The following is a 92,294-nucleotide window of genomic DNA, read 5'->3' on the forward strand; positions in this document are numbered from 1 at the left end:
ACATAGAAATTGACACTGCAAGCTCCTCGGCTCCTTGCTTCAGTGTCAGTATGTCTCGCTCATCACCTCAAGCCGCGCCAGATGGGGTCAGCTTGGCGCTTACCGTCGGTCTCGGGATTTTTGATGTGGAACGCCATCACTCGCTCGTATAGCCGTTCAAGTGTATCGGTATACAGCAATTTGGATACACCGTGTGAAGGCCCCGCAGCATCGACCGGACACCACGCGAATCGGCCACGCCGACCCAACTGTCGGCTGGATGGGGATCGTACCGCTGTGTTTACAGATCTCGAGCAGTATCTGAGGTCGCTTGCACAAGTCACTTGCAACACCCGCACTTTCGTACGGGTCTGGAACTGCGCAATCACCGTCTAGCCAAATCCAGCAGCCTTGCCGCTTGCGATAAAATGCGGGTTGGCGAAATCCTCGTCGTCACTCTGGTTGCGCTTGCCGTAGGCGAGCGGCTCACCATCCAGCGTGCGCGTCATGCCGCCGGCGGCGCGTAGCACCGCGTCACCCGCGGCCGTATCCCACTCCATGGTGCGGCCGAAGCGCGGATAGACGTCCGCCTCGGCGCCGGCGACAAGACAGAATTTCAGCGATGAGCCGACCGAGACGATCTCGGCGGCGCCAAGCGCGCGGATATAGGCGTCGGTTTCCGGCGTGTTGTGGGAGCGGCTGGCAACGACGGTCAGCGGCACCATACCGGCCCTTGCCGAAATCGACTGGCGATCGACGATCTCGTAGTCGTCATTGATCTCGATCGTTTCCGCTTTGCCCGGCCGGCCGGAAAAGAAGCGGCCGGTGCAAGGCGCGAAGACGACGCCGATCTCAGGCACGCCATGGCGAACCAGCGCGATGTTGACAGTGAAATCGGTCCTGCGGTTGACGAACTCCTTGGTGCCGTCGAGAGGATCGATCAGGAAGAAGGCGTCGCCGAGATCCGGTGCCATGATGCCGGCAGAGGCTTCCTCCTCTGCCACGCATGGAATCTCTGGAAATGCGGCACGCAGCCCGGCAAGGATGATCTTTTCGCTCTCGCGATCCGCCTCCGTCACTGGCGAATTGTCCGACTTGCTGTCGACCGCACAGCCGGCACGAAAGACGCGCATCACCTCGCGCCCTGCCGCCAAGGCAAGGTGCTCGAAGACGGCGAGCATCGCTTCGTCGTCAGATACCGCCGCCGCTGTCATATTGGTCTTCGGCAATGTCGCGCTCGATCAGCCAGTGTTCCAGGGCGTCCACCATCTCCTCGGCTGATCTGCCGAGGGTCTTGAGATGGATTTCGGGCTTTTCCGGCACCTCATACGGTGAATCGACGCCGGTGAAATTCTTGATCTCGCCATTCAACGCCCGCGCATAGAGGCCCTTCGGATCGCGCCTGGCGCATTCCTCGAAGGGTGTGTCGACAAACACCTCGACGAATTCGCCGTCGGCCATCAATTCGCGTGCCATGCGCCGCTCGGCGCTGAACGGCGAGATGAACGACACGATGACGATCAGCCCGGCGTCCGCCATCAGGCGCGCCACTTCGGCGACGCGGCGAATGTTTTCGACACGATCGGCGTCGGTGAAGCCGAGATCGCGGTTGAGGCCGTGACGGACGTTGTCGCCATCCAGAATGTAGGTATGGCGCCCGGTAGCGAACAGCTTCTTTTCGAACAGATTGGCGATGGTCGACTTGCCTGAGCCCGAAAGCCCGGTGAACCAGAACACCGCCGGCCGCTGGTTCTTCATATCGGCGCGGGCGCGCTTGCCGACATCGAGCGACTGCCAGTGGATGTTTTCGGCGCGGCGCAGCGAATGCAGGATCATGCCGGCGCCGACCGTGGCATTGGTAATGCGGTCGATCAGGATGAAGGCACCGGTGGTGCGGTTTTCGGCAAACGGATCGAAGGCGATCGGCGACCGCGTCGAGATATTGCAGATGCCGACTTCGTTCATTTCAAGCGACTTGGCCGCCTCATGGGCAAAGTCGTTGACGTTGACGCGGTATTTCAGGTCGGTGACGGTGGCGCTAGTCTGGTCGGTCTCGGTGCGCAGGATGTAGGAGCGGCCGGGCAGCAGCGCATGTTCGTCGAACCACACGATGTTGGCGGCGAACTGGTCGGCGACCTGCGGCCGCGCCGCCGGCGATACCAGCATATTGCCGCGCGAGACTTCCACCTCGTCGTCGAGGACAAGGGTGACGGCCTGGCCGGCAATAGCCTGCTGAAGATCGCCGCCATGCGAAACGATGCGCCTGACGTGCGAGGATTTGCCGGATTTGGCGACAACCACCTCGTCGCCTGGCGCAACCGAGCCGGAGGCGATGGTGCCGGCGAAGCCGCGAAAATCGAGGTTGGGACGGTTCACATATTGGACCGGAAACCGGAACGGCAATTCGACCGCGGCCCCGTCGACCGACACGGTTTCGAGATGTTCAATCAGCGTCGGGCCGGAATACCAGTCCGTCCTGTCGGAACGGCCGGTAACGTTGTCGCCATAGCGGGCCGACATAGGGATGGGCACGATCGTCTGGAAGCCGAGCTCACGTGAGAACTGTGCGTAATCCGCGACGATCCGTTCAAAAACCGCCTCGTCGAAGCCGACAAGATCGATCTTGTTAACGGCGAGCACAATGTGGCGGATGCCAAGCAGCGAGGCAATGATCGAATGCCGCCTGGTCTGACGCAATACGCCCTGGCGGGCATCGATCAGTACGATGGCGAGATCGGCGGTCGATGCACCCGTCGCCATGTTACGCGTGTATTGTTCGTGGCCGGGCGTGTCGGCGACGATGAACTTGCGCTTTGGCGTGGCGAAGAAGCGATAGGCGACGTCGATGGTAATGCCTTGCTCGCGCTCGGCCTCGAGGCCGTCGACCAGCAGCGCGAAGTCGACGTCATCGCCGGTGGTGCCGTGCTTGCGCGAATCGCGCTCGAGCGTGGCCAGCTGGTCCTCGAAAATCTGCTTGGTATCCGAAAGCAGGCGCCCGATCAGCGTCGACTTGCCGTCGTCGACCGAACCGCAGGTCAGGAAGCGCAGCAGCGACTTTCGTTCCTGCGCCGCCAGATAGTCGCGGACGCCGTCGGTCGGGGCGAGGCTCTTGGCCATGATGTGGCGCATACTCAGAAATACCCCTCGCGCTTCTTCTTTTCCATCGAGCCGGCTTCGTCGCGGTCGATCAGGCGACCTTGCCGCTCGGAAGTGCGCGCCGTGAGCATTTCGCCGACTATCGCCTCCAGAGTGTCGGCTTCCGAGTCGATCGCGCCGGTCAGCGGATAGCAGCCGAGCGTGCGGAACCGCACCATCCGGTTCTCCACTGTTTCGCCGGGCCGCAGTCGCATGCGCTCATCATCCCTCAGGATAAGCATGCCATCGCGCTCGACGACCGGCCGCTCCTTGGCCAGATACAGGGGCACGATCGGGATGTCTTCCTGAAGAATGTACTGCCAGATGTCGAGCTCGGTCCAGTTCGACAACGGGAACACCCTGATCGATTCACCGGCAGCGACGCGGGTGTTGAAAATCTTCCACATCTCCGGCCGCTGGTTCTTCGGATCCCAGACATGCTGGGCGTTGCGAAACGAGAAGATCCGCTCCTTGGCGCGCGACTTCTCCTCGTCGCGACGGGCGCCGCCGAAGGCAGCGTCAAACCCGTATTTGTCGAGTGCCTGCCGCAGGGCAACCGTCTTCATCACATGCGTATGGGTGTTGGAGCCATGGTCGAAGGGATTGATGTTGTCGCGCACGCCGTCTTCGTTGACATGGACCAGGAGGTCGAAACCGAGCTTTTGCTGCATCTGGTCGCGAAAGGCTATCATTTCGCGAAATTTCCAGGTCGTGTCGACATGGAGAAAGGGAAATGGCGGCTTGGCCGGATAGAACGCCTTCATCGCCAAGTGCATCAGCACGGACGAATCCTTGCCGACCGAATAGAGCATGACCGGCTTGGCAAAGGCCGCGGCCACCTCGCGAAAAATATGGATGGATTCAGCCTCAAGCCGCTGAAGGTGCGTAAGTGCGATGTTCATGGACTGCGAGCGTTCTTTCGTACCGATCCACGGAAGGGCCTGCATCGGAGGCGACCTTCAGTCGCCCGATTCAAACTGCACTTCCGGACAATCTATTCTCGTGCGGGCGTTCTAGCAGATCGTTCCGGTCCAGAACAATGCAAGACAGGCTTGCGGCCGAATGGTTCGGGAATGAATTTTCCATACAGCCGGGAAAATTGGGAAATTCCTGCTCAGCGACCAAATCCGCTTGGGAGCGGCAGGAAAATATTGCCTGGGCTCGGGGAGCTGAAAGCCAGGACCCCGCGGTCAGGGCGCTTGCCCGACAGTCGTCCGCCTCATTCAGCCGACGAGCAGCCGTGGCAACGATGTCGTTAAGATGAAGTGCCGATGGGGACAAGCAGCTTGTCACCGTTGTGATCGATCTCGATCATCTCACTCTTGCGGCTCGAGCGTTCCGCAAATCCTTTGTGGAAGATGATCGCGTTCATATAGGCAAACGTTATCGCCAGTGCCGCGGTTCGCAGCGGATAGTCGACCAGCGAATGAATAAGAAGAAAAGAAACCGAGAGGAACGCTGCTTTCTGGAGCGGGTCTCGGCGAATTCTAACCAATGCCGCGAAAAGCAATACGAAATAACTCGCCATCAGCAGGATGGCGGGAACTCCGCCCTCGAAGGCTATTTCAAGATATTCATTATGGGCATGATTGACGTATTGCCTAAAAATCATGCCCTCCCTTTCATAAATTTGATAGGCGTTTTGAAAATTCCCAAATCCGACACCTATCGCCCAATTGTCCTTGATGCCCTCGAGCGTGGTTCGGGCAAATTCCCCTCGCCCGAAAGCCGGGTCGATTGCCTCCAGGTCGATCTTGGTCCAGGCGCCAATCGTGTATATCGAAAGCCCGACAAAAATCAGGAGAACGCTAAACCCGCTCGCCCTCGAACGGGCTGAGAGAAATATCACGGACAATACGGTGATCGCCAACCCAATCAGAACACCGGCACGCGAACCGGCTGCCAAAAGCAGCAGCAAAAGTGTGACCAATCCCAGGAACCCCGACAAAAGGCGCCCACGGAAGAGAGCATGGTAAACGACGAAGGGGATCGACACAAAAAGCAAAGCCGCGAAATGGTTCCGGTTGGCAAAAAGCCCGGCATTGATCGTAAACGGCAACAGTCCGACAATCGCGATATCGTCAGAGAGTGAATATTGAATCGCTCCCGCCAAACCGTTGCAGATAACACCCATGAGGAAAAACGGAAGAAGTGCGCTGACCTGCTCGGCACGCAAACGCAATACGGCCAAAAAAAATGCCGCCGCGGCCAAAAGGTAAAGCAGACTTTCGATCGTGCGGCCGACGCCGACGCTGATGAAACGAAACCGGGTGTCTCCAACCCAGGGATCACCAAACAGCAGCTCCGGCCGAAACCCGTTGAAGGTGCCCGCCGGCAGCGGGAGGATTTGGAGAACCGCCAACGCCACGGCGAAGATCAGCAGCCACAAGACAGAACGGGGGCTTCGTTGGCCAGAGGTTCGCGAGAATATGGCGGCCGCCGAGACAATTGCCGCGACCTCAATCAGAGTGTCCGTGTAAAGGCCGCTGGCCGTACCACCGCCGATCAGCAGCGATACAAACAAGACCGAGCCGAGGAGATATTTGTCCCATTCCGACGGCCGATGGTTCAAGACGGATTTCTCTCGATGCTCAATTTGTGCATTACTAGCGTTCCGACATATCGAAATCGCCAGCTCTCGGCAATGGCGGCAGTCCGCAGCGTCAATGCTTGCATAGGGCAGTCAGTCGGCCCAACCGAAAAATCCAGACTCAGCCTTTGACGGTTGTATGTGCCCTCCGGAATGTTGAACCGTGCGATCTCACCGGCCGGCCCCAGACATCTGATCGACCAGAACAACTCCTTTGGAAGCTTCAGGTTGCGTGCAGAGGCGAACAGCGAAATCCTATAGGAGCCTGGGGGCAGCGCGACGTACTGCTGAAGGGCTGTGTTCTTGACCGGTGTGTTCAAAAACCGGACCGTCGCACCACTCTCGCCTTCCACCGCATCCTTGGATTTCGCAAATGTAATTTCCAGGCCCGATTGATCGCGAGTCTGCCAATCGAACGGTTTGCCGCCGGCGACCGGCTCAAACGTGCCGTTGAAAATATATCCAACCAGCTTCCGCTCTTGATCGGACAGGCTGAAAAGAAATAGCCGATATGCCGGTCCATATTCCCTCTGGCGAAAATAGCCGTTGATGACGGCACTGAGTTCGCCCGAATTTGGTGGCGCGTTTGATCCGGTCAAGTCGAGCAGCAGCCGATTTGCGAAATCGAGCCCCTCGGAGGTTTTGCTAAGGGCGTAGATCAGACTGACCCTCCAGGGCGCCTCCGCCTTGATGGCCGTCAGCACGGCTTGGTATCCATCGGGATCTGAGAGGATTTTCGGTAGGCCATCGGAGATCGTCGGAAATTGGTCTGGCCATCGCCGCAGCAATGTGTCGATCTCGCCGACAGCCCTTGACAGATCACCTGTCTCGGTCGAGTGGCCGATAGACCTCTGGAGCGCATGGATTTCCGTCTTGGACAATCCTAGGGCCTGATCGAAAAGCTTATAGGCTTCGTCTTTGTCGCCTTGCCGATATTTGATCTCACCGATCAGGCTGTAGAGACGTGCGTCGGCCAGATTGAAACGAAGCGCATCCTTGGCCCTGGCAAGCAAGGCCTCAAGGTCCGGAGCGTTATTTGTGTCGTTCAGATCGCTGGTGATCTCGCTTATCAGCGCATCGACGTTCAGCGGATCCAGCGCAAAAGAAACGGCTGGCGTTTCCGTCTCAAGTAACCGACTTAGCCCGATCGACGAAGCCGCCAATACTAGAACGGATGCGACGAACCAAACGCTTGAACGCCGGAGATTTTGCATAAGCGGGCTGGTCTGCTCCATGATCCACTTTGCCCTCAATCTTTGCTGTATCCGCGCCGTAGTTGTAATATTGGTAGTTCATGTACTTGTAGGCGTAATTGTAATCGAATTTGTTCACCGCAAACTTTGACATAGCGGCTCCGACCAGGTTCGCGCCGGCGGCTCGCAGGCGCTTCAGCGCGGTCTTGGCCGACTTACGCGTCACCTGATTTGTAGAGATGACCATCAGTGTGCCCTCAGCGAGCCGGCTGAGAATGGGAGCATCCGAAAGACCAACGATCGGTGGAGCGTCGATGATGACGACATCGAAGCGCTTGCCAAGATTGGTTATGATCAGGGCCATCTTCGGGGAAGAAAGCAGATCCGCGGGGTTCGGCGGAATCGTTCCAGAAGTCAAAACGGTCACGTTGGGATATTTGGTCGCCCTGAAAATGCTAGCGAGATCCTCCTTGCGAACGGTGTTTGTCAGCAGATTGCTGAGCCCGATCGTGTTGTCCAGACCAAATAGGCGATGAAGGTTCGGCTTCCGGAGATCGCCGTCGACAATGAGTACTCTTGCGCCAAGTGCTGCAAAATCCTGGCCGAGTTTGAACGACGTGGTCGATTTGCCTTCCGAAGGCTCCGAACTCGTGACGACCAGCGATCGTGGCGCGCCTTCCGCCCCGGAAAATTGCAGCGATGTCCGAAGCGAGCGGTAGGCCTCGGACAAGCCGGACTTCTGATCGGCGATAGCGCTTACGAGTTCCCGGTCATCGACGAGCGGCAAGATGCCGAGCATTGCCAATCCAAGCTCTTTTTCAACCTGCTCGGGATTGGTAAAGGTGTTGTTCAACAGCTCGATGACATAGATGACGGATGCGCTCATAGCCAGGAAAAGAGCCAGCGCGATCGCGACGTTGATGCTCAGGCGCGGCGAATATGGGCTATTCGGCTGGGTGGCAAAGTCCACGATTGCGGCGCTTTGCGTCTTGAGTTCGGAGCTGACACCAACCTCGTTCAGCTTGGCGATGAGGCTGTCGTATTGCGACCGGTTTGAATCTAGTTCGCGCTTAAGGATGGTGTACTTGATATTCTTATCGTTGAAGACAACCTGCTGCTTTTCCATTTCGGCAAGTTTGCTCTTAAGATCGGCTTCCTTGTTCTGTGCCTCCTGGTACTTCAACCGTAAAGAATCCGTAATGGCCAAGACGCCATTGGTATAGAGCCGCTGCAACTCCTTAATCTGCGACTGGAGCTGCTGCATTTCCGGAAAGCCGGGCTTGAGAATGCCCAACTTCTGCTGATACTGGCTCGTCAAGTCCGCGAGCTTATCGCTCAGCTTCTGCAGTCCTTCGCTTTCCAGCACGGGAGCGAGGCTCGACCCGCGGCCTTTATCAATCTGGTCCACGACCCGCCCGGCATCGAGGCGGTCCTGGATCGCGGTCGCCAGAGCAGTGTTCAGCGCCTCAATGTTCGATCCTATCAGCGATTTATCGTCGCCAGTTATCGTTATGCCCGCATCCTTTGCATAAGCGACCAACTCCTCTTCGGATTTCTGGAGCTTTTGTTTTACTTGCAAAACCTGTTCCTGAATGAATTGCCGTGCCAGGTCCGAAGTCTCACTGGTTTGATCGAGGCGTTGATCAATAAAGCTTTGCGCAACCTGGTTGGCTACGTCGCTTGCATATTTCGGTTTCTGATCGACAAACGTGATCGATAGCAGACTCGTGTTCGGAACGACGTTGACGGTGAGATCTCTTAGAATGCGTCCGATCGCAATGGCTTCGCGTTGCTCCGGAGTTTTCTCCTGAACGGTGGGCGATTTGGAAATTCCAAACGCGCGATAGAAGATGTTTCCGAGGGAAAAGTCCGCGGTGGGAAACAGGAAGTCGGGCTTTTCGCTAAGCCCTAGCTGGAAGGCAACCCGCTGGGCCAATGCACGGCTTTTGAGCTTTTCACGAGCCGTCAGGAAGGCCCGGACGTCCGCGTTTTCAGAAACCACTTCGATGTCCTGGAAGACCTTGGCCGAAGGAACCAGCACCTCCAATTGCGTGGTTGCCTGATATTTTGGCGTCTGCATCATGGTAATGATGACGCCAGCGACAAGCCCAGCTGCCGCCATCATGACGATCAGCCAGCGGTACTGGACAACGTAAAAGAGCAGCTTTATCGGGCTGAAGCCCTCATCCTGCTCCGAGTGGTCACGACCATAGGGGCTATAGTTTTGCGCACCGTCGTAATAGACGTCCGCGGACAACGCCTGGCTATGTCCTGGGCCTGCAATTTGATGCTGTCTGTTGCGATCGAGCATGGTGCGAGGTAATCCTAGGTTTGTCTGAATTCCGAAAAATCCAATCGCGATTTATAGTCCTGGGATCACTGCAAGTCGGGCTGCACTTGAGGCGACACCGAGGGCGTCCTTGAGATTGTTCATCGCAATTTTCGACTTCGAGGCGAAAACGACAATCTTGTCGCCACCATAGATGCGTGGATTGCGGGTCTTGCCACCACGAATCTCCTCGACGTTGTAATTAGCAACCAATGTGTTTGGCCCGATATTGCGATACACAAAGACCTTTTTTGCATCCCCAACGGTGTTGAACCCTCCAGCAAGGGCGATCGCATCGATGAGAGAAGAATTGCTCGACACCGGATAAATACCGGCCCTGTTGACTTCCCCATCGACGGTTATGCGCTGTCCGATCGATTCCTTGACGAAAATCGTGACGTCAGGCGACTGCAGGTATTTGGCGCCGTAAGTGGTCTCGATCTCCTGCTCCAACTGACGGACGGTTTTCCCTGCCGCGGTAATGGTGCCAATAAGCGGAAGCGAAATCTGGCCAGCAGAGTCCACTTGAACCGTTCTATTCAAGTTGTCGACCTGAAACACGTTCACCTCGAGCACATCGTTCGGAGATAGAGGCTGCTCGCTGCCGTTCTGTGTATTTTGCGGCGCAGGCAGATCCTTCACCACCCGCAGAGCGCCGCCACCTGAAAGTGGCGTGGACGATGATGTCAATTGCAGCGCATCAACGGACGAAGATGGTGTCGTCAACGAAGTGCTCGTGCATGCCGACATCGCGAGTGAAGCGAGAAGGAGCAAAGCCGTACCCATATGGCTTGCGAAACGGAAAATCCCCATCACGCTGTCCCGCCCTTGAACAAACGGGCAAATCCCCCAAACCGGCTGGCGTTGCCAGCGTTCTTCGGACGTGCTTTTCCGACCGGCTCGACGCGCCGGTTCGCCAGGATTTCGCCGGGACGTTTCAGCACCATATTGCGGGCCTCCTCTTCCCCGCATCGTTTGGCAGCAGCAGCAACCGCCTGCGAAAGCCCAGGCCGACGGCGCGTGGCGCTATGAGTGTCCGATGCGATGATATCCACCCTGCCCTCGTCAATCAGCTTTTCCGAATAATAAAGCGCCGTGCGTCCAAAAGCACCAATAATCGAGTCTGCGGTAAGCTGGATAAGGCAGCCCACTGCGTTCAACCTCTCGATAACGTCGTAATTCGTTTTGATCCAGGTCAAACGCTCGGGGTGAGTAAGAATCGGGATGAAACCGGCGTTTATGAGGCGCAGAACAAGATCCTCCATTCGTGGAGGTAGAACATGATGCGGCGGTTCGAACAGAAAATAGCGGGACCTGTTTAAAGTTGGCACACTGCCGGCGGCCAATCGATCCGGAAGATCCGGCGCTATGTGAACATCGGCACCGACGTAAAGAGCAAGTGGTATGGCGGCGCGGCGCAGCGCCTGGTGCAACTCTTGAACTGCTCGAACGATGTTCGACGTTCCGTTTTCGTATACGCCGGGCGTCACGTGCGGCGTGCACGCTATGTGGGTCGTTCCGTCTGCGACTGCCAGCCGAGCCATTTCCAGCGATTCGGCAAGACTGGGCGAGCCGTCGTCGAGGCCGGGCAAGATATGGGAATGCAGGTCGATCATGGGCGCTTGTGGCTGCAACAAAGCAATGTAGCGACGTCATCGCAAAAAGGCATAGATGCGCCACCCGTAGGAAAGCACACGACGCATTTGTCAAGTTCATGGAATGCGACGAATGCCGGGTCCCAGCTACTGGCGGACAAAGTCGTCATAATGCAGGCCGATGATCAGGGCCGCACCCCCAATTACAGCGCCGCCCAGCAGAAATGGTGCAAGGCTTAGCCCCACCCTGCCAATGGCAACAGCCGCGCCCGATGTATCCAGGGCTATACACATGCCGCCTTCCACAGGAGCGACTTTGATCGCCGCATTTGCGGGATCTTGAAGTTGCAATTGGCAACGGCACGCATCGAAGCGGACGATTGCGATCGGTCATGATGCAAGCACCGGGATGGACCAGCGCTCCAGCCTCCACCCGAAATACCGCCAGCCTCAGATATCCACACGTCGCCTTGGCTCGAGCGATCTGACCAATGCGCCAGTATGCGTTCCAGAAAATTCTGTTACCAGCAACAAAGTACGCAGCAGAAGCGCCACGTGCCTCTGCTGCCGAGCCTTGTTTACGACCAACTTAGTCGCTGACGCCGTGATCCTTGTCAGCCGTTGCAGCCAGAACACCGGCCCCAAGAGCCATGCCGCCAAAAATGAAGAGCGGCGTGTTGTTGTTTGTGTTAGGATTGCCTGTCTGGGCGGTCTTCTCAGAACCCAGGACATTAAGGCAAATCTTATTCTCGACCCGCGAGATATCAAGCGTCGAATTCGCCGGAACGCTCAGATTGCAGCCACCGACCTGAACCGAAGCCGAGCCCTTGGCGCCAACCACGACACGACTGCCGAAATCCAGCGCGCCGCCCGCTTGCGCCGGGCCGTAGCCAGCCACCTGCGAGACCATTACGTCGCCATTGACGCGGCCGAGCGATCCAATCGGATTTACGCCGTTATAGGCGGTTGCACAGGTGCACGACCCGTCCTGCGCGAAAGACGACACCGGGGCGAAGCCGGCCAACACAACAACTCCGGCCAACGCACTTTTCAAAACTAGGTTCATCCGCATCAATCCTTCTGTCCCACGTTACCTGAGGCCCACCCAACCGCTAAGGTACTCAAAAGCGCGTAACAGCTTTTTGCGGCAATTCCAACCCATATCGCAAGTGCGAGATAATTTTTGGTTTCGGTGTGGTTGACAGAACACACTGTTAGAATATCGTAATGTATCATCTTTACAGCCGGCCCCAATAACAGGGCTACCGGCGGGCCGATCTGCCATTCCTTGTGGCCGCTGAGGCTACAGTCGTCCGACGCATAAAACCTGACAGCCGACAAATGTCCTAATATCGCCCATCCAGCCTCTTTGCTTTCGATGCAGGCACTAAGAGCCTGGCGCGCAAGGCTTGTAGGTCGAGCCCGCTTGCGCAGGATGTCCGCACAGGATGCAGCGCGTCCGGAGCCTGCTCGCGATGGCCGGATGTCGGACAGCAACAAGGCGCGCCCAGCGATTTCGCCTCTTCAACCGTGGTCGACCACTCCTCGATGTGGGAAGGGGCTCAGCCGTGGGTTCAGCCGCGACTTCGCAACGTGAAGTGACGCCGTAGTGACTCGTAATGTTGGATGGCGTCCGTGTATGTTACTTCGACCTATCACGCACGGGAAAGCATTGATCACCGTGACATCGCGACCCGAGGAGATGACACGATCAAGTTATCGAAGCTCCCGGCTGGCGGCGAACACTGCAGGGTTTCCCCTATAAACCGTCCAAGCCGCTAAATTGCTAGTCGCAACACTACAAACTGTCAGAACCGCACCCTCGCCGACTGTCACCCCCGGCCCCACGACAGCTTTCGCCGCTATCCAAGCACCGGTGTCGATTTGTATTTTGCGCGTCCTCAGATCGAACGTCGGAGAATTCCAATCGTGGCTCCCTGTACACAGATAGGCGCCCTGTGACAGGCAACAGTTATCGCCTATGAAGACTGTAGCCAGATTGTCGATCCAAACCTCCTCACCAATCCAGGTATCGGCACCGATTGTGAGTCGCCAAGGAAATTTCACCCGCACACCCGGTTTAATAACAACACCATCCCCGATATTTGCACCGAATAGCCGCAAGAGAAACCGCCGGTGTGCGCTCCCCGGCAGCCAAGAACTCACGAACAGGGCAGACAGAAGCGTCCATAGCGCTTCGATCGGTAGGTTACGTCCACGCGCGAATTCTGCATTACGAAAATCCCGCAGGCGGATGGCCACGGGCTGAGCCGGCTGTGACGTTCGAGCCTCATTGCCGACGGAAGAAGCCATGCCCTTTTTCACTCGATGTTTCCTAGATCATTCATCTATAAGATGCGACAATTCGCACCGTCGTTCTCGCAATCAAAGTCAGAATGACTCCTCGACTGCACGTTCCCATTTGGCGATCTCCGCACGAAGGGCGTACAGAAAGTTAGCTTGTCCATCCCGGTGGTAGCAATTATAGCCCGCTTCCCGCAGAATGCGGTCAGTGAACTTGATATCAGACCGTGTTTTTGTAGAGGGAAAAAGCAGCCCGTCGAACTCAACCAGCAACTGCTTCGGGCGAATCCCCTTTTCGATGACGTCCCGAAGCACGGAAATTTCCGCTCCTTCGATGTCAAGTTTCAGCATTTCGAGTTGCTCAATATCGTTCTCTTCAAGTATATCTTGGAGGGTGACAGCAGGGACATCAATATAGCCGTCCGGCTGATCTAATCGCTGGCCATGTTGTATATTGACTATGGAGTGCGAAACATGGCGAGAGTCTTGGGGCGCAAAGAATCTAACCACCTCGCGTTTGCTCCAAATCGCCCTGTCGACGAACACGATTTGGCCAGGAAAGATGTTGCTTAGATCGTAGTTTCCGACCGATCGGCTCCCGCGGTACCCGCAATCTTCGTCGCCCGGCCGACCTTGGCTAACACGCTGTATCACCGATGTAACGTGTTTGACAGCGCGCGGCGTTGGATCGACGACTACAACCGAACAACCAAGTTCGCTGGCCATGCTGATGTCAAAGGAAATATCCTCACCAGCCCCGCAGCTGACGATTTTGCTGCCCCGCAATGAAGAGGTTTCGAAAACCGTCCAGCCTCCGTAACGAGTACCGAACCGCTTCAGGGTTAGTCTTGTCGGACTAATTTCAATTTTTGGCGAATACCACCAAATCTGAAGCTTTCTGCGCGCGGCATTCGCCACCGAGCCAACACCCTCTTGTCGCAACTTCGTGACAATCCTGCTGATCATGAAAAACTCTATCCTTACGAATGCGCGACGTGCTGTCAGCCACGTGATCAATCGATGCAAACGCAAGGCGGCTCGGCCGTGCGATCGTTTAGCCAGCGGTACACGCCCACTAAGGACTGAGCAATTGCCGGCCAGCAAAAGTCTCGGGCAACCCATTCCGCCCCACGCGCACCCATGGTGTGCCGTTGCTCCGAGGTCAGTGACATAGCTTGGCGCAGTGTTGCAGATAGCGGCTCAACGCCGTGGTCGATCCACCAACCGCAGCGGTTATCTTCCAGCCCATGCCAGGGTGCTCCCTTCGTCGAGATAACAGGAGTACCGCAAGCCAGGCTCTCGGCAACTGTCAGCGCAAAATTGTCATTGAGTGTCGGCAACACGAAAACTTCGGCATCTCGCATCAGCGCGTACTTCGCATCACCATAAACGGGCGCCTCAAAATGGACATTCTTTAGGCCGGCATTGTCGGCCAGCTCCCGCAGTGCTTTCATGTGCCCGACCTCGTCGGGCCCAACAATTCTTAGATGCCAATTGGGAAAGCTGGGTTCGATATCCTTCCAGGCGATCATGAGGCGGTCGAGCCCCTTCTTGGGATGGACGCGGCCCAGCGAAAGAACATAGGGGTACACGGCTTCATTCCTGGATGCAGGCGTTGCCACGCTTGGCAGCACGATCCCGTTCGGAATAATTGCAACTGGATGAGTGAGCCCATAGTCTCGAACTTCCGCGTGTTCCTGTTCGCTCGTAACATGGATGGACCTGGCAGAAGCAAAAACTGCATTTTGGTAAAGTGCGCTTGTGAGCCGCTTTTTCGAGCGCGAATAGCGCAGTGCCGCAGCTCCTAGCATTCCATGCGGCGAGATCATGTAAGGACGCCCCGTTGAGCGGGACCACTGCAGGACAGAGCGCGATGGGTGCATCCATAATCCGTGGACGTGGACGACGTCGGGTGCCCACTCGATAATGCGGCGAGCCATCTCCGGTGCATAACCGAGGGCGGCGGGTCCGAGTACCGGGAGTGCGCGGGCTGGGGCGCCTGACCAGGCTTCGCGGTCACCATCAAGCCAAAGTCGATCTTCAAGCCCAAATACCGACACCTCGAGTCCAGCATCGGCCAGGTTGCGCGACAACGCCTCCACCACAACAGAAACACCACCGCCGGCTTTCGACAGCCAACTTGTTGCAAACGCCACTCTCACAACGGCCACTCACGGCCGATGCTGCCAGGCACCCCAGCGAAAGTGGCTACCTCAAACACGGCAATTGCGCATACCCCTAAGCGTATGACGCACTTTGACCTCGCTGCCCTCAACGTACCACCGCTGATCGCGCTTTGGTCAAAGCGCAGTTGTAGGTGTTCAGCCAAGCTACTCCACCGTGAGTCATCAGGTACACGTTTCAAGTGATGCTAACCATGTGACGCTAACCATGAAAATTTTGGCCCCGGAAACTCTTTGTGTGTGGGCCGACACCGCTAGCGATCGTTGCGCTTTGCATGACTTCTCTCAGCCTAAACTGTGTCGAGCACGAGATCTCTAACGCTTGTGTCTTCCGACCCTCGTCTAACTTCCAGCAACAACCTGGTCAATTGCTGAGCAGAAGCGCTCCGCCATGTCGGTCGCATTGAATGTCACGGCCGTAGTGTCGGTCGCTGAACGCGACATTTCAGTCAGTCTAGTTTGATTAGCTAATAGGGCCGCAATGGTGACTGCTAGACTGCCAGCCTCGCCTCGCTGGAACGTCACACCGTTGCTGCCAGGTTTTAATGCCGCAATTTCGGGCATATGCGCCCAGCGATTGTCATGCACAATAGCCGGTAGACCATAACTCAGGCCGTGTATCAAGCTAAGTCCCACGCTGCCTGGATAGACGAATGCCTTGCACTGATTGGCAACAGTTGCGATTTGCTTCTCATCCACAGTACCACCGTGCCATGCGACACGATCGGTTATACCGATATCAGCACATCGCTTGCGCAGGCGCGCCTCGTCATCTCCGCCTCCAATCACATCCAACGTGACACCCTGACAACTGGGGAAGGAGAGCGCATCGAGTAGAATGTCGAGCTCCGCCTTCGGCGTGATTCGACCAATGAATAAAAGGTCACGCGGGCGGCGCGCCATCGAATAGACTGTTCGAAGGCGGACAATTTCCTCAGTTTCAATACCGTTGTTGAGTCCGAATGCTGGCTTTTTCCTCCGATTGCCACCGCCAGCATAATATTCATCAACTTCTTGTTCTGTATAGAACAGAATGGCATCTGGCACACGCATCAAGGCGTAACGGATTGCGGCGCCCCACGACCGGCTTGTGGCACTCCAATAGTGCCCCCACCAGATTGTATGCGCGCCCAACAACAGCCCCTTGAGGAGCAGGACAAGGGTCGAGAGGTTGCGAGGCGCACCGCATATAACCAGGACATCGCCACGCCTGACCGCTACCGAGCTTGCGCCTTCTTGCCAATCCAGCCCAAGCAGGAGCGGCCGCATGCGACCCAAGTCGCGCTGCCAACTCGGCCTATCTTCTTCAGCTAGAACGTCAGATAGAACGCCTAGCTCCTGCTGATTCGATGCATAAACAACGAAGGCTGATCCCAGTTTGTTCGCCATACGCTCGAATAGAGCGCGCCGGTAATTCGGTATAGCAGGCTGGACGATGGTGATGTGCCGTTTCATGTCGATCGTCCCGAATGTAACATCACCAAGCCGCCAAAAGTCTTTTACAAGGCTCCGCGCGACAGGGCCTTGGGCGTCGTCAGACTCGCGTGGTCGGCCCGTCCACCATTCCAGCCAAATAATTTCAGGCCTCGTTGACAAGCACTGCTCTCGCCCCTTGCGGCAGCGCGTCGATCACGCTTCCGTCAGGACATTGTTCTGAGTGTTCAGCTACGCTACGGTTTCCTGACTCGTCAAGCTCAGCTGCTTATATGGAACCTAACCATGCGAATCTCGGCCGCGCAAAAATTCGACAGCAGGCAATACCGGACACTCGGCATCATGTTTTTCAAGACAGTATTCTGTTTGATGTGCCTTCTGGTCGGCATATTGCCGGCGATGGCGCAGACGCGCGCACCATTCAAGCTTTTCGAGGCTCTGACGTTCGTTGAAGGCCCCCCCGACTTCCACTCGTTCGGTTTCGAGCATCTTACGATCGCGTCCCCTCACGTTCTAGGACCAGATGTTCCCGACGCCGGCCAAGTGCAGAGAGCGTTGGCATTGCCAAGGAGCAACGAATTTCTCGCCATCGACATCGAAACCTGGCGCTTGATAGGCCCGGATCAAGCATCGTCTATTGCGAAATACCAGAAGACGCTTGGCGCCTTCAGAAAGGCAGACCCAAGCGTCAAGATCGGCCTCTATAGTATGTTGCCATACAGGGACTATTGGAGAGCAATCGGCCATCAGGGTGCTGCTGCACGGGACGAATGGAAGCAGCAAAACACCACTATCGCGTCCTCCCTAATCCCTTATGTCGATGCGCTCTACCCCTCTCTTTATACATTCTATGGCGACAAGGACGCCTGGGTAATCTATGCGCAAGCCAACATCGAGGAAGCACGAAGAATCTCGCAAGGAAAACCGGTCTACTGCTTTCTGTGGCCTCAGTTTCATAAGAGCCTGGCTTTTCTGCCCGGCGACTACTGGTATGCCGAACTTGACACCTGCAGGAGGCTGGCTGACGGGATCGTGATCTGGGGCACCATCGGCCGAAATTCGCCATATTGGCCAGCCAAATGGGATGAGAAGGCGGACTGGTGGCAAGCCACCTTGAGATTCCTGAGCGAGCTTGACCGAACTCCTTAGCTGCGGCCCAACAGCGGTCGTTGCATGTCCGGCGCATTTGCCTTGCGGCGGAGTATGTCCAGTTTATCTAGCGCCTCTGAGAGCGACGAACTGCGGATATGAGCGCTCCATCACGCGTCGATGTGCCCGCAAGTCAAATGACCTCATGGCATTGACTCGGTAGATCAAGATAGTAACGATAATCCAAAGGAACGCCGAGCCCCAGAGCGCCCCTGAAAATTGCGCTCCGACGAAGGCTTGCGTAGTCAAAAGCGGCAGCAGCACCAAGCGCCTGCCGGCCAAGAACTTTATCCCCGTTGCTATCTTCACCAAAACCGGGACGAATATCGCCATGCCGACAAGCCCCATGTCTTGAAGGATCTCCACGAACATATTGTGGGGATATGAGAAGAGAGGCAGTTGCGTCCCGTAGCCCAGCAACGGGTTTTGCTGAAACAGTTCCCACGACAATGTAATTGCTTCCAAGCGTGCCGTCGTTGAATTGTTTGCTGCAGTTCCAGTCGCTGACAAATGGAACTTGTCGAGCAACGGCGTCATATCCGCGGTCGCAAATACCAATACCACGCCGGCGATAAACAACCAACCCATGATCATGGTCATGAATCTGGGACGGAGCATCGGAAACAAGATAATACAACATGCTAGGGCGACAATCGGCCCGCGAGCGGCAGCCAGATACATGGTGAATGCCGCGGCCACGGCTCCAGAAAAAATCGCAAATTTAAGAACCTTTCTTTGTGGGATTCTTATCAGAGTGTATGAGGCGATAAGTGTGGTCAGACCGGCGTGGCCTATGGAAATAGGATTCAAACGTTCGAGATAAAGCCGATCCGAGTTGTCAGTCATCACGGCAATGGATCCGCTATACTGGAGCCCAACGATACCAGCCACCGTCAATGCTCCAATAGCAAAAACGGCCCATGCCACGTTGATCTCCGACCATCTGTTCGTTGACAGGGCCAGAAAAGCACAAGGCACGATCGAAGCGGTCAGGGCAAATACAAAACCTAGCGACGCCTTACCGATCTCGGAGTTGGCATCAAGGCCAAGCTTCAACATGTAAAGTCCGAGAAAATAAAACAACCATATATTTCCGAAGCGCCATGCTTTTTGCCGATCCGAAAACAAAAACGACAGCCCACAGAGACCAACTACCAAAATGCGAAAGACGATCGAAAGGACTCCATCATCGCTTCCGGTCAAAGATGAAAGGATTGCGACTAACGGATAGCCGGCAATCGCCAGGGCAAAGCTCCAGGCCCACAAATCCTTGTGGATCGGAATGGGTTTGCTGACAAGCATAACGACGGCGGCACCTTCTGTGATAGCAACATCGATACCATGTCTCTTCCAGTCGAGACAATGGGCCGGCGCCCGGCAGCCAACGCACGTCGCCCAAAGTCACGGTGCAAAACGGCCTAAATGGTCGCTATGCCAGTTCGAGAAAACCGCTGAAATGGTTTCACCGTCGCGCATAGCCGCGGGGTAGATGCCGGAGTCGGAGACTAGCAGGGCCCGGCTCCCATGCCTTGAAACAGCGCATATTGCCACCGTCCGGTGCCGCCATGTCGTGGCCGCGCTGCATTTAGACTTCCCCCGAAGGCGATGCAGCAGACACTTTTCCCGCTACCAGAAGATAACCCATCGGCATGCTCTCGCGAGTCGCGAGCCCCAATTTCCTGACAGGAGGCAATGCACGCATCAGCGCGGTGAGCCGATAGACCGAATCGGCAATCCAGGGCCGAGTTGACACCGCCTTCGTGGCAAGATCGGAAAGAACATCTGTGACGCCGCCGTAGGATGACAACTCGATTGTGCTTAAGCCAGCCTTCGCCGCCATCCGCTCCAATGCAAAGCGGGTGTAGCGATGATAATCGTGGGGGACCTCATGCAGCCAGTAAAGAAACGGCGCGCCGAGTATCAGCTTACCGCCAGGCCTCAAGGCCCGGGCTGCACTGTCGAACAAGGCCTGCGGCGTATGCAGATGTTCGATAACATCGCTGGCGATGATCGTGTCAAAACTCCCTTGCTCCAGGACCAAGTGCTCGTTGAGATCCGCGAATAGGTCGACGTAGGCGGCGCCATGCGTGCTGCCCGGCCAATCGACGCAGAACACATCACTGACATAGTCGCGGTAGATCCCGTAAAGCGGGACGGCCCCACAGCCCAGATCGGCGAGACGGCCGTTGGCATGAGTAGCGATCGCAGCGGCATAGACGGACGCCAATCGGTCGGCGATCAAGCGCGACCGCGCTGGTACTTCCTTCCGATTCGAGCGCCAAACACCCTTATCGGTCCGTTCGAACTTAGTGGGCTTCCACTGGTCGGCATTCTTCATTGAACCTGGCCCTCAGCGAAGTCGAAAGGTTCCGTCATGGCCGGCAGCATCATGGCATGTCGAAGCCGATCGCGCGTATGCCGTTGCGTGAAATGATTCAGTACACGCTGCCGCCCGGCATCCCCCATCTCGGCAGCACGGTGAGGTTCCGCCAAGAGACTAGCCAACGCCTTTGCCATGCTTTCAATATCGTGCTCGTCTACAAGTATGCCGGTCTCACCATCGACAACGGCTTCTGGAATGCCGCTGTGACGTGTCGCTACAACGGGAAGTGCGCTTGCCATGGCCTCCAGGATCGATACGGGCAGGCCTTCCATATCTCCATTGCGGGCCGTCACCGAATGTTGCACGAAGATTGCAGCGTTCTGCATCATCCCCTGAACAAACTCTGTGCTTCGATAACCATGAAAGACGACACGGTCCGACAGGTTTTCCTGCCTCACCAATGCCTTACATCGCGCCATGAGAGGCCCATCCCCAACGAAGTCAAGTCGCGCCTCGGGAAACCTTGGAGCGATCCGGGCGAACGCTTCGATCGCGAGGTGCGGTGATTTCTTTTCAACAAACCGGCCAACGAAGAGCAGCCGACCGCTTTGGCGCTTCGATAGTGTGAAGCGCTCGGGCAAAACTCCGCATGGACTGACGTGGAGTTTCTCATTCGGACAGCCGATTTGACTCAGGCGGTCGGCGATGAAACGAGATGGCGTGATGATGCCGTCCGCACTGTCGAAGAGACGGCGGTAGCGACGTCGCCACAAGTACTTCCTAGGCATCACGGTCGAATCCGCCCCATGGGCATGGGCATACAATCGCACGCCGGCGCGGCGGCAAGCGGAAGCAAACAATGCACCTATCGTAAGATACTCAACAAGAACGGCCTCGGCATTGTGGGCCTTGAGAAATTGGACAACTCTGTCCTCGTCGCTCCTGCAGAGTCCCTCACGGACATAGGCACGCCAGCATTGGCGCGCCGGGATGGCAATGCGGCTAGGCAACCGGCTAAGCCGTGACGGCCGCGGAATCCCGGAAAGAACCGGATAACCGAACTGATCGGCGCCATCAGGATTCTGGCAGATGAGCACGGTCATGCCGGGCGCAAGGTGGCGAACATGATCTCGGATAAATGTCTCAGAAGGCGTGTTGAAGAATTGCGAAATGACCGCAATCATGAGGGCACCGCCTCCGGCTGCGACTCCACCAGTGCAACTCTGCTTTTGAGAATATCGACGGTGGACAAAGCACTGTCACGCAACGCAATCGTCCCCCGCCAGGATCTTTCTGCTATCAAGTCCTGATTTTTCCACCAGCGCTCAACGAGATTGCGAAAATAATTCGGATCAATCTTATCAATGAGCGTAACGTACTCCTCCAAACCGAGCGACCGAAAAAGATCTTCTGTCTTCCTCTCGTAACAAATCGGTAAGACTGGGACGCCTTGACATAAGCACAGAATACACATGTGCATACGTGTGCAAATAGCACCATCGAATTCATCAATCTTGCGAAGTAATGTTTCAGTGTCCCTGAACTGCGAATCGATGACTACGCTGCTTCGAACGTGGTCTGGTAGATATATCCAGACATCTCGTGCGGTGTCCGAGTCGTTAAAAGGATACTCTGGAATCCCCTGGCAGGTCGAAACAAATGTCACTTCGGCCCCAACCTCCTCCACGAGCCATACTACGGCTCGTGCTACCGATTGGTGGTATTTCGCTCGGCCAACCTCCGAGTCTCGTTCCCCGAAATCCGTCCACCGTCGCACGGAAACGGCGATCCTCGGCCGCCGTCCCGGCGTCGCAACCCGCGATGCCGCGCGCCGTTTCTCGATTTTATCTTGATCCGTCAGAACGAAAACGCTGTCTGCCACTGCCTCAATGTTACCCGTATCTCCGATAAGCTCTTTCGCAAAAGCCATGGATTTTCGATCTCTGACGAGTATGAGAGGGCTCTTTCTCAGAACGCTCGCCAGTCGGCGAAAGATGCCGCCATCGCCGAATGGACCCATCGATTGCGTGAAAAAAATGGGCGGCTTTCCAAGATAAATGTCTCTCTCATATTCCGGCAGACGACGGGCAATGGACCCCGGATGTTTTTTTGAAAGGTACGTGCCGCCTGTCGAAATAATAAGATCTGCTGCGATGTATTCCCTTAGGGCGTGGGCAACCGCGCCTCGATGCCCTGGGTACTTCAACCATGTCAAATGCCGTTCCAAAAATATCATGGCAATCAAGATCGAATAAACAAAATTGACCTGCAACCAGCCCTTAGTCAATTTATTTATTAATCGAACAAATATATTCTTCCGAATCCGCATAGAAGGAAAAACAATAAAGTCATTGCCCGGATAATACCGTTCGGCGACTTGCGCGTCCATATCCGCGAAAACGATCTCTGTATCGTCTCCGAACGCGGTCTTAAGAATGCGTTTTGTCGCGACTTGGATCGCGGCGTCTCCGCCGTTCAAAAAAACCGTGGTTTCAACAATTATTTTCAATGATCTAGCCCTCTGAGTGTACGTCTTTTTCCAGGAAGAGCCTCATGTCCGCTAACATTGGACCGGCGAAACGATACGGAGCAACAACAAAAATTCCATAGATTACAATCGTTATAGCCGAGTTTAATACAACGTTGCCTCCGGCCAGCAGAGACAAGACGTCAGATGACACGCCGATCGAGCTCCCAAGAAAGCGAAACAGGGCGACGAGCACAATATAAGCAAAGAAGAAGGGCGCTGCCGCCTTCACAAGGTCCGCAAATCTCAGCTCTGTATCTCTTGTTGCATAAAGCCAAAGCACTGGGGTGAACACCCAAGACGTGATCGACCACGCGATAGCAACTCCAGAGGCACCCCATTGAACAGCAAAGAAGAAAGCCACAAAGCGAATAGCCGACGAGAAGATAGAAAATACAAATAGCTCGCGGGCTCGGCCCAGAGAGATCAGCGCCCAGCCACCAAACTGACCAGAAATACTCGTAATGAGAGACAGTGAAAGTACCATCAAAATAGTACCTGACTTTGACCAGTTTTCTCCATAAACGAGCGCTACAATTTCTTGTGCATTGATTGTGATGAGGATACACAATATTGCATTAATCATAAGTGTAAGCCGCATAGCGCTAAGATAGGTCCTTGCCCACTTGTCGGGTTGGGTTTGCAGTCGGCTCAGCATTGGAATGATAACTGAGCCAATTGGTCCACTGACGAGCGTGATTGGCAACATAAACAGTGAGTAGGCGCGGGTGTAGAATCCGAGTTCGCCGGGACCGGATTTCCAACCGACAAGCACGTTGTCGGACTGGCGATTGATGTAGTTTGTGAATTGAGACCCACTGTAATGGACCCCAAAACGAATGGCCGATCGTGCATTCTTCCAATTCGCGACCTTGGTCGGACGCCAGGGTGACAGCGTCCACAGGCCAACCGTGCCAACAAAGGCCGTGGTAAGCGTCGCCGCAGCGAGCGACCAGTATTTGAAGTCCCAGCCCCATGCCATTGCAATACCGACAGCAAATCCACACAAGAGACTGCCAAGATTCACGCCTTGCAGTGCCATCCAATGCATGTTGCGAATCAACAGCGCCTTGTGCTGCGCACCGGCCGCAGTGATCGGAATGGAGATCGCCAGAACCAGGACAAGGTGAAAAACGCGAGGATCATTAAAAAGCCAGGTTGCGACCGGCGCTGTGAGCCACGTCAGCGGCATGAGAGCGAAACCGACGCCAAGGTTGACGAAGAATAACGCGCTGACGGTGTCATGATCAACCTCCTTGCGCTGGATGGTCACCATGGACAGACCCAAGTCGGCGAAGACTCCAACAAACGCAGTAGCGGACGCGGCCATGGCCACCAGACCGAAGTCATCGGGTTGGAGCAAACGCGCCATCAGCGCCATGTAGCCGAATTGTGTGAGAAGAATCAAAGCTTGAGCGCAGAGGGCTATGATCCCTCCAGATGCCGTGCGTCTCCCGAGATTGCGCGTCAGGTGCTCACTGGACAGCACGGAGTCTTTTGACAATGCCATCAGTTTACCGGACTTCCCCGGCTTGCCGTTGCGTTGATTTGCTGCCCCAAACGTTCCCGATAAAGTTCAATGTGTCGTTCCGCGACACTAGCGAGCGAAAAGTTCTCGACAACGTCGGCGCGCGCGCGCTCCCCCATTTCGGCAAGGGCGCCTTTCGGAAGCGCGCAAGCCTGTCTTACGGTGTCCAGGAACTTGGCATGGTCCCCATTTGCTACCAGCCACCCGGTTTCGCCGTTTCGGACCATGTCCACCGCCGGCGTGCCATCGTAGGCGATCACCGGCGTGCCCGACGCCATCGCCTCAACTGTCACTTTGCCGAAGGACTCTTGCAGGGAGGGCATAAGATAGATGTCAGCTGCCGCATATATCCTGTTAAGTTTAACATCGTCGTGCAAGAGCCCGAACTGCGTGAAGTTCTCCGGCGCCGGGGATACAAGCTGCTCAAGGTTTTGTCCGAAGATTGCAAAATGCAGGCGCGGATCTCCGCGATAGGCCGCGAACAAAGCAGCAAGCGTTGCGCTGCCCTTGCGCGGATTCGCCAGATTGAGCGCTCCAGCGGCCAGAATAATTCTGTCGTTCGGAAGCCCCAGTGCTGCCCGAGCCTCTGCCTTGGCAATTGGCAGGAAGCGATCCAGCATCACAGAGTTCGGAATGACACGGATATGGCGATCTTTCAGGACGGTGCTGGACCGCGCCCTCTCGGCGATGCTGTCGCTGATAGCAACGAAAGTAATGTTCTTGCCGATATGTGCCGCCTTGAATGCTAGGTCGTGGGCTGTGATATCTTCGTCTAGTGCGCCGCCGCCGAATTCGGGACAACAGCCGCAGCCTGCTGTAAACCGCTCGCACTGGCCCGAGAAGTGGCAGCCACCGGTGAACGGCCACATGTCGCGTAGCGTCCACACGACAGGGCGCGTCTCTGCCCGGAGCGCACGCCACAGCGGCGACCCGAGGGTCGTTGCTCCGGCGAACTGGATGTGTATCAGGTCTGCCTCCCGGTAGGTGGGCCATTTGTGGAGGCTGAGGCCGTGAGCGATGGGTTGAAAGTTTATCGGCAGAGGTCCGAACCGGCGTTTGACCTGCCATCGCTTAAAGCGATTTCGCAGGCTGACGGGAAGCCGCGCGAAAAGCGAGGCGGCTTCAGCTTTGATATCTGATGGCAGGTCGGATTCGACACGACCAACGATGCGCGTGTCGATCCCGCGCCCGAGAAGGGCTTCCTGTAAGGCGTGTATACCCCTGCCGGCTCCCGAATGAAGAGGGCAACCGACGATTTGAACGATCTTCACTGAGCAGCCTCACCTCTAGCGGCGTCGCGGAAGAAAAGCGCATCGATTTGGTTGAGCCGACAGGTTTGCGGATTGCGGAATCCGATCCAGATGTCCCATAGGCCGAAACCCTGCTCGGCCATCTGCTTCTGTACCACAATCCCCGAAGATTGCCCGGCATAAAGATCGACCAGCGAAAGCTCGACGAGAATGCCCTCGACGTGCGGCAGGACGGCGCGCGCGCCCTCAAGAACCAGGGCCTCGCTGCCCTGCACGTCGATCTTCAAGAAGATCTTGCGATCGGTCAGACCAAGATTGGGCCAAAGTGCGTCGAGCCTCTGGGTTTCGACCTCGATCTGCCTGTCCACCTTGACCTGCGGGGCCGATTCAACAAAGCCTCCGAGCGGCTCGAGCAGCGAGCTGCTGGCAGAGCCCTGCGTAACATAAAAGCTCGCCCTGCCCGCTTTGTCGCCTACTGCTAAACGCGGTGCGACGGACCATCGGTCCCCGAACGCCGCAGCCGCTTCGAGCAAGAGTGCGTGCTCGTCGGGCAACGGCTCGAACGAGATGATACGCCCCTCAAACCCGTTCTTGAAAAGCTGCTGGGCGAATTGCCCCCGATTGGCGCCCACATCGAGAACCGTATCGATGCTGTGCATGCGCAGGAAATGAATGAAACGAAGGTCGTCGCGCGAATTCAGCCCGTTCAGCCGGATGTCCAGGCCAAACCGTCGGCCGATGTCGCGTAAAGCCTGTTTAGTCTGCGGACCCATGATATTCCATCTTTAAGCTTGGGATTTCTTGTTTCGGCCATTACCGGCGCGGTTCGGCATTCCCGCCAGTTGCTTCGGCAAAGTCATTGATTTGCAAGTGCGGCACGCAAACGTGCCACCGATTGGTCCCGGCATGTCATTGCCATACAGTCGGGCTGCGGCGGCGCATCCGCTTCGCCGATTTCCATGAGAACCGCCACGCCCTCATCAATATCACCGAATGCGCAACGATGAGCCGGATAGTTGAGGTGCGATGCAATGCTGTCAATGTACGATCCTCGCCGGACAATGGCTTGTTTGCCAAGCTGCATGGCGCGGCCGAACAGCCCGGAAGAAGAATCATAGGACGGGTCGTAGCAGGCCCATAGACACGTTGCGCACAGCTTTGCAGACAAAACCTCGTCATCAGTCAGATAGCGGTCGATCACCAGGCCGCCAGCCTCGCTCACCAGCCCTGCGAACCGCTTCTGATCTTCCGGGACTTTGCCGGCGACGACAATCATCAGCCGGTCGGTGATGGCTGGCTTAGCTTGCAAGATTTTGGCCAAGAACGGAAACCCTTTCATGACGGACGGTCCGCCAAGAAACAAGAGGATGGGGCGACCTTGAGCGTTCCGTTTCACGTCCTGCGCAAGTGCGCTGTCAGGCCAATCGGCGTTCTCGATCCTGCTGTCCAAATCCCAAAACTGCGGATCGTAAATCCAGTCGTCCGCCACGCTCGCGAACCGTCGATCGAGATAGAAGGGCAGTATCGAGAGCAAGGTCACACTGCGAAGCCGCTTGAGGAAGCGAAAGGCGAGGCGCCGCACCACGGAATTAAAACCCGTGGTGAAGCAGCGTCGCGGGCTCATGAAGATCGCGACCGTGTGGCGACCGAGGACGGCGCGCAAAATGGTTACGGCAAAAAAGAACGCAATGTCGTCCTCAAGAGTGGCAAACAGCACTGCGTCTGCGGCCAGAAGCGTCCTCAATGTCGAAATGCCGCGGGGTTCGATCAGCCGCGTAAGTCCTGTTATACCAGATAATGTCTCAACATAGGATTCGCGGTGCCCACCGGGCGAGCCCACGGTTACGAAGCCACGCGCAACGATTTCGTCCGCGGAGATTGGAAGACTTGATCTCACTTTGGTCTTGAATATCTGCTGCCAGCCCGGATCGGTGGAACTGTACCGGGGTCCAGCATCCAGCCATATGTCATCTGTCGCAATCTGCCGAACTCGCTCTGCTCCGCGGCATAAAGTCCTATGATCGTGCAGAACGTCATCCAAAGGCCGGAGTGGCCCAAAATGGCACCGGAGAACATGGCTTGTCCGAGTTCCTTGAAGAAAGTTATGGCCCCAACGGCGATAATCGAAGTGCGGCCGTCCCGACGGCATCGAAGAGGCCGAGAAAATTGCCAGAGTCAAGTGCCCGAACAGGAAGATGGCGCCCACGAACCCGGTGGCGGCTTCCACTGGATCCGCCGAGGTCCATAGGGGCTTTAGATGGCCCTCGGTTCATCATCAGACACAAATTTTTAGCCCAGTTCACTGTCCTATCGAAACAAGCCAGCGGATATTCCCTAACCGACCGCCTTAAAGTCGATGGTCGAGACCAGACCGTTCCGGGAAGCTGCGCTGAAGGTCAAATTTCCCGTCCCAGATCGCCGGCATGCCACCGAGATAGACTGCCCACATCGAAAACGTCGAGCGGGAAGCGATCACCACGCGTGCCCGTGACAGGTTATGCATCGCGGTGAGCGCATTGCCGCTCGGATCAATCATAAGATCCTGTATACCCAATTCGCGATTGACGAAGTCCACGTTGCCATCCGTGAAAAGCGCAATTCGCGGCGTCGCAGTGCCAAGGAGCCGCCGTGCTTCTGCGAGTGCGGCGCGGTACCAATCCAAGGGCAACCGGACGTTATTGCCCCCGTGAGCGCTATCAGACTGCGCGAAATCACCGAGTCGGATGTGGAGCCCGATGTCATAGGCGTCGTTAATGACTCCGACGCTGCGGACCGTATCCTCGAGCCAAGCCGACACGAGTTCGCTATGGCCGGTGAGATCGTGGAAATAGCGCTTTAGGCCGGAATAGCGCACAGCAACAGCGATCTCGCCGCGATAGGCATCTTCGTCGACCTTCGGATACCACTGAGCTTGCGCCCAATCGCGCCACTCAGAACCCGTGCGGCCGCGTATCACGCTGCCGTAAGTTCGCGTGTCCCGCTCGCGGCGGAGGAACGTTCCTAGCTTGAGCTGTCTCAGAGTCGGATGAACGAAGACACCGCCGTGAATCTTCTGCCCGATCAACGCGCGCGCGATCGGAAAGAGAAGATTGCCGAGCCCCGGCCCGGGTGAGCGGGCGACCCCCACATCCCAACGGCTAAGAACCGGCAGATGCCACAGGCCTCCTCTGGTCAGTTCGTCGTTAGACGCCAATCTAGCCAAGCTTTCGGACGGCCAAAAACTGATCATTAAGGACGGAAAGTCTCCATTGTGTTTCCGGCAACAGGATTTCCAGCTTTTGGATCACTTCCGACTTCATTGGCCATCCCGGCTCGACGCCGAAGAGTCGGAAATCATCGACCACAACCGCCACAAAATTTGAAATGAAGGGGACGATGAGATCGAGCTCCTTCAGCACCGGCTCCGGCTCGTCGCCGTGTCCCGTTTCGCCACCGCTGAAGTGTCCATCCAGAAAGATAAGCGCCTTGTTCACCCGCGCGGCTATTTCAGGCAGCAGCTTGGCGCCGTCACCGAGTAGCAATTCCACATTTTTCCGTCCTGCACAGCGCTTGCTGGCTTGAAGGTACAGTGCTTCGTCAATTTCGACTGAGATCACGTTCCTAAACAGGAGAGACATTCGTTTTGTCGTAACACCTTTATAGGAACCAATCTCCACCGCAGTCAGGGCGCCCGTCATGTCTCTGCAGGTTTTCATATTGTGCAACTTCGTCAGCGAATGCGGGACAAACGGTCGGTTGCGCAGTTTCGCAATGAGATCGAGGGCATAGCCTCCGATCGGCTCCAAAATGCTCTTCGGGTCATTCATCGTCAGGCTTCTGCCACTTGGGAATGTTGTTGATACATGATCTTCAATACATCGCGGGGACTCGATCCATATACGTCTCCGCGATTGTCCGCTAGGCGTCGCGCCCGATTCCAGTCAAGCACTTGACCATCAAGGAACGGACCTTCAACCAAGGTTTGCCTTCACACAAAGGAACCGTTGTTGTGCTGCGCTTTGGACAAGAACTGCCCCAGCTTTCGCACCGGCTTGGCAACAAGCGCATAGTCGATTGGACCGGAGCGCAGCCATTTGCGTCGCGAACGCAACGCCTCAAAGTTGTGCCCGATATAGGAGCCAAGGCCCCGCGTGCTGGCCCCACCGACCATCATGTCCACCAAGACGTGGTTGGTGGTAACGGATTCGAATCCATGGAGCTCGACCGCTCTCAGCATCCAATCGTAATCCGATGCCACCTTGAGGCTGAGGTCGAACGTGCCGACCGCTTCCGCCACTTTCCGCCTGACGTAGAACGTCGGATGGGCCGGCATCCAACCGGTGCGAAAACCTTTGGCGGGCCGGGGTGCGGCACGCCAACGGCGTACGACGCGCTTGCTCAGATGGTCTTCGACAAAATCCAGGTCGCCATGCACGATGTCGGCCTGTTCGAGCCCTACCGAGATCCGCTCCAGCGCCGCACGATCGTGAAAGCAATCGTCTGAATTCAGCACGCCCACCGCGTCACCGGTATAGAGGCGCAGCCCCTTGTTGAGCGCATCATACATTCCGCTGTCGGGTTCGCTGATCAGCCGGATCTCGTCCTGTGGGTAGGACCTGACTATTGCCAGCGTCTCGTCTGACGATCCGCCATCGACCACCACCAGTTCCTTTTCCGCATGGTTCTGGGCAAAGAAGCTGTCGATTGTATGCTTGATGGTCGCGGCCGAGTTCCGGCAGACCGTCAGAACCGAGACCTTCATGTCAATCCGGTCCGACGCTGCTTACTGGGCCGCAACGCGAACGCTATCCTCGTCAAGGCGCCGGTGTTCCGATTCCCGCTTTACCGTCTCAAGGTCGGACTGGACCATTTCCTGGACCATTGTCGCCAGCGACGTTGTTGCCTTCCACCCGAGAACGCGCTCCGCTTTCGAGGCATCGCCGATCAGAAGCTCAACTTCGGTCGGTCTGAAATAGCGCGGATCCACTTCGACCAGAACCGCACCGGATTTCGCGTCGATGCCTTTTTCTTCGATTCCGGAACCAACCCACTGGATTTCGGTCCCGACTTCGTTGAACGCAAGCTCCACAAAGCGGCGGACCGAGTTCTTGACCCCAGTTGCAAGGACATAATCGTCGGGCACCTCATGCTGAAGAATTCTCCACATGCCTTCGACATAGTCGCGGGCATGTCCCCAATCCCGTTCAGCCGACAAATTGCCGAGATAGAGCTTGTCCTGAAGGCCGAGGCTAATTGCGGCAGCCGCGCGCGTGATCTTGCGGGTGACGAAGGTCTCGCCGCGCATCGGGCTCTCGTGGTTGAAAAGGATGCCGTTGGAGGCATGGATGTCGTAGGCTTCGCGGTAATTCACGGTGATCCAATAGGCATAGATCTTTGCCGCCGCATAAGGTGACCGGGGATAAAAGGGCGTCGTCTCCCGTTGCGGTATCTCCTGCACCTTGCCGTAGAGTTCGGACGTCGATGCCTGATAGAAACGCGTCTTTTTTGTCAGGCCAAGCAGCCGAATGGCTTCGAGCAGGCGCAATGTGCCGATCGCGTCCGCGTTCGCCGTATATTCCGCGGTCTCGAAGCTCACCTGGACATGCGATTGTGCGGCGAGATTATAAATCTCGTCTGGCTGCACTTCCTGGACGATGCGGATGATGTTGGTGGCATCGGTCATGTCGCCATAGTGCAGCGACAGTCTTACGTTCTTTTCATGCGGATCCTGATAGAGATTATTGATGCGACCCGTATTGAACGACGACGACCGCCGCTTGATGCCGTGGACATCATAGCCCTTTGCCAAGAGAAGTTCCGCCAGATAGGCGCCGTCCTGGCCGGTGATGCCGGTAATGAGCGCGGTCTTCCTAGTCATTGTGCTTTCTCCGAGGTCGATACGACGGTATTTTCAACGCTGATCAGCGTAACTTTAGACATTCCAAAATACCCATTTTAAGAAAGCTGGGGTTATCCCCACCCTGCGAAGCTCGTGAGCGGCGGCTTGGCTACGTCGAGTAGCGATCTTTCCCGCCTTGTCAACGCGCGCCAAATCCCGTCAGCATGGTTCGGATGGTACGAAACACGATCAGCACGTCGAGCCAAGGGGAGAAATTCTTGATGTAGTAGAAGTCGTAGTGAAGCTTTTCCAGGACGTCGTCCACGGCTGCAACATGGCCCTGGTTGACTTGCGCCCATCCGGTAATGCCGGGCCGAACGATGTGACGGTAGCGATAGAATGGCAGCTCCGCCTCGTACCATTTCGACAGTACAAGTGCTTCCGGCCGCGGTCCGATCCAACTCATCTCGCCGCGCAGGATGTTGAAGGCCTGCGGCAACTCGTCGATCCTGGACTTTCTCAAGAACTGCCCCAAACGGGTGATGCGTGTATCGCCGGGCTTCGTCATGGCCGCTTCCTTCTCGTCGACAGCCGTGTCGCTGAGCTTCATCGTTCGAAACTTGTAGACCTCGTAGGGATGCCCTCGGTAGCCCATTCGCTTCTGTCTAAACAGCGCAGGTCCAGGCGAATCGATCTTTACAGCAATTGCCACGAACAACAGCAATGGCGAGAAAACAACAAGCACAAATAACGCGGAAGCCCAATCTATTGCCTGCTTTATTTTCAGATAGGCCTGGTTTGGGTTCAGGGAACCCAGTGTATTTTCAGAAAGATGCTCGATCTCCACCCTACCGGTGAGCGACTCGCTAATTTGCTTGACGTGGTAGACCGGTGTTCCCGAGAGCGCGCGATCGGCGATATACCGCTCCCACTCATCGGAAAGGTCGGCTCGAAGATCGGCCACCACGCCGCTCGCGTGCTCGACAACCGTGCTTGGCGAATGGATCCTGTGCCAATTGACACCCGGTATGTGCTCAAGCCTGTTGACGTCTCCGCCGGGAATTATCGCCAGCCGGTATACATCCAGCCTACGCGTCGCCAGGCTCAAGCCAAAATACCACAATGTCGACTGAATAAAGCTCGCTGCCGCCTGGAACCGGCTGTAGTCGAATCTGAAAAAGAAGATCGTCGCGAACACGAGGCCGTAGGTCAGGGCGAAGGTTGGCAGGATGTAGCCAGCCGCTGCAACGCCCGGGAAATTGCCGATGCGCTTATAAAACAGATAGCCTGTCGTGTGGGCGATGAATGCCGCGAAGATCGTAACCTGCATGTTCGATTGCCAGATCACTTGTTGATCAACCGACAGGCGTAACAACGCCGGCAGCAGGATGGCGAATGTCAATCCGCCAAGCAGCTGAAAGCGCATCCGGAGCAGGAGATGCCGTTTGTTGGGTAAATGGATGGTCGTGGCGATCAATTTGAATCCCGCGAATCGGGCCCCATGAAAACCTGAATGTTCACTAGACAGGATGCCGCTCTCGGCCAACGCTCGAATAGGCTATACCTTCCTTCACGACGTCCTCGCGGCGGTAGACGTTTCGCAGGTCAACCATCACCGGCGTTGCCATGAGTACGCGGAGCCGCTTCAGATCCAATGACCGAAAAGCATTCCACTCGGTGACGATGACGATCGCGTGCGCGCCGTCGGCCACCGCGTAGGCGCTATCCGCGAATCCAATGCCCTCGATCGTCTTGCGCGCCTGCTCCATGCCGACCGGATCATAGGCCTTGATCGAAGCGCCCGCGTCCTTGAGGGCCTGAATGATGGCCAATGAGGGGGCATCGCGCATATCGTCGGTGTTCGGCTTGAACGTAAGGCCAAGGATACCGATGGTCTTGCCGCGAACCGAGCCGCCGCAGGCTTCCACCACCTTGCGCGCCATCGCCCGTTTGCGCTGGTCATTTATCGAGACCGTCGTTTCAATAAGCCGCACGGGGCTTGCCGCGTCCTGCGCGGTCTTGACCAGTGCCAGCGTATCTTTCGGGAAACAGGAACCGCCGTAGCCCGGCCCGGCATGAAGAAACTTTGCGCCGATGCGATTGTCCATGCCGATGCCGCGCGCGACGTCCTGCACATCGGCACCCAACCGCTCGCAGAGATCGGCAATTTCGTTGATGAAGGTGATCTTCATGGCCAGAAACGCGTTGCCGGCATATTTGGTAAGCTCCGCCGTACGCCGGTTCGTATAGAAGATCGGAGCGGCGTTCAGCGAGAGCGGGCGGTAAATCTCGGTCATGACCGCTTTGGCTCTGTCGGCATCGGTCCCGACAATGATACGGTCGGGCCGCTTGAAGTCCTCGATCGCCGACCCTTCGCGAAGAAATTCCGGATTGGAGACCACCGCAAAATCAGCAGTGGGATTTTGCTCGCGGATGATCCGTTCCACCTCATCGCCGGTACCGACGGGGACGGTCGATTTCGTCACCACGACCGTAAACCCCTTGAGTGCGCGACCAACTTCGGCGGCCGCGTCATAGACGAAGGACAGGTCGGCATGGCCATCGCCACGCCGTGACGGCGTGCCCACGGCAATGAAGACGACATCCGATTGAGAAACCGCATCCGCCAGATTGTCCTCGAAACGCAAGCGGCCTTGCGCGGTGTTGGTGGTGACGAGGTCGTCGAGCCCCGGCTCATAGATCGGTATCTTGCCGAGTTTGAGCATGGCAAGCTTTTCCGCATCATGATCGACGCAGCAGACCTGATGGCCAAAGTCGGCGAAACAGGCGCCCGAGACGAGCCCAACATAGCCGGCACCAATCATTGTTATTCGCATACCGCGTACCCTCAATCCCAATCAGCGCCGATGAGACGATCTCGCCAGACAGCACCCATTTCCCACCGAACCACGGCTACCGCACTCCCGGGTGAAAACCCGAGAGCGCATCCTATAACAATTTACATCACGACGCGGCCGTGATGTTTGCGGCTACGCGATTGCTACGAGATCCCTGGCATCCAAGTCGACAGGGATTTCGCCATTCATGATGGCCACCAAAACCCGGGCTCTTCCGGCTGGATCGAGCCGGTCAAGGCGACCAATCGTTTCCGCGAGAGGGCCCGAAAGGATTCGGACCGAGGCACCCGCTGCGAGGCCTCCACTGAAATCAAGCAGTCCGTCCTTACCGGTCAATGCAATGAAACGCTCTACCAGACCCGAGGGGACCGGCAACGGCCGGTCGCCTTGCATGACGAGGGAGCGCACACCGAATGTTCCATTGACCGAGCGCCACCGTTGCAGTCCGAGGTCAAGGGCGATGAACATGTAACCCGGGAAATAGGCCGCCGACCGGGTTTCGAGACGCCGGGCATGACGCACAGTTTTCTCGCAGCGAGGCACAAAGGGCTCGAATCCCTGGATCCGGAGGTGCCGTTCGGCGACATGCTCCTTTCCGGGAAAGACGCTGGCTGCATACCAGCGGGTTGCCTGCCTGGCGGCTGGGTCTGGCGACAGGATGTCCGCCTTGTTCGTCGTTTTTTCCGCGCTACTCACGTGTCTTCCTTCGGCGGTCGGCGGCATGATCTCAGGTCACCGGTTACGACAGTGTGTGGATACCAGCAAGCAACCAAGCCACTAGAGTCAAGGCGATTGGGTTAAGAATTTCCTACACATTGTCCAGAAATTTAGCTGTGCCTAAATTATCATCGAGCCGCTTTCTTTTTCAGCTGGCTGAGATGCTATGTCGAGCAATTTATTTCCATACGTAGGTGCTTGGTTACGCTGGTCGTGACGAATCGCCCGTTGGTTCTGGTACTTAGTCCGTCGACTTGAAGCTAATGTGACGGATGGCGTCGCGCACAAGCCTGCCGCCAGCGACAAAGATCCTGCACGGCCACACCAACTACGGCGAAAAATCACTGTCGCGCAGAACAGGTTATCACCGCTCGACCGGCTTCACGAACGCTTCAACAGCGACCAGACAGCCGGCACCAAGCTCGCGGCCAGCGCAACCTTGATCAGATCACCGACGATAAAGGGCAACACCCCGAACTGCCAGGATTTTTCCGGGCCGATCAACAGCGCCAGCCAGGCAAAGCCCATTGCCATCATGAGGATCTCGGCCACCAGCATGGCATTGAAGAGCTTGATAGGATGGCGATCCCAGCCACGGTCGGCAGCCCAGCCGACGATCGCCGCCATGACGACGAAGCCGGCTAGATAACCGCCGGTCGAACCGAGCATGTAAGCGATACCGATGCCCTTTTCGGGCGTGCTCTGGTAGACGGGAAGGCCCAGCGCGCCCTCAGCCATGTAGAGAAGCAGCGTTGCGACGCCGAGGCGCATGCCGAAGGCGGCAGCGATCAGCAAGACGGCGAGCGTCTGCATTGAGATGTCGACCGGTCCGAGCATGACCTTGGTCTTGGCAGACAAGATCAGCAGCAGCGTTCCGGCGATCGCCAGCAAAAGCTGTCCCGCCAGCCGGGCCGTGCCTTTTTCGGGCAAAGCGAGAGAAATGAGCGGACGCATCGTCGTTGCAATTGCCATGGTCTTCCCCGTTCCGGATTGCCGCCGAACGCGGCCTTGCGTTTTCCTATATTGGCTTCCGTGCTATGCGGCAATCGGTTTTGCCCTCGCCCCAAAAAAGGTCGCGACGTTCGCATGGCGCTGAAATTCGACACACGCTTCGACCCTGCCTACGGCAGGGGTGTGACCATTGCGCCCGACGTACTTCGGATCACCGCCAAGAACCCAAGCCCGTTCACCTTTCACGGAACCAACAGCTACATCGTCGGGCGCGAGACGCTGGCGGTGATAGATCCCGGACCGGATGACGAGACACATCTTCGAACACTGCTCGAGGCGATCGGGACCAGGCCGGTCAGCCATATCTTCATCAGCCACACGCATCGCGACCATTCGCCGCTGGCGGCTCGGTTAAAGCAGCATACGGGTGCGGTGGTTCTGGCGGAGGGCCGGCATCGCCCGGCGCGGCCGTTGCGCACCGGCGAGGTCAATCCACTCGATGCCAGCGCCGACACCGACTTTGTTCCTGATATCGCGCTGCCGGACGATATGGAAATCGACGGCGACGGCTGGGCGATCCGGACGGTGCTGACGCCCGGCCATACCGCCAACCACGCAGCCTTCGCGCTGGAGGGAACCGGCATCCTTTTCTCGGCCGACCACGTCATGGCGTGGGCAACCACGATCGTCGCGCCGCCGGACGGCGCGATGGCCGACTACATGACATCGCTCGATCGGCTGATCGAACGTGACGACCGGCTGCTGCTGCCCGGCCATGGCGGGCCGGTGACCGAACCGCGCAACTTCACGCGCGGATTGAAAACGCATCGCAAAATGCGCGAACGGGCAATTCTGGAGCGGATCAACAGCGGCGACCGCACAATCAAGGACATGGTGGAGGTGATCTATCGAGACACCGACCCGCGCCTGCATGGCGCGGCCGGCCTGTCGGTGCTTGCCCATCTGGAAGACCTGGTGGCGCGCGGCCTGGTCCACACCGATGGCGCGCCGGCTATCGACGGCATCTATTCGCCGGCAAAGTAGTACCCTCCCGATATCATTCCGCCGGCGCCACGCCCACCTGGCCGGCGACTTCCTGGTCGAGTTCGGCAAGCAAGTCGGTGATGCGCGCTGCATTGTCGCCAAGGTCATGGCGGCCGTAACGCGAGGCCGAGCGCATATCGACGATGACCACATCACCATCGTCGGTCACGCGGATGGCAACATCGGCGGGAAGGCCAAGCAGCAAGCTCTTGGCCAGCGCATCGACCGTCACGTCGCTTTGCCCTGCTGCGTCGGGAAACGGCGCCGTGAGCTGCCAGCCGCGCCGATCGAGCACGGTTTTGACCGCCTCCAGAACGCGATCGAACGGCAAGGTGTAGCTGCGTCCGGTAACGAGCGGATAAGCTTCGGTTTGCAGGCGCTGCTCGCCGGGCGTCGGCGGCAAAAGCTCGTTCATGTCCTTTGTCCGGGTAGAAATATCGAGCACCGGTGGGTCGTCCAGATCCGTCGAGATGTCGCGTAGCGGCGGATAGCTCGCCGCCCAGTAGGCCGCGACGCCGTAAGGGATGAGCACCAGAACCGCCAGCAAGGCGCCGACGGTCAGGTCGTGGCCGCCGCGATCGCCGAAATTCCACAGTCGCGCAAAGGCAAACCCGGCGAACAAAAGCGCAAATGCGGCCAGCAGGGCGACAATGCAAAGCACCCACAGGAATGCGGGCGTCTCGACGAGGTCATAGCGATGGCCGATGAGAGCGGTCAGCAGCAGGATCGCCGAAAACGCGCCGGCGCGCCGCGACCAACCGGCAGCCCTCGACGTTTGTCGCTCGGGAATTCCCGTCATTGGTTTCCGCGCTGCCCCAACCCGAACACAGGCATAGTGCCTTTCAGCGGCGGCTTGAAGACGCAAAGACGCCGCATCTCCGGTCAATCCGTCGGCAGGTGATAATCCCGGAACTGCTGGCGCAAGGTAATCTTCTGGATCTTGCCGGCAGCGGTGTGTGGGATTTCGCCGACAAAAGCGACGTCGTCCGGCATCCACCAGTTGGCCACCTTGCCGTCCATGAAAGCGAGAATATCCGTCTTGGTCGGCTCCCTGCCCGGCTTGCGCACGACCACGAGCAAAGGCCGCTCGCCCCATTTCGAATGCGGAATGCCGATGGCGGCGGCCTCCGCCACATCGGGATGGCCGACCGCGAGGTTCTCGAGCTCGATGGTCGAGATCCATTCGCCGCCCGACTTGATCACGTCCTTGGCGCGGTCGGTGATCTGCATATAGCCTCCGGGGTCGATATGCGCGACGTCACCGGTATCGAACCAGCCGTCTTGATCGAACTGTTCGGATCCGATGCCGCCATAATAGGCGCGCGCGACGGCCGGCCCGCGGACCTTGAGCCGGCCGAAGGTCTTGCCGTCCCATGGCAGTTCGTTGCCGGCGTCGTCCGTCACCTTCATTTCGATGCCGAACGGTGTAAAGCCTTGTTTCTGCTGGACGCCGAGGCGGGCCTCGCCCTTCAGCCCGGCGTAATCCGGCTTCAGGGTGCACAGCGTGCCGAGCGGCGACATCTCGGTCATGCCCCAGGCGTGGACGACTTGGACATCGTAACTGTCCTGGAACTTCGTCGTGAGCGCGCGTGGACAGGACGAGCCGCCGATGACGACTTTCTGCAGATAGGGCAGTTTCTTGCCGGCCTCTTCCAGATACTGGAGGAGCATCATCCACACCGTCGGCACGGCGGCGCTGAAGGTCACCTGCTCGGTGTCGAGCAGCTCGTAGAGCGAAGCGCCATCCATCTTGCAACCGGGCATGACCAGCTTGGCGCCGACCATCGGCGCGCTCTGGGCAAGGCCCCAGGCATTGGCGTGGAACATCGGCACGACCGGCAATATGGTATCGCGCGACGACAGGCCCATGGCGTCGGGCATGGCGGCGATCATTGCGTGCAGCACGTTCGAACGATGGCTGTAGAGGACGCCTTTCGGGTCGCCCGTGGTGCCCGAGGTGTAGCACATACCGGCGGCGGTGTTTTCGTCGTATGTCTTCCAGGCGAAGTTGCCGTCGGCTTCAGCAAGCCATTCTTCGTACGCAACCACATTGGGCAGCGCAGTCTCCGGCATATGCGCGTTGTCGGTCAGCACGATAACCTGCTTCAGCGACTTGACCGCGCCGGCGATCTTTTCGAGCAGCGGCAGGAAGGTCAGGTCGACGAAGATCGCCTTGTCCCCGGCATTGTTCATGATCCAGGTGATCTGCTCGGGAAAGAGGCGCGGGTTGAGCGTGTGATAGACGGCGCCGACACCCATGATGCCGTACCAGGCCTCGATGTGGCGCGCAGTGTTCCAGGCCAGGGTCGCGATGCGGTCGCCAAGCCCGAAACCGTCACGCTCGAGCCGCTCGGCGACCTTCAGGGCACGATCATGGATTTCGGCATATGTGCTGCGCACGATCGGCCCCTCGATCGAACGCGACACGATTTCGCGGCTGCCGTGCTGCCTCTCGGCATTGTCGATCAGCTTATGACAAAGCAGCGGCCATTCCTGCATCAGCCCGAGCATCTTGTTCCTCCCGTTATTTTTTCGCCATTGTGGGACGAACCGGCGGATTGTCCAGCCAGGATCGGGCTGGAGCGTGGCATGGAGCCAATTGAGGCCGAATTCGCCACAATCCGGCCATGCTCGGCGTTAACGTTGATTAACGGCGGGGCGCGATTGGCGAATGAAAGAGGTTCGCATGGACGCGCAGCTCGACGACAAAGCCCTCGAAAATACGCTTGCCGAAAGTCTGGCCGATCTGGTGGCGGCCGACGTCGCGCAGGCCGATCTGGTGCCTGACGCCAAAGCCGTTTCCGAAGATGAATTCGTCGAGGTCGTCGGTGGCGCCCTCGAGGCGGTCGGCGGCACGCTCTTGTTCAAGATGTGCGTCGAGAACGAGGGCGAAGCCCAGCACGTCGCCGCCGCCTGCGTCGGCGAGGGCGGCAATCGCCAGTTCCTGCTGCTCACCTTGCCGACCAGCGGTGGCGCACTGAAGGTCGAGACCACCGCGAAAAGCACCAATCCGGTGGCCGGCATTGCCGCCGCCTACGCCGGGCTGATGGACGCATTCCAGGCCGCCGCCTAATTCCAGGCGAGGTATCGGAAGAAAGCGCCCGGGCGACGCCCGCCTGGTGGCAGCTCTTGCGCAAGGCTGTTGCCAGACACATCTTGGGATTGAGGCAAGGAGACCCGACATGGACCAGATCGCAAACCCGGCACCCGGCTTTCAGCGCAATCCCGGCAAGACGATCACTGTCGAACCTTACAAGGGTACCGTGACGGTGCGCGCCGGCGATGTCGTCATTGCCTCGTCCAGCAAGGTCAAGGTGCTGACCGAATCGCCCTATCCCCCCGTTTTCTACATTCCGTTCGGCGACATCGACTTCAAGCAGCTTGGCAAGACGGAACACTCGACTCATTGCCCCTATAAGGGCGATGCCAGCTATTGGAGCGTGCTGCCCGCCGGCGATGCAGGCAAGGATGCGATGTGGGCCTATGAGAGGCCGTTCGACGAGATGGCCGATATCCGCGACCACGGCGCGTTCTATCCGAACAAGGTGACCATAGAGGCCACGCCCGACTGATCAGTCGGTGGTGCCTTGATTGCCGACGCAGTCAGCATCGTCGAGCCGCACGAAGGTGAGGCCCTTGGCCTTCAGCGCCAGAAGTCCCTGCACCACGCCTTCGCCAGCGGCATGGGTCGGCTGGTTGATGTGAGCAATGATGACGTCGCCGTCTTTTGCTGCCGCAATGCGCCGGGCGGTCTCTTTTGCGCCGAGCAATGACCCGCCGTCGCCGTTGACAGTGAATCCGGCGATCTTGAAGCCAAGCTTGCGTATCATCGCGATTGCTGACGGGCTGTATTCGGCGGTTGCGCCGCGAAACCATTTCGGCGCAGGTTCGCCTGTCACGGCAAGAGCGGCAGCACCCGATTCGACCTCGGCCAGCACGGCCTCCGGGCTGCCGGCACTGCGAATGCCGTAGATCTTTTGCGGCGTGTCGACAGCCGGGACATGGCGGCCGCCATGGTTTTCCAATTCAAACAGTTCGGGATGCGCCCGCATGATCTCGACGGCGGCGGCGTTGTGCTTCAGCCAGATGCCGGTGACGAAAATGGTGGCAGGAATCTTGTTTTCCACCAGCGCCGAGAGAATCCGTGTGTCGGTCCTTCCGCCACACGCATCGAGCGTCAGCGCGACGCGGCCGCCGCCCGCCTCGGCCTTGATGTGCAGCGTCGGTGCGACGAGCAACTGGGCGTTGCCAGGAGAAACAGCCCACAGCGATATCGCAATGGCGCAAAAATACTTTTGGAACGGGCGCATCCGATTATTTCCAGGTCGGCCGGATCAAAGTTGAAGCGGCGACCCCAAGACCGGCATCAAGGCGGAAATCGGGACGATGCCCCTGCAAAAGCGTCGGCAGCGGCAATTTGACCGCCGGCCTGACCTTTGGCAAGCGCGAGGTCACAACGCGTGCTCCACGTCCTTAACCTTACGTGAAAGGATCGCGAGCACCGCGTCGACCACCGCTTTGACCTCAAGTCGCCAAACGCAGCAAGCCTTGCTCGGATCGGGTCGGCGGCACAGGTCCCTGGCTATGCACTCGCAAGGCATGGAGGGCCGCGGCGTAACACTGGCCACGCCGACAGGCCCCCAGACGGCCGGGTCGGTCAGGCCGAACAGGCCGACAACCGGCGTTCCGGCGGCGGCCGCCATGTGCATCGGGCCACTCTCGTTTCCCAGAAACAGGCGTGCCTGGCCGAGGACCGCCAGCAGCGTTGCCAGCGACAGCGCCCCGACCACGTTGACGACCGGCGAAGCGGCCTTGGCGACGATGCGCTCGGCAGATGCTCGTTCATCGGGGCCGCCGACAAGCAGGAAGTCCAACCCGGTCTGCCGCGAGATCTCGTCGATCGCCAGCGCAAAACGTTCCGGCTGCCATTGCCGCCCCCGGAAGCTCGCTCCTGCATGAACGGCTATGAAGGCGTTACGCCGGAGATGATGCCGGTCGAGAAGCGCCAATGCCCTGGCGGTCTCCAGCGGCAGCGGCTCAATCGTTGGGACCGGCGCACGCAACTCCACGCCAAGCGCCTCAAGCGGCGAAAGATAGCGGCAGAGATAATGCTGGCCACCAAAGCCAAACGGCTTGGCTAGGACGTTGGCGGGCTGGCGTTCCAGCCAGCGCAACGGTTTTTCGGGAGGATCATATCCGACGCGGGTCTTGGCGTTGACGAGCCTGACGATGATGCGTGAGGTTTTGGAATCGGCCAGGTCGATGGTCAGGTCAAACCGGAACCGGCGCAGAGCGCGCACCATCGCGTAGAGCTCGCGACCACGCTGCACAGGGGTGCCACGCATCCGTACGCGTCGGAACGCCACCACGTCCGAGGCGATGCCATGAGCCAACAGGAAACTGGCAAAGTTCGCCTCGCAAAGGAACACTATCCTGGCCTTTGGATATTGGAGGCGCAGGTTTCTGGCGAGCGCGGAAGCGAGGACAAGATCGCCGATGAATTTGGTCTGGAGGATGAGAATCGAGCGGACGTGCGTGGGCGGGTTCTGCAACATCTGTTTCTGGCACCGGGGCGGGTTCGGGGGCCGGAAACTGAGCAGAAACGATGTCGGGATTTGGAGCCGACAGACGCACGTTCGCGTGAATTCGGTTACAAATCGGTAAGGTCAGATGCCGGTGGACTCCAACTCCTATCCGCGGCCGTTCTTTGCAGCCTGCACCGCCGCTTGCGCGGCGGCCAGCCTGGCGATCGGCACCCGGTATGGCGAGCACGAGACATAGTCGAGGCCGACCTTCTCGCAAAAATGGATCGAGGCCGGGTCGCCGCCATGCTCGCCGCAAATGCCGAGCTTGATGTCGGGCCGCGTCGCCCTGCCCTTTTCGGCCGCCATCCGCACCAGCTCGCCGACACCCTCTATGTCGAGCGACACGAAGGGATCCTGCTCGATGATGCCTTTTTTCCGGTAGGTCTCGAGGAACGAGGCCGCATCGTCGCGCGAGATGCCGAAGGTGGTCTGGGTCAGATCGTTGGTGCCGAAAGAGAAGAATTCGGCCGCCTCGGCAATGACATGAGCGCGGATCGCGGCGCGCGGCAGTTCGATCATCGTGCCGGTCAGATAGTCGATCCTGACGCCGGTCTCCTCCATCACGCTTTTGGCCACAGCGTCGATGCGCGCCTTGACGAATTCGAGCTCCTTCACCAGCCCGACCAGCGGCACCATGATTTCGGGGACCACCAGCGCGCCGGCCTTCCTGCCGGCCTCCACGGCCGCCTCGAAAATGGCTCGTGCCTGCATCTCGGCGATTTCGGGATATGAGACAGCAAGCCGGCAGCCGCGATGGCCGAGCATCGGATTAAACTCGTGCAACGCTTCGGTGCGCCGCCGGAGCTTGTCCGGCGACACATTCATGGCGGCGGCGACCTCGGCCACCTCCTCCTCGGTCTTGGGCAGGAATTCGTGCAGCGGTGGATCGAGCAGCCGGATCGTCACCGGCAGGCCGGCCATGATCTGGAACAGTTCGAGGAAATCCGAGCGCTGCATCGGCAACAGCTTGGCCAGCGCCGTTCGCCGATCCTTTTCCGTATCGGCCAGGATCATCTCGCGCATGGCAATGATGCGGTCGCCGTCGAAGAACATGTGCTCGGTGCGGCAAAGGCCGATACCTTCGGCGCCGAAGGACCGCGCCATGCGCGCATCCAGCGGCGTCTCGGCATTGGTGCGCACCTTCATGCGGCGCGCGCCGTCGGCCCACTCCATGATGGCGGCGAAATCGCCCGAGAGTTCCGGCTGCAGCATCGGTACCGCGCCTTTCAGCACCTGGCCGTTGCCGCCGTCGATGGTGATGATATCGCCCTTCCGGAACGTCGATCCCATCGCCATCAGCGTGCCGGCCTTGTAGTCGACGCGCAGCGAGCCTGCGCCCGAAACGCAAGGCTTACCCATGCCGCGCGCCACAACAGCGGCGTGGCTGGTCATGCCGCCGCGCGTCGTCAGGATGCCTTCGGCCGCATGCATGCCATGGATGTCTTCGGGGCTGGTCTCGATGCGCACCAGGATCGCCTTGCGGCCCTGTGTCTTGGCCTCCTCGGCGTCGTTCGAGGAAAACACGATCTCGCCGGTGGCAGCACCTGGCGATGCCGGCAGGCCGACGCCGATGATATCGCGCGCTGCTTTTGGATCGATCGTCGGATGCAGCAACTGGTCGAGCGAGGCCGGATCGATGCGCGCGACGGCCTCCTCCTTCGAAATCAGCCCGTCCCTGGCCATGTCGACGGCAATCTTCAGTGCCGCCTTGGCGGTGCGTTTGCCTGACCTGGTCTGCAGCATCCACAACTTGCCGCGCTCGATGGTGAATTCGAGATCCTGCATGTCGCGGTAATGCTTTTCCAGGCGGTCTGAGATGCTGACGAAAGCCTGGAAGGCGTCCGGCATCAGCTTCTGCAGCGACGGCTTGTCGGACCCGGCGGCAATGCGCGCCGCCTCCGTGATGTTCTGCGGCGTCCGGATGCCGGCAACGACATCCTCGCCCTGGGCGTTGACCAGGAACTCGCCATAAAGCTGCTTTTCGCCGGTCGACGGATTGCGGGTGAAGGCGACGCCGGTGGCCGAGGTGTCGCCCATATTGCCGAAGACCATGGCCTGGACGTTGACCGCCGTGCCCCAGCTTTCGGGAATGTCGTGCAGGCGCCGATAGGTGATCGCGCGGTTGTTCATCCAGCTGGAAAACACCGCACCGATGGCGCCCCACAGCTGCTCGTTCGGATCCTGCGGAAACGGTTTGCCGAGCTCCTCCTCGACCTTGGCCTTGTAGAGCGCGATCACGCCTTGCCATTCGATGGCCGTCAGTTCGGTGTCGAGCTCATGGCCGAGGCCGCCCTTCTGGTCTTCGAGAATTTCCTCGAACACCTCATGGTCGAGGCCCATGACGACATCGGAATACATCTGGATGAAACGGCGATAGCTGTCATAGGCAAAACGCGCGTCGCCTGAATCGGCGGCCAGGGCTTCGACCGTCTCGTCGTTGAGGCCGAGATTGAGCACGGTGTCCATCATGCCGGGCATGGAAGCGCGGGCACCGGAGCGCACCGACACCAAAAGCAGTTTCGACGGATCCCCGAAACGGCGCCCGGTCAGCCGGCCGATATGGTCGAGGGCGACCGCAACATCCGCTTCCAGCGAGGCCGGATAGGCGTGGCCGTTGGCGTAATAAGCGTTGCAGACCTCGGTGGTGATGGTGAAGCCTGGCGGCACCGGCAGGCCCAGGCTGCACATTTCGGCAAGGTTGGCGCCCTTGCCGCCGAGCAGATTGCGGTCGCCGGCACGGCCTTCCGCCGCTCCATCGCCAAAGGTGTAGACCCATTTGGTCATGCTTGCTCCCCGGTTGCAGGAGATTGGAAATACTGACAAATCGAGCGATATGATGCTGCAGTGCGAAAGGCAAGGCATCGACCGAGCCGGCCGGCCTCTACAATCGATTAATGAAAAGCGGCGCCGAAAAGACTTGCTTTCTGGAAAGCTTTGTTTAGAGAACATAACATGAACAAAAGGGAACGATGAGAATGACCGGAAAGCTCGCTTGTTTGGAAAAGCCGGCGAATTGAGCGCCGTCGAGAATGCCGGCGGCACCATCGTCAGGCCGATCTTTTCATTCCCCGGCGGCAGGCGGTTCCATTTCGTCGATCCGGCCGGCAATGAAATGGCGGTATGGGGTGAATAGATCCGTTCAAAGTGACGATTGCAAAACTGGTGGATCGTTCGCGCATAGTCGGCATTGAGCTTTCTCCCGGCTCGTCCTATAAGGCCGCGCGCACAGCGGGCAGGCTCCGGCTGTTGGGGCGTCGCCAAGTGGTAAGGCATCGGTTTTTGGTACCGACATTCCCAGGTTCGAATCCTGGCGCCCCAGCCAGTTCTCCAATTCTGACGATCTCCCGAGTCGTAATCTCAGTTGCAGACACCTTGGTCGCGGACTGGTATCTGCGGTATCTGTCCACAACAAATTGGTGTCTCCGGCAGAGAGCGCGATGCGGCTGGCATCTTAGTTTAATGTCGGCTCAATTGGCCGGCAGTCAAATGCATCTTGTGGAGAAGAGCAGTTTTTCTGCCACGGCTTGGCGTTCGATCTTATAGTTTGAGACTTTTATAATCCAAAACATCGGGATTTTGTCGCTTTCTTCAGATAAGTCAGCGCCCCCAACGCCTCTCTACTAGCAACCGGGCGCAATCATCAAACTAATTTTTTAATAGAATTCAATTTCCTGTTAAACAACGGCGATTATGTTATCTTGTGCTGTCAGCAACAAGTAAAATGTAGTAGAAATATCAATAAGCATCCTCGGAAAACAACGTGGGCATCTCTGAAATTAAATTTGCTTTTATCGCACAATGTCGACTATCCGTAAGTATATTTTTCGCCGCAACGTGAGAATCCTGCCGCCGATCAACCATTCTATCAGGGCGTGCAGGTATGTGATTTGGCGCTAATATACACCTTCTAGTAGGCAGGCATCCGCGGGGCGCTATCGAATCAAAATGAGGGATTATGGATGGCGACTCTCCATTACACGTCGGGCGGATCCGGCACGGACATTGCAAAAGCCGGATTCAATCTGGCTAGCGTGCAATATGTTGACCAGGTCAACGAGTTGCCAGAGGGCATGAAAGGCTTGGTCTACCTCGACGAGGCCAACGGAGTTACCCAATCCTTTATCGACAAGGTTACTCCGTTCCTCGGCAATCCGAACGTATTTGGGTTCTTCCTGGTTGACGAGCCGGATCCCACCGGCCAATGGGGTACCTACGCCTCTGCCGCAAATCTGAAGGCAGAATCCGACTGGATCCATGAGCATTTTCCAGGCGCCAAGACCTACATCACAATGATGAGCTTGGGGACGTCGGCGAATCCGGATTTCAGGGGCACGTACAATCCCGCCAATACGGGTATCGATTACTACGGCATAGATGTCTATCCGGTCCGCACGGATGGCCCGGTCGACTACAACATGATCGATAAATTCGTTGCCGCCGCTCAGGCATCGGGCATCCCGACGAGCCAGATCGTTCCGGGCTACCAGGCGTTTGGAGGCGGCGAGTATAACACCGATATGGGTGGCAAATATGTGGTGCCCACCGCCGCCCAGATGGAAATCATGATGGAGCACTGGGCCAAGCTGGTTCCGTCACCCGCCTTCGACTACGCATACGCCTGGGGTTCGCAGCGAGGCGACACAGCGTTGGAGAGCTCTTCGGAACTGCAGGCCGTTTTCCGGGAACACAACCTTGCAACGACGGGGACCACTCCGCCTCCCGTCGACACAAGCGACACCTTGTATGGCACCAGCGGCGACGATGTGTTTCACGGGGCCGGCGGCCACACAATGATCGGCTATGGCGGCAATGACACCTACTATGTCGATGACATCCGCGACAAGGAGATCGAGGCTGCGGGCGGCGGTACCGACAAAGCCCTTGCCTCCGTAAGTCATGCGCTTGCGGCCGGATCCGAAATCGAGCTTCTCGCCACCAGCAATCCGTCCGGCACGACCGCAATCAACCTTACAGGCAACGAGTTCGCCCAGACCATCCTGGGCAATGCTGGCGCCAACATCATTAACGGCGGCGCCGGCGCCGACACTATGGCCGGCTATGGCGGCAACGACACTTATTATGTCGACAATGCCGGTGACAGGGCGATTGAGGCGGTGGGCGGCGGCAACGACAAAGTGCTCGCCTCGGTGAGTCACGTCCTGTCGGCCGGCTCGTATATTGAGCTCCTCGCCACCAACAGCCCGTCCGGCACGACGGCGATCAACCTGACCGGCAATGGGTCTGGCCAAACCATCCAGGGCAATGCCGGTGCCAATGTCATCAATGGTCGCGGTGGCGCTGACACGATGACCGGCTACGGCGGCAACGACACCTACTATATCGACAATGCCGGCGACAGGGTGAACGAGGCAGTGGGAGGCGGCACTGACAAAATACTCGCCTCGGCGAGCTATGCCCTTTCGGCGGGCTCGCAGATCGAGCTTCTCGCCACCACCAGCCCCTCCGTCAGCACGGCGATCAACCTCACCGGTAACGAGTTCGCCCAGACCATCCAGGGCAATGCCGGCGCCAATGTCATCAACGGTGGCGGCGGCGCCGATACGATGGCCGGCCGTGGCGGCAACGACACGTACTATGTCGACAATGCCGCTGACAAGGTGGTTGAGGCACTGGGCGGCGGCACCGACAAAGTGCTCGCCTCGGTGAGTCACGCCCTTTTGGCCGGCTCGCAGATCGAGCTCCTCGCCACCGCCAGCCCATCCGGTACGACGGCAATCAATCTCACCGGTAACGGGTTCGCTCAGACCATCCAAGGCAATGCCGGCGCGAACATCATCAACGGTGGCGGCGGTGCCGACATCTTGACCGGTAACGGAGGCAACGATGTCTTCGTGTTCAACAGCGCTCTTGGAGCCGGCAATATCGACAGGATCACCGACTTCAACAAGCTCCAGGACAAGATCCAACTCGACGACGCGGTTTTTGCCGGCCTAAAGCTGGGTGGCCTTTCATCCGATGCTTTCTTTGCTGGCACGGCCGCGCATGACAGCTCCGACCATATCATCTACAACAGTTCAACCGGAGCGCTCTCTTTCGACAGCGACGGGATCGGCGGCGCAGCTCAAATACAGTTCGCCACCCTCTCTCCAGGTCTGTCGCTTGCGGCAGGTTCGTTCCTTGTGATCTGAAAGCACCAGAGCGGCGGACCTGCAACTCGACGAGTCGCGTCCGCCGCTCTATCTTTGTTCAACCACCTGATGTTCGGACGTGGGGTGCCCAGTTCGGGCTGACGTTTACCCGGGAGTACATTCGGCGTGTCGGTGAAGAGGCGAAGCCGATCTACACGCCTGCTCTAGGAACCTCGCTTGGCGCAGACATCCGCGCGCCCTTTGCGTGTGCCCCCGCGGGGGCGGGTGATGCTCTACTTGCTGTGAACAGCACCCCCGAGCAATTGACTATAGGGTAACAGCGCGAGCGGCGCGCCAGTGTCCTTGAACTCGCCGAATGTGCGCGATGTGTTCGACCACGCTTTCACATCTCATCTCGATATTGGCAAGAAAAAAAGGTGCTACGTTCGTCAGCCGACCATGTTTGGGGATCCATTACGCCACCTGTCGCGTTTCGGCCGGCGTGCGGATACGTGGCTTGGTAGCTGTCGAGCGAGCGCGGACGGCTTCAGGCGTTTCGAAGTTCGGCCAGCTTCAAGCCATTCACGGTTTGAGCTCTAACCGTTTTTCGTGGATGCCATAGGGGTTGTTGTAACCCCACCTTTCTGCCTGTGGAGGCCGAGGGCTTGGGCATGGTTGAGCCACTGTCGCTTGGATCCCACCATCTCCTTGACTATTGTATCGGTGAGGCCCGGCCTTGGGTCGAGCGGGGCACCTACAATCACCGCGAGAGCCTCGAGCGCTAGTCGAAGTCTCGCACTTGGGACCAAGAATGTGAATGAACCAATGAATCCGCTCAATACGCAGATCGGTCACGTGCTGTGCTCGGCACGCGCACGGTCGCGAATGTCATCAAAAGGCTAGTATCTCTGCACAGAGGTTATGACTCTTTGGAAGTCAGCTTGGGATAGGCTTTGGCCATCTTAAGGCGTGCGTTTTCGGTACAGGACATCCAGTTGGTGCAGGCACGGCTCGTGTTTCGCAGATGCTCCCAGGCAGCGGTCTCTGCGGCGTGGCGATCGTAACTGTCGATCCGACGATCGAGGCACTAGCCGCGCAGAACGCCGATTTCCATCTCGACCATGTTGAGCCAGTTGGCGTGTTTGGGCGTGTAGTGGAATTCCAGCCGTCGAAGGATGCGTCGCGGCTCTGAAGCGGGCCTGGCCTGGTAGAGCATAGCGGCCGAATGGGTTGACAGATTGTCGAGCACCACCCTGACGCGTTCGGCCTGTGGGTAATGGATATCGAGGAGGTCGCGCATGCAGTAGGCAAAGTCTTGTACCGCGCGTCGCTCGGTGACCTTGACTTTGCGCCAGGAGCGGTGCCTGTCGAGGAAGACGAACAGGTTGTGGCGGTACCGTTGCGCTTGTACTCGCAGTCATACCGCTCAAGCCGGCCGCTGAAGGGCAATCTGCCTGGACAACCGTTTGGATCTCGTCCTCGCCGACGCCGATCCGGGCGCTGAGCGGTGGCAAATCGAGATCATCGAGGCGCTTGGCAGCGCCTTTGAAGAAAAGGTCCATGGTAGCCTCTGAGTTGTGGGTTGACTTTGACATCCCGGAAGACGTTTAGATTGCCGCGAACCCTAGGGGGACGCAGCATGAATTATAGACCCGACATCAGCGGACTGCGGGCTGTGGCCGTTGTTCCTGTTGTCCTCTACCACGCCGGATTTTCTGCGATCAGCGGCGGCTTTATCGGAGTCGATATTTTCTTTGTCATCTCCGGGTTTCTAATCACTTCCGACATCATCGAGCGGATCAAGAACGACACATTTTCGCTGGTAGAATTCTACCATCGCCGCGTTCGCCGAATTTTCCCGGCCCTGTTCGCGATGCTCGGTGCCTGCTTTGTGATAGCGTGGTTTGTGCTGCCGCCCGGAGAATTCATTAGCTTCAGCAAGAGTGCGATTGCCGCTGCGCTGTCCGGCGCGAACGTCTTTTTCTATCGAAACACGGACTATTTCACCGCAGCCGCCGGATCGCTCCCGCTTCTGCATACGTGGTCGCTCGCCGTCGAGGAGCAGTTCTATCTGCTGTGGCCGCTGGCGCTAATGATCCTGATGGCATGGCTGAGGCCGTGGGCTTTGATCATCGTCTCAGCGCTCGGCGTCGCCTCGATTGCCGCCGGCCAGTATTGGCTTCCAGTCGATCAGCCCTTCGTGTTCTACATGCTCCCGACGCGGGCGTGGGAACTGCTCCTTGGCGGGATCATCGCGCTGCCGTCGGTTAAAGCGATGGCCGCTCGGCTCGAGCGGAGACCGGCCGAAATCGCCGCTCTCGCCGGTCTTGCGCTCATTGTCGCTTCGCTGTTCATAATCGACAGCGATACGCCGTTCCCCGGCCTCTCTGCACTCGGCCCTTGCATTGGAGCCGCCCTTTTGATCGCCGCCGGCATCCGCCACCAGACCGCAGTTTCGAGAGCGCTATCCGTTTCTCCGGCCGCTTTCGTCGGGCTGATTTCCTACTCCCTTTACCTCTGGCATTGGCCGCTGCTGGTCTTCTTGGGGATCTACAAAAACCGGAACCTGTTTGTCTCGGAGCGGGTGAGCATCGTTGTGGCAGCACTGCTCATCTCCACTCTTTCCTGGCGGTTTGTGGAGCGCCCATTCCGTCAGAAGCAGGAAACGGCGATTTGGAGTTGGGCGGTCCCGGCTGCCAGCGCCATGGTGATTGCTTGCTGCCTATCCCTACTCATCATCAAAGGCCAAGGGTTCCCAAACAGAGGGCCAGCCATGGCGCCATCGGTTGCGGCTATGATGGCAGAGAGAGCCACGTTTCAGGCTTCGCCGTGCCTCATGCGCCGTGCCCTTATTCCCGCCGGGAGCAAATGCATACTCGGCAGCGAAGACACGCTGTCACCTACGATCGTTTTATGGGGCGATTCCCACGCCGCACATTTGGCGTCATCCCTCGATGAGGCTGGCAAAGCGATAGGTGTGCGCGTCAGGCAGATTACAAAGGCCGGGTGCGCACCGTTGCCCGAGTTACAGATGCTCCCTTCAAGCCCAATGCGGGCCGATTGTCCGGCCTTCAACTCGGCCGCGCTAAAGGCAATCCTTGACGACCCGAACGTCTCCGTCGTGATCCTGGCCGCGCGGTGGAACACCTATTCTAGAAGTGACAGAAGCCTTCTTTCGAGGGATGGCACCTGGCCTTCGCCGGAGGTTTCCAGGGCCAACTTTTCGTCGTCTATACGGAGCACCGCCGACAGGCTGGGGGCACGCGGTATCAAGACGGCTGTCGTTGGACCGGCGCCAGAACCCCCGACCGATGTGCTAGTCTGCCTGATCCGCGCCAATTTCATGGGAACGGCCGACGCGCCCTGTTCGACCATGCCGGCCGAGCCGCACTGGAATGACAACAAGTTCCTGTCCGATCTGCTTCCGCGCTCCGTTCAATTCATCCCGATCGTGCCGGCGTTGTGCGGGCCAAGTGATTGCCGGTTGAAAGCGGGCGACGAGATTTTATACCAGGACAAGACACACCTTTCGAAAGCGGGGGGCCATCTTCTCGCCGCCATTTTCGAAAACGCCATTTCCCCCGCCAATCTCGCTGTTAAACTGAATTTGCCGCCCTCGTAAACAGCCTCGGATCGGCCTGCTCAGGAGACCAAAGGCTGAATTTCTGATGTGGACAAGACGAGCGCGAGTCACTGAATTTCATGTAGTTTGCGAGGTTGGGAAAGCTATCACATCCGGCGGTGGGGCAACTGCCGCGGGCGCCTTTGCTCAGTTACAGACTGGGCTAGGAGCAGCAGCGCTACTTTTCGGTGGACGCTTTTATGCTTTTCAACAAGTGCAGGAGATCGCGCCGATTAGCACACAGCTCAAGGAGGCCGAGACCGAGTTCCGCAATGACGTCCGCTTTGCCATCCACAATTACTTTTCTAGCATCTAGTCACGGGCGTGCAAGCCACAACAGAACAGCCACATTGAGCGTGAATGCTGCCAAACAACCCAACTCCCAAGGTCCGACGGCAGGCACAATCGAAATTCTGCTAGCGGATCAGACTGCCCGCGCGGCCGCTTTGCCGCCTTGAACTCTGCAGGGGGACGCTCGCAAGTTTGAAACCCTTGCCAACGGTCAGCGCGCCAAGTGTAGCAGCCATAAGGGCAGCCGTACCAGAATGTCTGCTCGCCATCGGAATCGGGTCCGGTGACGCGAAACGAGCCGGGCACGCGACCGGTGCAGAAATCTCCCTGAAACTCTGTCTTATCCAAAATATGGCGTGCCTCGACTGGCGCCGTCTTGAACTCGCTCATCGCCGCGCCCCGTCTTGAACGCCTCGACGCCTTTCTTCTCGCCATGGCGCGCCACGAGGAACAGGCCTCCGGCAACCGCGGCGATCGCCAGAATCCACACCCAGCCGGGCACGTCGCCGGCGGCATCCTTCACCGGCTGCATGTAGCCGGAGGCCGGCCGAGATTGCCGATCACACCGTCGAACAACGTGCCAATCGTCGCGGGGATGCCGACTATGGCCGCCACGATCTTGGTCAGCCAGTTGATGCGCACCTCCGGCACCTTCTCGCGCACGACCTGCGGCTCTGCCTCGCTGCGCGCCGGCGCCAGCACGCGCGGCTTAGCCTTCTGCAGCGCCAGCAGCAGATCGTCGTCGATGCCGTCGCCTTCGGGCCGGCCGTTTTCGGCACGGAAGGCGCGGACCGCCGTCGCCGTCATCGTGCCGACCTTGCCGTCGACGCCGCCAACCTCCGTATAGCCGAGATGCTTGAGCTGCTGCTGGACGCGCGCGATCGTGTCCTTGCCGACGGCTGGCACCGCTGGGGCGAACGGCTCCGGCACAGCATTGCCCGGCGCGTAGGGCGTGTCCTTGAGCCTCTGCCACTTGGCATAGGCCGTGGCGAGCTTCGAATCGTAGCGGTTCTTCTTGTAGTCGGGGCCGTTCCAGGTCTCGGCGACAACCGGCCAGCGATGCGCGCACAGATCGTCGTCCACGTTCCAGGCGACAAGCAGCTTCACCGTCGCCTCGAGATGCGCCTCCTCGTCATCCATGAACGCCTGCACCATGGCCTGGACGGACGGGAAGCCGGCGGCCTTGAAGTTCTCGCCCAAGATCTGCGTCAGGCCCCATGATGCCGACTTGAGCGCCGCCGCCTCCTCGATCGCCATGGCCGCGACCAGGCGCGGATAGCTGTCCTTCGGACAGGGCTTCGCGCCCCATTTGGCATAGGCGAGCCCGGCCTTCACCGCGGCGGCACGCTTGGCGCCGGACAGGTTGCGATGGAAGACATGCGGCTCGAACAGCAGCTTCGGCCGGCCCTCAAAACCGAACCCTGCCGCCTCGACATGCATGAAGGCGTGAATTTCGTCCTCGCCGACGCCGATCGTCGCGCTAATGCGCGGAATGTCGAGATCGCTAGTGCGCTTCGCAGCGCCCTTGAACGTGCTGTCCATGGCAGTTCCTTTCCGCCCTCGCGGGCAGGTTGAGATAGTCGGTGGTTGTGCTAAGTGTTTGCCGCGCTCAACTTGGAGCGGCACGGCGTTTGCGATGCTTCGAGGGGACCATAAGATGTTGTCGAGAATGACCCGACGCGTACTGAAGAATGCAAACAGGCTTAGAGTACCTGCCGTCGCCCGCTCGGTGCAACGCGCGCGGCTGACGTATCTTTCGGACGCAAAATTTATCAGCCTTCGCGATGCGATCAGGCAGCTGGGGCGTGAAAAGGTACCCGGCGATTTCATAGAATACGGGATCGCACTCGGTGGTTCGGCAATCTACATTGCGTCCGAACTCGACGGAGACCGTCATTTCCACGGCTACGATGTGTTTGGCATGATCCCGAGCCCGACCGAACAGGACGACGAAAAATCCAAGGCCCGTTACGAGACCATCCGGTCGGGACGATCCATTGGCATTGGCGGTGACACCTATTACGGGTATCAAGGCGACCTATTCGATAAGGTGAGTGCCAGCTTCACGGGTTTTGGCGTCCCGGTCGATGGCGAAAGGATCGTCCTTCACAAGGGCCTGTTCGAAGACACGGTAGATTTTGATCCGAAAACCAGAATAGCGTTGGCGCATGTCGATTGCGATTGGCACGATCCGGTCAAGTTCTGTCTTGAGCGAACCTTCGAGGTGTTGAGCCCAGGAGGTGTCATGATCCTGGACGATTACAATGACTACGGGGGATGCCGGACGGCAACCGATGAATTCCTTGCCGGCCGCGCTGACTGCCGTCTGACACGAATCCTCCCTCATGCCGTGATCCGGCGATTATAGGTCGCATCCTGGTTTTGCGCAGTTCACCAAGCAGAAGTCGATCCGCGCCGAGTCTAGGCATGTCAGACGCCTGGCGAACCCGACGGGTGCCGCAGACTCGCCCTTGCCCGGACTAAGAGCCTGCGGAAGCGTACCGAGAGTGCACTTCGCCATGGCTGCTCAGGAAGCCCGGCCAAGGAGCAGTGGAAGCGGATCAAGCACATGCCGTTTGTGACTGTGATCCAAAAGGAAAGGGTTGGACAGCTCATCTGGTGTCAATACTGAGATTTGGGTATAGCCGCAGTCGTCAAAAACGCTCAAACGTCTTGCGAACGTCGCTACTTACCTGAGCAGAGATGCGGAGCTCCATTCAACTCTCGACACTTAATTATGCGCTTGTGGTCGCCGAGGAGGGCAGCTTCCTGCGCGCGGCGCGGCGCGCCGGTATCGATCACTCCGCGCTCAGCCGGCGCATACGCGATCTCGAATACGCGATGGGAACGAGGATATTTCATCGCCATGCCCGCGGCGTGGGCCCAACCCCGGCCGGCGAGCGTTTCCTGGGTCGTCTGCGCTCCGTGCTGCTCGAACTGGACAATACTCTGACGCTGGCCAGGACGGGGATCAAGGATGAACAACAAAGGCTTTCCATCGGCTCCAACGGACTCATCCTCGCCGGGCGAGCGCTGGATGCGGTCATCGAGTTCGGGCAATGTCATCCAAATGTGACCATCAGCTTGATCGAAGGGTCTCACCCTGAACCAGGGGCTATGTTGGGCGGGGCGGAGGTCGACGTTACCGTCACTTCCTCCTCCCGATGCACTGGCGGCGCATTCGAATTGAAATTGTGGAAGGATACCCTAGCCGTTGTTCTCGCTCCGAATCATCCTCTCGTAAGCCGTCCCGTAATCGAGTGGTCGGAGCTGGGCCAAGAGACGCTGCTCGTCCGTAGGGGCGAAGCATTTCTGCTCGCCGACGCTGTTGGAAATGGCGTGCAGCTTCCCGCAATAGTCGAACATCACGTCAGTGCGGGCATCCTTCTGCGCCTTGTCGGAAATGGGCTCGGTGTCGCTCTGATTCACGAGGGAGACGCCGGCAGCGTTCCTGATGGCGCCGTCTGCCGTAAGCTGCGGATCGGAGGCAAGCCGATCCAGATCTCCAGCTTTGCCCGCTGGCGCCCGGACAATGCCAATCCTGCCCTGACGGTCTTCATCGCATTCCTGCGCGACAGGTATTTCCGACTGACTGCCGTCCGACCACAATGACCCGAAAAGTCATCCCGCTTCAGGGTCCGTCGGGCTCTGGCAAGGCTCTGTCCGTTGTCATGAACCGGGTCTCAACATCGGCGATATCAGCTTTGCCGGATCGGCGACTATCCGTCCGGTCTCGCGGCCGAGCAATTCAGCATAGGCGAGAAGATCGCGATGAATGGCGCCGGGCAGTTCGACCGTGATCTTGACGGGACCGTCATCGGGAATGGCGGAGAGTTTCAGCTTGGTCGTGACAGATTCTGCGGCGCCGCACCCGGTCAGCACCAAAGCCTTCGGTGATGCGCACCAGGTCGCTGAGCGCTGAGCGGATTTGCGGCCAAGGAAACTCGGAGCATTCCTCCCCGGCTTCGCCCTCGCGCAACACGGCATCGAGCTTGCCCGCCACACCGGCGAGAGTCGTAGCGGGGGTGGTTGAGAAAGCTTCCAGAAGATCCGTCGTCCGCTCGCCAGCCTCGCGTTCGGCTCTGAGAGCAGCAATGTAACCGGTCTTCTCGGCAGCCGCATCCCAGCGTGCCTGATGCGCAGCAAACTCAGTTTCGGCCTTCTCTCGGAGAGCGGCGGTATCCGGCCCGTTGCCGAGCACTTCATTGAGCCCCTCGATCGAATGGACCGTCACCTGCTTACCCTCGGCCAGGCGGACGGTCACACAAGGAAAGCCGATGCTCTCGACCAGCCTTGTCTCCAGGCGCTGCTGTCTGCGGCAAAGCCGATTGGTCAGCTTGTGGGCTTTCTGCCATTCCCGCCGAAGCGCTAGCGCTGGGTCTGGAGGCATACTCGGTGCAGTTGGACTTCCGGCAAACGCATTTTTCTCAACTACAAATGCGGTGGACGTGATCATCCCAGCCGCAAGCACTCGCCTGCGGGTGACGAAAGATAAAGTCGTGGTATTGTCGGAATCAGCCATGATCCGAGCTCCAAGCAGCTTGGGATGTGGTCAGGCTGGGCACGGTGCGTCAACACCGCGCCTAGCCGCTTAATGTAGATAAAGGTACCGCTTGAGCAGCAAATGCGCAACAGAAATCATCATAATATAGTGATTGCATGACGCCGATACAGTGTCGAATGGCTCGGGCGGCGCTGGACTGGGGAGTATTGGATCTAGCTCGGGAAGCGGGAGTCTCAACCCAAACTATAGTCCGCTTCGAACGCGGCGAGGCGCTTAAGCAAGCAACCGTCGATCGTATTTGTCACGCGCTCAAATCGGCCGGCATTGAGTTTATTCCGGACAACGGTGGAGGTCCTGGCATTAGGCTGGCACGCCGACCTAACAACAGATGAACCATTACGGCCAAACATCCCATTGCAATCAAACGGCGGCGAATCTCTCGCGAACGACTGCCGCGTAAGGACCCGATTTTTCGCGAACATTTTGCGACAGAAATGCCTCACTGTCAGCTCCACCGAAACGCGGACGCATCCCATGCGAACCTGAAAACCGGGTTCGTGGGCAGGCATGCGGCTGCACCATGCAGAATACCCAAAGGCCGGCTGGCCAACGGGTAGGGATTGGCACGTTTCCGGCCCTGCCCGCCCTCGACCACCAAGGGCCGGCATGCCACATGCTCGTCAGCGTATGGCAGACCGGCAGGCCTGATTGCATCCTGTCACAATCTCATCGAAAACAGGATGGGCAAGTCGCGTCACAGCCACTGCCGCGGATTCTCGACCTTTACTCCGCCGCTCCGCGCTCGGCGCGATCGTTCAAGGTGATGAGATTTTTTTGCCCGGGCCAGGCAATCGGGCTGCTCGTTGCGATAGCGGGGTCCGATTTCCATGATGAGGACGGTCCCTGGCAAGAAGACCAGCTCGCCGAAGATGTCATCCCATTCGATATCGCCCCAGCCGAGGGACATGTGCAGGTCGCCTATCCCCAGCGCTGCATCCTCCTGCGGGAGGTAGGTTCTGTGGAAGCCCTGCGGGCGCCCGAAGGAATCATGGACATGCAGGTGCCCTGCCACGGGCGCCATGGCCCGCAGTTGCTCGCGGAAGTCCAGCCACGATGGGTGGATTCAATATAGGCGTGGCTGAAATCGATGAGCGCCATCAGGTGGGGATGGCCGACCGCCCTCACCGTCTGCGCCACCTCGGCCGGGGTCTGCCGGCACTGACCCGGTTCCCATGGCGAAGAGGTTCTCGAAGGCGATGCGCACACGATAGCGCTTGCTGAACTCGGCAAGCTCGAACAACGCTTCGCGTTCGCGCTGCTCGGCACCGGCTCGTTCGAGAACCTGGTTGGCGCGAAAATGCCCACTATGCTGGACAAGGACGCGCGCATCGATCCGATCGCAGAGTTCGACCAAGGCCTTGGCGATATCAATCTGGTAGCGGCAGACGGCCGGTTCATGAGGTTCGATGAGACGACGCCGTGAACCGTATAACGGAAATCGAATTGGCTGGTCAGTGCGACAACCCCTCTCAGGGATAATACGGCCACCCGCTATGAGGTCGAGGGTCGTCAGTTCCAGTTCGACGGCTTCGTTGCCCATATCGGCAAAGCTGCGAAGGTCCCTGCAAGGCTCTCCAATCCGCCATTGGCAGAGATTGAATTGAAGCCGGCTGCAATGATGTTGCCCATACGCATTTCCCAGGACCGCTCATAAGAGTTCAGGCGGGAATTCCGGGCCGGTCCGGATCACCCCAGGGTGAGATGGCGTCTGGGGGTCACCGCTGGCGTCAGTCGGCGTACATCAACTCATAGTAGGCCGCAATAACTTCGAGAACTATAAGGCGGACTGCTGGGGCCGGAAGAAGCTGTTGTATTTCCGCACTGGTGCGATCCGATAGTTTACATATTATGTGACTTTCAATTGGGGGCGGGTAGCAGATGAAGGAAGAGAACGACATTCAGAAGCTGGTGCGCACATTGCGTGCTCGAGCACCTGATGACGCGGCTGAATTGCTTGCCCGAGAGTCTCCCGAGTTCATCCGGGACACACTAAAATTGTTGCCGCATGGGCACGCACGGAAGGTGGCGGAGCATTTGCCACCGCATATGAGGCCTATCAAGTCTGATACCGATGGCAAGGATTTCGTGATCCCCGATTCGCTCGTCGAACTGATGGACCCGATTCCCGCCAGCGTTCCTGTCGGGACGACGGTTGCCGCCGCAGTGGAGGCAGTCAGACGCGCCCAGGTGCCGACCGAGCTCACCTATCTCTACGTCACGGAGGGGGGCGATAAATTGGTTGGCCTGGTGGTCCTGCGCGATCTGATGCTGAGCGAACCGGACGCGATGGTCGATCAGATCATGCTGCCCAGGCCGTTCGCCGTTAACGTCGATCTCTCTTTGAGCGACGCATGCAAGGCGGCGGTACGCCGTCACTACCCTGTCTATCCCGTGGTGGACGCGGAGAACCGGCTGCTCGGGCAGGTCCGCGGCTGGCGGCTGTTCGAGCAGCAAATCATTGAGATTTCCGCCCAGTCTGGCCAGATGGTGGGCGTCCAAAAGGAGGAGCGTTCTTTTACGCCGCTGTTTTCAGCCTTCTTGAAGCGTCATCCGTGGCTGCAGCTGAACCTGCTGACGGCCTTCATGGCCGCTTTCGTGGTCAGTTCGTTCACAGGCACGATCGAGAAGATCGTCGCCCTGGCGGCGTTCCTCCCGGTCTTGGCCGGGCAGAGCGGAAACACCGGCTGCCAGGCACTGGCTATGACGCTGCGTGGCCTTGCCCTGGGGGATGTGGACAAACGACCGAAGCTGCACCTGGTGATGAGGGAGGGCGCGCTCGGGATCGCCAACGGCGTGCTCGTCGGCCTTGTGGCGGCTGCGGCGATGTGGTTCTACGCCTCGCGGCAACCGGAGTCGGCGGCCCAGGCGCCCATGCTGGCACTTGTGATCCTGCTTGCCATGTCCGGATCGTGCCTCATGTCCGGAATCTCCGGCGTGCTGATCCCGTTGGGCCTGCGCCGGGTCGGCGCCGATCCGGCCGTAGCTTCGGCGATCTTCCTCACCACCGTGACCGACATCGTAGGCATGGGCCTGATGCTGGGGCTGGCCACCATGCTCGTGCTATAGCAAGGCGCGTCCGGTGACGCGTCCCTGGGGAGATGGGGTTCCTAAAAGCTGACCTCGTCGGCGGTCAACGAAATTGCGAAGGCCAGGCCGCAATCGCGCAGGCCGTTGCGAGAAGCATCGCCCTGCAGCTTTCCGACCGCTTGCGTAACGCCCACGGAAGACCTTTGGATGAGCTATATGTGTCAGGCGGTGACCAGATACGCGCAGAGAATATTAATCTTGTCGGCTGTGCGATCCACGACCGGTGATGATTGAGTTAGTTGCCGCTGGTGCCGAATACTCCAATTGTTACAGCAACGCTGAGAAGATGTTTTGACAACCGGCGCAGCCGAAATACGAATAACCCCGATGGTTTGTTGCGCAGCTGCAACAGCTGCTGAGACTCGCATGGTCTGGCGACCGTTCAGTCGCCTTTTTCTTGTGGTCGTGCTAAGTCCTTCGCACTAGTCGGGTTTGGGGTGGGTTCTCGGCATGCAATCTTCGTTTCGAACGATCTTCGGCTGCGCCGCGGCGCTGCTTTGTACCGGCGTATTGCCGGCCGGCGCACAAGGTCTTTTTACGGCATATGACGATGCGTTTTCGGCCCGCATCGCCAGTCCGGCCGACAACGGAACGCTCGCCCAGTTCGTCACAGTTGCCGTCAACGCGGGACAATACGATCAGGCGATCTCCTCAATCGAGCAGTATCTGATCAAATATCCCCGCGATGCGCGCGCCCGACTGGCGGCCAGCCGATTGTACTATCATGTCGGCTCCTATGAATTGGCCCGGCGGCAGGTGCAGTACGGCATCGAAGTCGGCGGCCTGACCGCAAGCGAGCAGCAGGAAGCCGTTCGCCTGCTCGCCCGCATCGAGCGCGCGTTGCGTGGCGTCACCTGGGAACTCGCCCTGACCGGCGGCGTATTCAGCGCATTCACCGATTTTGAGCCAGGCGGGGCGCAGGACGACGACAGCTTCGTCTCGCCCTATGGGCGGGCGGAAGGCTTTGTCCGGTGGGACCTCGGCACGCCAAGTGCCGACGCTCTCGTCCTTTCAGGGTCGTTGACCGCGACAGAGCGTTTTTTCACGGAAGACCTGTCGGTTCCGGGCAGCGAGAAGACTTTTATCCACGGCAACGCAGCGATTACCTGGGACAAGGGGCTACCCAACAGTGGGATCGATTCGCTGCGCCTGCTGCTTTCGGCGTTTACCGTTACAGATCGTTTCGACAGCGATATCCACGAAACCGGCATCGGCGTCAGTGGACGCTTCGTCGTGCGCCCGACGGTCGAGACGACGCTTTTCGCCGGTGGCGGCTACATCGATCTAAGCGCCTCGCAAGGCATTTTCGCCGATAGCAGGGTTTTCTATGAGGCAGGCGGCAGCTACCGCTTCCGCAATGGCCAGGCGCTCGGACTGCGCTTTGTCGGCTCGAATGACTTCGCTTCCGGATCTGGCGAAATCGGCCGCAGCTACACGGGCGAGGTCCGCTATGGCGGCCTATTGATGAACGTACCGGATCTTTTCGCATGGTCGCACCAGATCGCCTTCTCGGCCGGCCACAGCGACACTCCCGATCTGTCTGTCGGCATCGGCACAAATATCAAGAGCGACTTCTGGCGCATTGCCTCCGAAAGCGATTTTCAGCTGACGGAGGCGCAGAAGATCAGCGTCGATCTCGCCTATCGCGAAACCAACTTCGACATCGCCAACGGCGACCGAAAATCGTTCGAAATGCTCATGAGCTATACGTTGACGCTCAATTGAAAGAGGCCGCGATGAGGACCCCGTACCGTCAGATCGCCATTTTTATCGCCTGCCTTGCCTTCGCGGCACCATCCGCCGCTGAGACGGTCGGGTCGATGACGGCCTATCAGACCAACATCGTCCGCAACAACGGCGGGACAATGAACGTTGGTGCCGGCGTCGAACTCGGCGACCAGCTGCGCAGCAATCCCACCGGTCTTGGAATGCTGGTGTTCCGGGATGAATCGAGCGCCAAGATTGGTCCGAACACCAGCCTGACGATCGATGAATTCGTCTACAATCCGGGCTCCGGATCGGGAAAGATCGACATCGGGATGAACAGCGGCCTGGCCCGTTTTTATGGCGGCCAGGTTTCGAAAGGGGGCGTCATGCAGGTTGCGACGCCGCACATGGTGCTCGGGGCGAGAGGCGGCATCATCGAAGTGCTGGTGGCAGCCGGCCAGACCGTCGGCATACTGCGCGCCGGCCGCATGACCTGTACGATCAATGGCAAACGGCTGGTCATCACAAACCCGGGCTACGCCTGCACATCGGAAGATGGCAAGCTGCTGACCGGCTACGGCGGAATCGACACCTTCCCGATATTGGACAGCATCGACCGGATAGCCGGCACCGGCCTGCCAGGCGCACCGGGTCCTGGATTGGACGTAAGCGCGATTTGTGCGTCGGCACTCGGCGGCTCGCTCAAAGTCTGCGAGTCCACGGACGGCGCATTGCCAGGAGTGGTCATGGAGTTCCCCGACAGCCTAACACCACCTGTGGGCGGGGGCGTGGATAAGGGCGAGTGTGAGGGTGAGGGTTGCTGCTACTACTGCAATTAGGCCTGGCCGCACGACATGAGCCTCTTGGTCGGTTGGCGCTGGGCTGATTGGCGGCAAGCTGGCAGGCGCAAAATATCCGGTCTTGCGGTCGTGCTCCTGCTGCTCGCTTGCCATTTGGCTTTTGACGGGCCGTTGTCGCGCCTGCGTGAGCGGACGTACGACTTCTACCAGTTTCTCGCCCCACGCCAGGCGACGAGCAATCCTGTCGTGATCGTCTCGATAGACGACGCCAGCCTCAAGGTACATGGGCGATGGCCCTGGAACCGTGGCCTCTTGGCCGACCTGGTCGATCGCATCACCGAATCCGGCGCGGCGGTGGTCGGACTTGCGCTGGTACTCCCCGAGGCCGACACCTCGCCTGAGGGCATCGCCGGAGACAAGCGCCTGGCAGCGGCGCTGGCCAAAAATCGAACGGCGCTTGCCGTCAGCCTGGGCAATGAGGCGACGGTTTCAGAAGCAGAACCCAAAGCCGGCTGGTCGATCGTCGGGCAGGTACCCGACACACTTCCCGGCTTCACCGGCCTGACCGGCTCACTTGCGGAATTCTCGAACGCTGCCGCAGGCCTCGGCGTAATTCGCACCTTGCCCGATCCCGACGGCGTACTGCGCCATGTGCCGCTGCTGTGGCTTCGCAACACCGCTCAAGGCGTGCAGCTGTGGCCGTCCTTCGCACTCGAGCTCCTGCGCCTTTACGCCGGACAGGACGGTTACATAGCCCGGATGAATGCCGCCGGGTTCGACGCACTCAGGATGGCCGGCGCCATCGTGCCGCTCGAGCCGGAGGGGAGCATCCGCCTCTGGGAAACCAACACCGATACGCCCCGCCTGTCTGCCAGCACTATCCTTTCGGGCCATGGCGATCCGCGGCTGCGGGACGCCATCGCCATTGTCGACCTGTCGGCTGTGGGACTGACGCAGTACCTGCCTACGCCGACGCGTCCAGCGCGACCAGGCGCGGACATCCACGCCGATGCAATCGCCCAGTTGCTTGCCGGGCGCTACCTGGCAGAGCCAACGCACGCGCGTAGGCTCGAGCGGCTCTGGTTTCTCCTCAGTGCCGTCGTTTTCATCGGGCTTTCCGGAGTGCTCGCCGGGCGTGTCGTGCTTGGCGCCCTCGCCCTGGCGCTGCTGGCCGTCACGCCGTTCGTGTTCGGCGCTCTCGAATACAGCCTGCAGGGTGCACTCTATGACCCGCTGCAGCCGGCGCTCGCGACGATCCTGGTAGCCGGCTTCGAAGGCTATGTCCTCTACAGGCGCAGCGAGCAGCGCCGGTCCACCCTGGCACGGCAATTCTCCCAATATCTGTCGCCTTCCGTGGTGCAGCGCCTCGCAAGCTCGGACACCGAAGCGATCCTGTCCGGCGAGAAGCGCGAGATCACAATTCTGCTCAGCGACATACGCGGCTTCACGACGATGAGCGAACAACTCGATACCCAGGAAATCGCCAAGGTGGTCAACCACTTCCTCGGCATTGCGACCGATGAGATCCTCAAGCGCGACGGCACCATCGACAAGTTCATGGGCGATGCGGTGCTCGCCTTCTGGAACGCGCCGCTTGATCAGCCGGACCATCGCGAGCGCGCGCTCGACGCGGGGCTTGCCCTGATCGAACGGGTGAAGCGTGAAGACGCCGCCTTCAGCGCGGACGGCCACCCCTCCATCGCAATCGGCGTCGCCATCGAGACGGGCATCTGCTCGGTAGGCAATTTCGGCTCCGAACGGCGCTTCGATTACACCGCGATCGGCTCGCCGGTGAACCGCACGGCACGGCTCGAGTCGACGACCAAGAAGCTGGGTATTCCCCTGGTGCTTGGTCCCGGCTTTGCGGCAGGAGCATCGATGCCGGTCGTCCAGGCGGGCGCCTTTGAGCTCCAGGGTTTCAAGGGCGAGGTGCCGGTTTTCACCGTTCCGGAGATGCAAGCCACTCATCAACGGATGAGCCGCGAAGCAGGGAGCCAACGTGGTGAGCAATCTGGCGCCCCTGCCATGGTGGTTCGTTCGCCGCTGTCCGTGCAAATGGCTCCCCCTAATGTTGCACCCCGAACCCGAAGCACACGCTGACCGGATCAAGCGGATCGCGGGGTGCCGACCTGCATTGTGAACTGATGACCGCTTGGGGGGCCCAGGGGTTTGCGTGCCCTCCCCGGTTGTCATTCGCCGCGCATGGTCGCCTGGAAGGTTGGCAGATGCTTCTTCTGAGCCTCGAGCATTTTCTCGCGATAGACCCCATAGATGACGTCGGTGTCGTGCAGTGTGACGCCGGCAATTGTCGGCGAGGCGAAAACCGGCAGCTCGATACCGCGTTTCGAAAGCGCGTCGGCGGTGCGGGCGATCAGCTCATGCGCCAGGATCATGGCAAGCACGGTCGACGAACCGGAGACCGGCCGGCTCCAGCCCTCGACCGGCACGATGGCGTCCTCGATCGGCGAGCAGGTGTCGATGACAAGGTCGGCGGCATCGGCAAGCCGTTTGCCGGAAGAGTGCGTCGCCGGCTTGTCGAGATTGTTCTTACTAGTTATCGCAACGACGAAGATGCCGCGTTTTTTCGCGTAGAGTGCCGTATCGATGCCCGACGAATTGCGGCCGCTGTGGCCGAAGATGATAATCGAATCGCCTTTGTTCAGCGGCTGGTGGTCGAGGAATTTCTCGGCGTATTTCTCGGTCCGTTCCAGCCACAGAAGTTCGCGCACGCCACCGGCGCCGAGCACGTTGTGCCACATGACGCGCGGGTCGGTCAGCGGATTGAAGCCGACATAGCTGCCGTAGCGCGGAAACACTTCCTGGACCGGCAACACCGAATGGCCCGAACCGTAGAGATGAACCAGCCCACCGCTCTCGAGCGTGTCGGCAAAGCGGCTGGCCGCCTCGCCAAAGGCTTCGGCATTGGCTTTCGACGCCTGTTCGATGAGGGCGGCAAGGCGAGGTATGTAGAGATCGGACACGTCGGTACTCCTGTTATGTGTCGGCTTCGGCAATGGTTCAGCTTCTTGCGTTTGGCGCGGCGCGGCCGGCGCGCAGCGTCGAGCGGATTTCATAGCGGTCGCCACGCATGATCGAGACGGTGAATTCGAACGGGCCACGCTCGTCGGTGGTGATGCGCTCGACCACGAAGGCGGGACTCCCCGTGGGCAGATCGAGCAACTCGGCATCCGCCGCCCCGACCGCGCCAACACGGTAGTTTTCGCGTGCTGCGACCGGCACGATGCCGTAATGGCGTTCCAGCGCTTCGTAGAGCGAGCCCTGCAGCAGGCCCGCATCGAGGAAGCCGGGCACGCGCGCGGACGAGAGCTGTGCCGTCTGGATGCCGATCGGCTCGTTGTTGCCGAGCCTGAGCCGCCGGATGCGCACCACCGGATCACCCTCCTCGATCTCAAGCGCTCCGGCCGCGGCGGCATTGGCGGTGGTCAGGCTGCAGTCGAGCAAGCGCGAGCCGGCGACCACGCCCATATTGCCCATTTCCTGGGTGAAGCTGGTCAGTTCGCGGGTGCCAGCGACCAGGGTCGTGGAGCGCACGAAGGTGCCACGGCCATGTTCGCGCCTGAGCAGCCCGTGCTCCTCAAGATTGCGCAAGGCGTGGCGCAGCGTGATACGGCTCACCCTGAACAAGGCGCACAATCTGTCTTCGGCCGGAATCTGGTCACCGGTCGCCCACTCGCCGCTCTTGACGATGGTGCGGATCGCTTCCTCCACCTGATACCAGAGCGGCTCGGGCCTGCTGCGGTCCGGTTGCTGAAAGCTCGGCTCGCTCACCTTATCTGCCTCCACTGTGCTCCGGCGAGACCGGCCAGCGAGGCGCCGACGAGACCGGCGCGAGAGCCGAATTCGCCGGACCGCAGAACGACATCCCGCAGATGCGGCGGCAGCTGACGCCGCAATGCCGCAAGCAGCGGCGGCCCTATCACGTCCAGTGCATCGGCAAGGCCGCCGGAAATCAGGACTGCCTGGGGATCGAGCAGCGCGACCGCACCCGCAAGGGCAGTGCCCAGCCGGCGCGCCGGCAGCTCCAACGCGTCAAGTGCGGCCGTCTTGCCAGCCCGGGCGGCCTCGACCAACCTGCCGCCATTGGCCAACCCGATCTGACGCGCCGCGGCGTCGAACGCCCGCCCCGAAGCGAAGCGCTCCAGCCAGCCGCTGCGGTCCTCGCCTTCATCCTCGATGTCGGCGCAGGCCCAGCCGAATGAGCAGGCGCCGCCACGTGCGCCGGCGACGATGCGGTCATTGGCCATAACGGCGGAGCCGATGCCGGTGCCGATCGCCAGCAGGATCGCATCGGAGAGGCCCTTTGCAGCACCTTCGACCACCTCGGCCAGCATGGCGATCTGCGCGTCATTGCCTATGGCAACAGGCAGACGAGGAAACAAGGCCGCGACATCGATGCCGTCGAGATAGGGCAAGTTCGGAATCCAGCGGCAAACCGAGCCCTCGACAAGTCCGGGCACCGCAAGCCCGAGGGCGTCGACCGGACCGGCCTCGGCTCGCAACACGTCGATGCGGGCGACGAAGGCATCAAGGCGTGCCGGCGCAGGCTCGCGGCCCAGCATCTCCAGCCAACGAACATCGCCGGTATGGATAGCGGCGCGCAAATTGGTGCCGCCGAGATCGATGGCGAGAACGCGTGTCATCGAGAGCGGCCCCGACTGGCGGCCGCCCGCTCCTCGGTGCGCCAGCTCCCCAAGGTGTCGGCGACTCTGGTCGGCAGTGCGGTACATACCCCGGTGCACGCGGCGGCAAAGCCGCCGAGCAGACTGAGCGCGTCGTGTCGATGAATCGAAAACATGCTCAGTCTCCCGCTCTTACCGACATCCGCATCCCTGTGTAATGTCATTATAACGACATGACTTCGATCGCAAGAGCCTCGCGGCATGTTTGGGCCTGGCCGGCAGGGAGAAACAGCTTGAGCTATTTCAGGTAATTGTTTGTTTTCAAAATGCGATCACTCACTTTATAGATCGAAGTAAGAAATCGCCGCAGCGCCGGCAGGAACTCTCCAGGAAGATAGCGCTTGCATCATTGCTTCAACTTGTCATAACGTCATTGATATCGCTGTGCGGCTACGCGGAGGATCCGGATGTCTTTGGCTTGGATTTCGAAACTGGCACTGGCTGCAGGGTTGTTGACATCGCCCACCGTCGGCTGGGCTCAGTCGGTCAACATCTCCTATCTGACCCACTGGTCGCCGGAGACGGTGGCGTTGCTGGACGCCGCGGCCAAGGACTACGTCAAGACCAATCCGGATGTGACCGTCACCGTCCGCGCCGTTCCCTTCGGCGACCTCCTGACGACACTGCGTTCCCAAGGCGGCAGTTCCGATGGGCCGACGATCAGCGGCATCTACGATTTGTGGCTGCCCGAACTGGCGCGAGACAAGCTGGTCGCGCCAGCCCCCGACACGGTTGCCGGCGAGGTCAAAAGTGCGTGGCCGGCCGGTGTCGTCAGCGCAGCCTCCGTTGGTGGCACGCTCTACGGCATTCCAAACGAGATCGACGTCTATGCGCTGAACTACAATAAGAAGCTGTTCAAGCAGGCAGGCATTACGGCGGCACCGAAGACCTGGTCCGAATTGAAGGATGCGGCCCAGAAGCTGACCAGGAAAGACGCCGGCCAGCAAGGTTTCGGCATGATCAACTCCTGGGCGGCGGGCGTCGTCCATCCCTTCGCCTCGCTGCTGGTCTCCAATGGCGGCGACTTGGTCAAGGACGGCAAGCCGGTGCTCGACAGTGCTCAAGCCGGCGAGACTTTCCAGCTCTACGAGGACCTGATCAAGTCCGGCGCCAGCGATCCGGCGATGGCCACCGCCGACGCCAACACCACCGGTCCCTTCCTTGACAATTTCGTCTCCGGCAAGACCGGCATGATCATCATGGCCAACTGGTGGGAAAGCGCGTTGAAGACCGGCATGGGCGACAAGTTCTCCAACATCGCCACCGCACCGATCCCGGTCGGTCCGAGCGGCGACAAGCCGCATTCGATCTCCTATTCGTGGATGACCGTCGTCAACGCCAATGCCGGTGAGGCCGAGCAAAAAGCGGCATGGGATTTCCTGGCATGGCTGAACAATCCAAAGTCCGGCAAGAACGGCGCCTCGGCCATGTCGGATATTCTGATGTCGATGGGCATCCTGCCGTCGCGTGCCTCCGATATCGAAGCCCATAAGGACAAGCTCGGCTCCGAGTTCCTGTCCGGCTATGTCAGCGTGCTTGCCGACGCCAAGCCCTTCCCTGTCGTGCCGGGTGGCCAGGAGTTCAGCGAGTCGTTGCAGCAAACGCTCGAAGCGTTGCAGTATGGGCAGCTCTCGGCGAAGGATGCGCAGGCGAACGCGCAGGCCGATGCCGTTTCGATCCTGGAGCGTGCCGCCAAATAGTGAAGGCGCTGTTTCGAGAGCTCGGCGCTTTGGAAGCAGAGCGATGATCAAGACCTATCGTGCCTCGGCGGGCATCATGCTGGCGCCCGCGGTGACATTGATCGGCGTGTTCATCCTGCTGCCGATGCTGCTCACCATCTGGCTGTCGTTCCAGGACTGGTCGACGCAGACGCCTTTTTCCAATGCGAGCTTCATCGGCTTCGACAATTTTCGCGAAATATTCGGCCCGACCTCGGTCGGGCGGGATTTCAAGAGAGCGCTGCTCAACACCGCGATCTACACGGCGCTGTCGGTGGTCCTCATCCTGCCGCTCTCGCTAGCATTCGGCCTGATGGTCTACCAGCGTGATGTCGCAGGCGGCACGGCACTCAGGACAGTGTTGTTTTCCACCTACATGGTGCCAATGATCGCCGTGACGCTGGTCTGGTCGAAGCTCTATTCGCCGAGCGAAGGGCCGGTCAACCAGATGCTCGGTTTGATCGGCATCGGCGCGCAACCATGGCTATCCTCGCCAAGCTCGGCGCTGATCTCGATCGTCGTCCTCAACGTCTGGCAGCAGATCGGTTATTTTACGGTGCTGGCGGTTGCCGGGCTGACCCAGATCCCGGGCAGCCTTTACGAGGCGGCGACGCTGGACGGCGCCAACCGGCGCGAACAGTTCCGCTTCATCACCTTGCCGCTGCTGCGGCGCACGCTCCTGTTCAGCGCCGTAATCGCCATCATCAACGCCGTGCAAGTATTCGAGCCGGTTGCGCTGATCACCCAAGGCGGCCCGGTCGGCTCGACTAACGTGCTGACCTACCATATCCGCCGTGTCGGCATCGAGCGCGCGCAAGGCGGATTGGGCTCGGCCATGGCAGTGATGCTGATGCTGGCGCTGATCGTCGTCGTGTGCGCGCTGTTCGCCTATGCCGACCGGAAGGACGCCGAATGAGCGCGCCTGGCCGCTCGGGATGGTCGAGCCGGTTGGCGCGCAAACGCCCGGCGGGCCGCAGGGCGCTGCTCGCGACGGTGATGCTGCTGGTTGCCGTGGCCTCTGCCTTCCCGCTGTTATGGATGATGCTTTCCAGCCTGAAGACGCCGGCCGAAACCATGCAGGTGCCGCCGGTGTGGATACCGCGCACGCCGAGCCTCGAAGCCTACGAGAAAGTGTCCGGCGTGATCAATGTCGGCCGCTCGATGTGGAATTCGCTGGTGATCGCCACCATCACCACCGCCGGCATTCTGGTGACCAGCATGATGGCTGGCTATGCCTTCGCCAAGCACCACTTTCCCGGCCGCTCGCTGCTGTTTTCGGTGCTGATCGCCACCATGTTCCTGCCGCCGATCGTCACGCTGATTCCGCTTTATCGTCTCGTCGGATCGATCGGCCTGAATGCCAGCCTTGCCGGCATCATCGTGCCCAACCTCGCCAATGCGTTCGGTATTTTTCTGATGCGCCAGTTCATCGCCGGCGTGCCGGACGATTTGATCGATGCCGCGCGGATGGATGGGGCGTCGGAACTTCTGATCCTGTTCAAGATCGTCGCCCCGAGCGTGGCGCCCGCGATCGCGGCACTGGCGCTGTTTGCCTTCGTCTATCATTGGAACAGCTATCTGTGGCCGCTGACAGTTTTGCAGGGCAATGCAGAGGATTATCCGATCGTCATTAGCCTCAGCCGCCTGCTCAGCTACAACAGAGGCGCCCTCAATACAGGACTGGTCATGGCCGGCGCCACGCTCGCCGTGCTGCCGCCATTGGTGCTATTCGCCTTCCTGCAGCGCTTCTTCGTGGATTCGATCGTCGGCTCGGCAGTCAAGGGGTAGCGTCCGCGGCACGGCCGGCATTCGCCTGGCTGTCATCGGGACGCGCTGGTGCGCAGAACGGAGCTAGGCAGATAGCCGCGTTCTGAAAGCTATCAGTTCATCAGCGAACCTGGACGCGAATACCCCCACCGCCTCAGCTACAGCCAGAGCCTCAGAAGGGTCTTGATGATGTTATGGGGCTATACTCGGCGTTTCCACCCTGCCCGGGAACGCAGTTTATTGTCGGTCTAATGCGTGTGACTGCAGCCGAACTTAAGTCGGACGCATTGTTGCGGCCGCCGTTAAGGAATGTGGATGAGCCAGGCGAATTGTGGTCGGCCCGAACCGATGGCGCCGGCGCGATATGCAGGTCCATAGCTCCTTACTGGCCCGCGTGGGCCGCCGCTCGACGCCGCTACGGCCTCTCACGTTCAGCCTTTGCATATACTGGTTTTTCTTGGAGGCAGAGGAACACAATGCCGCAATGGTGGTTCGGTGCCGGCAGCGGTCCTCACTCACTGCTGGCAGATTGAAGGGCCCGATCGGCCCGCGTTTTCGAGAGGCGCGGGCCATCGAGGCAAGCAAAAGCGGCAGGGCAAAGCGTGGGCACCCGACGGATCGACAAGGAAAGATATGAGCGCACCACAATCGCAGCTCGCACATTGACCGACTCCGAGCGTCTTGCACGCCAGGCGAAAACTGCGCGATTGCGCGAGCAGCGACTGAGCGCTGAAACATCGCCGTCGAAGCCGATTGCTGCGGACGCGGAAACCAAGCTGCCCCCGAAGAAGAAGGGCAAACCAATTCAGGCCGGCTAACGACTAGCGCGTCCGGCGCTCATCGCGTGTGAGGCGTCCTCACGGCCGGTCTGCCCACCCGCTCCCAGCCCGCTGCCGTCTTGTCAGGACATTCCGCGCGGCTGATGGGCCTCCGGGCCGATCGCGCCAAATTCATGGTTTACCTAGCCAGTGGCGGCCTCGCGGGGCTGGCCGGCGTCATTCTTGCCGCCCAGTTTGGTGCCGGGCAGCCCATAAGGGGTTGGCTGGCAGCTGTTTGCCGTCGCCGCGGTTATTGTGGCGCCACAGTGCTGACCGGCGGCTCCGGCTCGGTGATCACGACGTTAGCCGGGGTGCTGCTGCTCGGTATCCTGTTCAATGTTCTGAACTTCGAGAACGGCCTGGGCTGGATTTCCCTCTCAGCCTATTGGCAGAGCGTCATCCGCGTTTTTTTCTGCTGGCGGCTGTGCTCCTACAGGCGCGACTTGCCGGCCGACGCGTCTCCGCGTGACCTGCGTTTTACGTGGAAAGGGGCGCACCGCGCGTGTCGTGATCTGCGCCACAAGAGCTGTCCCCGCGCCCGCGGCCTCCCGGAGGGGGCGAGGGTCGATCGGTGCGCACCGATCTGCAGCCATGCATTGGGAGGGAGACATTGCTGCGGCCGCCGAACCTTGATTGTGACTTCGTGTTCCAGAACTAAAGGAAACGGACGGAACAGCAATGCGATCAGTTCGCCAGGCCCGCAGCTCTAAGGACCGCTTTCGCGGTATCGGACGCGGTCGAAGTTTTGCTGAAGAATTGGCCGAAGCCTCGCTGCGACTCGCGGCTTGCTGCAAATCGAGGCGTGCCTTGCCAACCTGCGCTGCAAAAAGCCACCAAGAATAGCGCGTAAGGCGTCCATTACCGCAGCCAAGGACGCCAACATTGCGCGGCGAACAATTTCAGACCTGTAGCCAAACATCCTTGTTGCGGTGTGGCTTCAATGCGTACCGAAGGTGTAGCCGCGTGCATGTAACCAAATTGCCGGCTCGGCGTTTCCTTCAACGCCGTTGCAACGGTCCCGCCCACCAACGCAAGCTTACCGAACACGAATTGGCGAGGCGATAGCTTCTTCCACGAGCATAGACTGGCAAATTCATGAGTGGCAATTTTCTGGTGATCCAACCTGAGGAAGGCATTGCCGTGCTCAAGGGGCTTGCCTCCTCGGCGCGGATCTCGATGCTGAAACTGCTGCATGAGAAAGGGCCGATGAATGTCAACGAAATCGCCGCCGTGCTGTCGCTGCCGCAATCGACCGTCTCGACCAACATCCAGGTGCTGGAGGATGCGGGGCTGATCCGCACCGAGAACCGGAAGGCGAAGAAAGGCAATCAGAAAATCTGTTATCCGACGGCCGAAGAAGTGCTCGTCGTGTTCAAGGGCGAATATCGTGCGGTCAAGAACGACGCGATGGAAGTGTCGATGCCGATCGGGCTTTATACCGGCTTCGAGGTTACCGCGCCCTGCGGCCTTTGTTCGCCGGACGGCATCATCGGTCTGCTCGATGTGCCAAACACTTTCCTTGATCCGGCCCGCATGAAAGCCGGGCTGCTGTGGTTCACGCGCGGCTTTGTCGAATACCAGTTCCCCAACAATGCCAAGCTCGCCAATGCCGAGATCACCGGACTCGAAGTGGCGATTGAGCTGTCCTCGGAGGTGCCGGGCACCAGCGCCGATTGGCCCTCTGACATCACGCTGACGATCAATGGCGTCGATGTCGGCACCTGGACGTCGCCGGGCGATTTCGGCGACAAGCGCGGCGTCTTTACGCCCTCATGGTGGAAGCTCAAGGGCTCGCAATACGGCAAGCTCAAGAACTGGCGAATTGTCAATGAAGGCACCTATATCGACGGGGTCAGGATTTCCGAAACCGGCCTCGCCGCACTTGACCTGAAGAACCATCATTCAATCCGTATCCGTATCGGCGTCAAGGACGACGCCAAGCGCCCCGGCGGGATCAACATTTTCGGCAAGGGCTTTGGAAATTACGATCAGGACATCCTGCTCAGGATCAAAACGGGTTGATATCATCGACCCCGGTTAGAAAAATAGTGACCCAATTTCAGCTGCTTCCTTTCATTTAGCCAAATCGGCATCCAATTGTCAGACTTGCGGCTATCTTGTCACCGACGCTCAGAAACCGATTGGCACGACTGGTCTCACCGAGGAGTTCGACGAGAGAATCTAAATATATTATCTTACGCGACCAACTTACCTTTTTTACTCTCAACCTGCCTCGTCGCAGGCTTCGCCGACTGCCTACGTCATCAGCCTGGGACATCTAGCCCATCGGTTATCGCTTGACGACCATCGATCAGAAACGGCGACTGGCAGCACCATTGTGATGAGCGAGCTTAATCTGTACCTTTCTTGGGTTTTTGTCGGCGTCCGTCGGGCAATGCGACCTGGACGAGGTGGGTAGCCCAGCGGCTACGATTGGATCACGTTCTCTAGGCAACTCTGGAAAGTATGTGCCGATCCAAGTCGCACTTGGCCAGACCATATCGCCAGCGGTGGTTCGTCGTCTCGCGTCTGCTCTGGTAGAACAAAGTCAATTGCCGGCCTTCGATCATTACGGTCGAATGGCCATTCTCTCCTGGCTCGCCAGGATCAAGGACGGGGCCGACAGAGACATAAGGACCCTCTACCCTATCGGCGATAGCAAAGAAAACGCGTTGACGGCTTCCACGGGGGCCGTCGGGGAGGAAGCAGGTAGCGTTGAGAAGCACGCGGCCATCCGGCAATTCAACCAGTTGCGCCCCTTCTATTCCCCACTCGTAATCGGGGTGCTCGCGCGCATTGTGATGCGGCACATCGAGATGATCGAGTATCTTGCCGAGACGTTTCCATGGCCCGAACCAAGAATCGGATTGGCTGCGCGCCAGATAGACATCAGGCTGAGGCACCCTGGTGAATTTGGGCATGCCTGAATAGACGATATAGCGCTTGCCGGCGATGATTGCGGGGTGGGGATCGTAGATGCCGTCCTCATCGGTGTCGGGCAGCGACAATATCGCCGGATTGAGCACGACCCAATGAAAGCCGTCATTGGAGACCGCGTGCTCGCAACGTCCGCCGGACTTCATGAATTCGGTCTGGATAAACATGTGGAAGACGCCGCACTCATGAATGACGCCGGGCGCCGCAATGCCCGATCCGGTTACCGGCAAAACGATCGCCTCGTGCTCTATCCAGGGTCCATAAAGATCCGGCGCTGTGGCGTGGAGGATTTTCCAGCTCTCGGTTGTGACGGTGCCGCTGGAGCCGAAGACGTGCCAGAGCGTGCCATCGAACACCGGACAAGGGTCCTTCACATCATCCACCGCCTGCGGGTGAAACAATGGAAAGACGTTGGTTTCAAAGTCGATCTTCATTCCCAAGCATTCCCGCGATTGTTTCGCGGACCCCTTTGATTTGGACCGTCTGCGTGACTCAGCCGAATCGATTCGCAGCCCTCATTTATAACTCCGCCCATGAACGGTTGTTGAACGATTGAACGATTTCAACCGTTCTGTGGCAATGCGCCACATTTTGGGTGAGGTCACGCACGGCGCGGGGCTTCAGCTTCTGGAGCGGCCATCATGTCAGCCGGATGCAGGGTCGTCCGGCTTGACCTTCTCTCTTGAGCCATGGCCGGAATGGCGCGGATCGCTGGCCTTGCCCGAGACAGTTTGGAACTATGGAACAACTTACTGGGATGAAAGTTATAGAGATGGCTGCGAATTTCATCGAAGCTGCCTCGATTAACGTATGTTATCCGAGGCAATTTCTAATTGTAACGAAGGATTTCTATATGGAAATGGCGGTGGGCACCCCCCTAAAACCAGATACCACCGTACAGTCGTCAATTTTACTTTGCTTTTCCCACCTCCGATGGAATTTTGTATTCCAAAGACCGCAACAGATCCTGACGCTCGCCTCAAAACAGCAGCAGCTAATTTATTTCGAGGAGCCGATTTTCGACGAAAGGCGCCACGCTTCGATGCGGGTGAACGATGTTTCACCTACGATCAAAATTGTGACGCCGGTTATTCCAGTCGGCACGTGCGCGACCAAGGCGGATGCGCTCCAGCGCAGATTCGTCGACCAGATCGTCGCCTCTACGCCGCATGAACGGTTAACCGCGTGGTATTACACGCCCATGGCACTACGTTTCAGCGACCATCTCGCCTATGACGTCTGCGTCTACGACTGCATGGATGAACTCTCCGCGTTCAAGAACGCACCCGCAGAGTTGAATCAGCTGGAAAAGGCGCTGTTCCAACGTGCCGATATCGTCTTCACGGGCGGGCAGAGCCTTTACGAGGCCAAGCGAAGCCTGCATCGTTCGATCTTTCCTTTCCCAAGCAGCATCGACGTTGCACATTTCCATCAGGCGAGAGAGCCGGGTGAGGACCCACTCGACCAGGCCAACATACCTCACCCGAGAGTGGGGTATTTCGGGGTCATTGACGAGCGGCTCGACGTCGAATTGGTAGCGGAGACGGCTGCAGCAATGCCGGACGTGCAATTCGTCATGCTCGGCCCTGTGGTCAAGATCGATCCGGCGAGGCTGCCCACGGCAAGCAACCTGCATTGGCTGGGCGGCAAGTCCTATGCCGACCTGCCACGCTACCTCCGGCATTGGAGTGCCGGCTGGATGCCTTTCAAGCTCAATGAGGCGACACGCTACATCAGTCCGACAAAGACTCCTGAATTCCTGGCGGCAGGACTGCCGGTGGTTTCCACAGCGATCGTCGACGTCGTGCGCACCTACGGCGCCGAAGGCCTGGTCGACATTGTCGACGCCGAGGATATCGAAGCCAAGCTTCGATCCATCCTGGCGCGTCCCCGCGATTTCCTGGTGGAGAAAGCCGACGCCTACCTCGCCGACATGTCCTGGGAGAAGACCTGGAATGCGATGGCGGCCCACATCCAGCGCGCCCAGGCGATGAAGAGCGTCGTGCCGTTGCTGAGGGGAGCGTGAGCATGTTCGACTGGCTGATCGTCGGCGCCGGCTTCGCCGGCAGCGTGCTGGCGGAACGCATCGCATCGCAACGACAAGAAAGCGTGTTAATCGTTGACAGACGAAATCACGTCGGCGGCAATGCGTATGACTGTTATGACGAGGCGGGGATCCTGGTCCACCGCTATGGGCCGCACATATTCCACACCAATGCCCAATCGATCGTCGACTACCTGTCGCAGTTCACCGAATGGCGGTCTTACGAACACCGCGTGCTGTCGCTGGTCGACGGAAAGCTGCTGCCGATACCGATCAATCTAGACACCATAAACCGCCTTTACGGCCTTAAGCTGACATCCGAGCAGTTGCAGGAGTTCTTCGCTTCCCGGCGAGAGACGGTGGAAGAAATCCGCACAGCCGAAGACGTCGTCGTGAGCACCGTGGGCAGGGAGCTCTACGAGAAATTCTTCCGCGGCTACACCAGGAAGCAGTGGGGTGTTGACCCTTCCCAGTTGAGCAAATCAGTCACAGCGCGGGTGCCAACGCGGACCGATCGGGATGATCGCTACTTTGGCGACACTTTCCAGAAAATTCCGGCAGGCGGGTATACGCGCATGTTCCAGCGCATGCTGGATAATCCCAAGATCAAGATCATGCTGCAGACCGACTATCGTGAGATTCGCGACAAGATTCCGTGCCAGCGGATGATCTACACCGGGCCAATCGACGAATTTTTCGATTGGAAGCTGGGTCGCTTGCCTTACCGCTCGCTGCGCTTTGAGCACGTGACGCTTGATTGCGAGGAGTTTCAGCCGGTCGCCGTCGTCAACTATCCGCAGACGGAAAACTACACCCGCATCACCGAGTACAAGCATCTGACCGGACAGAAGAGTCCGAAGACCAGCCTGACCTACGAATACCCCTCGGACATCGGAGATCCATATTACCCGGTGCCGCGGCCCGAAAACGAGGCGTTGTACAAGAGCTACGAAGCGTTGGCAGCGGCGTGCCCACAGGTCTGGTTCGTCGGACGTCTGGCGACATATCGCTATTACAATATGGATCAGGTCGTCGGGCAGGCTTTGGCGACGTTCGCGCGCATTCAAAAGAGCATGCCGGCAAACGGCATCGGGCAGATGCCGACGCAGCGCGAGGCGGCGGAGTGAACGATGCGCCGGGATTAAGCTGCGTTCGAGGCGACCATTAACATTTGAGATGGCGCAAAGATCAGCCGAACCTAATATGCCGTTGGAGGGGTCGTGCGTACGAGACGTTTCACAAAGCCGATAGTCGCTCAACCCAGCCGGATCGATCGCGACAGTTTTGTTGTGTCGGTAACGGACGCGGCCCAGGTTCTGCTGAAGGATTGGCCGGAGCCGGCTTGCAAGTCGAGACTCGCAACAATCGAGGCGTGCCTTGCCGTCCTGCGCGGCGAAAAGCCGCCAAGGGTCGCACGCGAGGCGATCATCGCTGGAAGGAGGCATCTATCTCGGCGGACAGATTTAGGCTTACCGCGTTGCCGATGCCAGTAAAGCGCGGCGCACTATCGGCGGGCTATACCGCGCCTGCTGGCTCGTTTTCGAAGGCCTCGAACAATCGGCGCTGGCGTTCCAACTCGTCGGCAAGCGGCTTGTGAAGAGTGCGCGAACCGTCCGCATGAATGGTGGAGAACAAGCCTACTTCGGCGTGGCGCGAATTGTCCCAACCGGGGTAGGCCGTCACCGGGTACAGGCATATGCCCTGAATAGGTGCTCCGAGGCTCATCGCATCGCGCACTTCGTCGCAAACATAATGGAGCCAAGCCGGCCGTCCTGAGCCCTCGGCGCCGGTCTCGGCAATAAACATCGGCTTCTTGTAGCGCTCGTCGACCTCGGCCAGCATTTCCGAAAGCGCCCGGTATTCGTGGTGCCCCATCGGTATCGTTGGCCCATTCAAGTACCATTGGTTGTGCGGATAGAAGTTGAGGCCTATGACGTCGACAAGGTCCTCGCTGCCACCCAACTCCGGCTCCGCGCGCCCGACCAGCATGTCGTAAGCCTCGAACTGGCCCTGACGAGCATTTTCGGCGCGCCGCCGCTCGGCGCGAGTGCGGTCACGAGGAGCAATATGGATGAGCGGTTCAGCCCAGATGAACCTGCAACTGGGTTCGGCCTCCCGCATTGCTCTGATCCCGGCGATCGCTGCCCTGACAAGGTGGCGTTTGAACCATCCGCGCTTGTTCTGCCCGACGCGCGGGAAATAGCCGACCTCCACCGCCCACGCAAAGAACGAAATTTCGTTGATCGGACATACCAGGGGAGCCACTCCGGTGGCTAAGCGATGAACCCGAACAGCTTCCGCGGCGAAACGGACATAGGCCTCGACAAAGCCGAGGCCACCTTGGTCGACGTGGTCTGGCGAACCATAGTGGAAGATATCCCAGATAACCTGCACCCCGGCCGCTTGGGCTGCTTCGATCACCGACATCCAGCTCGACCAGTCAAAGACTCCCGGCGCTGTTTCGATCAAGTGCCAGCGCAAGCCGTCGCGGATCGTGCGAAGCCCAAGCTCGGCACAGCGGCGATAGTCGCCGGATGCATGGGTGTCATGTGAGGTCGCCCGGATCAGATCAAGGCGCACCCCGTCGGCACGACGATGCGAGGAACACTCGAAACCAGCCATGAAAAAGCTGTCGATGCCAGAAGGATCTGCCGCAGGCCGACGAGCCGGTTCCTCGTTCATACCGGCATCCTGTCGGCCAGGGATGGCGCAAGCACTTGCGTTCGGCGATCGCCCTTTGCCGGGTTCGGTCGCCTCTTCGATTTCGATTCGGCTGCCATCACGTCGACACGTTGGCGTTGCCGGGCGATCACCGCCATGATCTCCTCGCGCAACACGGAGACGAGATCGGGCTGGTTGCGGCTTCGACGCTCGTAAGCCAACAGCAGTTGCAAGCGTTCGCGCGCCACCGGCGCGCTGCCGCGGCGCTTGAAGATATCGAGCAGGTTCATGCTGCCCTCCTTCCCAACAGCCGGTCGAGGAGGCCCCTCCGCTCGAAAGGCAGAATGACCGGCAGGTCCTCGCCCTCGAGTCTTCTTGCCGCGTCGATATAGGCGCGTGCGGCGGGGTTGGTGTTTTCGCTGAGCGTAACCGGCGCGCCCACATTGGATGCGCGCAGTAGTACAATGCGGTTGGTGCCAAAACACGTGTGCTCGACAGGCAAGCGACAGAGGAAAATGGCCAAATCCGAATTCGCTCCTTGCGCTGCTCAAGAAGATGCAAATTTCGGATTGGCCACCCCAGCAATACGCCACCTCACGCGGCCTGCTGCATTGCCCGTTCGTTGACGCCAGTTTCGCCGAGTTGGGTGAGCGCCTCATCGGTGGCTTTTTCTTCTTCCAGAGTCTGTTCCAGAAGTGGGACTGCGTCTCTTAGGCCGAGCAAGCCCGCCCACGTCACAAGAGTGCCGTAGCGCGCGATTTCATAATGCTCGACGGCCTGGGCTGCAGCCACGAGCCCTGCGTCCAATGCTGGAGCGTCTCCGAATTCCTCCAAAAGCTCCTGCCCCTCCTCGATCATGCCATCGATCGCTGGGCAGGTCTTGCCCTGAGCCCTCTTGCCAAACGTGTCGAAAACCTGCTGCAGGCGATCGATTTGACCTTCTGTCTCGTCTCGATGCTTTTCGAACGCGGCCTTCAGCTCCTCGGACTCTGCGCCCTTTGCCATTTTCTTTAAGGCGGTCAGAATCTTCCGTTCGGCGTAGTAGATGTCCTTCAGACCATCGTAGAAAAGGTCTTCCAAGCCCTTGGAGCTGCCTTGTGATCTTCTCGTCGTCGCCATTCTCATCTCCTGTTGAAAGCTATCGATGGATGTACGGCTCTAACGAGGCCAGTGCCTTGTTGTTCCTTCACCATGGCCCACAACTCGTTTGTCCTGCCAAAGCTGGAACGAACTGCTCATTCTTGAGTGGAGGCGCGTCTATTTTGGTCCGGTTAACCGATGTGAATGCGCATCTGAGAAACTTCCGCAATTGATGTGGGGTGAAGTTGAATTGGAGGTGTGTGGTGCGACGGCGTGAAGATCCTATCGAAAAATATGTCGGCACGCGAAGTCGCCGCCACCGCCTGACCTCGACAGAGCTCACCTTCATAGCGCTGAGGCAAATTGTTCCGACGCCCTCGATTTCAGACCGCGAGCTCGAAAACATGGTCCCTGGCCATGCGGTCAGTTGTGGTCTCGCCGTGGACTTCGATCATACCCGCTAATGTCAGATGCGACCTCGCGCCACGCGCGCCTACACTAAAGGCCTCCCCGACGTTCGAACCCGCCCCATTTACGACGTTCTGCCATTGTGAGTCCAAAGGCCTTATGCGAAATGCGATCGCAATCGCCTCGGGTCCCACGTCGACCTGGCTCAGGCCCAGTTCCGCAATCCGGCAACCGCCAGCAAGGCGCGCGTTCCCGTGGCCACTTCGAGTTTGGCGGACGTTGTGCTGTTCCAGTCTCTCTGTCACCCGCGGGGGGGTGCTCACGGCTCGCGCGCAATGGATCAGGGATTGCTGCGCACGGTTGCAGTCGGCTGCTCGTCGTGCAGGTGATCGCCTCTTTCCTTCAACGTCCGCGCGACGCTTCGCCGAGAAGCTACAGCACGCTGGCGCGTCGGCGACTGAGGCGGCTTCTCACTTGTTCCCAGCGCGCAACCGCATTTGCTCGGCGCCCACGGATCCGGTTCAACGGGACGGCCCGGTCTTTCACCGCCTTCATAGGATTTTTCGGGGTATGTATGTCGTTGACATGGCCCGCGCCCGGGAATAGGCGCGGGCCGATCGGACAACCCCGATCAGGCAGCTGGAGGAAAACGCTGCAGGAATCAAACCTTGCTCCGGCGCTGTTGTTCCAGCTCTGGTGCAAAAAAGCTCGTGTCCTGTTCGCGGCTTGTGCACCGACACGTCCGGACCCAGCGCATGACATCCATATCTGCCGATCCCCGATTTGAAAATCCCTGTGTCCATGTCCGGGCAACTTCCCTCGAGTATCCAGGTCTGCCTTGGCGCTAGCTGCGATTGCTGGATGCGAAGGTGAGATGGGCCTGCCAGCCTGGTCCTGTGGGTACATAGGAAGAAGATCACTGATGTCCCGGCAGATCACTGACCCTAGTTCGGCTGCGTCCAGGGCAAGGCCTTCGGCCTGAAGCCGCCACAGCCGGTGAAACAAACCGCTGAGCCGGAGTCCATGTCCCAACCGGGCAGCGACGGCTGTGAAAGGACCCTGGTGCTCCGCCAAAACCGACTCTTCTGATAATGCGGGGCCGAGTTTTTTAAAGACGCGGGAACATCGATGCTGCCTCACGGGTTCGGCGCAAGAAACCTCCATAGTCCGAAGGAAATCGGCCGGGGTTGGCTCCGGAATGAAGGAAGCAGCCGTTTCTCAGCACCCGTTTGCGCGGCGTCAGTTCGGCCAAGGGCGTTGCCGGCGGCGCTGCAGACGGGCATCCACAGGAGATGAAGCATGCGGGCTCTCGTTTGGCATGGAAAAGAAGATATACGTTGCGACCAGGTTACCGATCCCGAAATCGAGGACCCGCGCGACGCCATTGTCAAGGTGACCAGCTGCGCGATCTGCGGCTCGGATCTGCACCTCTATCACAACTTCATCCCGGCGATGCTGCCTGGCGACATAATGGGCCACGAGATGATGGGAGAGGTGGTGGAAGTTGGATCCGGCGTAAACGGCGCCCTCAAGAAGGGAGATCGCATCGTCGTCCCCTTCACAATCATTTGCGGTGAATGCGAGCAGTGCAAGCGCAAGAATTTCTCGGTTTGCGAACGCACCAACCGCAACAAGAATATCGCCGACAAAGCATTCGGGCACACCACGGCCGGGCTGTTTGGCTATACCCATCTCACCGGCGGTTACCCGGGCGGACAAGCCGAATATGTTCGCGTGCCGTTTGCCGACGCCACGCATATCAAGGTACCGGACGGCCTCTCCGATGAGCTGGTCCTCTTCCTCGGCGACATCTTTCCAACCGGCTGGCAGGCTGCTGTTCAGTGCGACATCGAGCCGTCCGATACGGTCGCGATCTGGGGCTGTGGCCCGGTGGGGCAGATGGCCATACGCAGCGCCATCCTGATCGGGGCCGAGCAGGTTGTGGCGATCGACTGCCTGCCGGAACGCCTTTCCATGGCTGAGGGAGCCGGCGCCATCACAATCAACTTCAAGGACGCGAGCGTAATCGAAACGCTGAATGAGCTTACGGGTGGCAAAGGGCCGGACAAATGCATCGATGCCATCGGGATGGAAAGCCATGTGTCACTTGGCCAACCAGACACTCTCTATGATCGCGCGAAACAGATCATGCTGATGGAAAACGATCGCCCACACGTGCTGCGGGAGATGATCTATGTCTGCAGGCCGGCCGGCGTCATCTCAATCCCGGGCGTGTATAGCGGGTTCGTCGACAAGATCCCGATGGGCCAGGCCATGAACAAGGGCCTGACTTTCAGGATGGGCCAGACGCATGTGAATCGCTGGGCCGACGACCTGCTGCGCCGCATCGAAGAAGGTCAGATCGACCCCTCCTTCGTCATCACCCACACGGTCGGGATCGAACGAGGACCCGAGATGTACAAGGTATTCCGCGACAAGCAGGATAGTTGCGTCAAAGTCGTACTGAAGCCCTAGGAGAGCCATGAACATGCTTACCAAATTCGGCAATCTCAGCAGATCGCCAAGCGACCCCAGGGTGGTAAAGTCTGGCCCGACCGCGCTCACAGCCTCCGATATGCTTGCAAGCAAACTCGGCTGGTTCAGCATAGCGCTGGGTGTCGCCGAGCTTGTGGCCTCCGAGCGGATCGCCCGCGCACTCGGCATGCGCGGCAAGGAGAGCATCATCCGTGCCTACGGGGCGCGGGAAGTCAGCAGCGACATTCTCTCGCTGTCGGTAGACAAACAGGCAGGCCTTTGGAGCCGTGTGGCCGGTGACGCGCTCGACATAGCAACACTCTTGCCGGCGTTCCGGCGCGACAATCCAAAACGTGACAATGTCGGCCTTGCTCTGGTCCTCATCGCCGGTGTGACGCTCATCGATTGGTTGAGCGCCCAAAAGGTAAGCGCCCGGCACGCTCGCGGCCGCGCGCAACCGCAGGATTTTAGCAACCGCAGCGGCTTCCCACGCGGAGTGGCCGCCGTGCGGGGCCTTGCGCGGACGGAGAGGTCGACATCTGCCGGCCAGAACCGACATGCTGGTTGACCGGCACCACGCCTGTCCTCCTTCTCTGCCGTCGCCGCTGCCCGAAATGGCCGTGGGTCAACAGGATGGCAGCCGGTCGGGCGCCACTGCCAAAAGGTCTCTCGGCGACATCGACAATAGTATTCCGGACATTTGGCTGCCACCGCAGTCTGTCGCGGATGGTGCGAAGGCCGAGTTCGGCGCAGCCGCGGTAGTCGCCCAGGGCATGCAAATTATGCGAGGTCGCACGAATAAGATCGAGGCGAACTCTGTCCTTGCGCCGGTGCGAGGAGCACTCAAAGCCTGCGATGAAAAACTGGCGAAGCGCGAAGCTTGCGGAACCGGAGCCTCCACCTGGTGCTCGTCCCCGCGCCCCACTTCGCTCATTCGAAGTCTCCTTTCAGCAGTCGGCTTCTAACTCGGCCGCCTTGTTAGGACCGGGAACCGCGTTGGCGAAATACCGCATCCAATCGGGCGCGCGCCATCTTCGTTGCTCAGTCCAGCTCGTCCTTGCGTGACCGGGTAATGCCGAACCGATTGGTCGAGCCTTTGTTCCTGTGGTGGACTGTCCGGAGCTGGGTGGCGAATGAGGAACAAGGAGGGACGTGCCAAGTTCGGGGCGATGTACCACCGCCGCCGATCGACTCGAGCGGCTGCTCAGCAACAAGAGAGGCACGGGATCACATGACCGTTCAGATTCGACTTTCCGAGATCGACCACGCCAGGCGCGAGGATCTTGGCGACGGCGCTTGGAGCATCGCACCGGACTTGGGCTATTTGAGGCTAGCAATCGTCAATGTCGTGTTCTTCGGCGCACCGGGCAGCGGAGATCGGAACTGGATGCTGATTGATACCGGGTTGCCGACGTCCCGCAGCAGCATTCTTGCGGTCGCGGAAAAGCGGTTTGGCACGAACGCACGGCCAGCCGCGATCATCCTGACCCACGGCCATTTCGACCATGTGGGAACGGTTCTAAACCTTGCGAATAAGTGGGACGTGCCTGTCTTCGCGCATCCACTCGAGCGCCCCTATTTGGACGGAACCGCATCCTATCCGCCACCGGATCCCTGGGTCGGGGGTGGACTTATGGCGCTGCTTTCGCCGCTTTTTCCACGCGGGCCAATTGATCTTGGCAACCGTTTGGAACTCTTACCTGCCGACGGATCGATCCCCGGAATGCCCGGATGGCGATGGCTACACACACCCGGGCACGCTCCTGGGCATATCTCGCTCTGGCGCGAGAAGGACCGCTCGCTGATCGTAGGGGACGCTTTCATCACCACCGGTCAGGAGTCAGTCTATGAGGTCGCCGTTCAGGATCTTGAGATGCACGGTCCGCCGCGCTACTTCACGCCGGACTGGGATGCGGCGGAAAGATCCGTGAAGCACCTGGCTGCCCTGAACCCGCAGATGGTCATCAGTGGACACGGTGCGGCTGCTGCGGGAGTGGGCATGCGTCAAGCTCTTGACAGCCTGGCTGAGCGGTTCAGGGTGTTCGCCGTCCCGCCGAAATTGAAATTCGTGCGCGAGCCGGCGGCAGTCCAAGGTAGCTGAGGCTAACCGAGCCGCCGTCGTTCTGAAATATCGTCAAGTTGGGCAGACTCTATTTCTCGAGCCGGTAGAGTTACCCGTCGGGTCGCGCCCCCCACCGTCGCCGACAAACTCTGACAAGCGGAACAAACCCGGAAGGCGCCGGGTTAGGGCGTTCGATCGGCGCAGGGCGACTGCGGCCAAGCGCCCCGAAGTTCCGCGTCAGGAGAAGACGTCAGATGGAAAACGAGTACCCCGAGGACGCGTCCTCTCCGCCGTCGAGCCGACCGGCAAGAAGTTGTTCGAGCCCACACGCGTCGGCATCCGCCAAGACTTGGCTTCGATTCGCTCATGGGCCAAAACCGTGGAGGAGACCAATGGCAAATCTGGGAAGATTGGCGATCGCGATGCTTGGCGTTCTGGCATACCAAAATCGCGACAAGCTCTGTGAATTGATTCCGGGAGCAGGGTATCTTAACCCAAACGACCCACAACGCAGAATTCTGGCTCAGATAACGAATGGCGTGTCGAGGGCTGACCTTGGTGAGATCCTCGAACGGTTCAGGGAGGTGGGGGCAGGATCGAAGGTCGACTCGTGGGTTGGCAGCGGGCCAAACCAACCGATCGAGCCAAGGGAAGTCGAAGCGGCAATGGACGAAGGTACACTCAGATCCATGTCGATGCAGACGGGTCTTTCGCGCGAGGAGCTAATCAGAAGCATTGCGCGGGATCTACCCGAGACAGTCAACGAGATGACGCCGAATGGTGAATGGACGCCTGAGCCGACACAAGGCTTGGATAAGTCGACCCTGCTCGACAATGTATCCTAGGGGACACAGCTAGGAATGCAGCCGGAGATCCAGGGTGGCAACTCTACACCGGGAATCCAATTGCTCGGACGCACCCAGTTGGACAGCCCGCCAGCCAAGTTACCGGCCTTGGGAAGGCTCGTCGGTCGTGTCCCGTCAGGTGGTGTAGCTCGGGGGTTACGAAGCCGCTCGCGAGCGCGCCGTTAGTAGCGCGTGAGCGGCTCGCCCGCCACCATCAGGCGGGTTCTCAAGCGTGCCGGCTGTCGCGGCTGAGCGATATCGAGCCGGACCGAACCGGTCCGACGCTACGAGCGCGAGAACCCCGGCGAGATGATCATATCGACATCAAGAAGCTTGACCGCTTCAGCCAAGTCGGCCAGGCATCACCGGTGATCCGCAAAAGGGTAAGTCTCGGGGCGCCGGCTGGGAGTTCGTCCATGTCTGCATCGACGACGCGTCCCGCATCGCCCTTTCGCAATCCTGCCATGACCCCGTCCTGGCGAACAAAGGACAGCAGATGCCCAGACGAGTCGACGACAGCGATTGAGCAGGGAACATTCAGCGCGCGAGCGGCGGCCATCGACCTCTCGATCATCTGCTGGGGCATCCGACAGCAATATCGTGGAATTGACGGCAGGACATGACAAACTCCGGCCTCCGAAGGTGATCTGCCGACGCGAGCCGTTAGCAGATCACGATGTTTCCAATCGCTCAGGCGGTCTTTGCCTTCATTTGGCTCAGAGCAGCCAAAAGCGCCTCCGCTGCCTCACTCGATGATGCCGGGTTCTGACCGGTGATGAGCTGGCCATCGACGACTGTGTGCACGCCCCAGTCCTTGATCTTGGAGAAGACCGCACCGAGGCTGATGAGCTCGTCCTCGACGAGGAACGGCACGACCTGCGTGAGGCCTACAGCCTCTTCCTCGCTGCTGGTGAAGCCGGTCACGTATCGGCCTTGAACGAACGGCGTGCCGTCGGGATTGGTTACGCGACACAGGACGCCCGGTGCATGGCACACGAGGGCGATCGGCTTGCCGGCCGCGATGAAGGATTCGATCAATCTGATCGAATTCGGATCTTCGGCCAAATCCCATAAGGGGCCGTGGCCGCCGGGGTAGAAGACCGCATCGAAGTCCTTCTGGTCGACGCTGTCCAGGTGCACAGTTTCTGCGAGGTGCGCCTTGGCAGCCTCGTCGGCGTTGAAGCGTCGCGTGAGGTCGGTCTGGAACATCGGCTCGTCGCTCTTCGGGTCGAGAGGTGGCTGGCCGCCCTTCGGCGAGGCGAGGGTGATCTCGTTACCGGCGTCTTTGAAAACGTAATATGGCGCTGCCAGCTCTTCGAGCCAGAAGCCGGTCTTCTTGCCGGTGCTACCGAGAACGTCGTGGGAGGTGAGTACCATTAGCACTTTCATCGTTTGCATCCTTTCGTCAGGTGATGCCGCGCCATGAGGCGCCGTGGCCGGTTGCACTGAAGCTCGATCAGCCGCATCGGCTTGTCGATGAGCCGATAATCGCACCTGCCCACATATTTCAGAAATTTACTTCTTTGATTTTAGATATTCAGATGGGATTATATCTCGATGAGATACAATCTGAACCTGCTCCCGGTTTTCCTGGCCCTGATGGAGGAGCGAAGCGTGACACGGGCAGCAGCGCGACTGGGCATCACCCAGCCGGCGCTGTCCAATTCGTTGAACCGCCTGCGCGACACCCTGCGGGATCCGCTGTTCATCCGGGAAAGGTACGGCATAAAGCCGACGCAACTGGCCGAGGAGATCGCTCCGACAATCGAAGCAGCGCTGGCGCAACTGGACGATCTCATTTTGAACCAGCAGGAGTTTCAGCCAGCAAAGGCCGAACGACTGTTCACGCTTGCTCCCAACAGCTACGTGGAGCTTGTGTTGATGCCGGCCCTTGTCGCGAGGACCCGGGAGCTAGCGCCTGGCATCAAGCTCCGCATGACAGCTTTTGGCAACGATCTCGCCGAAACCGGCATCATTTCCGGTACCACGGCGATGGTGCTTGGCCGGATCATCGATCCGCCGGACAATCTTGTCGTCCAGCATCTTATCGACGATGGGCTCGCCTGCGTGGTGCGCAAGGACCATCCCGACGTACGAGACCGTATTTCCCGAGATCAGTACGAGAGACTCAAGCACGTGAACGTGCTCCCACCGGGCCGGCTGCGAGCGGGCCTCTTCCAGGCATTGGAGCAACAAAACCTCAAGCGAGAGGTTGCCGTTTCTGTCACGCACTTCCTAGCCGTGCCTGAGATGCTTGCCGTCACGGACTACTGCGCAACGCTGCCGAGCCTCATCTGCCGGAGCCTTGAGCGGGATCCGCGCCTGAAGGTACTACCCGCGCCCGTCGACCTCGGCACTTTTCCAGTGCAGATGGGTTGGCACGTTCGCTACCGCCACGACCCGGCCCACAGGTGGTTGCGTTCGATGATCGGCGAACTGGCAAAGGAAATGACTTCGGAAGCCACCTAAGTTGGCTTTCTTGTAGTCGTGTTGCTGTCCGCCAAGAGCCATCAGTGCCGGTTGCCGCGAATGTCGGCTGTCAGGCAGCGAAATGGGCTGATGAAGGGCAACTCTGGGTCAGATCGCGTCATGCGACGCTCGCAACTGAACGACCGCCAAAAGGGTCGAACTCGGTCGTTCAGAGCGATTTGGATGGTTTTGGCGGCGAGAGCAGCCGGCCATGAGGAGATCCCGAACTTTGAACGAAGTTGTCGGCCGGGCGCGCCGGATACGGCCCCTCCTCTCGAACCCGACCTTCGACCCCGAACGGGGATGGTGATACACGCCCGTCCTTCTGGTATAGTGGCACGATCACCCAGCGGAGACGTTGCCATGTCTAAGCACTTCGTTCATGGGGCAGTGGTCGCATTGGGGCTGTTCGTCACCAGCGCAAGCGCCGAAACCCTGAAGCTTCCTGACAATCTGGCCGGCTTTAGTTCTGATATTGGCGAAAACTACTTCGTCGAAAGCGATGCACGGGAGGCCTATTTCCCTCTCGCAAGCAACTTTCTGACGCAGAAGACACAGTCCTATTGCGGTGTCGCCAGCATCGTCATGGTGCTGAACGCGCTCAATGTACCGGCGCCTTCGGTTCCGGAGTACGAGCCATATCGCACTTTCACGCAGGACAATGTCCTCGATGAACGAACGGACGCCATTCTCGCCCGAGATGTTTTGGCGAAGAAAGGTATGACCCTCGATCAGATCGGTGGAATTCTTGCGACGCAGCCGGTCAAGGCAGAAGTCCATCATGCCGCCGACAGCTCAGTCGACGAGTTCCGCAAGCTGGCGAGTTCCCATCTCGGCCAGTCGAACCATTTCGTGATCGTCAATTACCTCCGTAAGGCAATCGGACAGGAGAAGGGCGGCCATATCTCGCCGCTAGCAGCCTATGATGGGAAATCAGACCGCTTCCTCATCCTTGATGTCGCACGGTATAAATACCCTCCAGTGTGGGTGAAGACATCTGAGCTTTTCGATGCCATGAACACCCAGGACTCCGACAACGAGAACAAGACCCGCGGCTTCGTCCTGGTATCGGCGGCTTCTGTTCAATAGTGATCACCGCCTTCAACGCGATCATCCAGTCTGTGAGCGAGGGGTCACGCGCATTGATGCGGGGCCCCACAAACCATCCCGCCCCCGCCCGCCGATGAACCCGGTGGGTGCCGACCCGGCATGCGCTCGCCCCGGCGGCGGTGGTCTCACACGCTGGCGTTCTAGGGTCAAACTCTACCAACTGGCTGCCGCCAATGGCCGAGATGGATGGTTTGTTGCTGTTCGCCTCGTCCACTGGAACGAGTAAGGTGCGCCAGCGGACCTTCCAGAACGTGCCTGTCGACTTCGGATAGGTGCAGTAAGCGGACGCTCCGTGATCGCCGTAAAAAAATCCAAAGGCCGCGGTGACACTTTTGACGCACGGGCTTTCATCGCTTCCGCTGTCATCTCCGTGACCACGCCTCGTCTGCACCTAAGTTTCAATGCTCTCTCTTCCGAATATTACGAGGAGCGGATTTAGCGTGATGCCGCTGCTGTGAGAACCTGCTACCCTGACTCGCCGTAAAATAGGCTAGCCGCGCATGGAACGAAGACTTAGCGCAATACTTGCCGCTGATGTGGTCGGTTACAGCCGGCTCATGGGTCTCGACGAGGGCGGTACGCTTTCGGCGCTCAAGACGCATCGGCGAGATCTGGTCGACGGCAAGATCGCCGAGCACCAGGGTCGGATCGTGAAACTCACCGGCGACGGCATGCTGGTCGAGTTCCAGAGCGTGGTGAACGCGGTCGCCTGCGCGACCGACATCCAGCGCCGCATGCGCGAGCGCAACGCCGACGTGCAAGAGGAGCGGCGCATCGAATTTCGCATCGGTATCAATGTTGGCGACATCATCTTCGATGACAACGACATATATGGCGACGGCGTCAACGTCGCGGCGCGAATTGAAAGCATCGCCCGGCCCGGAGGCATCGCGATCTCCGGCGCGGTTCGCGACCATCTCGGCAAGAATCTTGATCTGGATTTCGAGGACACGGGGGAACACGAACTCAAGAACATCGACCGGCCGGTCAGAGTCTACCACGTCGCACTCGCCGCACCGTTCAGCTTCGAGAACAGCGCACTGACAGCATCGCCTGAGAGGCGCGAGAAGGAAAAACCTTCAATCGCCGTCCTGCCGTTCACAAATATGAGCGGCGACCCCGAGCAGGAGTATTTCTCCGACGGAATTACCGAAGACATCATCACCGACCTGTCGAAAATCTCTGGCCTCCACGTCCTCGCCCGCAACACGGTATTCACCTACAAAGGCAAGCCGGTGAAGGTGCAGCAAGTGGCGCGGGAACTCGGTGTCAAATTCGTGCTTGAGGGGAGTGTACGCAAAGCTGGTCAGCGCGTCCGCATCACGGGACAGCTTATCGACGGGGCGGATGGCGGTCATGTCTGGGCCGATCGATACGACCGCGAACTCACCGACATCTTCGCCATCCAGGACGAGATCACTCACACCATTGTCGATCAGCTCAAGGTCAAGCTGCTGCCAGCCGAAAAGAAGGCGATCAAGGCGGCTCCCACTGACAATGTCGAGGCCTATACCTATTATCTGAGGGGGAGAGAGTTTTTCCACCGGACGTCCAAGACCTACTATGTGCTGGCCAAGCGAATGTTCGGCAAGGCAATCGAGCTCGATCCTCTCTATGCGCGCGCCTATGCGGGCATTGCGGACTGCGACTCCTTTCTCTTCCTAAATTACGACGAGAAGGTCTCGCTCGAGAGCATTCTCGCCAACAGCGGCAAGGCGCTCGATATCGAAAGTGGGCTGGCCGAAGCACACGCGTCGCGTGGTCTCGCTCTCTCGGTCGGCCAAAGATATGAGGAGGCCGAAAAAGAGTTCGAACAGTCAATCACCAGTGATCCCAATCTGTTCGAAGCGCACTATTTCTACGCGCGCGCCTGCTATGCGCAAGGCAAGCTCGGGCAAGCTGCCGACCATTACGAACGTGCAGCCGAAATCAAGCCAGACGACTACCAATCCGTTGTCCTGCTTTTGCAGGTTTATCATTCTTTAGGGCGGCCGGAAGACGAAAGGCATGCGGCTCGCAGAGGCGTGGAACGCGCCGAACGCGAATTGGCGAAGTACCCTGAGAACCCCCGGCCGGCCTATCTCGGTGCCAATGCTCTCGCCTTCCTTGGAGAAGTCGAGCGTGCAAGGGAATGGTCCGCACGGGCACTGGCTATCGATCCGGACGATATCCTGACGCAGTACAACACCGCCTGCCTTTGCTGTTATTTCGGCGAACTCGATCGGGCGCTCGATCTGCTGGAACGCCTGCTGCCTCACGCCAATCACGAGACCAAAGCGTGGGTGAAGCAGGATTCTGACTTTGCGCCACTGCACGAACATCCGCGCTGGCAGCGCGTATTGGAGCTGGCAGCTTAGCCATTAAGCCCTGCCTCACAAGCGATGACCGGCCACATGCCTGACCTTGGCCGCACAATCGTGTCTCTCAGGGGAGTATGAATAGCCGCTAGTCTCTCATGTTCCCTGTCAAGGTTGAAGGCAAGAAGGCTCGCCTGCTTGGCAGGTTTGCGAAGCAGTCGGACCGGCTGAAGCTGCACAGGGCTGGGGGT

At 59.1% G+C, this 92,294-nt stretch carries 77 protein-coding genes, 1 tRNA gene and 6 pseudogenes; 33 read left to right on the top strand and 51 right to left on the bottom strand.

The features are described from left to right. Positions 1–371: 371 nt before the first annotated feature. The 14 genes from cysQ to NKI59_RS25430 all read right to left on the bottom strand — a co-directional run bounded on the left by cysQ (position 372) and on the right by NKI59_RS25430 (position 16,763). Complete coding sequence (gene cysQ / locus NKI59_RS25365) at positions 372–1,160, bottom strand: 3'(2'),5'-bisphosphate nucleotidase CysQ (protein WP_352624052.1); 789 nt, start codon at positions 1,158–1,160, stop codon at positions 372–374. A gap of 10 nt (positions 1,161–1,170) precedes the next feature. Beyond that, entirely contained in the window at positions 1,171–3,108 is a 1,938-nt protein-coding gene (gene cysN, locus NKI59_RS25370; RefSeq protein ID WP_352707643.1) for a sulfate adenylyltransferase subunit CysN, read from the bottom strand. 2 nt (positions 3,109–3,110) lie between these two features. Beyond that, complete coding sequence (gene cysD, locus NKI59_RS25375; RefSeq protein ID WP_352707645.1) at positions 3,111–4,016, bottom strand: sulfate adenylyltransferase subunit CysD; 906 nt, start codon at positions 4,014–4,016, stop codon at positions 3,111–3,113. A 353-nt stretch (positions 4,017–4,369) separates the two neighbouring features. Further along, positions 4,370–5,686 (bottom strand): O-antigen ligase family protein, encoded by a 1,317-nt coding sequence (locus tag NKI59_RS25380; RefSeq protein WP_352707647.1) that lies wholly within the window; start codon positions 5,684–5,686, stop codon positions 4,370–4,372. Beyond that, a complete protein-coding gene (locus NKI59_RS25385; protein ID WP_352707649.1) occupies positions 5,683–6,939 on the bottom strand; it encodes a tetratricopeptide repeat protein in 1,257 nt (418 codons plus the stop codon). Before NKI59_RS25385 ends, NKI59_RS25380 begins: the two co-directional genes overlap by 4 nt. After that, the gene (locus NKI59_RS25390; RefSeq protein ID WP_352707651.1) at positions 6,830–9,208 is read right to left on the bottom strand and encodes a GumC family protein; all 2,379 of its coding nucleotides are present in this window, start codon (positions 9,206–9,208) and stop codon (positions 6,830–6,832) included. Before NKI59_RS25390 ends, NKI59_RS25385 begins: the two co-directional genes overlap by 110 nt. Positions 9,209–9,259: 51 nt before the next feature. Further along, the gene (locus NKI59_RS25395) at positions 9,260–10,039 is read right to left on the bottom strand and encodes a polysaccharide biosynthesis/export family protein (RefSeq protein WP_352707653.1); all 780 of its coding nucleotides are present in this window, start codon (positions 10,037–10,039) and stop codon (positions 9,260–9,262) included. Further along, positions 10,039–10,842, bottom strand: coding sequence for a tyrosine-protein phosphatase (locus NKI59_RS25400; RefSeq protein WP_352707655.1), 804 nt, complete (start codon positions 10,840–10,842; stop codon positions 10,039–10,041). Before NKI59_RS25400 ends, NKI59_RS25395 begins: the two co-directional genes overlap by 1 nt. A 126-nt stretch (positions 10,843–10,968) precedes the next feature. Next, a complete protein-coding gene (locus NKI59_RS25405) occupies positions 10,969–11,115 on the bottom strand; it encodes a hypothetical protein (RefSeq protein ID WP_352707657.1) in 147 nt (48 codons plus the stop codon). A gap of 295 nt (positions 11,116–11,410) precedes the next feature. Then, positions 11,411–11,893, bottom strand: a complete 483-nt coding sequence (locus NKI59_RS25410) for a hypothetical protein (protein ID WP_352707767.1) — start codon at positions 11,891–11,893, stop codon at positions 11,411–11,413. A gap of 644 nt (positions 11,894–12,537) precedes the next feature. After that, positions 12,538–13,146: a WcaF family extracellular polysaccharide biosynthesis acetyltransferase gene (locus NKI59_RS25415; RefSeq protein WP_352707659.1), complete on the bottom strand. Its 609-nt coding sequence runs from the start codon at positions 13,144–13,146 to the stop codon at positions 12,538–12,540. 66 nt (positions 13,147–13,212) lie between these two features. Next, on the bottom strand, positions 13,213–14,091 hold the full coding sequence (locus NKI59_RS25420; protein ID WP_352707661.1) for an FkbM family methyltransferase: 879 nt from the start codon (positions 14,089–14,091) through the stop codon (positions 13,213–13,215). A 47-nt stretch (positions 14,092–14,138) separates the two neighbouring features. Further along, positions 14,139–15,296 (bottom strand): glycosyltransferase, encoded by a 1,158-nt coding sequence (locus tag NKI59_RS25425; protein WP_352707663.1) that lies wholly within the window; start codon positions 15,294–15,296, stop codon positions 14,139–14,141. A gap of 354 nt (positions 15,297–15,650) precedes the next feature. Then, positions 15,651–16,763, bottom strand: a complete 1,113-nt coding sequence (locus NKI59_RS25430) for a glycosyltransferase family 4 protein (protein ID WP_352707665.1) — start codon at positions 16,761–16,763, stop codon at positions 15,651–15,653. Between the two features lie 264 nt (positions 16,764–17,027). On the opposite strand from NKI59_RS25430, the gene NKI59_RS25435 reads away from it, so the two are divergent. Continuing rightward, positions 17,028–17,891, top strand: a complete 864-nt coding sequence (locus NKI59_RS25435; RefSeq protein ID WP_352707667.1) for a hypothetical protein — start codon at positions 17,028–17,030, stop codon at positions 17,889–17,891. A gap of 63 nt (positions 17,892–17,954) precedes the next feature. Here NKI59_RS25435 and NKI59_RS25440 read toward each other — a convergent pair whose 3' ends face one another. The 16 genes from NKI59_RS25440 to NKI59_RS25515 form a co-directional block, all read right to left on the bottom strand. After that, positions 17,955–19,193, bottom strand: coding sequence for an O-antigen ligase family protein (locus tag NKI59_RS25440; protein WP_352707669.1), 1,239 nt, complete (start codon positions 19,191–19,193; stop codon positions 17,955–17,957). Between the two features lie 283 nt (positions 19,194–19,476). Beyond that, positions 19,477–20,229 (bottom strand): class I SAM-dependent methyltransferase, encoded by a 753-nt coding sequence (locus NKI59_RS25445; RefSeq protein WP_352707671.1) that lies wholly within the window; start codon positions 20,227–20,229, stop codon positions 19,477–19,479. Continuing rightward, positions 20,226–21,398, bottom strand: a complete 1,173-nt coding sequence (locus NKI59_RS25450) for a glycosyltransferase (RefSeq protein WP_352707673.1) — start codon at positions 21,396–21,398, stop codon at positions 20,226–20,228. Before NKI59_RS25450 ends, NKI59_RS25445 begins: the two co-directional genes overlap by 4 nt. Then, positions 21,395–22,723, bottom strand: coding sequence for a polysaccharide pyruvyl transferase family protein (locus tag NKI59_RS25455; protein ID WP_352707675.1), 1,329 nt, complete (start codon positions 22,721–22,723; stop codon positions 21,395–21,397). Before NKI59_RS25455 ends, NKI59_RS25450 begins: the two co-directional genes overlap by 4 nt. A 4-nt stretch (positions 22,724–22,727) precedes the next feature. Then, the gene (locus tag NKI59_RS25460; protein ID WP_352707677.1) at positions 22,728–24,251 is read right to left on the bottom strand and encodes a lipopolysaccharide biosynthesis protein; all 1,524 of its coding nucleotides are present in this window, start codon (positions 24,249–24,251) and stop codon (positions 22,728–22,730) included. Continuing rightward, positions 24,251–25,540: a glycosyltransferase gene (locus NKI59_RS25465; protein WP_352707679.1), complete on the bottom strand. Its 1,290-nt coding sequence runs from the start codon at positions 25,538–25,540 to the stop codon at positions 24,251–24,253. Before NKI59_RS25465 ends, NKI59_RS25460 begins: the two co-directional genes overlap by 1 nt. After that, positions 25,537–26,178, bottom strand: a complete 642-nt coding sequence (locus NKI59_RS25470) for an FkbM family methyltransferase (RefSeq protein ID WP_352707681.1) — start codon at positions 26,176–26,178, stop codon at positions 25,537–25,539. The genes NKI59_RS25465 and NKI59_RS25470 overlap by 4 nt, the downstream gene beginning before the upstream one ends. Before the next feature lie 197 nt (positions 26,179–26,375). After that, positions 26,376–27,263, bottom strand: a complete 888-nt coding sequence (locus NKI59_RS25475) for a hypothetical protein (protein WP_352707683.1) — start codon at positions 27,261–27,263, stop codon at positions 26,376–26,378. A gap of 603 nt (positions 27,264–27,866) precedes the next feature. Continuing rightward, positions 27,867–28,748 carry an O-fucosyltransferase family protein gene (locus NKI59_RS25480; protein WP_352707685.1) on the bottom strand — a complete coding sequence of 294 codons (882 nt, stop codon included), beginning with the start codon at positions 28,746–28,748 and terminating at the stop codon, positions 27,867–27,869. Beyond that, positions 28,714–29,325, bottom strand: coding sequence for a hypothetical protein (locus NKI59_RS25485; RefSeq protein ID WP_352707687.1), 612 nt, complete (start codon positions 29,323–29,325; stop codon positions 28,714–28,716). The genes NKI59_RS25480 and NKI59_RS25485 overlap by 35 nt, the downstream gene beginning before the upstream one ends. Positions 29,326–29,486: 161 nt before the next feature. Then, the gene (locus NKI59_RS25490) at positions 29,487–30,260 is read right to left on the bottom strand and encodes a glycosyltransferase family 2 protein (protein ID WP_352707689.1); all 774 of its coding nucleotides are present in this window, start codon (positions 30,258–30,260) and stop codon (positions 29,487–29,489) included. Between the two features lie 21 nt (positions 30,261–30,281). After that, a complete protein-coding gene (gmd, locus tag NKI59_RS25495) occupies positions 30,282–31,376 on the bottom strand; it encodes a GDP-mannose 4,6-dehydratase (protein WP_352707691.1) in 1,095 nt (364 codons plus the stop codon). A 160-nt stretch (positions 31,377–31,536) separates the two neighbouring features. Continuing rightward, positions 31,537–32,814, bottom strand: coding sequence for a sugar transferase (locus NKI59_RS25500; RefSeq protein ID WP_352707693.1), 1,278 nt, complete (start codon positions 32,812–32,814; stop codon positions 31,537–31,539). A gap of 43 nt (positions 32,815–32,857) precedes the next feature. Further along, the gene (locus tag NKI59_RS25505; RefSeq protein WP_352707695.1) at positions 32,858–34,174 is read right to left on the bottom strand and encodes a UDP-glucose dehydrogenase family protein; all 1,317 of its coding nucleotides are present in this window, start codon (positions 34,172–34,174) and stop codon (positions 32,858–32,860) included. Between the two features lie 153 nt (positions 34,175–34,327). After that, a complete protein-coding gene (gene nusG, locus NKI59_RS25510) occupies positions 34,328–34,891 on the bottom strand; it encodes a transcription termination/antitermination protein NusG (RefSeq protein WP_352707697.1) in 564 nt (187 codons plus the stop codon). Between the two features lie 402 nt (positions 34,892–35,293). Further along, entirely contained in the window at positions 35,294–35,884 is a 591-nt protein-coding gene (locus tag NKI59_RS25515; RefSeq protein ID WP_352707699.1) for a biotin transporter BioY, read from the bottom strand. A gap of 114 nt (positions 35,885–35,998) precedes the next feature. On the opposite strand from NKI59_RS25515, the gene NKI59_RS25520 reads away from it, so the two are divergent. Then, entirely contained in the window at positions 35,999–36,907 is a 909-nt protein-coding gene (locus NKI59_RS25520; RefSeq protein ID WP_352707701.1) for an MBL fold metallo-hydrolase, read from the top strand. Between the two features lie 13 nt (positions 36,908–36,920). Here NKI59_RS25520 and NKI59_RS25525 read toward each other — a convergent pair whose 3' ends face one another. Both NKI59_RS25525 and NKI59_RS25530 read right to left on the bottom strand, forming a co-directional pair. After that, positions 36,921–37,706: a DUF1499 domain-containing protein gene (locus NKI59_RS25525; protein WP_352707703.1), complete on the bottom strand. Its 786-nt coding sequence runs from the start codon at positions 37,704–37,706 to the stop codon at positions 36,921–36,923. Positions 37,707–37,789: 83 nt separating this feature from the next. Next, positions 37,790–39,418 carry a fatty-acid--CoA ligase gene (locus NKI59_RS25530; protein WP_352707705.1) on the bottom strand — a complete coding sequence of 543 codons (1,629 nt, stop codon included), beginning with the start codon at positions 39,416–39,418 and terminating at the stop codon, positions 37,790–37,792. 175 nt (positions 39,419–39,593) lie between these two features. Here NKI59_RS25530 and NKI59_RS25535 point away from each other — a divergent pair, with 175 nt between their 5' ends. Both NKI59_RS25535 and NKI59_RS25540 read left to right on the top strand, forming a co-directional pair. Further along, positions 39,594–39,980, top strand: coding sequence for a hypothetical protein (locus tag NKI59_RS25535; RefSeq protein ID WP_352707707.1), 387 nt, complete (start codon positions 39,594–39,596; stop codon positions 39,978–39,980). A gap of 109 nt (positions 39,981–40,089) precedes the next feature. Continuing rightward, positions 40,090–40,479 carry a DUF427 domain-containing protein gene (locus NKI59_RS25540; RefSeq protein ID WP_352707709.1) on the top strand — a complete coding sequence of 130 codons (390 nt, stop codon included), beginning with the start codon at positions 40,090–40,092 and terminating at the stop codon, positions 40,477–40,479. Here the strand turns inward: NKI59_RS25540 and NKI59_RS25545 are convergent, their stop codons facing one another. From NKI59_RS25545 to ppdK, 3 genes are all read right to left on the bottom strand, one after another. Beyond that, on the bottom strand, positions 40,480–41,217 hold the full coding sequence (locus NKI59_RS25545) for a polysaccharide deacetylase family protein (protein ID WP_352707711.1): 738 nt from the start codon (positions 41,215–41,217) through the stop codon (positions 40,480–40,482). It lies immediately after the preceding gene. A 141-nt stretch (positions 41,218–41,358) separates the two neighbouring features. Further along, positions 41,359–42,462, bottom strand: a complete 1,104-nt coding sequence (locus tag NKI59_RS25550; protein WP_352707713.1) for a glycosyltransferase family 9 protein — start codon at positions 42,460–42,462, stop codon at positions 41,359–41,361. A gap of 135 nt (positions 42,463–42,597) precedes the next feature. After that, positions 42,598–45,276 (bottom strand): pyruvate, phosphate dikinase, encoded by a 2,679-nt coding sequence (gene ppdK, locus NKI59_RS25555; protein ID WP_352707715.1) that lies wholly within the window; start codon positions 45,274–45,276, stop codon positions 42,598–42,600. Between the two features lie 229 nt (positions 45,277–45,505). On the opposite strand from ppdK, the pseudogene NKI59_RS25560 reads away from it, so the two are divergent. The 3 genes and pseudogenes from NKI59_RS25560 to NKI59_RS25570 all read left to right on the top strand — a co-directional run. Continuing rightward, positions 45,506–45,625 (top strand): annotated as a pseudogene (locus NKI59_RS25560) (VOC family protein); the annotation flags it as partial. Between the two features lie 114 nt (positions 45,626–45,739). After that, a tRNA-Gln gene (locus NKI59_RS25565) sits at positions 45,740–45,814 on the top strand. A gap of 637 nt (positions 45,815–46,451) precedes the next feature. Then, positions 46,452–48,641 (top strand): autotransporter outer membrane beta-barrel domain-containing protein, encoded by a 2,190-nt coding sequence (locus tag NKI59_RS25570; protein WP_352707717.1) that lies wholly within the window; start codon positions 46,452–46,454, stop codon positions 48,639–48,641. An 859-nt stretch (positions 48,642–49,500) separates the two neighbouring features. On the opposite strand, the pseudogene NKI59_RS25575 reads toward NKI59_RS25570, so the two are convergent. Further along, positions 49,501–50,018 (bottom strand): annotated as a pseudogene (locus tag NKI59_RS25575) (transposase); the annotation flags it as partial. Between the two features lie 202 nt (positions 50,019–50,220). Here NKI59_RS25575 and NKI59_RS25580 point away from each other — a divergent pair. Continuing rightward, positions 50,221–52,203 (top strand): acyltransferase family protein, encoded by a 1,983-nt coding sequence (locus NKI59_RS25580; RefSeq protein WP_352707719.1) that lies wholly within the window; start codon positions 50,221–50,223, stop codon positions 52,201–52,203. Positions 52,204–52,834: 631 nt separating this feature from the next. On the opposite strand, the gene NKI59_RS25585 is transcribed toward NKI59_RS25580, so the two are convergent. Together NKI59_RS25585 and NKI59_RS25590 are read right to left on the bottom strand one after the other, a co-directional pair. Beyond that, positions 52,835–53,026 (bottom strand): hypothetical protein, encoded by a 192-nt coding sequence (locus NKI59_RS25585; protein WP_352707721.1) that lies wholly within the window; start codon positions 53,024–53,026, stop codon positions 52,835–52,837. Further along, complete coding sequence (locus tag NKI59_RS25590) at positions 53,014–54,036, bottom strand: N-acetylmuramidase domain-containing protein (protein ID WP_352707723.1); 1,023 nt, start codon at positions 54,034–54,036, stop codon at positions 53,014–53,016. Before NKI59_RS25590 ends, NKI59_RS25585 begins: the two co-directional genes overlap by 13 nt. 127 nt (positions 54,037–54,163) lie before the next feature. On the opposite strand from NKI59_RS25590, the gene NKI59_RS25595 reads away from it, so the two are divergent. Beyond that, a complete protein-coding gene (locus NKI59_RS25595) occupies positions 54,164–54,862 on the top strand; it encodes a TylF/MycF/NovP-related O-methyltransferase (RefSeq protein WP_352707725.1) in 699 nt (232 codons plus the stop codon). Between the two features lie 335 nt (positions 54,863–55,197). Beyond that, on the top strand, positions 55,198–56,106 hold the full coding sequence (locus tag NKI59_RS25600; protein WP_352707727.1) for a LysR family transcriptional regulator: 909 nt from the start codon (positions 55,198–55,200) through the stop codon (positions 56,104–56,106). Positions 56,107–56,163: 57 nt separating this feature from the next. Here NKI59_RS25600 and NKI59_RS25605 read toward each other — a convergent pair whose 3' ends face one another. Both NKI59_RS25605 and NKI59_RS25610 read right to left on the bottom strand, forming a co-directional pair. Next, positions 56,164–56,376, bottom strand: coding sequence for a DUF2274 domain-containing protein (locus NKI59_RS25605; RefSeq protein ID WP_502897049.1), 213 nt, complete (start codon positions 56,374–56,376; stop codon positions 56,164–56,166). Then, positions 56,309–57,016, bottom strand: a complete 708-nt coding sequence (locus tag NKI59_RS25610; protein WP_352707729.1) for a hypothetical protein — start codon at positions 57,014–57,016, stop codon at positions 56,309–56,311. The genes NKI59_RS25605 and NKI59_RS25610 overlap by 68 nt, the downstream gene beginning before the upstream one ends. Positions 57,017–57,174: 158 nt before the next feature. Between NKI59_RS25610 and NKI59_RS25615 the strand changes: the two genes are divergently transcribed. Then, positions 57,175–57,390: a helix-turn-helix domain-containing protein gene (locus tag NKI59_RS25615; protein WP_502901103.1), complete on the top strand. Its 216-nt coding sequence runs from the start codon at positions 57,175–57,177 to the stop codon at positions 57,388–57,390. A gap of 362 nt (positions 57,391–57,752) precedes the next feature. Here NKI59_RS25615 and NKI59_RS25620 read toward each other — a convergent pair. Beyond that, a pseudogene (locus NKI59_RS25620) lies at positions 57,753–58,687 on the bottom strand (TIM barrel protein). Between the two features lie 249 nt (positions 58,688–58,936). Here NKI59_RS25620 and NKI59_RS25625 point away from each other — a divergent pair. The 4 genes from NKI59_RS25625 to NKI59_RS25640 all read left to right on the top strand — a co-directional run bounded on the left by NKI59_RS25625 (position 58,937) and on the right by NKI59_RS25640 (position 64,752). Continuing rightward, positions 58,937–60,124 (top strand): magnesium transporter, encoded by a 1,188-nt coding sequence (locus NKI59_RS25625; RefSeq protein WP_352707733.1) that lies wholly within the window; start codon positions 58,937–58,939, stop codon positions 60,122–60,124. Positions 60,125–60,595: 471 nt separating this feature from the next. After that, entirely contained in the window at positions 60,596–61,870 is a 1,275-nt protein-coding gene (locus tag NKI59_RS25630) for a tetratricopeptide repeat protein (RefSeq protein ID WP_352707735.1), read from the top strand. Beyond that, positions 61,867–62,691: a FecR family protein gene (locus NKI59_RS25635; RefSeq protein ID WP_023678725.1), complete on the top strand. Its 825-nt coding sequence runs from the start codon at positions 61,867–61,869 to the stop codon at positions 62,689–62,691. The genes NKI59_RS25630 and NKI59_RS25635 overlap by 4 nt, the downstream gene beginning before the upstream one ends. 15 nt (positions 62,692–62,706) lie before the next feature. After that, entirely contained in the window at positions 62,707–64,752 is a 2,046-nt protein-coding gene (locus NKI59_RS25640; RefSeq protein ID WP_352707737.1) for a CHASE2 domain-containing protein, read from the top strand. A gap of 89 nt (positions 64,753–64,841) precedes the next feature. Here NKI59_RS25640 and NKI59_RS25645 read toward each other — a convergent pair whose 3' ends face one another. Genes NKI59_RS25645 through NKI59_RS25655 form a run of 3 tightly spaced genes read right to left on the bottom strand, consistent with a single transcriptional unit; the run spans position 64,842 to position 67,313 of the window. Further along, on the bottom strand, positions 64,842–65,633 hold the full coding sequence (locus tag NKI59_RS25645) for a sugar isomerase domain-containing protein (protein WP_352503533.1): 792 nt from the start codon (positions 65,631–65,633) through the stop codon (positions 64,842–64,844). A gap of 37 nt (positions 65,634–65,670) precedes the next feature. Continuing rightward, positions 65,671–66,441 carry a GntR family transcriptional regulator gene (locus NKI59_RS25650; RefSeq protein ID WP_352707740.1) on the bottom strand — a complete coding sequence of 257 codons (771 nt, stop codon included), beginning with the start codon at positions 66,439–66,441 and terminating at the stop codon, positions 65,671–65,673. After that, a complete protein-coding gene (locus NKI59_RS25655; protein WP_352707742.1) occupies positions 66,438–67,313 on the bottom strand; it encodes an ROK family protein in 876 nt (291 codons plus the stop codon). The genes NKI59_RS25650 and NKI59_RS25655 overlap by 4 nt, the downstream gene beginning before the upstream one ends. A gap of 446 nt (positions 67,314–67,759) precedes the next feature. Here NKI59_RS25655 and NKI59_RS25660 point away from each other — a divergent pair, with 446 nt between their 5' ends. The 7 genes from NKI59_RS25660 to NKI59_RS25685 all read left to right on the top strand — a co-directional run bounded on the left by NKI59_RS25660 (position 67,760) and on the right by NKI59_RS25685 (position 73,677). Continuing rightward, positions 67,760–69,052, top strand: a complete 1,293-nt coding sequence (locus NKI59_RS25660) for an ABC transporter substrate-binding protein (RefSeq protein WP_352594049.1) — start codon at positions 67,760–67,762, stop codon at positions 69,050–69,052. A gap of 43 nt (positions 69,053–69,095) precedes the next feature. Then, on the top strand, positions 69,096–69,986 hold the full coding sequence (locus NKI59_RS25665; RefSeq protein WP_352594048.1) for a carbohydrate ABC transporter permease: 891 nt from the start codon (positions 69,096–69,098) through the stop codon (positions 69,984–69,986). Further along, a complete protein-coding gene (locus NKI59_RS25670) occupies positions 69,983–70,858 on the top strand; it encodes a carbohydrate ABC transporter permease (protein ID WP_352594047.1) in 876 nt (291 codons plus the stop codon). The genes NKI59_RS25665 and NKI59_RS25670 overlap by 4 nt, the downstream gene beginning before the upstream one ends. Positions 70,859–71,499: 641 nt before the next feature. Next, on the top strand, positions 71,500–71,655 hold the full coding sequence (locus NKI59_RS25675) for a hypothetical protein (protein ID WP_352594046.1): 156 nt from the start codon (positions 71,500–71,502) through the stop codon (positions 71,653–71,655). A 104-nt stretch (positions 71,656–71,759) separates the two neighbouring features. Then, positions 71,760–72,365 carry an ABC transporter permease gene (locus tag NKI59_RS25680; protein ID WP_352707744.1) on the top strand — a complete coding sequence of 202 codons (606 nt, stop codon included), beginning with the start codon at positions 71,760–71,762 and terminating at the stop codon, positions 72,363–72,365. A gap of 75 nt (positions 72,366–72,440) precedes the next feature. Further along, entirely contained in the window at positions 72,441–72,566 is a 126-nt protein-coding gene (locus NKI59_RS35175; RefSeq protein WP_502897048.1) for a DUF982 domain-containing protein, read from the top strand. 184 nt (positions 72,567–72,750) lie between these two features. Beyond that, positions 72,751–73,677: an ArsR/SmtB family transcription factor gene (locus tag NKI59_RS25685; RefSeq protein ID WP_352707746.1), complete on the top strand. Its 927-nt coding sequence runs from the start codon at positions 72,751–72,753 to the stop codon at positions 73,675–73,677. 425 nt (positions 73,678–74,102) lie between these two features. Here the strand turns inward: NKI59_RS25685 and NKI59_RS25690 are convergent, their stop codons facing one another. Further along, positions 74,103–75,026, bottom strand: coding sequence for a glycoside hydrolase family protein (locus NKI59_RS25690; protein WP_352594043.1), 924 nt, complete (start codon positions 75,024–75,026; stop codon positions 74,103–74,105). 338 nt (positions 75,027–75,364) lie between these two features. Here NKI59_RS25690 and NKI59_RS25695 point away from each other — a divergent pair, with 338 nt between their 5' ends. The 3 genes from NKI59_RS25695 to NKI59_RS25705 all read left to right on the top strand — a co-directional run bounded on the left by NKI59_RS25695 (position 75,365) and on the right by NKI59_RS25705 (position 78,129). Beyond that, positions 75,365–76,618, top strand: coding sequence for a glycosyltransferase family protein (locus tag NKI59_RS25695; RefSeq protein WP_352707748.1), 1,254 nt, complete (start codon positions 75,365–75,367; stop codon positions 76,616–76,618). A 2-nt stretch (positions 76,619–76,620) separates the two neighbouring features. Next, the gene (gene glf, locus NKI59_RS25700) at positions 76,621–77,763 is read left to right on the top strand and encodes a UDP-galactopyranose mutase (RefSeq protein ID WP_352707750.1); all 1,143 of its coding nucleotides are present in this window, start codon (positions 76,621–76,623) and stop codon (positions 77,761–77,763) included. Between the two features lie 162 nt (positions 77,764–77,925). Then, positions 77,926–78,129, top strand: coding sequence for a DUF982 domain-containing protein (locus tag NKI59_RS25705; protein WP_352707768.1), 204 nt, complete (start codon positions 77,926–77,928; stop codon positions 78,127–78,129). A gap of 22 nt (positions 78,130–78,151) precedes the next feature. Here NKI59_RS25705 and NKI59_RS25710 read toward each other — a convergent pair whose 3' ends face one another. From NKI59_RS25710 to NKI59_RS25725, 4 genes and pseudogenes are all read right to left on the bottom strand, one after another. Further along, positions 78,152–79,318 (bottom strand): beta-glucosidase, encoded by a 1,167-nt coding sequence (locus NKI59_RS25710; RefSeq protein ID WP_352625313.1) that lies wholly within the window; start codon positions 79,316–79,318, stop codon positions 78,152–78,154. Continuing rightward, entirely contained in the window at positions 79,315–79,587 is a 273-nt protein-coding gene (gene minE, locus NKI59_RS25715) for a cell division topological specificity factor MinE (protein ID WP_352707752.1), read from the bottom strand. Before minE ends, NKI59_RS25710 begins: the two co-directional genes overlap by 4 nt. After that, positions 79,584–79,757: pseudogene (locus NKI59_RS25720) on the bottom strand (septum site-determining protein MinD); the annotation flags it as partial. The pseudogene NKI59_RS25720 and the gene minE, both read right to left, overlap by 4 nt. 134 nt (positions 79,758–79,891) lie before the next feature. Further along, positions 79,892–80,416: a YciE/YciF ferroxidase family protein gene (locus NKI59_RS25725; RefSeq protein ID WP_352643474.1), complete on the bottom strand. Its 525-nt coding sequence runs from the start codon at positions 80,414–80,416 to the stop codon at positions 79,892–79,894. Positions 80,417–82,084: 1,668 nt separating this feature from the next. Here NKI59_RS25725 and NKI59_RS25730 point away from each other — a divergent pair. The 5 genes and pseudogenes from NKI59_RS25730 to NKI59_RS25750 all read left to right on the top strand — a co-directional run. Next, on the top strand, positions 82,085–83,260 hold the full coding sequence (locus NKI59_RS25730; RefSeq protein WP_352707754.1) for a zinc-dependent alcohol dehydrogenase: 1,176 nt from the start codon (positions 82,085–82,087) through the stop codon (positions 83,258–83,260). A gap of 7 nt (positions 83,261–83,267) precedes the next feature. Then, a complete protein-coding gene (locus tag NKI59_RS25735) occupies positions 83,268–83,828 on the top strand; it encodes a hypothetical protein (protein ID WP_352707756.1) in 561 nt (186 codons plus the stop codon). A gap of 663 nt (positions 83,829–84,491) precedes the next feature. After that, complete coding sequence (locus tag NKI59_RS25740; protein WP_352594034.1) at positions 84,492–85,361, top strand: MBL fold metallo-hydrolase; 870 nt, start codon at positions 84,492–84,494, stop codon at positions 85,359–85,361. 353 nt (positions 85,362–85,714) lie between these two features. Continuing rightward, entirely contained in the window at positions 85,715–86,167 is a 453-nt protein-coding gene (locus tag NKI59_RS25745; protein ID WP_352707758.1) for a YidB family protein, read from the top strand. 201 nt (positions 86,168–86,368) lie between these two features. Further along, positions 86,369–86,636 (top strand): annotated as a pseudogene (locus NKI59_RS25750) (IS481 family transposase); the annotation flags it as partial. A 48-nt stretch (positions 86,637–86,684) separates the two neighbouring features. Here the strand turns inward: NKI59_RS25750 and NKI59_RS25755 are convergent. Together NKI59_RS25755 and NKI59_RS25760 are read right to left on the bottom strand one after the other, a co-directional pair. Further along, positions 86,685–86,753 (bottom strand): annotated as a pseudogene (locus NKI59_RS25755) (heme-binding protein); the annotation flags it as partial. Between the two features lie 104 nt (positions 86,754–86,857). Next, the gene (locus NKI59_RS25760) at positions 86,858–87,556 is read right to left on the bottom strand and encodes a type 1 glutamine amidotransferase domain-containing protein (RefSeq protein WP_352707760.1); all 699 of its coding nucleotides are present in this window, start codon (positions 87,554–87,556) and stop codon (positions 86,858–86,860) included. Between the two features lie 168 nt (positions 87,557–87,724). On the opposite strand from NKI59_RS25760, the gene NKI59_RS25765 reads away from it, so the two are divergent. The 3 genes from NKI59_RS25765 to NKI59_RS25775 all read left to right on the top strand — a co-directional run bounded on the left by NKI59_RS25765 (position 87,725) and on the right by NKI59_RS25775 (position 92,103). After that, on the top strand, positions 87,725–88,636 hold the full coding sequence (locus NKI59_RS25765) for a LysR family transcriptional regulator (RefSeq protein ID WP_352707762.1): 912 nt from the start codon (positions 87,725–87,727) through the stop codon (positions 88,634–88,636). A gap of 363 nt (positions 88,637–88,999) precedes the next feature. Further along, a complete protein-coding gene (locus NKI59_RS25770) occupies positions 89,000–89,725 on the top strand; it encodes a phytochelatin synthase family protein (protein ID WP_352707764.1) in 726 nt (241 codons plus the stop codon). Between the two features lie 521 nt (positions 89,726–90,246). Next, positions 90,247–92,103, top strand: coding sequence for a TPR end-of-group domain-containing protein (locus NKI59_RS25775; RefSeq protein WP_352707766.1), 1,857 nt, complete (start codon positions 90,247–90,249; stop codon positions 92,101–92,103). Positions 92,104–92,294: the final 191 nt, after the last annotated feature.

Origin of the sequence: Mesorhizobium sp. M0598 (assembly GCF_040320865.1) — a bacterium.
Taxonomy (GTDB): domain Bacteria; phylum Pseudomonadota; class Alphaproteobacteria; order Rhizobiales; family Rhizobiaceae; genus Mesorhizobium.

What these genes read in the sequence shown, in the direction of transcription:
- NKI59_RS25670 (WP_352594047.1), top strand. Translation starts at nt 69,983, where the DNA reads ATGAGCGCGCCTGGCCGCTCGGGATGGTCGAGCCGGTTGGCGCGCAAA.
- gmd (WP_352707691.1), bottom strand. Translation starts at nt 31,376, where the DNA reads ATGACTAGGAAGACCGCGCTCATTACCGGCATCACCGGCCAGGACGGC.
- ppdK (WP_352707715.1), bottom strand. Translation starts at nt 45,276, where the DNA reads ATGACCAAATGGGTCTACACCTTTGGCGATGGAGCGGCGGAAGGCCGT.
- cysN (WP_352707643.1), bottom strand. Translation starts at nt 3,108, where the DNA reads ATGCGCCACATCATGGCCAAGAGCCTCGCCCCGACCGACGGCGTCCGC.
- NKI59_RS25520 (WP_352707701.1), top strand. Translation starts at nt 35,999, where the DNA reads ATGGCGCTGAAATTCGACACACGCTTCGACCCTGCCTACGGCAGGGGT.
- NKI59_RS25525 (WP_352707703.1), bottom strand. Translation starts at nt 37,706, where the DNA reads ATGACGGGAATTCCCGAGCGACAAACGTCGAGGGCTGCCGGTTGGTCG.
- NKI59_RS25685 (WP_352707746.1), top strand. Translation starts at nt 72,751, where the DNA reads ATGAGTGGCAATTTTCTGGTGATCCAACCTGAGGAAGGCATTGCCGTG.
- NKI59_RS25430 (WP_352707665.1), bottom strand. Translation starts at nt 16,763, where the DNA reads ATGAAACGGCACATCACCATCGTCCAGCCTGCTATACCGAATTACCGG.
- NKI59_RS25690 (WP_352594043.1), bottom strand. Translation starts at nt 75,026, where the DNA reads ATGAAGATCGACTTTGAAACCAACGTCTTTCCATTGTTTCACCCGCAG.
- NKI59_RS25630 (WP_352707735.1), top strand. Translation starts at nt 60,596, where the DNA reads ATGCAATCTTCGTTTCGAACGATCTTCGGCTGCGCCGCGGCGCTGCTT.
- NKI59_RS25730 (WP_352707754.1), top strand. Translation starts at nt 82,085, where the DNA reads ATGCGGGCTCTCGTTTGGCATGGAAAAGAAGATATACGTTGCGACCAG.
- NKI59_RS25535 (WP_352707707.1), top strand. Translation starts at nt 39,594, where the DNA reads ATGGACGCGCAGCTCGACGACAAAGCCCTCGAAAATACGCTTGCCGAA.
- NKI59_RS25485 (WP_352707687.1), bottom strand. Translation starts at nt 29,325, where the DNA reads ATGAATGACCCGAAGAGCATTTTGGAGCCGATCGGAGGCTATGCCCTC.
- NKI59_RS25410 (WP_352707767.1), bottom strand. Translation starts at nt 11,893, where the DNA reads ATGCGGATGAACCTAGTTTTGAAAAGTGCGTTGGCCGGAGTTGTTGTG.
- NKI59_RS25570 (WP_352707717.1), top strand. Translation starts at nt 46,452, where the DNA reads ATGGCGACTCTCCATTACACGTCGGGCGGATCCGGCACGGACATTGCA.
- NKI59_RS25490 (WP_352707689.1), bottom strand. Translation starts at nt 30,260, where the DNA reads ATGAAGGTCTCGGTTCTGACGGTCTGCCGGAACTCGGCCGCGACCATC.
- NKI59_RS25405 (WP_352707657.1), bottom strand. Translation starts at nt 11,115, where the DNA reads ATGTGTATAGCCCTGGATACATCGGGCGCGGCTGTTGCCATTGGCAGG.
- NKI59_RS25400 (WP_352707655.1), bottom strand. Translation starts at nt 10,842, where the DNA reads ATGATCGACCTGCATTCCCATATCTTGCCCGGCCTCGACGACGGCTCG.
- NKI59_RS25435 (WP_352707667.1), top strand. Translation starts at nt 17,028, where the DNA reads ATGCGAATCTCGGCCGCGCAAAAATTCGACAGCAGGCAATACCGGACA.
- NKI59_RS25390 (WP_352707651.1), bottom strand. Translation starts at nt 9,208, where the DNA reads ATGCTCGATCGCAACAGACAGCATCAAATTGCAGGCCCAGGACATAGC.
- NKI59_RS25445 (WP_352707671.1), bottom strand. Translation starts at nt 20,229, where the DNA reads ATGAAGAATGCCGACCAGTGGAAGCCCACTAAGTTCGAACGGACCGAT.
- NKI59_RS25735 (WP_352707756.1), top strand. Translation starts at nt 83,268, where the DNA reads ATGAACATGCTTACCAAATTCGGCAATCTCAGCAGATCGCCAAGCGAC.
- NKI59_RS25595 (WP_352707725.1), top strand. Translation starts at nt 54,164, where the DNA reads ATGACCCGACGCGTACTGAAGAATGCAAACAGGCTTAGAGTACCTGCC.
- NKI59_RS25420 (WP_352707661.1), bottom strand. Translation starts at nt 14,091, where the DNA reads ATGATCAGCAGGATTGTCACGAAGTTGCGACAAGAGGGTGTTGGCTCG.
- glf (WP_352707750.1), top strand. Translation starts at nt 76,621, where the DNA reads ATGTTCGACTGGCTGATCGTCGGCGCCGGCTTCGCCGGCAGCGTGCTG.
- NKI59_RS25460 (WP_352707677.1), bottom strand. Translation starts at nt 24,251, where the DNA reads ATGGCATTGTCAAAAGACTCCGTGCTGTCCAGTGAGCACCTGACGCGC.
- NKI59_RS25450 (WP_352707673.1), bottom strand. Translation starts at nt 21,398, where the DNA reads ATGATTGCGGTCATTTCGCAATTCTTCAACACGCCTTCTGAGACATTT.
- NKI59_RS25710 (WP_352625313.1), bottom strand. Translation starts at nt 79,318, where the DNA reads ATGAACGAGGAACCGGCTCGTCGGCCTGCGGCAGATCCTTCTGGCATC.
- NKI59_RS25470 (WP_352707681.1), bottom strand. Translation starts at nt 26,178, where the DNA reads ATGCACAGCATCGATACGGTTCTCGATGTGGGCGCCAATCGGGGGCAA.
- NKI59_RS25505 (WP_352707695.1), bottom strand. Translation starts at nt 34,174, where the DNA reads ATGCGAATAACAATGATTGGTGCCGGCTATGTTGGGCTCGTCTCGGGC.
- NKI59_RS25480 (WP_352707685.1), bottom strand. Translation starts at nt 28,748, where the DNA reads ATGATCAGTTTTTGGCCGTCCGAAAGCTTGGCTAGATTGGCGTCTAAC.
- NKI59_RS25665 (WP_352594048.1), top strand. Translation starts at nt 69,096, where the DNA reads ATGATCAAGACCTATCGTGCCTCGGCGGGCATCATGCTGGCGCCCGCG.
- NKI59_RS25640 (WP_352707737.1), top strand. Translation starts at nt 62,707, where the DNA reads ATGAGCCTCTTGGTCGGTTGGCGCTGGGCTGATTGGCGGCAAGCTGGC.
- NKI59_RS25770 (WP_352707764.1), top strand. Translation starts at nt 89,000, where the DNA reads ATGTCTAAGCACTTCGTTCATGGGGCAGTGGTCGCATTGGGGCTGTTC.
- NKI59_RS25540 (WP_352707709.1), top strand. Translation starts at nt 40,090, where the DNA reads ATGGACCAGATCGCAAACCCGGCACCCGGCTTTCAGCGCAATCCCGGC.
- NKI59_RS25775 (WP_352707766.1), top strand. Translation starts at nt 90,247, where the DNA reads ATGGAACGAAGACTTAGCGCAATACTTGCCGCTGATGTGGTCGGTTAC.
- NKI59_RS25725 (WP_352643474.1), bottom strand. Translation starts at nt 80,416, where the DNA reads ATGGCGACGACGAGAAGATCACAAGGCAGCTCCAAGGGCTTGGAAGAC.
- NKI59_RS25590 (WP_352707723.1), bottom strand. Translation starts at nt 54,036, where the DNA reads ATGGACAGCACGTTCAAGGGCGCTGCGAAGCGCACTAGCGATCTCGAC.
- NKI59_RS25395 (WP_352707653.1), bottom strand. Translation starts at nt 10,039, where the DNA reads ATGGGGATTTTCCGTTTCGCAAGCCATATGGGTACGGCTTTGCTCCTT.
- NKI59_RS25740 (WP_352594034.1), top strand. Translation starts at nt 84,492, where the DNA reads ATGACCGTTCAGATTCGACTTTCCGAGATCGACCACGCCAGGCGCGAG.
- NKI59_RS25440 (WP_352707669.1), bottom strand. Translation starts at nt 19,193, where the DNA reads ATGCTTGTCAGCAAACCCATTCCGATCCACAAGGATTTGTGGGCCTGG.
- NKI59_RS25765 (WP_352707762.1), top strand. Translation starts at nt 87,725, where the DNA reads ATGAGATACAATCTGAACCTGCTCCCGGTTTTCCTGGCCCTGATGGAG.
- cysQ (WP_352624052.1), bottom strand. Translation starts at nt 1,160, where the DNA reads ATGCTCGCCGTCTTCGAGCACCTTGCCTTGGCGGCAGGGCGCGAGGTG.
- NKI59_RS25680 (WP_352707744.1), top strand. Translation starts at nt 71,760, where the DNA reads ATGGGCCTCCGGGCCGATCGCGCCAAATTCATGGTTTACCTAGCCAGT.
- NKI59_RS25625 (WP_352707733.1), top strand. Translation starts at nt 58,937, where the DNA reads ATGAAGGAAGAGAACGACATTCAGAAGCTGGTGCGCACATTGCGTGCT.
- NKI59_RS25745 (WP_352707758.1), top strand. Translation starts at nt 85,715, where the DNA reads ATGGCAAATCTGGGAAGATTGGCGATCGCGATGCTTGGCGTTCTGGCA.
- NKI59_RS25580 (WP_352707719.1), top strand. Translation starts at nt 50,221, where the DNA reads ATGAATTATAGACCCGACATCAGCGGACTGCGGGCTGTGGCCGTTGTT.
- NKI59_RS25615 (WP_502901103.1), top strand. Translation starts at nt 57,175, where the DNA reads ATGGCTCGGGCGGCGCTGGACTGGGGAGTATTGGATCTAGCTCGGGAA.
- NKI59_RS25610 (WP_352707729.1), bottom strand. Translation starts at nt 57,016, where the DNA reads ATGGCTGATTCCGACAATACCACGACTTTATCTTTCGTCACCCGCAGG.
- NKI59_RS25600 (WP_352707727.1), top strand. Translation starts at nt 55,198, where the DNA reads ATGCGGAGCTCCATTCAACTCTCGACACTTAATTATGCGCTTGTGGTC.
- minE (WP_352707752.1), bottom strand. Translation starts at nt 79,587, where the DNA reads ATGAACCTGCTCGATATCTTCAAGCGCCGCGGCAGCGCGCCGGTGGCG.
- NKI59_RS25660 (WP_352594049.1), top strand. Translation starts at nt 67,760, where the DNA reads ATGTCTTTGGCTTGGATTTCGAAACTGGCACTGGCTGCAGGGTTGTTG.
- NKI59_RS25585 (WP_352707721.1), bottom strand. Translation starts at nt 53,026, where the DNA reads ATGCAGCCGGTGAAGGATGCCGCCGGCGACGTGCCCGGCTGGGTGTGG.
- NKI59_RS25760 (WP_352707760.1), bottom strand. Translation starts at nt 87,556, where the DNA reads ATGAAAGTGCTAATGGTACTCACCTCCCACGACGTTCTCGGTAGCACC.
- NKI59_RS25530 (WP_352707705.1), bottom strand. Translation starts at nt 39,418, where the DNA reads ATGCTCGGGCTGATGCAGGAATGGCCGCTGCTTTGTCATAAGCTGATC.
- NKI59_RS25695 (WP_352707748.1), top strand. Translation starts at nt 75,365, where the DNA reads ATGGCTGCGAATTTCATCGAAGCTGCCTCGATTAACGTATGTTATCCG.
- NKI59_RS25545 (WP_352707711.1), bottom strand. Translation starts at nt 41,217, where the DNA reads ATGCGCCCGTTCCAAAAGTATTTTTGCGCCATTGCGATATCGCTGTGG.
- NKI59_RS25655 (WP_352707742.1), bottom strand. Translation starts at nt 67,313, where the DNA reads ATGACACGCGTTCTCGCCATCGATCTCGGCGGCACCAATTTGCGCGCC.
- cysD (WP_352707645.1), bottom strand. Translation starts at nt 4,016, where the DNA reads ATGAACATCGCACTTACGCACCTTCAGCGGCTTGAGGCTGAATCCATC.
- NKI59_RS25385 (WP_352707649.1), bottom strand. Translation starts at nt 6,939, where the DNA reads ATGGAGCAGACCAGCCCGCTTATGCAAAATCTCCGGCGTTCAAGCGTT.
- NKI59_RS25515 (WP_352707699.1), bottom strand. Translation starts at nt 35,884, where the DNA reads ATGGCAATTGCAACGACGATGCGTCCGCTCATTTCTCTCGCTTTGCCC.
- NKI59_RS25550 (WP_352707713.1), bottom strand. Translation starts at nt 42,462, where the DNA reads ATGTTGCAGAACCCGCCCACGCACGTCCGCTCGATTCTCATCCTCCAG.